General features: G+C 53.9%; 105 protein-coding genes, 2 pseudogenes and 1 riboswitch (2 of these 108 cut by a window edge). Of the genes and pseudogenes, 53 read left to right on the top strand and 54 right to left on the bottom strand.

Annotated elements, in window-relative coordinates:
• Positions 1-65 carry the beginning of a hypothetical protein gene (locus tag FE845_RS08880; RefSeq protein WP_200363573.1) on the bottom strand. 427 nt of this gene lie to the left of the window's left edge, so 65 of the gene's 492 nt are visible here — the first part of the coding sequence; it begins with the start codon at positions 63-65; its stop codon lies off the left edge, out of view.
• A 149-nt stretch (positions 66-214) separates the two neighbouring features.
• Between FE845_RS08880 and queC the strand changes: the two genes are divergently transcribed.
• Positions 215-880 carry a 7-cyano-7-deazaguanine synthase QueC gene (queC, locus tag FE845_RS08875; protein ID WP_200363570.1) on the top strand — a complete coding sequence of 222 codons (666 nt, stop codon included), beginning with the start codon at positions 215-217 and terminating at the stop codon, positions 878-880.
• Complete coding sequence (queE, locus tag FE845_RS08870) at positions 880-1,536, top strand: 7-carboxy-7-deazaguanine synthase (protein ID WP_200363568.1); 657 nt, start codon at positions 880-882, stop codon at positions 1,534-1,536. Before queC ends, queE begins: the two co-directional genes overlap by 1 nt.
• Here the strand turns inward: queE and FE845_RS08865 are convergent, their stop codons facing one another.
• The 3 genes from FE845_RS08865 to FE845_RS08855 all read right to left on the bottom strand — a co-directional run bounded on the left by FE845_RS08865 (position 1,537) and on the right by FE845_RS08855 (position 5,456).
• Entirely contained in the window at positions 1,537-2,607 is a 1,071-nt protein-coding gene (locus tag FE845_RS08865) for an AraC family transcriptional regulator (RefSeq protein WP_200363566.1), read from the bottom strand.
• Positions 2,608-2,773: 166 nt separating this feature from the next.
• Complete coding sequence (locus tag FE845_RS08860; RefSeq protein ID WP_200363564.1) at positions 2,774-4,537, bottom strand: ExeM/NucH family extracellular endonuclease; 1,764 nt, start codon at positions 4,535-4,537, stop codon at positions 2,774-2,776.
• 16 nt (positions 4,538-4,553) lie between these two features.
• Positions 4,554-5,456, bottom strand: coding sequence for a helix-turn-helix transcriptional regulator (locus FE845_RS08855; protein WP_200363561.1), 903 nt, complete (start codon positions 5,454-5,456; stop codon positions 4,554-4,556).
• A gap of 209 nt (positions 5,457-5,665) precedes the next feature.
• Between FE845_RS08855 and FE845_RS08850 the strand changes: the two genes are divergently transcribed.
• The 6 genes from FE845_RS08850 to FE845_RS08825 all read left to right on the top strand — a co-directional run bounded on the left by FE845_RS08850 (position 5,666) and on the right by FE845_RS08825 (position 11,644).
• A complete protein-coding gene (locus FE845_RS08850) occupies positions 5,666-6,952 on the top strand; it encodes an MFS transporter (RefSeq protein ID WP_200363559.1) in 1,287 nt (428 codons plus the stop codon).
• A gap of 172 nt (positions 6,953-7,124) precedes the next feature.
• Positions 7,125-7,550, top strand: a complete 426-nt coding sequence (locus tag FE845_RS08845; RefSeq protein WP_200363557.1) for a MarR family transcriptional regulator — start codon at positions 7,125-7,127, stop codon at positions 7,548-7,550.
• A gap of 4 nt (positions 7,551-7,554) precedes the next feature.
• Entirely contained in the window at positions 7,555-8,949 is a 1,395-nt protein-coding gene (locus FE845_RS08840; protein ID WP_200363555.1) for an MDR family MFS transporter, read from the top strand.
• A 38-nt stretch (positions 8,950-8,987) separates the two neighbouring features.
• A riboswitch (yybP-ykoY riboswitch) is annotated at positions 8,988-9,095 on the top strand.
• An 80-nt stretch (positions 9,096-9,175) separates the two neighbouring features.
• Positions 9,176-9,745 carry a TMEM165/GDT1 family protein gene (locus tag FE845_RS08835; protein WP_200363553.1) on the top strand — a complete coding sequence of 190 codons (570 nt, stop codon included), beginning with the start codon at positions 9,176-9,178 and terminating at the stop codon, positions 9,743-9,745.
• 53 nt (positions 9,746-9,798) lie between these two features.
• A complete protein-coding gene (locus FE845_RS08830) occupies positions 9,799-10,845 on the top strand; it encodes a L,D-transpeptidase family protein (protein ID WP_200363551.1) in 1,047 nt (348 codons plus the stop codon).
• A gap of 46 nt (positions 10,846-10,891) precedes the next feature.
• Positions 10,892-11,644, top strand: coding sequence for an SDR family oxidoreductase (locus tag FE845_RS08825; protein WP_200363549.1), 753 nt, complete (start codon positions 10,892-10,894; stop codon positions 11,642-11,644).
• Between the two features lie 101 nt (positions 11,645-11,745).
• Here the strand turns inward: FE845_RS08825 and FE845_RS08820 are convergent, their stop codons facing one another.
• From FE845_RS08820 to FE845_RS08775, 10 genes and pseudogenes are all read right to left on the bottom strand, one after another.
• Entirely contained in the window at positions 11,746-12,027 is a 282-nt protein-coding gene (locus tag FE845_RS08820) for an Lpp/OprI family alanine-zipper lipoprotein (protein ID WP_200363547.1), read from the bottom strand.
• 203 nt (positions 12,028-12,230) lie between these two features.
• Complete coding sequence (locus FE845_RS08815) at positions 12,231-12,791, bottom strand: L,D-transpeptidase family protein (protein ID WP_200363545.1); 561 nt, start codon at positions 12,789-12,791, stop codon at positions 12,231-12,233.
• A gap of 108 nt (positions 12,792-12,899) precedes the next feature.
• Positions 12,900-14,624, bottom strand: a complete 1,725-nt coding sequence (locus tag FE845_RS08810; protein WP_200363543.1) for a potassium/proton antiporter — start codon at positions 14,622-14,624, stop codon at positions 12,900-12,902.
• A 232-nt stretch (positions 14,625-14,856) separates the two neighbouring features.
• Positions 14,857-16,080 carry a CaiB/BaiF CoA transferase family protein gene (locus FE845_RS08805; RefSeq protein WP_200363541.1) on the bottom strand — a complete coding sequence of 408 codons (1,224 nt, stop codon included), beginning with the start codon at positions 16,078-16,080 and terminating at the stop codon, positions 14,857-14,859.
• A 55-nt stretch (positions 16,081-16,135) separates the two neighbouring features.
• Positions 16,136-16,945 carry an ABC transporter permease subunit gene (locus FE845_RS08800; RefSeq protein WP_200363539.1) on the bottom strand — a complete coding sequence of 270 codons (810 nt, stop codon included), beginning with the start codon at positions 16,943-16,945 and terminating at the stop codon, positions 16,136-16,138.
• On the bottom strand, positions 16,942-17,874 hold the full coding sequence (locus tag FE845_RS08795; RefSeq protein ID WP_200363537.1) for an ABC transporter permease subunit: 933 nt from the start codon (positions 17,872-17,874) through the stop codon (positions 16,942-16,944). The genes FE845_RS08800 and FE845_RS08795 overlap by 4 nt, the downstream gene beginning before the upstream one ends.
• On the bottom strand, positions 17,871-19,010 hold the full coding sequence (locus FE845_RS08790; protein ID WP_200363535.1) for an ABC transporter ATP-binding protein: 1,140 nt from the start codon (positions 19,008-19,010) through the stop codon (positions 17,871-17,873). Before FE845_RS08790 ends, FE845_RS08795 begins: the two co-directional genes overlap by 4 nt.
• Positions 19,011-19,089: 79 nt before the next feature.
• A pseudogene (locus FE845_RS08785) lies at positions 19,090-19,859 on the bottom strand (extracellular solute-binding protein).
• A gap of 45 nt (positions 19,860-19,904) precedes the next feature.
• Positions 19,905-21,215: an NAD(P)/FAD-dependent oxidoreductase gene (locus tag FE845_RS08780; RefSeq protein ID WP_200363533.1), complete on the bottom strand. Its 1,311-nt coding sequence runs from the start codon at positions 21,213-21,215 to the stop codon at positions 19,905-19,907.
• Entirely contained in the window at positions 21,215-22,564 is a 1,350-nt protein-coding gene (locus FE845_RS08775; protein WP_200363531.1) for a glutamine synthetase family protein, read from the bottom strand. The genes FE845_RS08780 and FE845_RS08775 overlap by 1 nt, the downstream gene beginning before the upstream one ends.
• 123 nt (positions 22,565-22,687) lie before the next feature.
• Here FE845_RS08775 and FE845_RS08770 point away from each other — a divergent pair, with 123 nt between their 5' ends.
• A complete protein-coding gene (locus FE845_RS08770; protein ID WP_200363529.1) occupies positions 22,688-23,383 on the top strand; it encodes a GntR family transcriptional regulator in 696 nt (231 codons plus the stop codon).
• A 3-nt stretch (positions 23,384-23,386) separates the two neighbouring features.
• Here FE845_RS08770 and FE845_RS08765 read toward each other — a convergent pair whose 3' ends face one another.
• Positions 23,387-24,268 (bottom strand): substrate-binding domain-containing protein, encoded by an 882-nt coding sequence (locus FE845_RS08765; RefSeq protein ID WP_200363527.1) that lies wholly within the window; start codon positions 24,266-24,268, stop codon positions 23,387-23,389.
• A 39-nt stretch (positions 24,269-24,307) separates the two neighbouring features.
• Between FE845_RS08765 and FE845_RS08760 the strand changes: the two genes are divergently transcribed.
• From FE845_RS08760 to FE845_RS08725, 8 genes are all read left to right on the top strand, one after another.
• Positions 24,308-24,604 (top strand): NAD(P)H-dependent oxidoreductase subunit E, encoded by a 297-nt coding sequence (locus FE845_RS08760; protein ID WP_320159682.1) that lies wholly within the window; start codon positions 24,308-24,310, stop codon positions 24,602-24,604.
• Positions 24,605-24,621: 17 nt separating this feature from the next.
• Positions 24,622-26,196: a formate dehydrogenase beta subunit gene (locus FE845_RS08755; RefSeq protein ID WP_200363525.1), complete on the top strand. Its 1,575-nt coding sequence runs from the start codon at positions 24,622-24,624 to the stop codon at positions 26,194-26,196.
• 1 nt (position 26,197) lies between these two features.
• Positions 26,198-29,134 carry a formate dehydrogenase subunit alpha gene (gene fdhF / locus FE845_RS08750; RefSeq protein ID WP_200363523.1) on the top strand — a complete coding sequence of 979 codons (2,937 nt, stop codon included), beginning with the start codon at positions 26,198-26,200 and terminating at the stop codon, positions 29,132-29,134.
• Positions 29,115-29,990 carry a formate dehydrogenase accessory sulfurtransferase FdhD gene (gene fdhD / locus FE845_RS08745; protein WP_200363521.1) on the top strand — a complete coding sequence of 292 codons (876 nt, stop codon included), beginning with the start codon at positions 29,115-29,117 and terminating at the stop codon, positions 29,988-29,990. Before fdhF ends, fdhD begins: the two co-directional genes overlap by 20 nt.
• Positions 29,987-30,214, top strand: coding sequence for a formate dehydrogenase subunit delta (locus FE845_RS08740; RefSeq protein ID WP_200363519.1), 228 nt, complete (start codon positions 29,987-29,989; stop codon positions 30,212-30,214). The genes fdhD and FE845_RS08740 overlap by 4 nt, the downstream gene beginning before the upstream one ends.
• A 3-nt stretch (positions 30,215-30,217) precedes the next feature.
• A complete protein-coding gene (locus FE845_RS08735; RefSeq protein ID WP_200363517.1) occupies positions 30,218-32,203 on the top strand; it encodes a diguanylate cyclase domain-containing protein in 1,986 nt (661 codons plus the stop codon).
• 107 nt (positions 32,204-32,310) lie between these two features.
• A complete protein-coding gene (locus tag FE845_RS08730; RefSeq protein WP_200363514.1) occupies positions 32,311-33,864 on the top strand; it encodes a methyl-accepting chemotaxis protein in 1,554 nt (517 codons plus the stop codon).
• Positions 33,865-34,546: 682 nt separating this feature from the next.
• The gene (locus tag FE845_RS08725) at positions 34,547-35,533 is read left to right on the top strand and encodes a hypothetical protein (RefSeq protein ID WP_200363512.1); all 987 of its coding nucleotides are present in this window, start codon (positions 34,547-34,549) and stop codon (positions 35,531-35,533) included.
• A 265-nt stretch (positions 35,534-35,798) separates the two neighbouring features.
• Here FE845_RS08725 and FE845_RS08720 read toward each other — a convergent pair whose 3' ends face one another.
• A complete protein-coding gene (locus tag FE845_RS08720; RefSeq protein ID WP_200363510.1) occupies positions 35,799-37,109 on the bottom strand; it encodes an NAD(P)/FAD-dependent oxidoreductase in 1,311 nt (436 codons plus the stop codon).
• Positions 37,110-37,296: 187 nt separating this feature from the next.
• Between FE845_RS08720 and FE845_RS08715 the strand changes: the two genes are divergently transcribed.
• Positions 37,297-37,857: a TIGR00730 family Rossman fold protein gene (locus FE845_RS08715; RefSeq protein WP_200363508.1), complete on the top strand. Its 561-nt coding sequence runs from the start codon at positions 37,297-37,299 to the stop codon at positions 37,855-37,857.
• Between the two features lie 24 nt (positions 37,858-37,881).
• Here the strand turns inward: FE845_RS08715 and FE845_RS08710 are convergent, their stop codons facing one another.
• Positions 37,882-38,622 carry a spermidine synthase gene (locus FE845_RS08710; protein WP_200363506.1) on the bottom strand — a complete coding sequence of 247 codons (741 nt, stop codon included), beginning with the start codon at positions 38,620-38,622 and terminating at the stop codon, positions 37,882-37,884.
• 24 nt (positions 38,623-38,646) lie between these two features.
• On the bottom strand, positions 38,647-38,979 hold the full coding sequence (locus FE845_RS08705; protein WP_200363504.1) for an ankyrin repeat domain-containing protein: 333 nt from the start codon (positions 38,977-38,979) through the stop codon (positions 38,647-38,649).
• 154 nt (positions 38,980-39,133) lie between these two features.
• On the opposite strand from FE845_RS08705, the gene FE845_RS08700 reads away from it, so the two are divergent.
• A complete protein-coding gene (locus FE845_RS08700) occupies positions 39,134-39,757 on the top strand; it encodes a YbhB/YbcL family Raf kinase inhibitor-like protein (protein WP_200363502.1) in 624 nt (207 codons plus the stop codon).
• A 9-nt stretch (positions 39,758-39,766) separates the two neighbouring features.
• Here the strand turns inward: FE845_RS08700 and FE845_RS08695 are convergent, their stop codons facing one another.
• The 5 genes from FE845_RS08695 to FE845_RS08680 all read right to left on the bottom strand — a co-directional run bounded on the left by FE845_RS08695 (position 39,767) and on the right by FE845_RS08680 (position 42,789).
• Positions 39,767-40,513, bottom strand: coding sequence for an amino acid ABC transporter ATP-binding protein (locus tag FE845_RS08695; protein WP_200363500.1), 747 nt, complete (start codon positions 40,511-40,513; stop codon positions 39,767-39,769).
• The gene (locus tag FE845_RS08690; RefSeq protein ID WP_200363498.1) at positions 40,510-41,184 is read right to left on the bottom strand and encodes an amino acid ABC transporter permease; all 675 of its coding nucleotides are present in this window, start codon (positions 41,182-41,184) and stop codon (positions 40,510-40,512) included. Before FE845_RS08690 ends, FE845_RS08695 begins: the two co-directional genes overlap by 4 nt.
• 25 nt (positions 41,185-41,209) lie before the next feature.
• Positions 41,210-41,434, bottom strand: a complete 225-nt coding sequence (locus FE845_RS18810; RefSeq protein ID WP_413785077.1) for a transporter substrate-binding domain-containing protein — start codon at positions 41,432-41,434, stop codon at positions 41,210-41,212.
• A complete protein-coding gene (locus tag FE845_RS18805; protein ID WP_265092001.1) occupies positions 41,434-41,964 on the bottom strand; it encodes a transporter substrate-binding domain-containing protein in 531 nt (176 codons plus the stop codon). The genes FE845_RS18810 and FE845_RS18805 overlap by 1 nt, the downstream gene beginning before the upstream one ends.
• A gap of 69 nt (positions 41,965-42,033) precedes the next feature.
• Positions 42,034-42,789, bottom strand: a complete 756-nt coding sequence (locus FE845_RS08680) for a lipo-like protein (RefSeq protein ID WP_200363496.1) — start codon at positions 42,787-42,789, stop codon at positions 42,034-42,036.
• Between the two features lie 141 nt (positions 42,790-42,930).
• On the opposite strand from FE845_RS08680, the gene FE845_RS08675 reads away from it, so the two are divergent.
• From FE845_RS08675 to FE845_RS08640, 8 genes and pseudogenes are all read left to right on the top strand, one after another.
• Positions 42,931-45,123 (top strand): FAD-dependent oxidoreductase, encoded by a 2,193-nt coding sequence (locus FE845_RS08675; protein ID WP_200363494.1) that lies wholly within the window; start codon positions 42,931-42,933, stop codon positions 45,121-45,123.
• Positions 45,124-45,146: 23 nt separating this feature from the next.
• Positions 45,147-46,115, top strand: coding sequence for a radical SAM protein (locus FE845_RS08670; RefSeq protein WP_200363492.1), 969 nt, complete (start codon positions 45,147-45,149; stop codon positions 46,113-46,115).
• Between the two features lie 175 nt (positions 46,116-46,290).
• Positions 46,291-46,473 (top strand): annotated as a pseudogene (locus tag FE845_RS18915) (sodium:solute symporter); the annotation flags it as partial.
• A gap of 131 nt (positions 46,474-46,604) precedes the next feature.
• Positions 46,605-47,123 carry a hypothetical protein gene (locus tag FE845_RS08660; protein WP_200363490.1) on the top strand — a complete coding sequence of 173 codons (519 nt, stop codon included), beginning with the start codon at positions 46,605-46,607 and terminating at the stop codon, positions 47,121-47,123.
• A 122-nt stretch (positions 47,124-47,245) separates the two neighbouring features.
• Positions 47,246-47,761, top strand: a complete 516-nt coding sequence (gene ectA / locus FE845_RS08655; RefSeq protein WP_200363488.1) for a diaminobutyrate acetyltransferase — start codon at positions 47,246-47,248, stop codon at positions 47,759-47,761.
• A 230-nt stretch (positions 47,762-47,991) separates the two neighbouring features.
• Entirely contained in the window at positions 47,992-49,260 is a 1,269-nt protein-coding gene (gene ectB, locus FE845_RS08650; protein WP_200363486.1) for a diaminobutyrate--2-oxoglutarate transaminase, read from the top strand.
• A 51-nt stretch (positions 49,261-49,311) separates the two neighbouring features.
• Positions 49,312-50,754 (top strand): aspartate kinase, encoded by a 1,443-nt coding sequence (locus tag FE845_RS08645; protein ID WP_200363484.1) that lies wholly within the window; start codon positions 49,312-49,314, stop codon positions 50,752-50,754.
• 121 nt (positions 50,755-50,875) lie between these two features.
• Entirely contained in the window at positions 50,876-51,874 is a 999-nt protein-coding gene (locus FE845_RS08640) for an RNA polymerase sigma factor RpoD/SigA (RefSeq protein ID WP_200363482.1), read from the top strand.
• On the opposite strand, the gene FE845_RS08635 is transcribed toward FE845_RS08640, so the two are convergent.
• From FE845_RS08635 to pdxH, 5 genes are read right to left on the bottom strand one after another with little or no spacing between them, the layout of a single operon-like run.
• Positions 51,871-52,320: a DUF3429 domain-containing protein gene (locus tag FE845_RS08635; protein ID WP_200363480.1), complete on the bottom strand. Its 450-nt coding sequence runs from the start codon at positions 52,318-52,320 to the stop codon at positions 51,871-51,873. The genes FE845_RS08640 and FE845_RS08635 overlap by 4 nt on opposite strands.
• Positions 52,317-52,637, bottom strand: coding sequence for a DUF6482 family protein (locus FE845_RS08630; RefSeq protein ID WP_200363478.1), 321 nt, complete (start codon positions 52,635-52,637; stop codon positions 52,317-52,319). Before FE845_RS08630 ends, FE845_RS08635 begins: the two co-directional genes overlap by 4 nt.
• Before the next feature lie 57 nt (positions 52,638-52,694).
• Positions 52,695-53,315: a DNA-3-methyladenine glycosylase I gene (locus FE845_RS08625; protein ID WP_227714195.1), complete on the bottom strand. Its 621-nt coding sequence runs from the start codon at positions 53,313-53,315 to the stop codon at positions 52,695-52,697.
• A 21-nt stretch (positions 53,316-53,336) separates the two neighbouring features.
• Complete coding sequence (locus FE845_RS08620; protein WP_200363476.1) at positions 53,337-54,119, bottom strand: 4'-phosphopantetheinyl transferase family protein; 783 nt, start codon at positions 54,117-54,119, stop codon at positions 53,337-53,339.
• A complete protein-coding gene (gene pdxH / locus FE845_RS08615) occupies positions 54,088-54,723 on the bottom strand; it encodes a pyridoxamine 5'-phosphate oxidase (RefSeq protein ID WP_200363474.1) in 636 nt (211 codons plus the stop codon). Before pdxH ends, FE845_RS08620 begins: the two co-directional genes overlap by 32 nt.
• 200 nt (positions 54,724-54,923) lie before the next feature.
• Here pdxH and FE845_RS08610 point away from each other — a divergent pair, with 200 nt between their 5' ends.
• From FE845_RS08610 to FE845_RS08595, 4 genes are all read left to right on the top strand, one after another.
• On the top strand, positions 54,924-57,752 hold the full coding sequence (locus tag FE845_RS08610; protein WP_320159680.1) for a DUF748 domain-containing protein: 2,829 nt from the start codon (positions 54,924-54,926) through the stop codon (positions 57,750-57,752).
• 24 nt (positions 57,753-57,776) lie between these two features.
• Complete coding sequence (gene yfbR, locus FE845_RS08605; RefSeq protein WP_227714194.1) at positions 57,777-58,388, top strand: 5'-deoxynucleotidase; 612 nt, start codon at positions 57,777-57,779, stop codon at positions 58,386-58,388.
• Between the two features lie 36 nt (positions 58,389-58,424).
• Positions 58,425-59,126, top strand: a complete 702-nt coding sequence (locus FE845_RS08600) for an AraC family transcriptional regulator (protein WP_200363469.1) — start codon at positions 58,425-58,427, stop codon at positions 59,124-59,126.
• 64 nt (positions 59,127-59,190) lie between these two features.
• Positions 59,191-59,907: a transglutaminase-like domain-containing protein gene (locus tag FE845_RS08595; RefSeq protein WP_200363467.1), complete on the top strand. Its 717-nt coding sequence runs from the start codon at positions 59,191-59,193 to the stop codon at positions 59,905-59,907.
• Positions 59,908-60,004: 97 nt separating this feature from the next.
• On the opposite strand, the gene FE845_RS08590 is transcribed toward FE845_RS08595, so the two are convergent.
• Together FE845_RS08590 and FE845_RS08585 are read right to left on the bottom strand one after the other, a co-directional pair.
• Positions 60,005-61,039, bottom strand: coding sequence for an SPFH domain-containing protein (locus FE845_RS08590; RefSeq protein ID WP_200363465.1), 1,035 nt, complete (start codon positions 61,037-61,039; stop codon positions 60,005-60,007).
• A gap of 2 nt (positions 61,040-61,041) precedes the next feature.
• Positions 61,042-61,500, bottom strand: coding sequence for an NfeD family protein (locus FE845_RS08585; protein ID WP_200363463.1), 459 nt, complete (start codon positions 61,498-61,500; stop codon positions 61,042-61,044).
• A gap of 199 nt (positions 61,501-61,699) precedes the next feature.
• On the opposite strand from FE845_RS08585, the gene FE845_RS08580 reads away from it, so the two are divergent.
• The gene (locus FE845_RS08580) at positions 61,700-62,515 is read left to right on the top strand and encodes an SDR family NAD(P)-dependent oxidoreductase (protein ID WP_200363461.1); all 816 of its coding nucleotides are present in this window, start codon (positions 61,700-61,702) and stop codon (positions 62,513-62,515) included.
• 34 nt (positions 62,516-62,549) lie between these two features.
• The gene (locus tag FE845_RS08575; protein WP_200363459.1) at positions 62,550-63,353 is read left to right on the top strand and encodes a class II glutamine amidotransferase; all 804 of its coding nucleotides are present in this window, start codon (positions 62,550-62,552) and stop codon (positions 63,351-63,353) included.
• A 45-nt stretch (positions 63,354-63,398) separates the two neighbouring features.
• Here the strand turns inward: FE845_RS08575 and FE845_RS08570 are convergent, their stop codons facing one another.
• Positions 63,399-64,304: a metal-dependent hydrolase gene (locus FE845_RS08570; RefSeq protein ID WP_200363456.1), complete on the bottom strand. Its 906-nt coding sequence runs from the start codon at positions 64,302-64,304 to the stop codon at positions 63,399-63,401.
• A 231-nt stretch (positions 64,305-64,535) separates the two neighbouring features.
• Between FE845_RS08570 and FE845_RS08565 the strand changes: the two genes are divergently transcribed.
• Both FE845_RS08565 and FE845_RS08560 read left to right on the top strand, forming a co-directional pair.
• Positions 64,536-65,642 carry an AraC family transcriptional regulator gene (locus FE845_RS08565; RefSeq protein ID WP_200363454.1) on the top strand — a complete coding sequence of 369 codons (1,107 nt, stop codon included), beginning with the start codon at positions 64,536-64,538 and terminating at the stop codon, positions 65,640-65,642.
• Positions 65,643-65,863: 221 nt separating this feature from the next.
• Entirely contained in the window at positions 65,864-66,271 is a 408-nt protein-coding gene (locus FE845_RS08560) for an NINE protein (RefSeq protein WP_200363452.1), read from the top strand.
• Here FE845_RS08560 and FE845_RS08555 read toward each other — a convergent pair.
• From FE845_RS08555 to FE845_RS08540, 4 genes are all read right to left on the bottom strand, one after another.
• The gene (locus FE845_RS08555) at positions 66,264-67,661 is read right to left on the bottom strand and encodes a WS/DGAT/MGAT family O-acyltransferase (RefSeq protein ID WP_200363450.1); all 1,398 of its coding nucleotides are present in this window, start codon (positions 67,659-67,661) and stop codon (positions 66,264-66,266) included. The genes FE845_RS08560 and FE845_RS08555 overlap by 8 nt on opposite strands.
• Positions 67,662-67,775: 114 nt before the next feature.
• The gene (nirD, locus tag FE845_RS08550) at positions 67,776-68,144 is read right to left on the bottom strand and encodes a nitrite reductase small subunit NirD (protein WP_200363448.1); all 369 of its coding nucleotides are present in this window, start codon (positions 68,142-68,144) and stop codon (positions 67,776-67,778) included.
• A gap of 168 nt (positions 68,145-68,312) precedes the next feature.
• Entirely contained in the window at positions 68,313-70,820 is a 2,508-nt protein-coding gene (nirB, locus tag FE845_RS08545) for a nitrite reductase large subunit NirB (RefSeq protein WP_200363446.1), read from the bottom strand.
• Positions 70,821-70,848: 28 nt separating this feature from the next.
• Complete coding sequence (locus tag FE845_RS08540) at positions 70,849-72,081, bottom strand: NAD(P)/FAD-dependent oxidoreductase (protein ID WP_200363444.1); 1,233 nt, start codon at positions 72,079-72,081, stop codon at positions 70,849-70,851.
• 341 nt (positions 72,082-72,422) lie between these two features.
• Here FE845_RS08540 and FE845_RS08535 point away from each other — a divergent pair, with 341 nt between their 5' ends.
• Positions 72,423-73,727: a nitrate regulatory protein gene (locus tag FE845_RS08535; protein ID WP_200363442.1), complete on the top strand. Its 1,305-nt coding sequence runs from the start codon at positions 72,423-72,425 to the stop codon at positions 73,725-73,727.
• Between the two features lie 9 nt (positions 73,728-73,736).
• On the opposite strand, the gene FE845_RS08530 is transcribed toward FE845_RS08535, so the two are convergent.
• The 3 genes from FE845_RS08530 to FE845_RS08520 are packed head-to-tail and all read right to left on the bottom strand — an operon-like array spanning position 73,737 to position 77,022.
• A complete protein-coding gene (locus FE845_RS08530; RefSeq protein WP_200363440.1) occupies positions 73,737-74,600 on the bottom strand; it encodes an ABC transporter ATP-binding protein in 864 nt (287 codons plus the stop codon).
• A gap of 11 nt (positions 74,601-74,611) precedes the next feature.
• Positions 74,612-75,607 (bottom strand): ABC transporter permease, encoded by a 996-nt coding sequence (locus FE845_RS08525; RefSeq protein WP_200363438.1) that lies wholly within the window; start codon positions 75,605-75,607, stop codon positions 74,612-74,614.
• A gap of 23 nt (positions 75,608-75,630) precedes the next feature.
• Positions 75,631-77,022: a CmpA/NrtA family ABC transporter substrate-binding protein gene (locus tag FE845_RS08520; protein ID WP_200363436.1), complete on the bottom strand. Its 1,392-nt coding sequence runs from the start codon at positions 77,020-77,022 to the stop codon at positions 75,631-75,633.
• A 422-nt stretch (positions 77,023-77,444) separates the two neighbouring features.
• Here FE845_RS08520 and FE845_RS08515 point away from each other — a divergent pair, with 422 nt between their 5' ends.
• Complete coding sequence (locus FE845_RS08515) at positions 77,445-80,126, top strand: molybdopterin-dependent oxidoreductase (protein WP_320159679.1); 2,682 nt, start codon at positions 77,445-77,447, stop codon at positions 80,124-80,126.
• A 24-nt stretch (positions 80,127-80,150) separates the two neighbouring features.
• Here FE845_RS08515 and FE845_RS08510 read toward each other — a convergent pair whose 3' ends face one another.
• From FE845_RS08510 to FE845_RS08490, 5 genes are all read right to left on the bottom strand, one after another.
• On the bottom strand, positions 80,151-80,807 hold the full coding sequence (locus FE845_RS08510; protein ID WP_200363434.1) for a hypothetical protein: 657 nt from the start codon (positions 80,805-80,807) through the stop codon (positions 80,151-80,153).
• Positions 80,808-80,970: 163 nt separating this feature from the next.
• On the bottom strand, positions 80,971-81,702 hold the full coding sequence (locus FE845_RS08505; protein ID WP_200363432.1) for an energy transducer TonB: 732 nt from the start codon (positions 81,700-81,702) through the stop codon (positions 80,971-80,973).
• Positions 81,699-82,109: an ExbD/TolR family protein gene (locus FE845_RS08500; protein WP_200363430.1), complete on the bottom strand. Its 411-nt coding sequence runs from the start codon at positions 82,107-82,109 to the stop codon at positions 81,699-81,701. Before FE845_RS08500 ends, FE845_RS08505 begins: the two co-directional genes overlap by 4 nt.
• The gene (locus tag FE845_RS08495) at positions 82,106-82,501 is read right to left on the bottom strand and encodes an ExbD/TolR family protein (protein WP_200363428.1); all 396 of its coding nucleotides are present in this window, start codon (positions 82,499-82,501) and stop codon (positions 82,106-82,108) included. Before FE845_RS08495 ends, FE845_RS08500 begins: the two co-directional genes overlap by 4 nt.
• Positions 82,488-83,303: a MotA/TolQ/ExbB proton channel family protein gene (locus FE845_RS08490; RefSeq protein WP_200363426.1), complete on the bottom strand. Its 816-nt coding sequence runs from the start codon at positions 83,301-83,303 to the stop codon at positions 82,488-82,490. The genes FE845_RS08495 and FE845_RS08490 overlap by 14 nt, the downstream gene beginning before the upstream one ends.
• A gap of 203 nt (positions 83,304-83,506) precedes the next feature.
• On the opposite strand from FE845_RS08490, the gene FE845_RS08485 reads away from it, so the two are divergent.
• Positions 83,507-85,852, top strand: coding sequence for a GGDEF domain-containing protein (locus tag FE845_RS08485; protein WP_200363970.1), 2,346 nt, complete (start codon positions 83,507-83,509; stop codon positions 85,850-85,852).
• Between the two features lie 12 nt (positions 85,853-85,864).
• On the opposite strand, the gene FE845_RS08480 is transcribed toward FE845_RS08485, so the two are convergent.
• Positions 85,865-87,004 (bottom strand): transglycosylase SLT domain-containing protein, encoded by a 1,140-nt coding sequence (locus FE845_RS08480; protein WP_200363424.1) that lies wholly within the window; start codon positions 87,002-87,004, stop codon positions 85,865-85,867.
• Between the two features lie 52 nt (positions 87,005-87,056).
• Here FE845_RS08480 and FE845_RS08475 point away from each other — a divergent pair, with 52 nt between their 5' ends.
• Both FE845_RS08475 and FE845_RS08470 read left to right on the top strand, forming a co-directional pair.
• Entirely contained in the window at positions 87,057-88,559 is a 1,503-nt protein-coding gene (locus FE845_RS08475; RefSeq protein ID WP_200363422.1) for an amidase, read from the top strand.
• Between the two features lie 111 nt (positions 88,560-88,670).
• Complete coding sequence (locus FE845_RS08470; protein ID WP_200363420.1) at positions 88,671-89,318, top strand: hypothetical protein; 648 nt, start codon at positions 88,671-88,673, stop codon at positions 89,316-89,318.
• A 94-nt stretch (positions 89,319-89,412) separates the two neighbouring features.
• On the opposite strand, the gene FE845_RS08465 is transcribed toward FE845_RS08470, so the two are convergent.
• Genes FE845_RS08465 through FE845_RS08450 form a run of 4 tightly spaced genes read right to left on the bottom strand, consistent with a single transcriptional unit; the run spans position 89,413 to position 93,451 of the window.
• Positions 89,413-90,525, bottom strand: a complete 1,113-nt coding sequence (locus FE845_RS08465) for a HupE/UreJ family protein (RefSeq protein ID WP_200363418.1) — start codon at positions 90,523-90,525, stop codon at positions 89,413-89,415.
• Complete coding sequence (locus FE845_RS08460; RefSeq protein WP_227714193.1) at positions 90,525-91,739, bottom strand: tetratricopeptide repeat protein; 1,215 nt, start codon at positions 91,737-91,739, stop codon at positions 90,525-90,527. The genes FE845_RS08465 and FE845_RS08460 overlap by 1 nt, the downstream gene beginning before the upstream one ends.
• Positions 91,723-91,971 (bottom strand): hypothetical protein, encoded by a 249-nt coding sequence (locus FE845_RS08455; protein WP_227714192.1) that lies wholly within the window; start codon positions 91,969-91,971, stop codon positions 91,723-91,725. Before FE845_RS08455 ends, FE845_RS08460 begins: the two co-directional genes overlap by 17 nt.
• Before the next feature lie 7 nt (positions 91,972-91,978).
• Positions 91,979-93,451 (bottom strand): DUF4331 domain-containing protein, encoded by a 1,473-nt coding sequence (locus FE845_RS08450; protein ID WP_200363416.1) that lies wholly within the window; start codon positions 93,449-93,451, stop codon positions 91,979-91,981.
• A gap of 151 nt (positions 93,452-93,602) precedes the next feature.
• On the opposite strand from FE845_RS08450, the gene FE845_RS08445 reads away from it, so the two are divergent.
• From FE845_RS08445 to traT, 5 genes are all read left to right on the top strand, one after another.
• On the top strand, positions 93,603-94,712 hold the full coding sequence (locus FE845_RS08445) for a PLP-dependent cysteine synthase family protein (protein ID WP_200363414.1): 1,110 nt from the start codon (positions 93,603-93,605) through the stop codon (positions 94,710-94,712).
• 80 nt (positions 94,713-94,792) lie between these two features.
• Positions 94,793-95,800, top strand: coding sequence for a methionine ABC transporter ATP-binding protein (locus FE845_RS08440; RefSeq protein ID WP_200363411.1), 1,008 nt, complete (start codon positions 94,793-94,795; stop codon positions 95,798-95,800).
• Positions 95,800-96,465, top strand: a complete 666-nt coding sequence (locus FE845_RS08435) for a methionine ABC transporter permease (RefSeq protein ID WP_200363409.1) — start codon at positions 95,800-95,802, stop codon at positions 96,463-96,465. The genes FE845_RS08440 and FE845_RS08435 overlap by 1 nt, the downstream gene beginning before the upstream one ends.
• Before the next feature lie 230 nt (positions 96,466-96,695).
• A complete protein-coding gene (locus FE845_RS08430) occupies positions 96,696-97,478 on the top strand; it encodes a MetQ/NlpA family ABC transporter substrate-binding protein (protein WP_200363406.1) in 783 nt (260 codons plus the stop codon).
• A 197-nt stretch (positions 97,479-97,675) separates the two neighbouring features.
• Entirely contained in the window at positions 97,676-98,500 is an 825-nt protein-coding gene (traT, locus tag FE845_RS08425; RefSeq protein ID WP_200363404.1) for a complement resistance protein TraT, read from the top strand.
• A 102-nt stretch (positions 98,501-98,602) separates the two neighbouring features.
• Here traT and FE845_RS08420 read toward each other — a convergent pair whose 3' ends face one another.
• Both FE845_RS08420 and FE845_RS08415 read right to left on the bottom strand, forming a co-directional pair.
• The gene (locus FE845_RS08420) at positions 98,603-99,256 is read right to left on the bottom strand and encodes a peroxiredoxin (protein WP_200363402.1); all 654 of its coding nucleotides are present in this window, start codon (positions 99,254-99,256) and stop codon (positions 98,603-98,605) included.
• A gap of 175 nt (positions 99,257-99,431) precedes the next feature.
• On the bottom strand, positions 99,432-100,793 hold the full coding sequence (locus FE845_RS08415) for an alanine/glycine:cation symporter family protein (protein WP_200363399.1): 1,362 nt from the start codon (positions 100,791-100,793) through the stop codon (positions 99,432-99,434).
• Between the two features lie 207 nt (positions 100,794-101,000).
• Between FE845_RS08415 and FE845_RS08410 the strand changes: the two genes are divergently transcribed.
• The gene (locus tag FE845_RS08410; protein ID WP_200363397.1) at positions 101,001-101,432 is read left to right on the top strand and encodes a CBS domain-containing protein; all 432 of its coding nucleotides are present in this window, start codon (positions 101,001-101,003) and stop codon (positions 101,430-101,432) included.
• A gap of 105 nt (positions 101,433-101,537) precedes the next feature.
• Here FE845_RS08410 and FE845_RS08405 read toward each other — a convergent pair whose 3' ends face one another.
• Positions 101,538-102,668, bottom strand: coding sequence for an HD-GYP domain-containing protein (locus FE845_RS08405; RefSeq protein WP_200363395.1), 1,131 nt, complete (start codon positions 102,666-102,668; stop codon positions 101,538-101,540).
• Positions 102,669-102,894: 226 nt separating this feature from the next.
• On the opposite strand from FE845_RS08405, the gene FE845_RS08400 reads away from it, so the two are divergent.
• Positions 102,895-103,923, top strand: a complete 1,029-nt coding sequence (locus FE845_RS08400; protein WP_200363393.1) for a GGDEF domain-containing protein — start codon at positions 102,895-102,897, stop codon at positions 103,921-103,923.
• Here the strand turns inward: FE845_RS08400 and FE845_RS08395 are convergent.
• Positions 103,912-105,318 carry an MATE family efflux transporter gene (locus FE845_RS08395; RefSeq protein ID WP_200363964.1) on the bottom strand — a complete coding sequence of 469 codons (1,407 nt, stop codon included), beginning with the start codon at positions 105,316-105,318 and terminating at the stop codon, positions 103,912-103,914. The two genes, FE845_RS08400 and FE845_RS08395, sit on opposite strands and share 12 nt — an antisense overlap.
• Positions 105,319-105,500: 182 nt before the next feature.
• On the opposite strand from FE845_RS08395, the gene FE845_RS08390 reads away from it, so the two are divergent.
• The 3 genes from FE845_RS08390 (at position 105,501) to FE845_RS08380 (ending at position 109,644) form a co-directional block, all read left to right on the top strand.
• Positions 105,501-106,373 (top strand): carboxylate/amino acid/amine transporter, encoded by an 873-nt coding sequence (locus FE845_RS08390; RefSeq protein ID WP_200363391.1) that lies wholly within the window; start codon positions 105,501-105,503, stop codon positions 106,371-106,373.
• Between the two features lie 149 nt (positions 106,374-106,522).
• Positions 106,523-108,097, top strand: a complete 1,575-nt coding sequence (locus FE845_RS08385; protein ID WP_200363389.1) for a PAS domain-containing methyl-accepting chemotaxis protein — start codon at positions 106,523-106,525, stop codon at positions 108,095-108,097.
• Positions 108,098-108,246: 149 nt separating this feature from the next.
• On the top strand, positions 108,247-109,644 hold the full coding sequence (locus FE845_RS08380) for a sodium-dependent transporter (protein ID WP_200363387.1): 1,398 nt from the start codon (positions 108,247-108,249) through the stop codon (positions 109,642-109,644).
• A gap of 64 nt (positions 109,645-109,708) precedes the next feature.
• Here FE845_RS08380 and FE845_RS08375 read toward each other — a convergent pair whose 3' ends face one another.
• Positions 109,709-110,311 (bottom strand): hypothetical protein, encoded by a 603-nt coding sequence (locus FE845_RS08375; RefSeq protein ID WP_200363385.1) that lies wholly within the window; start codon positions 110,309-110,311, stop codon positions 109,709-109,711.
• Between the two features lie 260 nt (positions 110,312-110,571).
• Between FE845_RS08375 and FE845_RS08370 the strand changes: the two genes are divergently transcribed.
• The 3 genes from FE845_RS08370 to msrB all read left to right on the top strand — a co-directional run bounded on the left by FE845_RS08370 (position 110,572) and on the right by msrB (position 114,144).
• Entirely contained in the window at positions 110,572-111,273 is a 702-nt protein-coding gene (locus FE845_RS08370; protein ID WP_200363383.1) for a response regulator transcription factor, read from the top strand.
• Between the two features lie 3 nt (positions 111,274-111,276).
• Positions 111,277-112,773, top strand: coding sequence for a sensor histidine kinase (locus tag FE845_RS08365; protein WP_200363381.1), 1,497 nt, complete (start codon positions 111,277-111,279; stop codon positions 112,771-112,773).
• A gap of 162 nt (positions 112,774-112,935) precedes the next feature.
• Positions 112,936-114,144: a peptide-methionine (R)-S-oxide reductase MsrB gene (gene msrB / locus FE845_RS08360; protein WP_200363379.1), complete on the top strand. Its 1,209-nt coding sequence runs from the start codon at positions 112,936-112,938 to the stop codon at positions 114,142-114,144.
• A gap of 22 nt (positions 114,145-114,166) precedes the next feature.
• Here the strand turns inward: msrB and FE845_RS08355 are convergent, their stop codons facing one another.
• On the bottom strand, positions 114,167-114,196 hold the 3' end of the coding sequence (locus FE845_RS08355) for a 3'-5' exonuclease (RefSeq protein WP_200363377.1). It continues 699 nt past the right edge of the window; 30 of the gene's 729 nt are visible here — the last part of the coding sequence; its start codon lies beyond the right edge, outside the window; its stop codon occupies positions 114,167-114,169.

Below are 114,196 nucleotides of genomic sequence, written 5' to 3'. Positions count from 1 at the left end.
CTTGTAATCAGGCTCAGGCTTGATGCCTCGAAGTCGATGAACGCCGGTCGCTGTTCTTTGATCATTGGCAGTCTGGCTTTTAGTTTGATTTAGTGGCAGTTTACCCGCCCGCCTTCGGCGACGCGAACCCAACGCGCTTCTGCACTGCTACAATAGGCCCACTTTATTGCGCAGCCTTTACAGTAGCCTTTATTCCCTCTTGCCAGGAGCCTGCATGACTGACACCGTGGTTGTAATCTATTCCGGAGGTATGGACTCCTTTACCCTGCTTCACAGCGCCCGCGCCCAAGGGTTGCGAGTGCATGCGCTATCCTTCAATTATGGCCAGCGCCATGTGCGTGAACTGGATGTTGCGCGCTCGGTATGTGCTGCTTTGGATATCCCCCACAAAGTTATTGATATCCGCGCCATGAGCGAGGTTATGTCTGGTTCTGCGCTTACATCAGACAGTGAGATACCTGAAGGCCACTACGAAGAAGAAAACATGAAAGCCACAGTGGTGCCTAACCGCAACATGATTCTGCTCTCATTGGCCACGGGCTATGCGGTAACGGTGAACGCTGGTGCAGTTTGGTATGGCGCCCATGGCGGGGATCATGCAATTTACCCAGACTGTCGGCCGGAATTTGTAGAGAAAATGGACGCTGTGTGCCGGGTTGCCAACTACGAACCCGTGGGCATTGAGGCACCCTTCATGCACTTGACCAAGGGCGAAATTCTGGCTGAAGGCCTGAAGCTCGGGCTCGACTACGCCCAAACCTGGACCTGCTACAACGGTCGTGAAAGGGCTTGTGGGCTCTGTGGTTCATGCGTAGAGCGGCTTGAAGCGTTTTCAGAGAATGGCCTTGCAGATCCATTGGCCTACGAGGCAGGTCGCTGATGTACAAAGTAAAAGAAGCCTTTTACACCTTGCAGGGCGAGGGTGCCCAAGCCGGTCGCGCTGCGGTGTTCTGCCGCTTCAGCAAGTGCAACCTGTGGACTGGCAGGGAAAAAGACCGGGCGACAGCGGTGTGTAATTTCTGCGATACAGATTTTGTTGGCACGGATGGCCAAAACGGTGGAGCCTTTGACACCGCAGAAGCTCTGGCAGCTCACATTCGCAGCCTTTGGCCGGATGCACCGGGTGCGCCTTATGTGGTTTGTACTGGTGGAGAGCCATTGTTGCAGTTGGATGAAGAGCTGATTGAAGCCTTTCATCACTTGGGCTTTGAGGTGGGTGTGGAAACCAATGGCACCCTGCCCGCGCCAGCCGGTATTGACTGGCTATGTGTGAGCCCAAAGGCGGATGCCCCCGTAGTGATTGAAACCTGCGATGAGCTGAAGCTGGTGTACCCCCAGCCCAAAGCCATGCCAGAAAGGTTTCTGCACATCAACGCCCGGCATTTTTTTCTATCGCCCATGGCCTCCCCGACTGTGCCTGATGGCGGGTCAGACCCGGTTAAGCAGAGTAATACTCGCAAGGCCACAGACTACTGTCTGGCTCATCCCCGCTGGCGGCTGACACTGCAAATGCACAAAATTATCGGCATTGATTGATTATGCATGGGCCGGGGTTCGAGCCTGTATAACCATGCCGCTGGATTGCCGCTCCACGCCTCTGAATTGGCTTGGGCTTATGCCGGTCCAACGTTTGAAAGCGCGAGTGAAGTTTGCGGCATCTGCATAGCCTAAAACGTCTGCAATTTGGTTTAGGTTCATGTTGGTGCCGGTGAGCAATTCCCGCGCGCGATCCAGCCTAACTTGGTCCACCAGAGACTGAAAGCTGGCATTTTCTTCCTGCAGGCGGCGTTTTAACGTGCGCTCGGATACAAACAGAGTTGCAGCCACTCGAGCTAGCTTAGGAGGGAACGGATGGCTGGTTTCAATCACCCGTCGTACTCGGCAATCGAAACCGGCATCTTCGGTAAGCTGCTTCAGAGCTTTCTCGCACTGCGCGCGAGACGACTGTGCAAGCTGATCGTCGCTAAAGCGTATAGGCGCTGACAGAGCTGCATGGGGGATAACCAGCGCATCCTCCTGAGAGCCATAGTCAACCGGTATGACGATCGATTGCCGGAAGCGACGGAAGTATGAGGGTTCCGGGCCTTTTCTCAGAATTCCAGCGCCTGAAATGGCAGTACCGATAAGCTGTGCACCCATAAAAACGCAGCCAAATAGCATAGCATCCATTATGAACCCTTTTAGTGGCCCCGGGTCACCTTCACACACAATGGTGTAATGCATAGCACCGCCTTTCTCGCGGCAGCTAACACTGAGGTTTGGCGCACGTAGGGTGAGGTAACGGGTCATCAGGTCCAGCGCATCCTTCAGGGTGCGGCTGCTCATAATCGCCACGCCTAGAGCACCGTGTAAAGGCAGCTTTAGCTCGCTGGCTAGCATAACGCCAAGGCCGGGCTCTCCACTTTCGATAATGGCGCGAGTCACGAACTCACTGGCTTGTGCATGGCTCACTCGAACGTCTGTGGATTGCAGCCGAACCGGGTCCAGCCCAACCCTAAGCAGCAGATTACGCTCGTCCAAACCGATGGCCTTCAGCAGTTCGGCCAGTGTATGCAGGTAGATGGCCGGCATACCCAGATCCTGTGTAGCGGAGGCAGAAGCACCCATGGGAATCCTTGCAATAAGCGGTTCTTGTTGTCTGATTTAATTGAGTCGTTTGGATTATGACCTTTGCAGCTCCTCTCCCCCATGACTTCAATGACGGGTCTGCGGGCGCACGAAGCCAATCGGGTGGTGTAATGGCGGAACCGTGCAGGAGTTTGAGGGGGTTATGTCAAAGCTGGATATCGGTAATTATCGGGTTGTGATCTGAGGAACGCCAAGGTGATACGGCGGTGCCCGGCAGATTGTTACGGTAACCCAGAGCCGGTGGTTCGTCGGCGTTAATGGTCCAGATTTGAGCACTGAGAACCCGTGGCATGAGCGACGAGGATGCAAGGGCGTAATCCAGTGATCCTTTTTCACCTTTGTACCTGTAGGTGTAGTGATCGCACTTTTGTGCTGTGCACGGATGGAAGTGGTGCACCATGCTGGTGAAGCCTGCACGTTTCAGGGCTTGAAGTGGCGCTTCGCGGAAATAGCTGTTGAGGTCGCCGGTGATCAATGTGCCCGCTAAATCGGGAACTTGCGGAAGTTGTTCAAGCCAGTCCACAAGCGCCCGGGCCGCATCGACGCGGCGCTGGGCATAGCAGCCTTGGCCATCGTTTCTGTCTTGATCTTTACCCGTCGCGCCTTTACAAGATTTTGATTTCAGGTGGGGTACCGCCAGCTGAACAGCAAGGCGCTGCCCCTTGGGTCTAAATGTCTGCGCCAATGGTGGACGGCCTTGCTCGCTGAAAGGGCTTGTGTTCAGGCGCACGGGCTGGGCTTCGGCGACAATGCGATCATGGCGGTACAGCATACCGGTGCGGATCTGGTCGCGACCGTCAGCGTTAGGCGTAGCCACAAACGCCCACTCCGGCCCAAGAGCTTCCGCAAGCTGTGCTATTGCGCTGGTTTCGCTATAGCCGTCGCTTTCCAGTTCGCTTATCGCCAGAATATCCGGGTCCGGGCGTCGCATAGCCTCTACCAACCGTCGGTGCTGCACCCCAAGTGCGAGAGATGTCGGTGCCCCACGGGCAGTTGGAAACCCCATGCCTTTACCGTCACCGTTGAAGTAATTCTCCAGATTCATCGTCATAACCCGGATATGCGGGATGTCTGGTCGTGCAGGGGCGGGGCGGCGGGTATTCACAGTCTCGAAAACCGGCGGGCGTTCCGGCTGCACCCGCCAAGCACCAAAACGGTAATCAAGAATACCGGAAATGTTATGGACTCTGTCGCCACTGCGGATAGTGTTCTTGCCGGTTAGACCATCCGGGGGCCAGGGAATCGGATCGGGCTCGCGTGCGCCACGACCATCGTCAAGAAGCAGGCGTTGTTGTCGATTGCGCTCGGCAATCTGTGCCGCCTGCGGGCCAGGCTCCATATACTCGGTAGGCACAACCTGATCGCCAGCCGCCAATGTGAGTTCACCAAAACGTGCGAGATTCCAGGCGTCTATAATCGTTAGGGGCTGAGTGACCCGCACTCGCATGTTTTCCATCGATTCCAAAGCGTTAGGCCATAACAGGGTTAGGTCTTGAGCCTTCGGAAATTCGGCTGGGCCACACGACTCAATGGTTTTAATATCGACCAGTTCGGTCAGATTGTGAAATTCTTTGACTGTGCCGGTAACCCGCAAGCGCTCTCCCGGCATTCCGGTTTTTTTACGGGTATAGATAAACAGGGCTTCTGAGGTTTCTGGATTGTTATCGGTTTCACCGTCGGCCTGTTGCAAGTAAAAGCCGTCAAATCCACCGTCCATGCGGGCATCGAATGTAAGAACGCCTTCAACCGTAACTCGGTGGCCAACCAGCGGTGAGGTGTCTCCCCGGCCCTGAATTTCAGAAACCGGAGTCGCGGCATCGCCACAATTACTTGCTGCCAGCACCAAAGAGGTTGGCAGCAGTAACAGTGACAGAGCTAAGGCACGAATACAGTCTGTGCTTGACGTCATAGTGGCCGGCTTTTGGCTAGCGGTGGCCCGCAACCGCTTTCAAGGCGCGTTCGCGTTTGCTGCCAAACCCGAGTTGGTCCGGGTTGGTCAGTTCAAGCTGCTGAATAAGTGGGTCCGGGTGTTGGCTATCAAGTGTGATGCCAAGCCGCGACAACACATAGGGTGCCAAGGCGGCCCGTGTTTCAACGCTTAAACATCCATTCTCCATTCCGTAATCCAGCGCTATGATCTTCTGCTGAGCGTCGGTCAGGCGGTGGTCGGGGGAGATGGACATGGTGACGTTGCGGTTCCAGTCATCATCTTGCTGCACGGTATGCTTGGCTTTTTGCCGTAGCGCTACCGGAGCTGAGTGGAATCGGCTAAGAGCAAAATCCCGGTATTCACGGTTGGAGTCGCACCAGGCGCGGAGGTGCCAATTGGTGCCGGTGCATACCAGAGTGTGTGGCTCAAGAATGCCCTCTACGGCCTCGGGACGGCTTAGGGATGAATAGCTGGCTCTGAGCTGGCGGCCATGGCGTGTGGCTGCCACAACAGCGCGCATGATTTCGGGGGCTATAACGCGGTTCGGACTGAAAACAACCGTGCTGTCGGGCAAGCCGATATCCAGAGTTTCAAACGTGTTGCTGAGGCTCTGTTGCCGGGCGAGCAAGTCCATGTATTCATTCACATGCCCCCGGGTTACAACCGGCTTATACCGGGCCGAAGGCACATAACCTTTGAGGTGGCGATCATAAACTAGATTGCCGGGAGCAAGTTCGCGTAGGTATGTGTTTATATCCTTAGATGCTTGCTGCCGACCGATACCAAAGCTGTGGCATATGTGGTTTGTCGTCAGGCGACCCTCCCACAGTGCGATGGTCTCGATGAGTCGGTAGCGAAGCAGCAAATCCCATCGGATGGGCCAGTCCGTTTTTTTCATAACCAGACGCTCACGGGTTCATTGAGTAATGGCTGTATATATTACCTCCTAAGGGTGTTTGGGTCTGTTACGGCACATTAATGTAAAATTTTGTGAAACAGCGTTTTAACGGGGCCTGGTGCCGCCTTGCGGCTTCGGGAAGTGCTTAGTAGTCACGGCCCCGGTGTGCTGTTGTAATACCGAGCTAGAAAATCCCCGGAGTTTCCCCCATGACCCGAATGGTCACCTCGCTTTCTGCGCTTCTTTTGAGCATTGTTTTGCTGGTCAGCGGAAATGCGTTTCTGATGACGTTGCTCGGCATCCGCCTAAGCATTGAATCGGTTTCACCCGACGTTATCGGTTGGGTGCTGGTGTGCTATTCCATTGGCTTTGTTCTGGGCACCCTATACGTGCATCAAATCATTGGCCGTGTGGGACATATTCGAGCCTTCGCGGCGTTTGCAGCGATTGCAGCTGTTACGTCATTGATGTACCCAATGGCCATATCGATGGTGTTCTGGGCGCTCCTGCGGGTGCTTTCGGGCTTCACGATTGCGGGTGTGCTTGTTGTTATCGAAAGCTGGTTTTCCAGCCGTGCCAGCAACAGCAATCGCGGCGCGCTGTTTGCTATCTACCAGATTGTTTTTTACCTCTCAGCGGCGGGCGGCCAGCTCATTATTAATGTGGGCGACCCTGCCAACTTTATGCCGTTTTCCATAGCGGCTATTCTGCTGACGCTGGCGCTTGTTCCCCTATCGCTTACCCGCATGGAAGCTCCGGTTATCGAGCAAGTTCAACGCATTTCATTCTTCACGCTGGCCCGAGAGTCGTTCACCGGTGTTGCGGGCGCCTTGATTTGCGGCGTGCTGATTGGAGGCTTTTATGCGTTAGGGCCGGTGTATGCAACGCTCATGGGGTTGGATGTCGCCAAAACATCTTCGTTTATGGCAAGCGCCATTGTTGCAGCCATGTTGCTTGCATGGCCACTTGGCCGATTGTGTGATCGCTTTGACCGTCGCCGTGTAATGTTCTGGGTGGTGTTTTTTGCGGCCCTTGCGGCGGTTGGGGTTAGCTTCACGGGTGCTGAAAACCTTTGGTTGCTCACGCTTCTTGTGGGTGCCTTTACTGGGCTCTCGGCAACAATCTATCCGATCTCTGTCGCCATAACCAACGACCGCATGGAAAGCACCCGCATTGTGGCCGCCAGTGCGACCTTGTTGCTCAGTTACGGTGTGGGCAGCGTCATTGGCCCTATCGCTATGGCGGAGCTGATCAATCTGCTGGGCCCGAAAGGCTTGTTTTTGGGCAACGCCGGGTTTTTGCTGATTCTTGCTGTAATTACTTCTCTGCGCATCACCTATACAGAAGACGTGGCGGTGGAGGATCAGGAGCATTATGTGCCTGCAATGCCAGAAACCTCGTCTGTGTTAACTGAACTCGATCCGCGAAATACCGAGTTTCAGGAGTCTCCTGAGATTGAGGAGATGAACGAGGAACCCTTGCGTCAGACAGGCTGATTTCAGGTTACAGCGCCGCTTTTCGGTTTTTCCCGATTCTGTTTTTGCTTTAACATCTGTTTTTATCTCAATGGTTAGCTTACTATTGGTAGCTTTCCTGTAATGTAAGCCTTTTGGTCGGCACTGTGTGACTCGCGGAGCGCGATTCCGGCCCTGGAACGGAGTAGTCGTTATGAAAGATCAGTTCCCTTTTGCCGTCGCTCGAGTAACCCGTCGTTGGCGCAAACTATTAGATGAACGCCTGAAAGACTTGGGTGTTACTCAGGCGCGCTGGACCACAATGGTCTACCTGCAGCAAGGCGGTGAAGGCCTAACTCAGCGCGAGTTAGCCGGGTTGATGGCCATTGAGAACCCTACGCTCGTGCGCTTGCTCGATAGCCTTGAACAGCAGGGCTTGATTGAACGCCGGGCTTGCCCAAACGATCGCCGGGCGCGCCGGCTGCACCTTACTGACCCCGGGCGAGATTTTATGGCTGTTCTTACAGCCCGCGCTGATACGTTGCGCGATGAAATGCTCGATGGTGTGGACCTTGCCGATATCGAAATCGCGCTCAAGGTATTCCATAAAATCATGGATAACGCTGAAAAGCAGAAGTAATCACTTGAGTGATAACTCTGTTGATGGCCTGATCGCTCGTTATGGTGCGAAGTGGCGGTGGTTAGCGGTCTGTACGGTAATGGTGGGAACCATCGCGACCGTATTGAGTGCCACCGTGGTGAACGTTGCGCTCCACGAAATTATGGTGGAGTTCGGTATTCGTCAGGGGCAGGTGCACTGGCTGGCAACCGGGTTTATTGCGGCCATGACAACAACCATGCTGGCGTCTTCATGGTTGCTTGATCACTTCGGCGTACGCAAGACACTGGCGATTGCCATGGCTGCCTTCACGCTGATTTCAGTGGTTGGCGGCTTTGCCAGCACGCCGGAGCAGTTAATTGCAGCCCGCGTCGGGCAAGGCGCCATGGCTGGCCTTATGCAGCCCATGGGCATGTATTTGGTGTTCCGTATTTTTCCCCGTAACCGCCGCGGCCAAGCCATGGGGATCTATGGCATGGGTGTTGTATTGGCTCCAGCGCTTGGGCCTGTTCTGGGCGGCTTTTTGGTTGACCAGCTGGATTGGCGCTTTGTGATGTTTGCACCGGCGCCGGTCACCTTTATCGGGGTGTTTATGGCGCTTCGGTTTTTACCCACGCCAGCTTCCCGGCCAGCGCCCTACCGATTTGATTTGCCCGGTCTGGTGTTGCTTGGAGCCACTGTGGGGCTTTCTCTGGATGCCCTGAACCGCCTACAGAATTTTGAAGGTCAGGAAGCTCGGGTTGCCATTGAAGGACTTTTGGCACTGGTGCTTTTGGTTATGTTCGTATTGCGCGAAAAACGTATAAAGCACCCTTTGGTGAATGTTAGCCTCCTGCGTAAACCAAGCTTTTTGTACGCCAATCTGGGGGCTATGGCACTCGGGTTGGCCCTGTTCGGTTCCACCTACTTAATACCCTTATACGTTCAGACGGCTTTGGGCTACACAGCAACTCAAGCGGGTCTGCTGATGCTGCCCGCGGGTATTGTTTTGGGGATGACATTTCCATTGGCAGGAAAGCTGGCCGACCGTGGCGGTGATGCACGCAAACTGGTGATTTTCGGAATGGCTATGTTTGCCTCGTCAGCCATTCTATTTGCGTTATCCAATCTTACCCTGGCTTTTGGCTGGCTTATGCTCTGGACAGTGTTCGGCCGCATAGGCATTGGGTTTATGTTGCCATCTTTGTCGATCGGCGCTTTGAATCCACTTGAGCCCGAAGAGCTGGGCGCCGGTTCAAGTACCATCAACTTTACGCGCCAGTTGGGTGGAGCATTTGGGGTGAACATTGTGGCCCTGACCATTGAGTTCGGTGAGCATAGTGGCGGCGTGCCCACCATCAATGCCTTCCATTCCGCTTGGTGGTTGGTTGCCCTATTTGTTGCTGTTGCGGCACTGCCGGTTTGGCGCATGCGGGCTTAGCGTGTTTGCCTTGCCCGTTATGATTAACTAATATGGTCCAACTCTTCAGGGGAGTAGCCTCCGCATCCGGTTACGGATCGGACGGTAGTCAACATACTTGGGGCCCATCCCCATGGCTACCGTGTTTCACTTGGCTTAAGTGAAATTGGCAAGACCTGAGGCAGTTTCACCTCCAAGGGCGGAAGGTGGGCTGTCTCATGTCTGATTATCCGCCCCGGAAAAACCCATGGACGCTTTTCTTACTTCAACCGTAGCGGTTGCCATTGCCGAAATTGGTGACAAAACCCAGCTACTCTCGCTTTTTCTTGTTGCTCGTTACACCCAGCGCACTCCCATTGTTTTGGGCATACTTGTTGCGACTATCTTGAATCACGCGCTCTCGGCTTGGCTGGGCGCCTGGGTAGCGGCCTGGATTCCTGCAATCTGGCTGCCTTGGATTCTAGCTGTGAGCTTTGTCTTGATCGCATTGTGGCTGCTTGTGCCAGACAAAGATGACAGCGATAACTCCCGGTTTCTGGGAATGGGTGCCTTTATGGCAACGACCGTTATGTTCTTTTTGGCGGAGATTGGCGATAAAACGCAGATTGCCACGGTTGTACTGGCGGCCCGTTTTACCGACACAATCTGGGTTATCATCGGTACAACAGCGGGTATGTTGCTGGCCAATATACCGGTTATCATGGCGGGGCACTGGTTAATGGAGCGTTTGCCGCTGGCAACCGCCCGGGTATGTGCAAGTATTTTGTTCGCGATGATGGCTGTTGTGACTCTCTCATCGGTCGTTTGGAACTCCTGAGATGGGCCGCTGTCACTGCACGCAAAGAAGCAGGCTTATGTGGAATAGGATTTATGGGATTTAAAACGTCTTTGGTATTACTGTTAATTGGAACATTGGCCTTGCAGTCTGTGTGGGCCGCAAAGCCCAGCAGCACACTTGAAAAACCTGCGGTAGAAGCAGCAACGGATCGTAGCCCGCGAGTTCCCACCTTTAAAATCAATGGTGATTTGGCGGGCCGTTTGGGCAGCTTTACTACCCAATACGAAGACACCTTTGCCGAAGTGGGTAGCCAGCTTGCGATGGGCTATCTTGAGCTTGTGAAAGCCAATCCGGGTGTTGATCCCTGGCTGCCCGGAGAAGGCACCACAATTACTCTACCGCAACAGTACGTTATTCCTGAGGCCCGCCGGGAAGGCATTGTGATTAATCTGGCGGAGTACCGGCTTTACTACTTTTCTGAAAACGGTGTGCAGGTTTACCCGGTTGGCGTCGGCACGTCTGAAAACCCGTCCCCTTTGGCTGACGCAAAGGTCACTATGCCTCTGGAATCTCCTGCGTGGTACCCGCCCCAAAGTATCCGTGCCGAATATGAAGCTTCTGGCGACTTTTTGCCGCGAATGATCCCGCCCGGCCCTGATAACCCCTTGGGCACTCATGCTCTTTTGCTGAGTGAGAAGGGATATTTAATTCACGGCACGAACAAACGGTTTGGCGTTGGCATGCCGGTTAGCCATGGCTGTTTCCGCATGTATAACGAAGATATCTCCCGTTTTGTCTATCAGGTCGCCAAGGGCACATCGGTTCAAATTGTGAACGACCCTGTAAAGATGGGCCTTTCAGAGGGCGAGGTTTGGCTTGAAGTTCACCGCCCCCACGAAGACTACAGTCAGCAGGAAAGGGATCGCCTCTGGCGTGAAGTAACTCTTGAAGTAGAAGCCTTCCGCCAGAAATATCCGGGTGTAGAGGTGCAACGCAAGGCGATTGAGCTGGCCGTAGATCAGGCGAACGGAATCCCGGCTATGGTTGGCGAACAGGTTTCGCGGCTGGCGTCGGATAAAACATCAAACGATAAACAGCGTCCGCCATCGGAAGAACCGGAACAGCAATTGTATTTCTGATGCGGCGGCTGCCCGATTTCTAGATAACAATAAAACAGGAGAACCCATGAAACGCACCATACTGATCACCGGAGCCAGTTCCGGTCTTGGTGAAGGCATGGCCCGTGAGTTTGCGGCCAGAGGTGATAATTTGGCGCTGTGTGCCCGTCGTACCGAACGGCTGGAAACCTTGCGTGATGAGCTGGCGGGTAAATATCCCCAGATCACCATCAGTATTCGTGCTCTAGATGTGAACAACCACGAACAGAATTTCGAGGTTTTCCGTGCTTTTCAGCAGGAATTTGGCACTCTGGATAGGGTGATTGTTAACGCTGGTATTGGCAAGGGCCAACCTTTGGGTACCGGTGCGTTTAACGCCAACCGCCAAACCGCAGAAACCAACTTCGTTGCCGCCTTGGCGCAAATGGAGGCGGCTATGGAGATTTTTCGCGAGCAAAACCGGGGGCATCTGGTTACCGTGTCGTCAGTCACAGCTGTTCGTGGCATGCCGGGTAATGTGAACACCTACGCGGCCACCAAGGTGGGCCTTGCAGCGCTTTCAGAAGGTTTGCGGGTTGAGCTGAAAAAGGCGAAATCACCCATCAAGGTGACAACCCTGTATCCGGGCTACATCAGAACGGCAATTAATGAGAAGGTAAAGAATGCACCCTTCATTGTGGATGCACAAACCGGTTGTAAAGCCATGGTGAAGGCCATTGAATCCGGTAAAAGCGAGAGCTTTGTTCCTACTTGGCCTTGGACGCCCATCGGCTTCCTGATTCGGCGCTTACCGGTTTCCGTGCTCGCTAAAATGTTCTAACACGCCCTTGAAAGTTACCCCGGTGTGGGAGTGCTATAAAAGACAGTGTCATAAAAAAGGCCGGGATTCCCGGCCTTTTTTGTAGTGCTTCAGCTCAAATCTTACTTCTTGCTGGCACGGTCGAGCATACGCTTGGCGCGCTCGTTTGCTTCGTCAGCAGACTTCTGAGCTGCTTTCGCTGCTGCCAGAGCACGGTCAGCGGTTTGCTGCGCGGAACGCGCGGCGCTGGCGGCGCTGTTAGCGGTGTTCATTGCTTTGTCTGCAGATTGCTCAGCAGAGTTAGCAGTTGCATTGGCTTCGTCAAGAGCGCCCTGGTCGCTAGTTGCACAGCCTGCAGTTAGAGCGGTAGCCAGTGCGATTCCGGCGATCGTCAGTTTACGCATTGTAAATCCCCTTATTGGTCGAGTTATTTCCTGTTAATCCGAAAGTCAGTTCAAACGACTTCCTGTCAGCTTCGGCCCGATAGGCGTTGACTACCGGAGTCGTGAAACAGTGTAAAACACTCTGAGCGGAAATGTTAACTAAGTATACGTAAATTTTCTTAGGTTATGACAACAACTTAATGCTTGTGTCATGGGGGAGGTGCTCAGGGGATGATGCGTATTGGCGTGCCATCGTTTACCAGTTGCCAGATTTCATCCATTTCCTGATTGTTGACGGCAATGCAGCCGTTGGTCCAATCCAAACCTGTATAGGCAAACGCCATATCGCCTGCGCCATTGGGCAGGCCGTGAATCATAATGCTGCCACCAGGATCCAAACCCCAATTTTCTGCCATCTCACGATCTTTGGCACTGGGGTAGGAAATATGAATGGATTTGTAAAAATCACTACCGGAATTGCGCCAGTCTAGGGTGTAGTCGCCTTCGGGCGTGCGCTCGTCGCCCTCATAGAGTTTATGCCCCTCTGGGTTATCTCCAAGCGATATACGATAGCTACGGACGATTTCCTCACCGTTCATCAGATAAAGTCGGCGTTGCCCCTTTTTTACCAATACCCGGTTGACCACCAAGGAGTCGACGGGAGATTCCTCAATGACCGGCATGCGGGTATCTGCTCTGGCAAGTAACTCAGAACCGTAGACGGGAAGGCTCAAAGCGATAAAAAAAGCCAAAAAGCAGCGAGTTAATAAACGGGGAATAGCCATAACCTTAACTTACCAATGATTAATCTTTGCGCAGAACCGTTTATAACATAACCGGTGCGCTAGATGTTAAGGGGTTTTGTTAACTTTTATAGCTATCCGATGAATTGGTCACACATTTTGCGATTTATCCATTTTCAGGCCAACTTTAGTCACTTGGTCTGCTTCTGTAGCTCTGGCTACAAGAGTAACCGGGCCTAGGACGACGGTATCGCCAACCACCGGGTGGCCTTTGGTGCGTTTTGCAAAGCACTCGGCCAAAGACAAGTCCGGCGACAGTTCATCAAATTCGATGCCATAAACTTGTTCCACATCGCCAAGAAGTGCATCGCCATTGAGTACGAAGTCCCCGAAGAAGGCCCTTTCAGCCAAATATTTGGGTGTGTGGCGCCCGCTTAGCGATTTGCCCAGTTCCTTCATTACGCTGGGCGTGGCAAACATGGCTACCATGTCGCCACTGGACACTTCCAAATCAGCCTCTGGCTGCAGACAAACCCGGTTACGAAAGACCCCGGCAACGGCTGTGTTTTCCGGGAATCGCAGCTGGCCCAGCACTCTTGGGGTCTCCCAGTTCTCGCCCCGCAGAGGGAACAGCATCAGTTCGTGATCACCAGCGGCGGGAGCATCCAGCGGCAATCGGCGAAAAGGCTCGCCGTTTGCGGGGACTTCCAAGCGCAGCAAGCGTGCTAGCGGGGTGATAGTGGTGCCCTGAACCAGCAAGGAAACCAGCACGATAAAGAAGGCGGCATGGAACACCAGTTGCGCTTCCGGAAGGCCGGCGATGATCGGGAACAGTGCCAGCACGATCGGTACGGCACCGCGCAAGCCTACCCAGCTGATAAAGCCCAGCTCCCTGCGGTTAAAACCGAAAGGCCAGATAGTGGCCATAACGGTGATCGGCCGGATCACGAAAATCAGGGCCAGCGCTAGCACCAGGCCACTTCCCGCCAGGGGCAGTAGGTCGGACGGATTAACCAACAAGCCAAGAATGAGGAACAGGCATAGCTGAGCCAGCCATGCCAAACCGTCGTGTACCTGCAGAATCATGGGCATCATCCGCACCTTGCGGTTACCGATCACAACACCGCAGAGGTATATGGCCAAGAATCCGCTGCCGCCGAACAGGTTAATAACAGAGAACAAAAGAATGCCTGCGGCCACTACCAGAAGAGGGTAGAGCGAGGGCATAAGGCGAATGCGGTTGGTCAGTTCCGAAATTAGATAACCGCCGACGACACCACCAATACCACCAATGCTGAACTGTTTGAACAGCAAAATCAGTGAGTCTTGAATGGCATGATCACCGTCGCTGGCAATCAGAGTGACCATCATCAGCGTAAGGAAGATCGCCATGGGGTCGTTACTGCCGGATTCGATTTCCAGAGTGGCGCTGACCCGTTCATTCAGGTGCAGCCCACGACCCTGCAGCAATGAAAATACTGCTGCCGCGTCGGTGGATGAAATGATGGCACCCACCAACAATGCGGTCATCCAGCTCAAATCGAAAACCAGCCAGGCAACAAGTGCAGAGCCCAAGGCGGTCATGGCTACGCCAACAGTAGCAAGAAGCATGGCGGGCTTCAGGCCTACGCGGAAGGTTTCCGCCCGGGTGCGCATACCACCGTCAAGGAGGATAACGCCCAGTGCTAAACTGGCTACAAGAAAAGATAGTTGGAAGTCGTCGAATTCAATGCCACCGGGACCATCTTTGCCCATCATCATGCCTACTGCCAGAAATACTAGCAGTACAGGCATGCCTACCCGACTGGAGAGCGGGCTCAAGAGGATGCTGATGACAAGCATCAGAGCACCGACCAGAGTGAGCATTGGATCCATTAGAACTCCGTATGTGAGTGCCAGCGCCGCCAGAGTTCGCTGGCAATGTGCAGATATTCAGGCGTTAAGGAGGGGCATATACAGGTTAGGTAAAACCACCCGCACTATGCCTTGCTTTCGATACCTTTCAGTATCTCTGTAAAGCACATTTGTATCAAATGCTTGGCGGGTGGATTTTACGTGTTGAGTGGTCATAAGTTCGCTTTTATCGGGTTTGGCTAGTGGTCTTGCACTACACCACGCCCTTACTTTTTAACTCTTCGATCTCGTGAGAGGTTTTGTTCAGAACCCTTTCGAGTACTGCCGAAGTGTCTTCCCCTAATGCAGGTGGTGCCTTGCGGTATTCCAGCGTCGTTTTCGAGTACTTGATTGGGTTAGCTACACCTTTTACAGGGCCATGGGTGGAATCCAGAGTTACCTCCATGCCGCGGGCTTGAACTTGTGGGTCAGCAAATACCTGCTCTATGTCCTGAATCGGCCCGCAGGGCACACCAATTTCGTTGAGAAGTTCTGTCAACTCTTTGAGTGTTCGCTTTTTTGTTTCAGTGGTTAGCAGGTTGATGAGTTCAACCCGGTGCTCCACCCGCTTCGCGTTGTTTGCAAAGCGTTCGTCTTTGGCAAGCTCGCCAAGACCAATGGCCTCGCAGAAGCGTTGAAACTGCCCGTTGTTCCCGACGGCAATAATGATTTGCTCGCCATTCGCTGTGGGGAATGGCTGATAAGGCACGAGGTTGGGATGATAGTCACCGGTGCGCTTCGGCGGCGTGCCGCTGCAGAAATAATTCTGCGCTTGATTGGCAAGCCAGCTCACCTGAACATCGAGCAGAGCCAGATCAATGTGCTGTCCTTCACCGGTTTGAGTTCGGTGATATAAGGCGCCCAGAATGGCAATCGTGGCATTCATGCCAGTGGTCAGGTCGGCAACGGCTACGCCAACGCGTTTCGGGCCTGCACCTGGCTGGTCATCCGCTGCGCCGGTGATGCTCATCAGGCCACCTTGGGCCTGAATAAGATAGTCGTACCCAGCCATGTCCTTCATTGGGCCTGTGTGCCCAAAGCCGGTGATCGAACAATAGATCAAGCCGGGGTTGATGGCTGAGAGCGAGGCATAATCCAAACCCTTGCTGGCAAGCCCTCCGGTTTTGAAGTTCTCGACCAAAATATCACATTGGCTCGCCAGCTCCCGGATTAGCTTCTGGCCTTCGGGCTTGCTGATGTCTACGGTAAGCGAGTGCTTACCTCGGTTGGCTGCAAGAAAGTACGCAGACTCACAGGTATCTTCACCGCTTTTGGCTTTAAGCCAAGGTGGCCCCCAGAGGCGCGTGTCATCACCGCTAACAGGCCGCTCAATTTTGATAACTTCGGCACCCATATCTGCAAGAATCTGGGTGCTCCAGGGACCTGCCAATACGCGGCTGAGGTCTAGTACACGCAACTTTTCCAAGGGGCCTGCCATAGTGAACACCTGTCGTAATAAAAAGTCGGGAAAAGGCCTTGAGCCCGCCCCACGTTCAGCTTTGTGACATCTTATTGCTGCGGTTTACCTGCAAGGCAGCAACAATGATACCCAGTGAGGCAACACCGATAATAATCGCCGCCAGAGCGTTTACATCCGGGCTGACGCCCAACCGAACTTTGGAGAAGATAACCATCGGAAGGGTCGAGGCACCAGGGCCAGACACAAAGCTGGCAATCACCAGATCATCCAAGCTGAGGGTAAAGGCCAGCAGCCACCCCGACATCAGCGCCGGAGCGATCACGGGTAGTGTTACGTCGAAGAATACCCGTACCGGGCGCGCGCCGAGATCCAGCGCAGCCTCTTCTATTGACAGATCCATATCCACCAGCCGCGATTGGATAATCACTGCCGCATAGGCTGCACCAAAGGTTGAGTGCGCGATAATGATCGTCAAAATACCACGGCCCCCGGGCCATCCAATTAGGCCTTCCATTGCGACGAACATCAACAGCAGCGACAGGCCTATGATCACTTCAGGCATCACCAGTGGTGCGGTAATCATCATGCTTAGCAGTGTCTTGCTGCGAAAGCGCTGGAACCGGATCAACACGAAGGAAGCCACTGTGCCAATCACAACCGACAGGGTTGCGCTGGCCAGTGCGATACGTACGCTGACCCATGCCGCATCCAGAATTTGTGGGTCACGGAACAGCTCGCCGTACCATTTCGTCGAAAACCCGCCCCAAACCGTCACCAGTTGGCTTTCATTAAAGCTGAAGATGACCAGTGACAGAATTGGCGCATAGAGGAATGTGAAACCGAGAATGCCGACGATCATAAGAAACCGGGATTTACGCTTCATTGGTTTTCTCCCTCGCTTGCTGATTGCGCCCAACGCAGCAACATGATGGGGATCACCAGAACAAACAGCATCACGATGGCAACGGCCGAGGCAATCGGCCAATCGCGGTTCGAGAAGAACTCGTTCCAAAGCACCTGGCCAATCATCAAGGTGTCTGGCCCACCCAAAAGTGCCGGGATAACAAACTCACCGACTGCGGGAATGAATACCAGCATGCAGCCTGCGATGATCCCGCTCAGCGAAAGCGGCAAGGTGACAGTAAAAAAGGTGGTGATCGGGCGTGCACCCAAATCCGCAGATGCCTCAAGGTAGGCCTCGTCCAGTTTCACCAAATTGGCATACAACGGGAGGATCATGAACGGAAGATAGGTGTAAACGATGCCGACATAGACCGCAAAATCTGTCTGCAACATCACCAGCGGTTCGTCGATGATACCTATGCCTATTAGTAAGTTGTTGATAACACCGTTGCCCTTGAGAAAGCCGATCCATGCATAAACACGCAGTAGAAATGACGTCCAGAAGGGCAGTACCACCAGCATGAGTAACAGGTTGCGTCGGTCCGGTTCCGAGCGCGCAATCAAGTAGGCCATCGGGTAGCCGATCAGCAGGGCTATCAGTGTAGAGACGCCGGCAATTTTCACTGAACCCAGATAGGCCGCTACGTAGAGAGGGTCCTCCAAGAGGAACAGGTAGTTACCGAAATTCAGGCTAATCCTGAAAAATCCATCCACCCATTCAACAATTGGCAAATAGGGCGGCCGTGCAATGGCCGCTACAGAAAACGAGATTTTTGCGACCACCAAAAACGGAATCAGGAAAAAGATCAGAAGCCAGACGGTAGGAATAGCGATAACCAGAACGCGCCCCTTGAGCCCCATCCGGCCCAGAAGAGCTCCAATCCGGGAACCCAGTGGCAAGCTGCTCATGACGTCACCACTACCCCGGCACTGCCGTCCCAGCCCAGGTTCACACGATCACCGTAGTTCAGTGTGCTCTCTTCGGAGCGGGTGAGATTGGTTTGGGTAACGCGCAAACGTTTGCCGTTGTCCAGCCGTATCTGATACACCGACGCATCACCCATGTAGGCAATCTCATCAATGGTTCCGGTCAGCTTATTGCGCAGGTTGCCCAGATCACCCTTGCTGATTTGCACTTTTTCCGGTCGCACCGCAACGGCAACCTTTTGGCCTATCACACCGCTGATGCTGTGGGGAACATAGATGTCCAAACCGGCCTCGTGCGACGCTACAATTACATGGCTTTCACCGTCTTCGGCAATACGTCCCTCGAAGATATTCACCGAACCAATGAAGTCGGCAACAAAACGGTTTCGCGGATATTCGTAGATCTCGCGCGGGGTGCCCACTTGTACGATTTCACCGGCAGTCATAACACCTATCCGGCTCGATAGTGTCATCGCCTCTTCCTGATCATGGGTGACAACCACAAAGGTCACACCCAAGCTTTCCTGAATCTTGATCAGTTCGAACTGGGTTTCTTCGCGCAGTTTTTTGTCCAGTGCACCGAGTGGTTCGTCCAACAGCAAGAGTTTGGGCTTTTTAACCAGTGAGCGGGCCAGCGCAACACGCTGGCGTTGTCCGCCCGACAGCTGGTTTGGCTTGCGTTTCGCAAACCCGTCCATTTGCACCAGTGACAGGATATCGGATACCCGTTTGGCGATTTCCGCCTTTGGCAGTCCGTCGCGCTTTAGCCCGTAGGCGATGTTCTTTTCCACGGTCATGTGTGGAAACAGCGCATAGGATTGGAACATCATATTGGTGGGGCGATCGTAAGGTGCGATGCCAGCCTGATCTTGACCGTCGATGATAATCTGGCCCGAGGTCGGGGTCTCGAATCCCGACAGCATTCGCAGCAAGGTCGACTTGCCACACCCCGACCCGCCCAACAGGCAAAAAATCTCACCTTTATAGATGTCCAAAGACACATCATAGACCGATGTAAAGTCGCCAAACTTCTTCGTCACATTTTTGATTTGTAGAAACGGTGCCGCGGTCGGGTCGGCCCAGGGTCGTGCATCTGACATTGAGATAGCTTCGGACATGACGGTTTCCCTGCCCCTCAAAAGCGAAGTTTTGTTGATGGCGCCCGCCCGCCGTTACTCAGGGCAGTGCGCCACTGGCTTACTTGCCTGTCTTGATCGTGGTCCAGGTGCGGGTCAACATACGGTCATAGCGCGCGGTATGTGGCTTGGAAACGAACATCTTCAGCTTGATGTCCTGAGGGGGATAAATGCCCGGGTCATTCGCAACGTCTTCGTTTACGAATTCTGTAGCAGCGGTGTTCGGGTTGCCGAAATACACGTAGTTGGTGATGTCGGCGGCAACTTTTGGTTCGAGAATGTAGTCGATGAACTTCAACGCGTTTTCGGGGTTGGGTGCATCATCAGGGATGGCCATCATGTCGAACCCGATCAATGCGCCCTCTTTCGGGATTGTATAAGCAACCTTCGTTCCTTGGCCTGCTTCTGCTGCACGGTCGCGTGCTTGCAATATGTCTCCGGAATAACCGACTGTCAGGCAGATATCGCCATTCGCGAGATCGTTTATGTATTGTGAAGAATGAAAGTAGCGGATGTAGGGGCGAACGCCCAACATCAGTTTGCTCTTGTCAATTTTGCATACAGGCCAGCTTGCGCCTGACGGGCGAGAAACTCTATTGATGGCACCACCACATCGTAGCCGCTGGCGCCAGTCAGCATTTTGGCCTCCAGAACTTCGTTGCTGTCAAACACGTCATAGTTGACCGTGATGCCGGTTCTCGCTTCGAAGTTGGAGATGGTATCTTCGGCTACATAGTCGGACCAGTGATACACATTCAGGTTACCGCTAGCCCATGCTGTGCTGGCGGTCAGCGTTATTGCACCAATGATCATTGTTTTTGTTGTTTTCATAGTGTTTTCCTCAGTCATTCTTATTGTTGATCAGATTCTTGTTGGTCAGACTCCCAGCTTGTCACGCAATCCGTACCACCAAGAGCCCACCACCGAATAGGGCACGCGGAACACACGGCCTCCCGGGAACGGGTACCAAGGCACCTGCGAGAACACGTCGAAACGGGTCATATCGCCATGGATTGCCTCGGCAAGGATACGGCCGAAGGTATGTGATCCGGTCACGCCATGGCCGCTGTAGCCATGGGCAAAGTAGGTGTTTTCGCCAATGCGGCCCATTTGTGGAACACGGCTGAACGACAGAGCGAAATTGCCGCTCCAGGCGTAGTCGATTTTTACTCCTTTGAGTTGCGGGAATACCTTGTCCATGTTGCGTTGTAACTTGGCTTTGATATCGCTGGGGTCGGCGCCACCGTACACGGTGCCGCCACCAAACAGCAGCCGCTTATCGCCGGACAGGCGGTAGTAATCAAGGATGTAACGGATGTCCTCAATACACACATCGGTGGGGATCAAATCCAGCGCCCGTTGTTCACCTAGAGGCTCGGTGGCCATTATCTGGGTCGATACCGGCATAACACGTGGTGTTAGTGTGGGGACTACGTGCCCTAGATAGGCATTGCCGCAAAGCACCAGAGTTTTGCAGGTCATTGTGCCTTTGGCGGTTTTGACCACGGGCCGCGCAGCATGGTGGTCGACGTCGATAACCGGTGACATCTCATAAATAATGCCGCCGTTTTGCTCGATTGCCGCTGCCTCGCCCAAGGCCAGATTCAGCGGGTGCATGTGGCCACCTGTATGGTCGATCATGCCGCCTGCGTACAGATCGGAATTGACGTGCTTGCGCAGTTGGTCTTTATCCAGCATTTCCTGATTTTTCAGGCCATAGCTGGCCCAGAGTGCCATGCGCTCCTCAAGTTCGCGCATGTGGGCGCTGGTGAGGCCGGTAAAAATGTTCTTGTCCTTGAGGTCACACTGAATATTGTAGGTGCTGACGCGCTCGCGGATAATCTCGCCGCCTTCTTGCACAAGCCCGGCCACGAAGGTGGCGGTATCCTGTCCGTAGCGTTTTTGAATGGTTTGCAAACTGGCATTCAAGCCGTTGACTATTTGCCCGCCGTTTCGCCCGGAGGCGCCCCAACCAACCCGGGCTCCTTCGATAATTGCAACTTTGTAGCCCTTTTCAGCAAGGAAAAGGCCCGTTGATAACCCGCTGTAACCGGCACCAACAACGCACACGTCGATCTGTTGATCTCCGGTCAGTTCCGGCCGTTCCGGCGCGGGATTGGCTGAGGCTGCGTAGTAACTTGCGGTATGGCTGCCGTCGCCGGCATAGGTTTGGCTCTGGGAGCTCATCACACGACCTCCAGATAACTGTCATATTCGAAATTGGTCACGTAACGGGCGAATTTCCGCAATTCCTGCATTTTGCATTCGACCAGCATCGTTTGTAGCCGTTTGGAGAAGATGGTCGATACATCTGCACCCTTCTGGAAGGCGTCGATAGCTGTTGCCCAATCCAGTGGCAGGTTGTCCAGCTTCATCGAATAGGCGTTCCCCGTAATGGGCGCCGCTGGCTGCAGGTTGTTCTCGATACCGAGAAGCGCACCGCCCAGAATGCTGGTTAACACGAGATAAGGGTTGGCATCGGCGCCTGCGACGCGATGCTCTATGCGTCGCGCTTTCGAATCACCGCCGGGAATGCGGATGGCTGCGGTTCGGTTCTCATAGCCCCATGCAACGTTGGTCGGAGCATGGGCGCCGGGCAGAAGTCGACGATAGGAGTTTTCATGGGGCGCGAATGTGAGTGTGTTTTGCTGCATCGTCGCCAGCAACCCGGCCACGGCGTTCAGCATCAGTGTTGTGCCTTCTTCGCCGCCGTTATCGAAGACATTTACGCCGTTCTCGTCGATCAGTGAGAAGTGTGTGTGAAAGCCGCTACCAGAAAGGTCGCCATAAGGCTTTGCCATAAAAGTGGCCGCAAGCCCGTGTTTGCGGGCAATGCCGCGCACGAGTCGCTTGAAGAGCACGGCATCGTCGGCGGCACGCAAAGGGTCAGCAACGTGGCGCATGTTGATCTCGAACTGGCCAGCTCCGTTCTCGGAAATCGCTGCGTCTGCGGGGATACCCTGTAACTCGCAGGCATCGTAGACATCGTTCAGGAATTCATCGAAATGCTGCAGCTCATCCAGCGACAGCGCCCCGTCGGATTCCAGCCGCTTGCCGGTCACCGGAGAACAGGGCGCTTGCGGATGGTCTTCCGTCGGATCAACCAGATAAAATTCCAGCTCGGTCGCCACTACAGGTGTCAGTCCGCGCGCCTTGTATTGCTCGGCCACGCGCGCAAGCGCGCGGCGCGGATCGCCGGGAAAGGGTGTGCCGTCTTCCTGCCGCATCCACAGCATCGCCAGAGCCGTCGGGCGGCTGGTCCAGGTAATCGGCATCAATGGGCGGCCGGTGAAATCGCATAATCCGTCGGAATCGCCAGTCTCGAAAACCAGCTCGTTGTTTTCGACGTCCTCGCCCCAGATATCCATGCCAACTATCGACAACGGCATCCGCAGCCCGCCGTCTATAACCTTGGCCAGCTGGTCAACAGGAACGCGCTTACCTCGCATGGTGCCATTCAGATCACACACACAAGCAAATATGGAATCAATCTCGGGATGCTGTTCCAGCCAAGCTTCGGCCTTATTATCAGACATGGGTCACCTTGCGATACCGTTTCAAAAATTGTGATATCATTCGCTAATTATTTATATCATTATATTAAATGTGTCAATGTATTTTGATAATATTATCCCCTTCACAAACTCTGGGGCTGCGTGATGACCGGTAACGGCGAACTCAATATTCCTGATATTCCAGCGATATCCGGGACGACCACACAGGAATACGTTTACGAGCGCCTTCGTAACGCGATTATGCTGGGAGCCATTGAGCCCGGCACCTCGCTAACAATGCGAGGATTGGCCGATTGTTTGGGACTTAGTCCAACTCCGGTGCGCGAGGCGGTGCGACGGCTTAGCTCGGAGCATGCGATACAAATCAAGGACAACCGGCGCATGACTGTGCCTTTGATGACTCTCGACCGCTTTGAGGAGCTGGTTGCTCTGCGCATCGCGATAGAGGTCCATGCAGCCAAGCGGGCGCTGCCGTACATATCGGATGTGATCATCGAAAAGATGACCGAAATGGATGACAGAATGGACGGGCTTATTATCGACAGAGACCTTGATCAACTAACCTTGTTGAATCAGGATTTTCATCGCACGCTGTACACGGTTAACCCGGCCCAGACCTCAATGCCGATCATTGAGAGTATCTGGCTGCAGTTGGGTCCTTTTCAGCGTCAGGTTCTAACGAGAGTGGCCGAGTACTACGAGGTGGACCGCCATAAAGAAATTCTGGCAGCGCTAACGACCCGCGATGCAATGGCTCTGGAAGACGCCATTACCAACGACATCAGTGACGGTGTATTGAAGTCTGGCCAAAACTTGCTTGCCACAATAGGTGCGGCATAAGGGCTATCCGGCATTGTCAGCAAGCGCTTCAAACGTTGTGATCTCGCCGGGGTTGTCGGGCTCGTAGCCGGGTATGCTGCCGATACGATCAACCAAAGCGGGGCAGTTCATAACGTCGGTCAGGTTCTGGAGCGCTTCAGAGGGCAGGCGATCCTGACGATAGATCAACATGTAATGCTCGCTCGCCATTTCAATAAAGTTCAAGTTGAACTGTTCGGCAGCCGCCTGCACCCCGAACCCCACTTCTGCCATCCCCGACGCGACAAAGGCGGCAATTGCCGTGTGGGTGAACTCCTGCTGGGACGTTCGGTTGATGCTGTCTGCGGCGATCCCTTGTTGCTTTAACAGAAGGTCAAAAAGAACTCGAGTACCTGAGTGGCGGTCACGGCTGATAAAGCTTAGGCCGGAGGCGCTGAGGTCTTGTAGCGTGCGAATGTTTTCGTGCTCGCCTTTGCGCATCAGCAAGCCTTCACGCCGAGTAACAAAACGGATTAACCGATGGTCGTTGTCGCTCAGGTGTTTTTTGTAGTGGCTGATTATCTGCTGGGCGAGTGATGGGCACGTAGGTAGGTGAAAGCTTGCGATATCACACTCTCCACGGTTCAGGGCCGAAAGCGCTTCTTCCGGGTTCCGGTACTGCAGGTTGATGTTTATCCGTTCCGAGAGCTCGGGCAACAAGGCGACGGCGTAGCCGTGGCTTGCGTGTAGGCGCAGGGTAGGTTTCACGCCTGCTAGTAGTTGCTGAATCTGGTCGTTCAGCTCGGCAGTCATACTGTCGATTTGCGGGCCAAGTCGCGCGGTAACCCTATGCTCTGCCCACAACAGTTTTTCCCCCAATGCAGACAGCTGACTGCCCTGACCTTTGCGCATGATAACCAGTGGCATACCCAGAATATCTGTACCCCGATTGAGCAGGTTCCATGCGTGCCTATAAGAAATGCCAACGGCTGCGGCAGCAACCTGCTGGAAGTATGCCGTGCGGAAGCTTGTCAGGCCCGGGGTGGCCGCGCATTTGAACGACACGTTCAGGAAAAGCTGGGTGTTGACTACCACCAAACCACAGCAGACAACGAGTTCACCCTCGAGCCTGTGTATTGCCTGGGCAATTGTGCGTGTGGCCCTTCTATTCGCATAAACAACGAAACGGTCGGGCGAATGACTCCACAGAAATTTGACCAGTTGGCGGACAAACTCACAACGTCTGTCCTTCAGCTCAAGTAATAGCAGGAGCAAAACTCATGACAGTAACAGTGTATGTGCCCTGCGATACCACAGCTCTTTCTCTGGGTGCAGACAGAGTGGCACAAGAGCTGCTGAATGCGGCAGCCACACTCAATCTGGATATCCACTTGGTGCGGAATGGCTCGCGCGGTTTGTTCTGGCTGGAGCCCTTGGTGGAAGTGCAAACGCCCTATGGCCGTATGGCCTATGGCCGTATGGCCTATGGCCCTGTGGAACCCGGTCAAGTGAACGAACTGGTGGCCGCTGGCTTATTTGAGGGGCAGCCGGACCACCCCTTGTATCTGGGGGATATCACACAACATCCCTACTTGCAGCAACAGCAGCGCCTTACCTTTGCCCGAATCGGCATTACCGACCCTGTCTGTATTGAAGACTACATTGCCCACGGTGGCTTTGCAGGGCTGAAAAAAGCCGCAGCGCTTAAGCCCCAGGGCATTATTGATGAAGTAAAAACCTCTGGCCTGCGCGGCCGGGGCGGGGCTGCCTTTCCCGCAGGCATCAAATGGCAAACCGTGCTGGATGAGCCTCACGAACAGCAAAAATACGTGGTGTGCAACGCCGATGAAGGCGATTCCGGCACCTTTGCTGATCGCCTGGTAATGGAGTGTGACCCCTACATGCTGATTGAAGGCATGGTGATTGCTGGTCTGGCGGTGGGCGCGACTCTGGGCTTCATATACGTGCGTTCGGAATACCTGCTGTCCAAAAAAATGCTGGATGAAGCCATTCGCAGGGCAGAAGCCCACGGCTATCTGGGAGATAACGTTTGTGGCAATGGCCGCAAATTCCGCCTGGAAGTGCACCTCGGCGCAGGTGCCTATATTTGTGGTGAAGAAACCTCATTGCTGGAAAGCCTGGAAGGCAAACGCGGGCTGGTGCGTTCCAAGCCACCACTACCGGCTATTAAAGGCTTGTTCGGACAGCCCACGGTGGTAAACAACGTGCTGTCGCTGGCGGCGGTGCCTTACATCATGGCCCACGGCGGCAAAGCCTATGCGGATTACGGCATGGGCCGCTCACTGGGCACCCTGCCCATTCAGTTGGCGGGCAACATCAAACAGGGTGGTTTGATCGAATTGGCCTTTGGCGTGACCCTGCGCAAAATTCTGGAAGAGTTCGGTGGCGGCTCGTTTAGCGGTAGGCCTATGAAAGCCGTGCAAGTGGGCGGCCCGCTCATGGCCTACATGCCGGAAAGCCAGTGGGACACTCCGATGGATTATGAAGCCTTCGCCAAGCTCGGCGCAGGCATCGGCCACGGTGGTGTGGTGGTGTTTGACGACACCGTGGACATGGGCGAACAAGCCCGGTTTGCCATGGAGTTCTGCGCTGTTGAATCCTGCGGCAAATGCACCCCCTGCCGGATTGGCTCGGTGCGCGGCGTGGAAGTGATTGATCGCATCCGTGCCGGTGAGAACCGGGACAGCAATCTGGAACTGCTGGAAGATCTGTGTGAAACCATGGTGGACGGCTCCCTTTGCGCCATGGGCGGCATGACCCCCTTCCCGGTTCAGAGCGTGTTGAAATATTTCCCCGAAGACCTGATGGCCAGTCCGCGCCCGGTGGAGGCTTGATATGTTGCATTACTACGATCCCGGCACCCAAAGCTACAAGCCTGGCAAGGACGGCCTGAATCCGGATTTTGATTCTTTTTCCAGAGATCTGGGCACACCGCCCAGTCTCTCAGAAGAATTGGTATCCATATCGGTGGATGGTCGTGATATCACGGTTCCTGAGGGCACCTCGGTATTACGCGCAGCGGCATTGGCCGGCATCAACATTCCCAAACTGTGCGCTTCCGACAACCTGGAAGCCTTTGGCTCCTGCCGCCTGTGCGCGGTAGAGATCGAAGGCCGCCGCGGTTACCCGGCCTCCTGCACTACGCCTGTGGCGGAAGGCATGTCTGTAACCACCCAGACCGGAAAATTGGCAAAGTTGCGCCGCAACATCATGGAGTTGTATATCTCCGATCACCCGTTGGACTGCCTCACATGCCCGGCCAACGGCAATTGCGAACTGCAGGATGTGGCTGGCGTAGTGGGCCTGCGGGAAGTGCGTTACGGGTTTGAGGGCGAGAACCATCTGGATGCGGAAACCGACAGCTCCAACCCCTATTTCAGCTTCGACCCCAGCAAATGCATTGTCTGCTCACGCTGCGTGCGCGCCTGCGACGAGGTGCAGGGCACCTTTGCGCTGACCATTGAAGGCCGCGGCTTTGATTCCAAAGTGGTGGCCAGTCAGAACGACCCGTTCATGGATTCCGAGTGCGTCTCCTGCGGTGCCTGTGTGCAGGCCTGCCCCACATCTACGCTGATGGAAAAGAGCGTGATTGCAGAAGGCCAGCTCGAGCACAGCATAGTCACCACCTGCGCATACTGCGGTGTCGGCTGCTCCTTCAAGGCTGAGATGAAAGGCGATCAGGTTGTGCGCATGGTTCCTTACAAAGGCGGCGAAGCCAACCATGGCCATTCCTGTGTGAAAGGCCGGTTTGCCTTTGGCTATGCCACCCACGAGGATCGCATCAGGGAACCGATGATTCGCGATTCCATCAACGACCCCTGGAAAGTCGTGTCCTGGGACGAAGCCCTTGCATTCGCAGCGAAAAAACTCAAAGACACTCAGGCCCAATACGGCCGTGAAAGCATTGGCGGCATTACCTCCTCTCGCTGCACGAACGAAGAAACCTATCTGGTGCAGAAACTGGTACGGGCGGCCTTTGGCAACAACAACACCGACACCTGTGCGCGCGTGTGCCATTCCCCCACCGGTTATGGCCTCAAAACCACCTTGGGCGAATCTGCCGGCACCCAAACCTTTGATTCGGTAATGAAGGCCGACACCATCATGGTGATTGGTGCCAATCCAACCGACGCCCACCCGGTATTTGGCTCGCTGATGCGCAAGCGTTTGCGTCAGGGTGCCAAGCTGATCGTAATCGATCCGCGCCGCATTGATTTGGTCCACACGCCCAATGCCGAGGAAGGCCTGCACCTGCCGCTGCGCCCCGGCACCAACGTGGCCATAGTGAATGCCCTGGCCCATGTGATTGTGACTGAAGGCTTGGAATATCAGGAATTCATCAACAGCCGCTGCGACACAGAGGCCTACAACACCTGGCGTACCTTTATTGCGGAAGAACGTAACTCCCCCGAAGCCATGGAAGCGGTTACCGGCGTACCTGCAAGTAAAGTACGGGAAGCCGCCCGCCTTTATGCCAAGGCGGGCAACGGCGCCATCTATTACTGCCTGGGCGTAACTGAACACAGCCAGGGTTCCACCATGGTGATGGGCATTGCCAACTTGGCGCTGGCCACGGGCAACATTGGCAAAGAGGGTGGCGGCGTGAACCCGTTGCGCGGGCAAAATAACGTGCAGGGTTCCTGCGATATGGGCTCTTTCCCCCATGAGTTGCCGGGCTACCAGCATGTGAACGATCAAGTCGTGCGTGAGCCCTTCGAAGCTGTATGGGGTGTGCCCATCGATAACGAACCGGGGCTGCGCATTCCGAATATGTTTGACGCAGCCATCGCTGGCAGCTTCAAGGCTCTTTACGTGCAGGGCGAGGATATTGCCCAGTCAGATCCCAACACCCAGCATGTAGAAGCGGCGCTGAAAGCATTGGACTGCCTGATTGTGCAGGACATCTTCCTGAACGAAACCGCCAAGTTCGCCCATGTGTTGCTGCCAGGTTCCACCTTCCTTGAAAAGAACGGCACCTTCACCAACGCGGAGCGCCGCATCAACCGCGTGCGCAAAGTGATGGAGCCCGTTGCGGGCATGGAAGATTGGGAAGTAACCATGGCGTTGTCTAACGCTCTGGGCTACCCCATGCACTACAACCATCCATCTGAAATCATGGATGAAATTGCATCGCTAACCCCCACGTTTACCGGCGTGAATTACGACAAGCTGGAGCAACTGGGCAGCATTCAGTGGCCCTGCAACGATGAGTACCCGGATGGCACGCCCACCATGCACACGGTGGAATTCCCCATCGGCAAGGGCCGGTTTGCAGTAACCGAGTATCTGGCTACTGAAGAGCGTGCAAGCCGCCGCTTCCCGCTGCTGCTGACCACCGGGCGAATCCTGTCCCAGTACAACGCCGGCGCCCAAACCCGTCGCACAAGTAACAGCGACTGGCACGAAGAAGACGTGCTGGAACTGCACCCCAGCGATGCAGAACTGCGCGGCGTAAAAGACGGTGACTGGCTGGGCATCAGCAGCCGCGTTGGCCACACAGTGCTGCGGGCAAAGGTGAGTACCCGAATGCTGCCGGGCGTGGTTTACACCACCTTCCATCACCCGGGCAGCGGTGCCAACGTAGTCACCACCGATAACTCCGATTGGGCAACCAACTGCCCGGAATACAAGGTAACCGCCGTTCAGGTCGAAAAAGTGTCTCAGCCATCGGATTGGCAGCGGGATTTCGTGGATTTCGACAAACGCCAGCAGGCACTGCTGAAACTGGCCATGAGTACGCAGGAAAATAGCCATGCCAATACTCTCAAATAATCAGAGGCCCGCTGCTGTGGCTGAACCACCTGGCAAAACCTCGCCACCCGCCGTGAGCGAGGTCTGGGTAAATGTTCGCGGCGGTATCGAGGGCGCGCGCTCCCATGATCTGGTTGCGGAAGAAGTACCCGTGGCTATGGTGTACAACGGAGTGTCCCATGCGGTGATGATGGCGTCGCCCTGTGATCTTGAGGACTTTGCTCTGGGTTTCAGCCTGAGCGAAGGCATTTTGCAGCGACCGGACCAGCTGTTCAGTATCGAGATAAAACCCGGCGAAGACGGCATTGAAGTGCAAATGCACATTGCCGGTGATTGCTATGCCCGCCTGCGAGAACAGCGCCGCAACATGGCAGGCCGAACCGGCTGCGGGCTCTGCGGTACGGAATCCCTCGCCCACGTGGTACGAACCCTAGAGCGGGTAGCCCCACAGCCGCTCCCCGGCGACAAGGCTGTGCAGGATGCGCTGAGTAATTTGAAAAAACACCAGCCGTTACAGCTGCAAACCGGTGCTACCCATGGTGCAGCCTGGTGCGATTTGCAGGGCTGCATAGTGCTTGCCCGGGAAGATGTAGGAAGACATAACGCACTGGATAAACTGTTTGGTGCGCGGCTACGACAGCATGCTGATCAAGCCTTCACAGAAGGCTTTGCACTCATCTCTAGCCGGGCCAGCTTTGAAATGGTGCAAAAAAGCGCCAGCGTGGGTATAGGGAGCCTGGTGGCGGTGTCTGCCCCTACGGCTCTGGCCATTCGCGAGGCCGAAAAAAGCGGCATGAACCTGATCGGATTTGCCCGCCCCGGCCGCCACGTAATCTATGCCCGTGGCGCGGTAACGGCTCAGGAGAAAACGTTGTGAGCGACCCGCAGTTGAACAACCTGATTAAAATGCTCGACCAGATAATAGCCAACAACCTACACTATGGTGACAAGGTGACAGATGTCGCCGCCGAACATTTGCATAGGTTCTGGGCCCGCAGTATGAAGCAGCAAATAGTTGCTCATGCTGACCAAAGCCCGGAAGAGCTGTCTGAGTTGGCGCGAACAACAGTTATAAAGATGAAGTCACACACCACCCGGTAGCACATGTCTGAAATTGGTAAGCAGGGCCATGGGTATGTTAAGTCGGCTTTGATCACTGGCTTGCTTTGTGCTGCGGCATTTACGGCCATTGTATACGGCGCAGTCAGTTATCAGGCGGGTGAACAGCTTGCGGATATCAAGATAACTGAGCAGGCCAAGGTAAGATTGACTTCAGGACTGCTTACACAAATTTTTGATTACGCCGCAAATGACCTGCGGGCGATATCAAAACTGCCGGCAACTGAAGCGTTCAATCGATCCCGTACCGAGATTGAAAAAGATCGGCTTAAGCAGGTCTTTCGGGTACAGCTTGAGCAAAAATCAATTTACAGCCAGATCCGTTTTCTTGATGGTGAAGGCGCTGAGCTGGTGCGGCTCGACTATCTGTTCGGGCGCAGCCTGATTACCCCTGAGGAGCAACTGCAGTCTAAAAGCACCCGCTATTATTTTTCCAATACCATGTCGATGTCCGAAGGCGACGTGTACGTCTCTCCTCTGGACCTAAATGTTGAAAACGGCAAGGTCGATGCCCCGTACCTTCCCATGGTTCGGTTTGGCGTGCCCGTTTTCGATGACAGTGGTCAAAAACAAGGCGCTGTGATTCTCAATATGTTGGGGCAGTCGCTTCTGGACACTTTCAAACAGAGCATGGGCGAAACCTACCCAGCGTATTTGCTCAATAGTGACGGCGGTGTGCTTTCCGCCCCGGATAGAAACAGCGAGTGGGGATTCATGTTTGGTCTGCCTTCCGCGTTCAAACGTGAGCATCCGCAGGCTTGGCAACTGATGCTGCAAAGCGCCAGGGGCAATGTTGAAACACCTGCCGGCCTGTTCGTGTTTGAGACCGTTCGGCCACTTGAGGGCTTAGGCTCGTCGGCAGACAGCGAGGATTACTTCTGGAAGGCCGTGTCGTTTTTACCGCACAGGACACTGCCAACGACAGCAATCTTTGTGAACCCTTGGGTTGTAGGCCTTTATCTGGCCAGCGTTGTGCTGTTGTTGGTGGCAGTGTTCTACTTTCAGTTTTCCCGGCACAAACGTCGCGAGCTAAGGCGAGAAAACACACAGCAGGCCCGTCGCTTCTGGAAAATCTCCAGCGTGCTAGGCGATGGCTTGATCGTGATGGACAGTGAGGGTGTTGTTACCTATATCAACCCGGAGGCTGAGCGCATCTTGGGTTGGAGCTCTGAGGAAATCGTCGCCAGACAAGGGCACGATGTATTCCACGTGCATGAGGGAGATGAATCCAGCTGTTCCATCCTCAACGTAATGAATACCCGCGAGCTATACCGGAGTAAAGACGAGGAGTTTCGCCGAAAAGATAATGCCACCATCCCGGTCATACTGAATGCTGCTCCGCTAACCAGCGATACCGGCGAAGAGGGTGTGGTGATTTCGTTTCAGGATTTTTCCGAGATAAAAGAGTATCAGGAAAAGATCCACACACTTGCCTATCAGGACATTCTGACAGGCCTCCCCAACCGGCGGGCTCTGGACGACCGGCTGAGCCTGGCTATCGCACTTTCAAGACGCCATTCCCGTTATCTCGGGCTGATGTTCCTCGATCTTGACCACTTTAAAGAAGTGAACGACACCCTTGGCCATGATGCCGGCGATAGCCTGTTAAAAGAAATTGCAACAAGGCTACAACACTGCGTTCGAGAAACAGATACGGTAGCGCGCATGGGTGGGGATGAATTCATCATCCTGCTACCAGAGGTATCTGCCCCGAAAAATGCCATAACAGTCGCTGAAAAGATCATTCAGGCAGTTGCAGAGCCCGTCTATATGCCTGAAGGGGTGGCGCGGGTGGGTGTGAGTATTGGAATTGTGGTTGCTCGCGGCGCGGGCGTTACTAATGAGGGGCTCATGCAAAGTGCCGATGCGGCGATGTATGAGGCGAAGCGAGCAGGTAAGAATCGGTTTTTTATAAGCGAGCACGCTCTGCTCGATGACGAGGGTGGTAGCGGCAACCATGGAGACTATTGAACCGAAACTCATTTGTTAAAGGGAATATGTAAACTGTAAATATTTTACACATTGACAATTCTGTACCACAGTAAGGTGACAAGGATGGTCACTGTGAGGCGATCGATGTGAGAAAAAACCTGCCAATTACAGATACTGAGTACACCTTTCCAGAGTCGCAAAAGCTCATATCGTCGACCGATTTAAGAGGCAAAATCCGCCACTGCAACCAAGCCTTTGTGGAAGTCAGCGGATTTACACGGCAAGAACTCATCGGCCAGCCACACAACATTGTTCGCCACCCCGATATGCCCCCAGATGCCTACGAAAACATGTGGTCACATCTGAAAGCGGGCACCTCTTGGATGGGCATGGTTAAAAACCGGCGCAAGAACGGTGACTATTATTGGGTTAGTGCCTACATAACCCCCGTTACTGAAAACGGCTCGGTTATTGGGTATGAGTCGGTCCGTTCCTGCCCCTCCAGAGCTGATATAAAACGAGCAGAAAAACAGTACGCCAAAATCCGACAGGGCAGATCACACAAGTCGCTTTTGAAAAGGTTTTCGCCGGAATCTCTATTTCTGGCCGCTATTCTGGTTATTGCAGCGCTCACATTTTTTACCGGCCAAGCGTTGATATCGGAAGCTGTACTTTTGTTTGGTGTGGTTACTTATATTCTCTGGGCGCGGCGCTCGCAGCGCCGGTTGATAGACTCAGCGATGCAGCTTCTCGAAAAAAGCTTTACAGACGACCTCGCTGCGCACAGTTATACCGATGATGATCTTGAAACCGGGCGTATGAAAGTCGCAATAATGGCGCAGAAAGCCCACCTGGACGCTGTGCTCACACGCTTGGAAGACTCCGCCGGAGAAGTGAAAAGCGGCGCTGTGCAGGGGCTTGAAGTAACCCATGAGTCCCATGAAGCTCTCAGAAAACAGCAAGCGGAAATCAGCAATGTGGCGGCCTCTGTGCATGAGGTGTCCCAAACCATCACCGAAGTGTCTTCCAATGTTCAGAACACAGCCCAAAAGGCCGAGGAATCCCGCTCGTTGGCGGATCGAGGGGCGAGTGTTATCGGAACAACCCGTGAGGTCATTGAGGGCCTACAAACCACCGTGCACAGCATCAGTGAATCGGTTGGCGAACTGGCGACTGAAACCCAGAGAATCGCAAGCGTTGCCAAGATCATTGAGGAAATCGCAGAGCAAACTAACTTATTGGCCTTGAATGCAGCCATTGAGGCAGCCCGGGCGGGTGAGCATGGGCGCGGGTTTGCCGTTGTGGCGGATGAAGTGCGAGGTCTTGCCAAGCGGACACAGGATTCAACTCAGGAAATTCACGGCATCATCGAAGCCTTACTCTCGAGAACCTCCACCTCTGTACGTGCGACCGATGAAGGCAGAAAGTCGGCTGATAGCGGGCTTGCCCACATGCTGGAAGCCGAAACCACGCTTGGGCAAATAGCCGAGTCGGTTGGCACCATCGCAGAAATGTCTATCCAGATGGCAGCAGCCGTAGAAGAGCAAGCCCAAGTGTTTGATCAAATTAACGAGCAGGTTGAACACATCTCCAGCTTGGGCTCTGATAGCCTGCATAAAGGGGAACTGGCCATCGACCGGGTTCAGCAGATGGAAAATATTGCTGGGCAGCTGCATGAGTTGGTGGTGCGGTTTAAATAGATGGGTTTTAGTGGGCCTAATTGGACGGGGGAATGCTCAGAAGTACCTGAATAGCTAGGTTGGCCGAGTGAATAATGATCAAGCAGCCTCTTCACTCGCACGCCTGCCAGAGATAAGCCCGCTTCTCTGGGAAGCAGATAAACAGCATTGATTGACTCGCCGCTTGGCTTCTGCACTTTATTATCTACGGGATGCCCGGGCTCCCCCGGCCCGAAGTAATGGGGCGAGGACAGGTGTGTCTGGACGATGTCTTCTGATCAATAATTAGCCGCTCGAGGCCTAAAAGGAACCGGTAGGGCGACAGGCCACTTAGTCTGACAGAGTCGGTGGCAGCCTATGAGAAATCCGGACTAAACGCCAGGTTTTTTTACAGACCTTCTATGCTATTGAGAAGTTTGCAAATTAATTCCCGTAAAACATGAGTTTAGAGTTTGGTCCGTAAATTGCTAGATATCTGATTCAGAATCCTGATGTTTCGTCCGGTTTTGAGTTTTATAAGGTCAGGCTGTGTATACGCGTGAAATAAATAATGGATTGGTGTGTTCGACGTGACGCGACAGATGGTTAGCAACCTACTGCAAATGACGGAAGAGGACCTAGACTATTTCCCGAATTTGTAAATGAGTATGCATTCTGGAACTGCCGTGTTCGCGGCAATATTGAACCTCAAAAAGGGACTAACATGAAGATGACACCGTTATTCAGAATATTCCTGAGTGTTTTGGTAATCTCGCTGGCCGCTTGTGGCGGAGGAAGTAGTGGCAGTGATGGCAGTGGCAGTGATGGAGGTGGCAGTGATGGAGGTGGCAGTGATGGAGGTGGCTCAACCGATCAGGGAGCCAGCTCTATTGTAAGCCTTATGGGTTCGGATACAGGTGAGTTGGGTAGCACCGCTGAGGTCAATTTCTATGCCTTCAGGGAAAACTTTGCTGGAGCCAGTCTTTTCCTTTCTGCTACGAGCAGTGGGTCCGCGATGAACTTCGTGCGTTTCGGTATGGGTGAACTGTCTGAATCGGACCTAGATCCCGCTGCGTTTACTTTAGACGAATCTAATGCCGTGGTTTTTAATATCACGGATATTGGTGTTTCTATACGTATAAACTTAAATGGCGCGGCCTATCTTTACAGTATTGCCTGCCTGTCAGGCTGCATCGGCGTTGATTTTGACACCGCTACTCGCACGTTAGTGCTTGATAGTGTGGTACTAGATCCCACCATGGGTGGCGAGTCGGACAGTCAGGCTATGGGCCCTTTGACATTGGACGGCACAATTGTCTGGACAGAAGCAGATGAAAACCCTCTGGCTCCGCCTTCCACTTCAGGCACTGGGACGGTTCCGGTTCGCACCTCCGATTTGACGTTGGCTGATCTTGTAGGTGTTTGGGACAGCGGTTTTGGTGACGACGAAATTTACACAGTATTCAAAAGCGATGGTACCTATGTCGATTATGATTATATGGGGGATTCGGTCGACATGGGTCAGAACTGCTATGAAGTAGAAGAAAGCACCATCACCGATTTGGGTAACGGCCAGTTCCGTATTGGCAACGACAGATTTGGTACTTTCTACTTCGCCGGAAATTCGCTCGCTTTCGAGGCGCCGGAAGCAATCTATTTTCTGGACACCACGACAGTGTTGGAGTCGGATTTTTCTCCTTTGTGTAATTAGCTTGAAGGGTCAGGTCGCAACTAAGTTTCCGCTACCACGGAGCCACCGAAAGAGATCGTGCTGGACTTTGATGGTAGCGGTATTCCGCTTTCAGTATCAGGCGACGTTCTCGAAATACCCTCGCTGGGTGGTTGCTCGCCTGACAGAAACACGCTGACAAAGCACAGCAGCAAATAATTAAGCTCCATTAGAGTAAAGCGTGATACTTAATAGTTTGTGGGCTGCGCTTAATCTGATGCTCCACAGAACACATTCCACACTGCCATCAATGCAACTTCATCCGTGGCTGCATCGCCCTACCAATCTTATCCATAAACCAGATCACGCCAGTGCGCAGAAAACCGTGCAATGCCACCTGGTGCATGCGGTAAAGTGATACGTAGAACAGCCGGGCTACCTTACCTTCGATGTACATGCTGCGGCCCGAGAGGTTGCCCATCAGGTTGCCTACGGTGGTGTAGTGGCTGAAGTTGATGAGTGAGCCGTAGTCGTTATACACGAAGGGTACTGCGTCTTTGCCTTCCAGTCGGTTACACAGAGTTTTAAACAGAGTGTCGGCCTGCTGGTGTGCGGCCTGAGCGCGGGGTGCCACGGGTCTGTCAGAATCCGGTTGTGGGCAGGCGGCGCAGTCGCCAAAGGCGAAAATGTTGGAATCCTGAGTGGTTTGTAGCGTCTGATGCACGATCAGCTGGTTGCTGCGGTTGGATTCCAGACCATCAAGGTTGGCAAGGAAGGCGGGCGCTTTAATGCCAGCAGCCCAGATCGTCATTTCCGAAGGCAATTCGGTGCCGTCTTTCAGTACGACAAGGCCAGAGCGAATCTCGCTGACGGGCTGGCCGTTCAAAACCTTCACATTTTGGTGCTCGAGTTCTTTGGTGGCCGCTGCCGATAATCTGCCGGGAAGTGCAGGCAAGATCCGGTCGGCTGCTTCAATCACAGTGATGGATACATCGGAGGCTTTCAGATGGTTCATGCCGTACACCGGCAGCTCACGTGATGCCGTTCTCAGCTCTGCTGCTAGCTCAACGCCGGTAGCACCTGCGCCTATAATACTGATGTTGAGCCTGTGATCCCGACCGTGCAAGCCTTCGTGGTTCTTGCGCAGGAAGGCATTGAGCATCAGATTGTGAAAGCGCCGTGCCTGCTTCAGGCTGTCGAGAAATAGGCAATGCTCTTGTGCGCCGGGGGTGCCGAAATCGTTGGCGGTACTGCCCACGGCAATAACCAGCGTGTCGTACTTAAGGTGGCGTTCGGGGACCACTTCGTTGCCGTCTTCATCAACAAAAGGGGCGATGACCAGCTCCTTGGCTTCACGGTTGAGGCCGTTCATGCGCCCAAGCTGAAATTCGTAATGGTGTTTACGGGCGTGAGCGCGGTAGTTTACTTCGTTGGAATTGGCATCCAAGGAGCCGGAGGCAACTTCGTGCAGAAGGGGTTTCCAAACATGGGTAAGACCTGCGTCTACCAAAGTAATCCGGGCTTTCCCTTTTTTGCCGAGTTTCCTGCCTAAACTTGTAACAAGTTCGAGACCGCCAGCGCCACCGCCGACCACAACAATGTGATGTAGATTATCCATAGCATTCAGACCTTTAAGTAATGAAAGCCAAATGCTCTTGCGAAAAAACACTTGGCTGTCGTCACTGGGGCCAGCTTACGGGTAGGATACGGACGCTGAGGGGTGAATACTAACGCGCTCCGGTCAGCCTGCACAATTGGTCGGAATACCCATTGACCACTCACTACACAGCTAGAGACAGAAACATATGAAAGTAGCAGTTTACTGTGGTTCCCGTTCAGGTAACGAGCCGTTATATGCCGAGAAGGCCAGAGAACTGGGCGAGTTCTTCGGTAATAACGGTATAGACCTCGTGTTCGGCGGCGGGCATGTTGGCCTAATGGGCATTATTGCTGATGCGGTGCTGGCAAGCGGCGGCAAGGTGTATGGCGTTATCCCGCAGCATCTGGTTAACCGGGAGCTTGCACATCCGGGCCTTACCGAGCTGTTTGTGGTGGGCAACATGCACGAGCGTAAAGCGAAGATGGCAGAACTGGCCGATGGTTTCGTAGCGCTGCCAGGCGGCATTGGCACCTTGGAAGAAATCTTTGAGGTTTGGACATGGGCCCAACTCGGCTTTCACAAGAAGCCTTGTGCATTTTATAACGTGACTGGCTTTTACGATTCGCTGCTAGACATGGTAAAAACCATGGTTGCGGCCGGATTTGTGAAGCAACAGTACCTCGATATGATCGTATTGGCACACACTCCGAAAGAACTGGTTGATGGTTTTAGCAGCTATGTTCCGCCGCAGGAAAAGTGGGCTTGAAGATACGCAATGTGCGGCTCGCTTCTAAAGCCTGCTGACTCTGCTCATGAGTCGGCTCCAATCGATAGGTAGGCGTTTTTCGAGGTTGGCCAATACCGGGTCTTTCGGGTGTATGGCCTCGAAGGGCTGTTTGCTGGCGTAAACAACGGTGTTGTTGGTTTTGCTTTTAAACACCAGCAGCTCGGAAAAGTGCTTTCGAAGCTGGCGGAAGTAAGGCCCTTCGGGGTCTGGCGTGAGGTGGTAATTCAGTACCAGCCAACCCTTGGTGCTGAGCGCTCGGCTGCAGTTTTCTACAAACTGGCGCTGTGCCTGTGCAGGGCTCATCCGGTCTGCGCTGTAAAGGTCGGCTAGAATGATATCGGTGCTGGCGTTTGGCAGCTCGCTCAAGGCATTGCGGGCATCAGCAATGGTTACGTTTAGGCGTTCGCTACTGGGTAGCCCAAAATACTCCCGAGCTACATCCAACACCGCTTGGCGCAGTTCAACCGCGTGCACCTGACATTCCGGAAAAAGATGATGAAAGGCGCTGGCCATCACGCCGCCGCCAAGCCCTAGTATGGTGACGTGTTGTGGGTTGCTGAAGGCTGCGGGAAGTAACATCGCCCGGCTGTACTCATGCACGGGCACGTGCGGGTATCGCCGATCAATCTTGCTTTGCTCAAACACCGAATTGAAGGTTAGTACCCGATGTTTACGGTAGTCGATCACCAAAATGCTACCGAGTTTGTCCCGGCTGTGGTGAATAATATCGCCTTTGTTGAACATAGGGTGCTCTTTGACAGGGGCTTGCTAAGGACTCAGGTGTTTGATGGCTTCTTTGGCATCCATGTCCTGTGCAAGGCTCAGTGCCGTATTGCCTTCTGCGTCCTGTAATTCCGGGTTGGCGCCTTTTTCCAGCAGAAGCTGCACCGTATCTGCATGGCCGTTGCTGGCAGCAAGCATGAGCAGGCTTTTGCCATCGCTGGTGCGCATGTTCACCGGTACGCCTGCTTCTAGCATTGGGCGCAACATGCTAGTACCGCCGTTGCGTGCCAGTTCAAAAATGCCTTGGGCGAAGGCGATGGCGTCTTTATCCATTTGATTTTCCGGCTGCTGTGGCTGGCCGGGTTGGTTTTCGCTCATTTGGGCTCCATTGAAAGCAGTGGTGAACCATGACGGTAGACAGGGGTAGGATACCGTTGATACAACCTTTTATCACAGAATGAGTTAGTCTCAGACATAATTGCTGGAATAGAATCCAGTTGATAATGGCAATCACTGTAAAGGAGAAAGCACCATGAAACTGAACGTTGAGGGTATTGAAGAGGGCAAACCCGTCCCGGATATATTCGCGTTCGGCGTGTTCCACCCGGAAGATCGCATGAGCTTTGGCCCTAACCGGAACCCGGAAATGTCTTGGGAAGGTGCGCCCGCAGGCACTAAAAGCTTCGTGATCATGATGTTTGATCCGGATGTGCCTAGCGTCGCAGACGATGCGAATCAGGAAGGCAAAACCATTTCAAAGGATATTCCGCGGGTGGATTTCTTCCACTGGCTGTTGGTGGATATCCCCGCCCGTATTAGCCGTATTCCTGAAGGCGAAGACAGCGATGGTGTTACACCTAAAGGGAAAGATAGCAGCACCGGCCCGTTTGGCCTACGCGGTGTAAACAACTTCACCCAGTTTCTTGCTGGCAATCCTGATATGGCTGGAACTTACTTCGGCTATGACGGCCCCTGCCCGCCTTGGAACGACGAGCTTCTGCATCACTATCATTATGAAGTGCACGCATTGGACGTGGAGTCTCTGGGCCTTTCCGGAGCGTTTGATGGTGAGGCGGTACGTAAGGCAATGGACGGCCATGTGCTGGCCAGTGCCCGGGTAACCGGAACTTATACACTGAATCCGGACCTGCGTTAATCCGCTCTGTCACACAGGGTTGGTGGCTAGAATTTTCTTCAGAAAATCTTTGGTTCGGGGGTCCCTCGGGTTATGGAAAATCTCGCTGGGTGGCCCCTGTTCCACAATGCGGCCACCGTCGATAAAGATCACCCGGTCGGCCACGTCCCGTGCAAACGACATTTCATGCGTGACCACCATCATGGTCTGGCGCTCTGATGCCAACTGCTTCATCAGCCCCAATACCTCCTCCACCCATTCCGGGTCCAGTGAGGAGGTGGGTTCATCAAACAGGATGACTTCGGCGCCAGCGGCCATGGCGCGGCCAATGCCAACCCGTTGTTGTTGGCCACCGGACATAGACGCGGGGTAGGCACCGGCCTTGTCGGCCAGTCCAATCTGTTCAAGGATCTCCCGGGCCTTTTGGTCGGCCTTTTCTTTCGGCCATTTATCCACTACCAGCAGGCGTTCTGCGATGTTCTGCAGTGCGGTCTTGTTGGCAAACAACGCATAGTTCTGGAACACGAAAGCGGTTTGCCGGCGCATGGCCAGGATATCTGCCCGGCTGGCGCGGTTTACGTCCACCGTGAGATCACCCACGGTCATGGTTCCGGAAGTGGGTTGCTCCAGAAAGTTGATGCAGCGCAACAGGGTGGATTTTCCGGTTCCCGATGGGCCGATAATCACCACAATTTCGCCTTTCTCAATGGTCAGGTCGATCCCGTCGAGAACCACGGTTTTGCCGAAATGTTTGCTCAGAGATGCCAGTTTGATCATCGGTTATAAGCCTTGTTCAGGCGGGTTTCCAGATAGTTCTGAAGCTTGGAAAGCAGCTCAACCACAATCCAGTACATGATGGCGGCAACAATGAAGGCCTCGAAGTACAGGAAGCTGCCAGCGGCTTCTTTCTGGGTGGCGCCCATGAGTTCGGTAACGCCCAGAGTGAAGGCGAGCGAGGTCGCCTTGATCATGTCGATGAAGTAGTTCATCAGGGTGGGCAAGGCCACCCGGGTAGCCTGGGGCAGGACAATCCGCCGCATCAGCTGCCCGTTGGTCATGCCGATGGACAGGGCGGCTTCCGTTTGGCTGCGATCGACCCCCACGATGGCGGCGCGGATGGATTCGGCCATGTAGGCGGAAAAATGCATGGTTAAGCCCATCACTGTCGCGGTAACGCCATCTATGACCGTTAGTGCGCTGAACAGTTGAGGCAATCCGTAGTAGAACAGGAACAGTTGCACCAGCAACGGTGTGCCCCTGAAGAAAGAAATAAATACGATGGTTAACTGATTAAGCACCGGAATGCGCAGCACCCGAACAACCGCAAACAAACAGGCAAGAATCAGCGCAAGCACCATTCCGATGCCCGCCAGTTGCAGGGTGAGGGGCAGGTAGCGGAGCAGAACCGGTACCAGACCAAGCATGTACTCGACGTTCAACACGTCCATAGGGAAACAGGCCTCGGTGTGCCCCTCAGGGCTTGGTGATGTCTGTGCCGAACCACTTCTCGGAAATGGACGCCAGAGTGCCGTTTTCTCGCAAGGTTTCCAAAGCCTTGTTCACTTCGTCCCGCAGGGCGCGCCCGGCTTTGGTGTCGTGGAACGGGTAAGCGTTGGTGATCTGGGAGAAAGTGGGGCCTGCCAGTTCAAGGGGCAGTGGTTTTTCCTTGATGATCTGGCTGGCGCTGACCCGGTCCATCACAAATGCGTCCACACGCCCAAGAGCGGTGTCTCGTTCCAGATTGCTCTCATAGGTTTTAATGGTGATCTGGTCCGCATAGGCAGCTCCTTTAGGAGTGCCTCAAAGTTGGAGCCCAAATTAACCGCAACGGTTTTCCCTTTTAGGTCTTCCACACGGCGGACTTCGGTATTGCCTTCCTTGGTGACGACCTGCGCACCGTCGTAAACGTAAGGGTCGCTGAACACATAGGCTTTCTTGCGCTCGTCGGTGATGGTGATCTGGTTAGCGACCGTGTCGATGCGCTCGGATTGCAGCATGCCAAACAGACCGGAGAAATTGGCGGTCTCGTACTGGATATCACGCCCCATCTCCTTGCCCACCGCGTTCATGACATCGACTTCGAAGCCTTTGAGCTGATCCTGCTCCACAAAGGTAAACGGAAAGTACTGGCCAGACATGCCAACTCTCAGGGGCTTATCCTGCGCCAGCAAAGGTGCGCTTGTGATCAGTGCAATGGTCAAAAAGGTATTGAGCAATAGTGTTTTCATAAAACCTCCTTACGACGTGCATCCTACCTGAAGCATAGTCCGGGGTGAAAATTGGGCAATGCAGGTAGATCAAAGATCGGCCCAGTCGATGGCCCTGAAATTGAAATCGCTTTCCAGAGTGGGTTTGATAATCCGGAAGTAGGGGGATGCATCAAAATCTCTGGGTGTGAACAAGGATGTTTGCCGGATTCGGTAATGCTCACGAATACAGTCCCGACAGTTGGGATCGTTAGAGGGAATGGTGTCGATGGTTGGAAGTATAGGATAGCGCAGACGTTGGAAGCCTTCTGCAATAAACGTGGAGCATATCGTACGTGTAGGGTCGCCACTTCCGAGCGATAGCAATTTGTGTCTGTGCCGTGAAGGTACAGGGGGTGTTTGTATAAGATAGCGGGCCAGATCAAACACGTTTTTCAGATCGTATTGGTTACCTAGCCGGCTCAACGCATACTCAGCGAGCATGTTGATATTATCGTCATCAAGCCCCACAGGTCGGCAGATTCGGGTATGGCTGTTGCGGTAAAAAGACAACGGCAGAGGTCGAATGCCAACCTCCAGGTCCGCCTCGATCAGTGTGTTTGGCTCGCCGTCTTTGGACATTCCCAAACCCGCATCCGGCCCCAAATAAAGAACTGCGTGAGACCAGGTGGATTGGGTTAGGTACTTTATTGCCACGCTGATGCGTGTGTCACCTTCTACGAGTAAAACATCGCCGGGCCTGAGCGCCTTTTCCAGAGCCTCATAGGTTGAGGTGGGCACGGAATGTTGCGCCACTTGTTTGGAAAGATAAGCGGCGAGACGTTTCGCCAGCCAGTTCAGGAACATGGTTCACTCCGGTTGTTTCTATTTATTTTTCCCGCCACGGGTAAGTTTCGCAAATTCATTTCCTATCCGCTGTAACATTTGGGCCGTGATCCTGTCACAGCGATATACGTATTGATGTATACATTTCTAACAGGCTTAAACATGAAACGAAGCAAGGTGACACTCATAGTGGCAATTGTGGCCATTATTAGCATTTTTATTGGTCTGGACGGCCATAAACTGCTGACGCTGGCAAACTTGCAGTCCCATCAAGCTAGTCTGGCCCAATGGATTGAAGTCAATCTTTTGCTCGCGGTTGCTGGCTATACGGCAATTTACGTGCTGGTGACTGCACTATCCTTGCCCGGCGCGGTGATAATGACTCTCGCAGGTGGTGCGTTTTTTGGCAATATATACGGGCTGCTGGCGGTTTCCTTGGCGTCTACTGTGGGTGCTTCCCTTGCCTTTCTCGTTGCAAGATTCTTGATGCGCGATACCTTGCGTTCCCGCTATCGGGAAACTGTGGCGAAGATGGACAGAGGCGTGGAAAAAGACGGCGCCTTTTATCTGGCAACGCTGAGACTGGTTCCGGTGTTTCCGTTTTTCCTGATTAATCTGGCCATGGGCCTGACCTCCATGAAGCTGCGCACATACGCATTAGTGAGCTGGGTGGCCATGCTGCCGGGCACCTTCATCTATGTGAACGCGGGCACCCAGTTGGGCCAGATACAATCCACCTCTGATATTGTTTCTGCAGATCTTCTAATTTCCTTTGCCCTGCTGGGCATTTTCCCGCTGATTGCCAAGTTTGTGGTGGGCTTTATTCGCCGCCGCCGCGTATACGCCAACTGGCAAAAGCCGGAATCCTTTGATTACAACCTGCTGGTAATTGGTGGTGGTTCTGCCGGTCTGGTGTCCGCCTACATTGCCGCGGCTGTAAAGGCCAAGGTGGCACTGATTGAGAAGCACAAGCTGGGTGGCGATTGCCTCAATACTGGCTGTGTTCCCTCCAAGGCGCTGATTCGTAGTGCCAAAGCCGCAGACACCATGCGCCATGCTAATCGTTACGGGCTGGAATCTGTGCCGGTGAAGGGCTCTTTCAAGAACATCATGAACCGGGTGAAGGATGTGGTGGCAAAAATAGAGCCCCACGATTCCCCAGAGCGCTACCAAAAACTGGGCGTGGACTGCATCTTCGGCGAAGCCAGTTTCATATCTCCTTGGGAGCTGGAGGTAAAACACAACGATGGCCGCACCGAACGCCTCACCGCCCGCAGCATTGTAGTCGCTACTGGCGGCAAACCGGCCATGCCCCCGATACCGGGGCTTGCGGACATTAACCCGCTCACGTCAGATAACCTGTGGGATCTGGAGGAACAACCGCAGCGATTGCTGGTACTGGGTGGCGGCCCCATAGGCTCGGAACTGGCCCACGCCTTTGCACGCTTGGGCACTCAGGTGACTCAAGTAGAGCGTGATGATCGCTTGCTTGCAAAAGAAGACCTTGATGTATCCGAGGTGGTAAAGAAACAGTTTGAGGCAGATGGTATTGATCTGCGCTTGAACCATGCCGCTACAAAGTTCTGCACGGAAGACGGCGAGAAAGTGGCCTACTGCGATCACAAGGGCCAACAGGTGCGTATTCCCTTTGATCAGGTTCTGGTGGCCGTAGGCCGCTCCGCAAACACCGCTGGGCTGAATCTCAACCGGATTGGCATTGAGCCTTTGCCGAACGGCACAGTGCCGGTTGAAGACGACATGAGCCTGCGTTATCCAAACGTGTTTGCCTGTGGCGATGTGGCCGGTCCTTATCAGTTTACCCATGCGGCTTCACATCAGGCGTGGTATGCGGCGGTAAACGGCCTGTTCGGCCAGTTCAAGCGCTTCAAGGTGGATTACCGGGTGATGCCCTGGATAACCTTCACCTCGCCGGAAGTGGCCCGTGTGGGCCTGAGCGAGGCGGAGGCCAAGGAACAAGGCGTTGCCTACGAACTCACCCGCTTCGGTCTGGACGATCTCGACCGAGCGATTGCTGACAGTGACGATTATGGCTTCATCAAGGTACTTACGCCGCCGGGGAAGGATAAAATCCTCGGTGCTGTGGTTGTGGGTGCCCACGCCGCTGAAATCCTCGCGGAGTTTACTCTCGCCATGAAACACGGTCTGGGGCTCAACAAGATCTTGGGAACCATTCACCCGTACCCTACCTGGAACGAATCCGCAAAATACGCGGCCGGTGAATGGAAGCGAGCCAATGCGCCTGAAACCATTCTCAGACTGCTGGAAAAACTGCACGGTTGGCGACGGGGGAATAGCCAGCGCCGTCAGCCCGACACAACAAGCGTGACACCCTGATGTCACAAAACCTAGGAGCATCCATGCCCCTGACCGAAACCAGACCTGCCCGAAAACGCATCCCGGCTGTGGACGTGCTGGAACCCAGAGCCAACGACAGCTGGACCCACACCCGTGATGGCGACCCGCGCGGTTACATTGACGCGGACAAGCTCAAAGAGTTGTGGATACACACAGGCACTGCCTGCAATCTGGCCTGTCCCTTCTGTCTGGAAGGCAGCCATCCGGGCGATGGCCGCATTCCCGGCATGAAGTTGAGTGATGTGAAGCCATTTATTCACGAAGCCATTGATATGGGTGTGGAGCAGTTTTCCTTTACTGGTGGCGAGCCATTCGTGATCCGCGATTTCGTGAACATTCTGGATTACGCCAGCCAGCACCGGCCTTGTTTTGTGCTGACCAATGCGACTGAGCCGTTACTGAAGCGCCGACATCAGGTGTTGCCGTTGTTGGATAACCCCTACCCGATTCACTTCCGCGTGAGTCTGGACTTCCCCGACCGAGCGCGCCACGACAAGGATCGCGGCGAAGGTAGTTTTGATCAGGCGCTGGAGGGCATTCACTGGCTGCTTGAGCAGGGTTTCAAGGTTTCGATTGCCCGCCAGACGGATGTCGATGAGATACCTGCGGATGTAGAGGCCGCATTCCGGGAGATTTTCCGCGAGTGGCAGATTCCGGAGAATCTGGCGTTTACGGCGTTTCCCGATCTGGGTACGCCGGGTTCGGAGGACGGCAGCCCGGAGATTACCGAGAGCTGTATGGAGAAGTACCCGACGGTGGATAGCCGTGCGCATTTCATGTGTACCTATACGCGGATGCTGGTGAAGAAAGGCGATTCGGTGCGGGTTTATGCCTGCACGCTGGTGGATGATGATCCGCAATACGATCTGGGTGGGTCGCTGGCGGAGAGCATGAGTGAGCGCATTATGTTGCGGCACCATCGGTGTTTTTCCTGTTACCGCTATGGGGCTAGTTGTTCGGCGCCTGTTTAGTTTTTTCAGGATTGGTTGATTGGAGTCACCCCCAAACCCCACCAGCACCGATATCTCCAAAGCTGGAAAACGAATAACAATCCCGGAATACAACGAGGCAATAAGCAACAGTGAACATCACAGACGCCACCTTGTTTTGGGGGTTCTTGCTGGTTTATGGCGTGCTTATGTATGTGCAGTCGGCCAGTCACTTGGGTTGGCGGCGCTGTTTTTTATGAGTGTGGTGATGATGACTTCTGCAGGCTCTACTCTGGATTCAACCTTTACCTCTCTCGCTAAATCTCTGGCGGTGGATCTGCCACGTCTGGCGACGCGCGCGTCAGACCGGCTGCCCAGTATGCGGGTGGGTGCGGCTGTGCCTACCCAGAGTTTGTAGGCCAAGATGTGGTTGAGCGTTCCAATCAGATTATGTTGAGGCTACAAAAAACGGCCGGAACGCACCCGGATATTCAGCAGCAGTTGGCTACACTTCCAAGATATCAATGCTTGATGTTTGGAGGACTAAAGGTTTTGGTCTTGCGTGGTGATCCGGAGTCTTTGGCTGGTTGGGGATTGGCCCATGAATCTGTTGCTGCTGGCAATGAACGCCGTCTAGAAGATTGGTTTCGGGAATCCGGCGCAGATGTAATGGTCTCTACCCATACATGCCTTCCTGTGCTTTGGTCTGGATGTGTTCAGGGAAGGCCTTGTGTGCTGGCTAATAACGGCTCATCTGGAATGGGCAATTTGAATGAAGACACAAGAGGGTTGATTGCTCGCATAAGCCGCACCGCATCCACTTTTGAGCCTGTGGCAGGACTGGTTTCGGCAGCTGGGTTGCACCTGGATCTGATGCCTGTAGATTATGATGTCAGTGCGTGGCTGGAGCAGTTCGACCAACTCTGGCCTGCGGGTTCGTCGGCCGCAATCTCATATAGGCAACGTCTCCTTGAAGGTACTCCATTAAGCCCCTGCGATCTTATTTTCCCCTCGTCGCCACAATCTTTCCTGCACTGGCGAAAGCGGTAATTTAGGCTATCCTACGAGTAGGTATAAGGGTTTTCCGGGGTGTAACTCCCCGGCTCGACTTGAAATATATTTTGTGGTCTATATAATTTAACGCTTAATTTTAAGAGCGAACCACTTAAGTTATGACTTCTGAAGGATCGAATACCACCGCCATCACCCTTCGTAAACCAACAAAGGATGATGGCTTCAGGCTCCACCAGTTGGTAGCAGAGTGCCCTCCACTGGACGCCAATTCCATTTACTGCAACCTCCTGCAGTGCAGCGATTTTGCCGACACCGGCGTAGCTGCTGAGAAAGACGGCGATCTGGTTGGCTTTATCTCCGGTTACATTCCCCCCCAAAAGCCCGAAACAGTATTTGTGTGGCAGGTGGCCGTTCACGAAAAAGGTCGTGGGCAAGGCTTGGCCAAGCGTATGTTGAAAGAGATTGTGGCTCGGGACGCGTGCGAAAACGTGACCCACATGGAAACCACGATAACCGCTGATAATGAAGCCTCCTGGGCGCTGTTCCGCTCGTTTGCGAGGGATATGGGCGCCGAGATTGTCGACCACGAGCACTTTGAGAAAGAAGCTCATTTTGGTGGCAATGCTGATTCTGAATTTCTGCTGCGTATTGGGCCGTTTACCAATAAGACCTGAGGCCGTGGAATCCTGATGTCTGCCGCCGGGGTTTGGCGGTAGCGTTCGGTCAGGCGGGGCATTCAGGGATACGCGGTGAATACGTCCCTGTACGCTCGTCAAAAACATCCCTGTTTTTGACGATCCCTGAATGCCCCGCCTGACCAAACGCCTCAGACACCGTTGCGGGCCGCGCAGAACCTTTACCAAAGAATTCAATTGATATGGCCAGAAGGCCAAGAGGAAACACCATGGAAATTTTCAAGTCTACTGAATCCGAAGTACGTGTATACAGCCGTGCCTTTCCAGTGATTTTTAACCGCGCCAAGAATGCGCATCTTTACACTGAAGACGGTAAGCAGTATCTGGATTTTCTGGCCGGTGCCGGTTCACTGAACTACGGCCATAACAACGACACGCTGAAAAAAGCACTGCTTGAGTACATCGAGTCCGACGGCGTGAGCCAAGGTCTGGATATGTTCACCACCGCCAAGCAGGGCTTCATGGAATCGTACAAAAAGTACATTCTTGATCCCCGCGGGTTGGATTACAAAATGCAGTTCACCGGCCCCACAGGTACTAACTGTGTGGAAGCCGCTCTGAAGCTGGCCCGCAAGGTAAAAGGCCGAACTGGCATTATTTCGTTCACCAATGGCTTCCACGGTGTAACCATGGGTGCCGTTGCGGCAACCGGTAACAAGCACCACCGTGGTGGTGTGGGCGCACCGCTGAGCAATGTGGACTTCATGTTCTATGATGGCTACTTGGGTGAAGACGTAGACAGCTTGGCTATTATGGACAAGCTGCTGTCGGATGGTTCTTCGGGTGTTGAGGTTCCGGCTGCTGTTATTGTTGAAGCAGTGCAGGGTGAAGGTGGCTTGAACGCCGCACGCGCCGAGTGGCTGAAAGGCCTGGAAGCTCTGTGTAAGAAGCATGACATGCTGCTGATTCTTGACGACATTCAGGCGGGCAACGGCCGCACCGGTGAGTTCTTCAGCTTTGAATTTGCTGGCATCAAGCCGGATATCGTTACCGTATCCAAGTCCCTGAGTGGCTATGGCCTGCCTATGGCACTGGTCCTGTTTAAACCGGAGTTGGATATTTGGAGTTCCGGTGAGCACAACGGTACCTTCCGTGGCAACAACATGGCGTTTGTTACAGCCCGCGCTGCCATTGAGACGTATTGGAAGGACGACAGCTTTGCGAATGAAGTTAAAGAGAAAACTCAGGTTCTCGGTGATGCGCTGAAGGCTATTTGCGATAAGTACCCGGGTCAGTTCAAAATGAAGGGACGCGGTTTGATGCGGGGCATTGAAGCCACTCATGCTGATGTCACCGGCCCGATCACCAAACGTGCCTTTGAGCATGGGTTGATTATCGAGACCAGTGGTCCGAATGATGAAGTTATTAAATGCCTGATGCCGCTTACAACCAGCAAGGAAGACCTGAAACTGGGTGCAGAGCTGCTGGCAAAGAGTGTGGATGAAATTATGCAGGAAGGAATCAGCGAGGCGTCGTAAGGCGCCGCAATATTCAGGACATTCATTCTGCAGGGTAGCCAAGGTAGAACTATGACGAGTCAATTACATACCGTCGAGAAAATCGGCGGTACTTCAATGAGTAACTACGAAGCCGTGCGCGACAACATTATTGTTGCGGATCGTAGTAAGGAAGATCTCTACCAGCGAATTTTCGTGGTTTCCGCTTACGGTGGCGTAACGAACGAGTTGCTGGAGCACAAAAAAACCGGTGAACCAGGTGTATACGCGCTGTTCGCCGATGCGGAATCTGACTGGGCATGGGGTGACGACCTCACGCAGCTGATCAAATTTATCACGGATATCAACGGTGAACTGTTTGAAGACCCTATGCTGAAGCAGCAGGCGGATCAGTTCATTACCGACCGTATTGAAGGCGTTCGCGGTTGCCTGATTGATCTTCAGCGTCTGTGCTCTTACGGCCAGTTCCAGCTTGAAGAACACTTGCTGACGGTTCGTGAAATGCTTGCCGGTATTGGGGAGGCGCACAGTGCGTTCAATACCACCCTGAAGCTTCAGCAGGAAGGTATTAATGCACGTTTTGTGGACCTTACCGGTTGGCGCGATACAGAGCTGCTGCCTTTGGATGAAAAGCTTAAGCAGGCATTCGATGCTGTGGATTTAAGCCGTGAATTGCCCATCGTGACCGGCTACGCCCAGTGCAAAGAAGGCTTGATGCGCACCTTCGACCGTGGCTACAGCGAGATGACGTTCAGCCGTGTAGCGGTTATGACCGACGCCCGCGAAGCGATTATTCACAAGGAGTATCACCTGAGTTCGGCTGATCCCAACATTGTGGGTGCCGATAAAGTGGTTCCGCTGGGTCGCACCAATTACGACGTGGCAGACCAACTGGCAAACTTAGGTATGGAAGCCATCCATCCCCGTGCCGGTAAAGGCTTGCGTCAGGCTGAGATTCCTCTGCGCGTAATGAACACGTTCGAGCCGGAACACACCGGAACCCTGATTACTGGCGATTATGTGAGTGAAAAACCACAGGTCGAGATTATTGCCGGTTCTAAGGGCGTGTTTGCTATTGAGGTGTTTGATCAGGACATGCAGGGAGAGCCTGGCTCTGACCGTCGTATTCTGGATATTCTGAGCCGTTTTAAAGTACGTTTTATGGCAAAGGATACCAACGCCAATACCATTACTCATTATGTGGACAGCACTCTCAAACACGTTAAGCGTGTGGTGAATGCGTTAAAAGATGAGTTTCCCAATGGCGAAATCAGTACCCGTAAAGTGGCCGTGGTTTCAGCCATTGGCAGCGATATAAAAATGCCGGGTATTCTTGCGCGCTCTGTGAAAGTTCTGGCGGATGAGAAAATCAACGTTCTGGCCCTGCATCAGTGTATGCGTCAGGTTGATATCCAATTCGTGGTTGATGAAGATAACTACGAGAAAGCGATTATTGCTTTGCACGGTGTTCTTGTTGAGCCTCACAACCATGGCTATGCGATTGTTGCAGCCTAAGTGAAAGAGTGACTGAGAGACGCAATCCCGAGTAGATTCACTCGCCAGCTAGGGCGGCTGGCGATGAATCCATCGATGGTATGAGGACGTATCCTTTGTAAATTCCAACGGGTACCGAGCCATGGTAAATACTGACAGGCTGGGGCCGTCTCCTAAAATGCCCAATGATGGTGAAAGAGATTCTCTGGTTGGGCTGTATTTCAGGGATGCGTCCCGGTACGAAATGCTTACTGAGGCGTCTGAACGTCGCCTTTCCCGCAAGCTGACGCGATGCTTCCGTGTGATCAGTGCAGAGCTAGCATTGCCTGTTCACACATCCCAAACCTTCCGCGTTGTTATTGGCAGCCTTGGCGACGCTTGCGCCTTTTCTCCCAAATGCCGCCGCGCCTTTCATCTTGCCAATGCGTGCCGTCGCAAGCTCATTCAGAGCAACTTGCGTCTGGCCGTGCACATTGCCCGCCGCTACAACCAGCAGGGCATCCCCATGTCGGATTTGATTCAGGATGCCAATGTAGGCCTCATCAAAGCGGTTGAGCGATTCGACCCGACAAAGGGGTTCCGCTTTTCTACCTATGCTTATTGGTGGATCAGTGAAGAAGTAAAACGCTGCTTGCAGCGCGGCATGCGTCTGGTTCACACGCCTGAGAACGTGGTGGAAGAAATTCGCACTCTTCACAAAGTGTCTTTGCGAATGCATCAGGAACTCGGGCGCACACCGTCCCAAACCGAGCTGGCGCGGGCTATGGAAGCGTCACCTTCGCGAATAGGCGAGCTGAGAGCGCTGGCGTGGCGTGAAGTTTCAACGGATGTCCCCATGGTTGCGGATGGGGCTATCACTCTGGGTGACAGCCTTGATGCCGGTGATCAGGCTATCCCGGAAAACAGGATGTCTAGCCGGGATCATCATCGGGCTCTGAAATCCATGTTCAGTGAACTCACGGACAGGGAGCAGGCAATTTTGTCCCGTCGCTACGGGCTTGGATTACCGGAGCCGGAAACCTTGCAGGTTATCTCTGACGATATGGGCATTAGCCGGGAGCGAGTGCGGCAAATCGAGAAGCTGGCGTTACGCAAATTGCAGGCATTGGTTGATGGGCCGGAAGACGCATTCCGGCCTTAATGCTGCAGGAAGAACCAAGCGCCGACGGTGAGTTGGCAAGTTACCGCTACCAGTGTTAAAACCAATCGCAGGCGTAGATACCAAGCAGGCCAATACACCCGCATCCAGCGTGCATCGGTAATATAAAGGGCAAGGTAGGCTAGGGTATAGAGCACTATCTGCGCTGGTGTACTCAACAGCAGTCCAACGCCAGCGGTGACGAAAAACACTTGGCTGAGCAAAATAGTTACCAGCGGCGATAGAGGGTAGCACCGGTTGTCCAACTGCATTGCGATGGGCCAGTAAACACCTGCCATAAACGCCAGAATGCCTGCACTGTAGAGATAGAAATAACCCAACATGGCGACGCTGTACTGCGGCATCGTGATAAGAACAACCACGCAGGCAATAAAGGGAATCAATCCTGCTATCCCTACCAGAACGGCAAGTCTCGCAACGGAAATCATGGTTTTCGTCCCTGAGTACGTTGGGTCTGAACGCGGATCCGTAAGGGCTCTATGGCTGCAGGCTCCATACCAATCATTTCGTGGTAAGCAGAGGGGTGAACAACTTGAGATTCCTTGATGCTGAGGTCGCTGAGGGCCTCTTGAAGCTGCCAAGCGCTTCGGAAAATGCAGGTAACGCCCTTTTTGTCAGACAGCAAAAACTGCTGATTTCCGACGCTTAGCCGAGCCATATATTGCTGGCCTTCAATGGAAATAATTTCAAGCAGATCTATGACCTGCTTTGGCTGGCTAGTCAGTTGTTCTAGCGTAATTCTCACGGCTAAACTCCGGGAAACCTGATTCTCCAGAACTTACGAGCCGGTGGGCATTTAAGATCATTGGGCGAGTGAGCGGCATTGTGCGTGCTGTGGGCAGTAAACCATGTGATCGTTAACCATGCCGGTTGCCTGCATAAACGCATAAACAATGGTGGGGCCAACAAAGGTAAAGCCAGCGCGTTTGAGCGCCTTGGACATGGCCTCGGATTCCGGTGTCGTCACTGGTACTTCATCAAAACTGCGCCAACTGTTTTGGATAGGACTGCTTCCAACAAACGACCACAGAAACGGGGAGAATTCTATGCCTTTTTCCTGAAGGTCCAAAAACCCCCTCGCGTTTTTAATGATCGATTGCACTTTGAGTTTGTTACGCACAATGCCGGGGTTTGCTAAAAGTCCAGCGACTTTGGCATCGCTGTACTGAACGATTTTCTCCGGATTGAAGTGATCATAAGCGGCACGATAAGTCTCTTGCTTGCGCAGTATGGTAATCCAGCTCAGGCCCGCCTGTTGGCCATCCAAACATAGCTTTTCGAACAGGGCTAGACTGTTGTACTCGGGGCGGCCCCAAACAGTATCGTGGTAGTGCACATACAGTCGATCATCGCCGCACCAAGGGCAACGTTCAGCGGTATCCACCGCAGAGGAGATTTCGTTCGTGGTGGAAGAAGCGGGCATGCGTGGCTCCCGGCCGTGGGGTTAGCGCTTAGCGCGGATTCGGTGGCGAAACATGGGCTCCCAGTGTGTGTCCAGTGCTTGTGCCGCACAAAGACTGTAGTTCTCAGGGGGCGGTTCCAGCAGAGTAATAGCCGGCCATGTGGTGTCCTGGACGGCGCTGGTTTGTCGGTAAACCAGTGCGCACATAAAACCTTCTGTGTAAAAGGCACACGCCTGCCAGTGATCGTCTGGCTGATCACCGTAAAGTTCGAAGTTTCTGCGCACTTCCAAGGTCTGTAGGTTGCCTGCAATGCCCCGCCCGGTGGCCTTCAGCCACGCTTCTTTTAACGTCCAAGCCTGTAGGAATGCATGGGGGTCGTCCTCCTGAAACAGCCATTCCTGCTCAATGGGGGAGAACCAGCGTTTAACCACTTTCTGCCATTGCGGGTGGCGTTTGCTGGGCTCAATATCTATGCCCAGTGCTGAGCCATATTGCGCACTGCAGGCTGCTAACCCATGGCTATGGCTGAGCGAGAGATGCCAGCCTACCGGGCTGGCTGAAGCTATTGCGCGCCCTTCTACTGGCCAGCAGTGTTCAGGATTAGCCGAGCAGGCTTTGCTTAACGTTTGGCGTATCAACCAACGGCTAGTGAGAAACTCCGCCGCACGGTCGCCCCCCAGCTCGGCAAACCTCTCGTTCTCATGGGCAGTTAGCCAGTCCGGAGCGAGCTTGGGCGCTTGCCCGGTTTGGTGGCACAGTTTAATAATCGGGTTGTGTAGCACGCCGCCGGAATCAGGGTTGGAGTCGTTGAATGAGCCAGCCATCGCCTTCCCTCACGTACTCAAACCGGTCGTGAAGGCGGCTGGGTCGGCCCTGCCAGAATTCAATACGCTCAGGCACAACGCGGTAACCACCCCAAAAACCTGGTAGTGGCACCTCACCTTCGCTGAATTTGCTCTTCATTTCTGCCACTTTCTGCTCCAGCAGTCCTCTAGACGTGATGGCTTTACTCTGCTCTGAAACCCAGGCGCCTATCTGGCTACCCCTAGGCCGCGAGGCGAAATACTTGAGCGATTCGGTTTTACTCACCTTCTCAACCTGGCCTTGAATACGAACTTGACGGTTCAGGCCAATCCAAGGGAACAGCAATGCTGCCCGTGGGTTTTCAGAAATTTCGTGGGCCTTGCGGCTTTCATAATTGGTATAGAACACAAACCCGTGATCGTCGAAGTACTTCAGCAGAACCGTGCGCAAATCGGGCATGCTGTCGGCACCCGAGGTGGCTAGCGACATGGCATTGGGCTCAAGGATACCGGCCTCGCGGGCGTCCCCGAACCAAATTTCGAACTGCTGAACCGGGTCGTTGCTCAAAGCATCGCGATCCAGCCCTTCACTTTCAAAGTCGCGACGCATATCGCCAATGTCCATAAACGCCTATCCTCGTGTGCTGACAATTAAAAAGCCGTGGAAGAAAGAGATTATTAATCGCATTTGATACGAGCACTCAGGATATAGGGTTCAGTTTCCCGTGTCAGCGGTTGCTACACAGTGGCTGACAAACCCGTACCGCCCCGACTATCCTTGTGGGAGTGTTTTGCTTAGATTTCACCATCCGAAAGGAGAAAACAGTGGCTGAAAGCCGTCAGCGTAATCGTCTTCCCAGAAATCTGGCTATCGGCATGCTCGTACTCATCCTGTTTTACAGTCTGGCGGGTTTTCTGTTGCTGCCCTGGTGGTTAAAGCGTGCCTTGCCCGACCAACTGGAGCAGCAGATGGGGTGGCAGGCCAATGTTGACTCCATTCGCAGCAATCCATTTGCGCTCAGTATCGAAGCACTGAACCTGTCGGCACAAGATAGCGGCAATGAACGAGTTGTAGGTTTTGATCGTTTGTACCTAAACCTGAATTTCTTCGACCTGATTCGCGGCGTTGTCGGGTTTGAGGCTATCGAGTTAGATGAACCGTTCATTCGGCTGGATTTACTCGAAGACTACAGCGTGAATTTTGCGCGAGACGTTCAAGCAGCCAGCACAGGACAAACTGACCAAACGGCCGAGCCTGAGGAGGCTCAGACACCGCCGCCTTTGTACCTTCAGCGGTTCACCATAAACGGTGGTGAGCTGTTGTTTCGGGATTTCACGCAGCCAGACATGGCTGAGTTCGAGATTACGCCGCTGGATCTAACCCTGACCGATTTGGCCACCTGGCAACGCGAGGGTCGCAGTAGTGACTACCATCTGCTGGCGGCTATGGGTGATCAAACCATTGAATGGCAGGGCAATCTCAGCATTACACCGCTTTATTCCAGCGGAAATCTCGCTATATCCGGCGTCGATCACGAAACACTTGGTCACTTTCTTGCCCCCTACCTACCCTACGGCTTGCTGGGAGGTAAGGTATCCGTAAGCTCCAACTATGAACTTCAGGCAAGCGATACACTCCACCTCACCACTAACAGCGGCAGGCTTTTGGTTGAGGACCTGGCCGTTGCGCTAGATAAACAAAGCGAACAGGCCAGATTGAACACAGCCTCGATAGCCATCGAGGATATAGGGTTTGATCTCCGCGCCCGTGAAGCCACTGTTGGCCCGATTACCCTGAAACAACCTGATATCGCCCTCGCCCGCAGCAAATCTGGAGAGATTGATTGGATCGCTGCCTTGGCTGACGTTGCCAAAAATCAGGAGACGAACAGCGAGGACAATGGCGCGAGTTCCGAGGCGCCAGTACAGGCAGAAACTCAACAGCCTTTTCGTTGGTCTTTTGCGAGCATCGATATGTCTGATGGCCGTGTGGTTTGGCAGGATCAGCAGCCGAGCTCGCCAGCAGAGCTGGTGCTGGAGCAGCTATCATTTTCGGTCGGCAGTGTTAATAGTGAAATGGAAGATCAGGTGCCCTACCAGATGCAGGCAGTTCTGGCCCGCGGTGGCAGGCTTTCCGTCAACGGCCAGCTAACACCCCAGCCATTTGCCTTGGAAGCCGCGATCTCCGGCTCCGACATACTTTTGGCAACGTTTGAACCCTATTTGCAGGAGTCTGCCAACCTCGCAATTGCAGGCGGCACGCTGGGGTTGGATGGGAATCTGGACTTGGATGGCCAGCAGGAACCCTTAACCGGCACGTTTAGCGGGACTGCAGAGGTTTCCGGGTTGAACCTGCAACTGCCGGGCAGTAACGAGCGCTTGGTATCATGGCAAGCGTTGCGACTTTCGCCCGTCGAGTACAATGTGCATCCGGCTAGGTTGGAGATAGGCACGGTTACACTGGCGCAGCCGGGTATCAATTTGGTGCGCAATACAACGGGCGTGCACAACTTAGAGCAGGTTGTGTTGCCGCCTGCGGCTGATGGGGCTAATACCGCGACGCAAGAAAGCTCTGATGAGGAGGCTCAGTTCATCCTGCGCATCGGCCAGTTAATGATTGAACAAGGCGAGCTCGACTATACAGACAGGACACTAGAACCAGCCTTTACAACCTCGCTCGATCAGCTCAATGGCTCGGTGATAGGTTTGAGTAACGTAGCGCCGCAACAAGGCAAAGTCTCCCTGAACGGACGTATAGGTGGCAGTGCCAGCGTTGAGTTTGACGGCACAATCGGAGCTCTGGGTACGGACGAAACCAGCAACCTCAAGTTGACGATGAAAGATCTCTCATTACCCGCGCTCTCGCCCTATTTGGGACGGTATCTGGGGTATGGCATCGACAGTGGCAAGCTGGGTTTGGACCTTGATTATGAGATTACCGGCAGCCAGATAAACGCATCAAACCGAGTAGTTATGGATCGCCTCGGCTTAGGGCAATCCATTGCAAGCGAAGAAGCCATTAATGCACCCGTAAAGCTCGGGTTGGCATTGCTCAGGGATGGTAATGGCGTGATTGAAGTAAACCTCCCCGTCAGCGGTGACATGGCCAGCCCGGAATTCAACGTTGGCCAAGTGGTTATGCGAACGTTTGTTAACCTGTTGGCCAAGGCGGCCACATCCCCGTTCAGTATGCTTGGCTCCATTGCCGACCTTGCGGGCTTAAGTGGCGAAGAACTCGGGCAGATGCGTTTTGAACCGGGCACCACTAAGCTTGCTCCGGGCGAAGCGGAGAAGTTGACGGCTTTGGCAAAAGCGCTGCTTGATCGCCCCGATCTGTTGCTTAACATTCGCGGTGGCGTCTCACCGTCCGCAGACGGTCTGGTACTTTTGCGTGATGAGTTGACAGCGCAAGATACAGAGCTAACCGATGAGATCTGGCAAGAGGCCAAGGGCGCCTATTTGGCCGGAGAACGACCATTGGCGCCGGAGTTGCTGAACAACCTAGCCAATGCCCGGGCCTCGGTGCTTGAGGTACTGCTGCGAGACACCCACGGAGTGCCAGCTAACCAGTTATTTTTGCTCGACCCCTCACGAAATGCGGCGGTATCGGATACTGGCAATATAATCGTCGTATTTACGTTGGACGCCCGTTAAGGCGTCCAAACCTCATCCAATGCTATGCAAAAGGAACAAGGCGTGTCCAAGGCCAGTAGTCACTTTTTTGCTTACGTATCTCGCCTGCGCTGGATCAAGCGTTGGGGGTTGATGCGCAATGCCATCGAAGAAAACGTAGCAACCCACTCCTGGGAAGTCGCCACGCTGGCCCACGCACTAGCGCTCATCCGCAATCGCCACTTCGGTGGAAATGTGAATGCTGACAGGATTGCCGCCGCCGCGCTCTACCATGACGCAACGGAAGTGATAACGGGCGATATGCCTACCCCTGTGAAGTACCACTCCAAGGTTATGCGCGAGGCATTTGGCGATATTGAACACAAAGCGGAGGCTGAACTACTGGCGCTGCTACCGGGCGACCTGCGCGAGGATTTTGCGCCTTACCTTCAGGAATCCCAACTTCCTGCAGAGGATCGAGAACTGATCAAAGCAGCGGACCGCTTATCGGCCTGGTTAAAATGCCAAGCAGAAGTAGGCGCGGGAAACCGGGAGTTTGAGCCAGCTGAGAAGCAGATCCGGCAAAGGCTTACACAAGAAGGGTTACCTGAGGTGACTTACTTTATGGAGGTGTTTGCGCCGAGTTATGAAGAACCGCTGGATAATCTGTTGGGTTGATGTCCATTGAAGGAATAAGTCAGCAGGCCAAACTTGATGCAAAAGAACGCCTATTTCGCGCCCGGTATGGCGATCGCCTACGGTCACTCGATTGATACCGAACCGCATAAGCATGCCTTATGGCAGGTCTGCCTACCGAGTGCGGGCAGTGTGTTGAATGGGCAGCCGCTAAAAGGTGGGGCTGTAATCAAGCCCAATGAAATACATCAACTGAGTATGCCAAATGGATGGGTAATACTGGCCGAACCAGAAAGCCTGTTGGGTGAGGTTATAAGTGAGTTACCCATGCGGCTGCCGTTTGTAAACGCAGATGCTCGACTAGAGATACTTTTCGAGCAACTTGGGGAATTTCCCGAACTAGTTCGCGCAATGAAGAATAACCCATACCGTTGCCGCGATGAGCGGCTCGCTAGATTGCTTGAGCGTCTGGATCGGTGTTTTGGTGTTGATTGTATGAAGCCTGAGGCATGGCGAGCAAAAGAGGTCGCTGAATGGTTGGCAATGTCTGAGAGCCGGTTTTTACACGTGGTGAAAGCGGAGTTGGGCATTGCGTGGCGGCCTTACCTGTTGTGGCGGCGGCTGATATGCGCCATTGAGACGATCAAACGCGGCAAAAGCGCTACTGAAGCGGCACATATCGCGGGTTTTAGTGACAGTGCTCACCTAAGCAGAACGATAAAAAGTACGTTTGGTATGACAGGGACGCAGTTGTTGAGCAGCTTTCAAGATTCAAATTAGCCAGTTTATTCAATTTAAACACGCGAATGATCGCTATGGTGCTCGTAACCCATAGGAGATCAGTATGAGTGTTCGATATACAGCTGAAACAGCGATTCTTGATTACAGTCACGCCAGTATTCAAAGCTTGATCGATAGGCAGGGCTGGAGAAGTCTGTCTCGAGAGCAAGCGTTAAAAAGTATCTATTATTTCGTGCGGGATGAAATAAGGTTTGGATATAACCGCGATGATTCCATTCCTGCGAGTGACGTCTTAGCCAACGGTTATGGGCAATGCAATACTAAAAGCACGCTGTTTATGGCTTTGTTGCGTGCTCTGGACATCCCATGTCGCTTCCATGGCTTTACCATTTTCAATGCATTACAGAGAGGGGCGATCCCAACATATCTTATGCCCTTCGCCCCCAAGCGCATCTTGCACAGCTGGGTAGAGGTTCTGCTGGACGGCGAATGGTTGAACGTCGAAGGTTTCATCATTGATCAGGCTTTTTTAGCTAAGGTTCAACAAGCCTTTCCGAACCGGACACGTTTTAGCGGCTACGGTATTTCTGTGCCGTGCCTGCAAAAACCCAGCAATGAGTTTGATGGAAACGACACCTATATTCAGGCAGAGGGTATTGCCGACGATTTTGGGGTTTTTGATAACCCTGATGGGTTCTACAGCAAGCATGGTAGCAATTTGCGCGGACTAAAAAAGATCCTCTACCGCTATGTGCTAAGACATCTGATGAACCTGAATGTGCAGCGGATACGCCAGAATGGCTTGACAATAAAACGCTGAAGCACTTGATTGCTTGTCTGTATTTATCTGGATACTGGCGTTGATATACCTGCCAGACGTAACTCAGGCAGGTATATCATGGACATGCGTGGTTGGGTTAAGCGTTGCCCGCTCCACCAACCAATCCACCACGCAAGCCATCCTTCTGCAGTGATTGGCGAACCGCGTCTTCCGGGCTACCAGCCAGTTCCCGGAACATGCCCATGGAGCCCAGTAGAGCTGAAGACTCGTAGGGCACAAACACCCGCTCGCCGTCTTTTGCCATGTTTGGCAGTACTTTGATGTAGCTTTGCCCCAGCAAATAGCCGATAACCGTTTGCTTGTTGTCTTCAGAATCGCCCATGGCGCTCAGTACCAAACGAATCGATTCTTGCTCACCTTGCGCGCGCAGAATGGCGGACTGTTTGTCACCCTCGGCGTTGAGAATGGCAGATTCGCGCTGGCCTTGTGCCATGGCGATGGCTGCCGACTTTTCACCTTCCGCTTCAGTAACTGTGGCACGGCGCTTACGTTCTGCTGCCATTTGCAGGCGCATGGCCTCTTCCACTTCTTCCGGCATGCTGATGTCTTGAACTTCGACCCGAGTCAGCTTTACGCCCCACTTGGACGCAGGCTCTTCCATCTCGGCCTGAATGGCATTGTTCACTTCAGAGCGAGATTCAAACAGCTTGTCCAGCTCCATCTTGCCTACCACCGAGCGCAAGGTGGTTTTGGCTAATACTTCAACGGCCTGGCTCATGTTCGCCACTTCGTAAACAGCGCGGCGGGGATCAATGATCTGGTAGTAGAGAGCACCATTGATTTTTACAGTTACGTTATCGGTGGTTACAACAGGCTGACCAGGGAAGTCCATTACCGTTTCTCGGCGGTCGATGCGGACTTCATCGGTGGTCATCGGGTGGTATTCCTCGCCCATGCGCACGTAGCGAATCATGGTGATTGGGCGGGGCCGTTCGACGAAGGGAATGATGATGTTCACGCCGCTTTCCAGAACGCGGTTAAACGACCCCAAACGTTCAATAACCATAACTTCCGACTGCCGAACGATCACCAAGCCTTTGGCGATAACAAAAATGCCGATGGCGACAACAATCAGGCTGATGATCAGCCCCGGTGTGATATAGGATTCCATGCTTACTGTTCCTTGTGTGTAGCGGTTTGGACAATGGCTGTTGTGCCATCAAACTTTTTGAAAATAACGTCGGTTCCCTCGGGAAAGTCGGTGGCGCCGGTCTTTTCGTCTTTTAAGCGATAAAAGTCGCCGTTGACCTTAATACCCGTGGCACCATCAAAATCCCTTTTCAGGGTGCGGTAGCGCAGGCCCTGCTCTACGCCTGTGCCGGTGGTTCCGTAGGCCACTCCCTTGGGGGAGAAGCGTGGGCGAATCCAACGGATGGCGATGGGAACCAACAGGCCTGAGAACACACCCATGCCAACCAGCTGCCATTCGAACGACATGCCAACGAACGCCAGAGCGGCGGTTAAAGCAGCTGCAACAGCCAGCGCCAGCAGCAAAAATATGCCATAGGCCAGCTCAGCCAAACCCAGCGCTAGGGCTAGAATTAGCCAAAAATGTGTAAGACTCCATTCCATACAGAAAATCCGCAGGTTCAGGGTTTAAGAAATCCGGAAGACTGAACTCCCGTTTGATGAATTGTACCCAAAAGCGAGAGCTGAGTCCGAGTGGCCCGGGCGTCGTGCACGTCATTAATTCAGAGCCATATGCTGATCAGCGGCAGTTGTTAGAGTATCTTCTTTAATCAGAACAACACACAACAAGAGATCAATGCCCATGAAAGATCTGAAAAACAAAGTCGCAGTCGTCACCGGAGCAGGTTCCGGTATAGGGCGAGCACTCGCCAAAGCGTTGGCGGCGCGGGGCTGCCGGCTGGCGTTATCGGATGTTAACGAGGACGGGCTGGCCGAAACGGCTGCAGGAATTACTGGAACGCCAGTTAGAACCTATTCTTTGGACGTAAGCGACAGGGACGCTATTTACGCCCATGCTGCAGAGGTAGCAAAAGATTTTGGTCAGGTTAACCTGATCATCAATAACGCAGGCGTCGCGCTTTCAGCAACGGTGAGAGAGATGAGCGACGAGGACTTCGCCTGGATCATGGATATCGATTTTTGGGGAGTTGCTCACGGCACCCGTGCCTTTCTGCCGCACCTGATTGCATCTGGTGATGGCCATGTGGTGAACATATCCAGTGTATTTGGCTTAATCGGTGTGCCTACGCAAAGCGCCTATAATGCGGCCAAGTTCGCGGTTCGCGGATTCACAGAATCCCTGCGCCAAGAAATGAAGCTGGAAAAGCAGCCTGTTGCTGTCAGTTGTGTCCACCCGGGCGGTATCCGCACCAACATTGCCAACTCGGCGCGCATGAGTAAGCCCAAGAGTGCGGAAGAGCTGCGCACTAGTTTTGATAAACTGGCGATGACCACGCCGGAAAAAGCTGCTGAAACGATTGTGAAGGGTATTCTCAAAAACGAATCCCGCATTCTTGTAGGGTCCGACGCTTGGGGAATCGATGCTATTAACCGCTTGCTGGGCTCGGCCTATCAGCCGTTGGTAGAGCGCTTCGCCGGTAAGAGTTTGTATCGTTAACCCGCTAAAATAACGCAAGGAACCGCCTCGCTCTATGTGTGAACTGCTGGCTATGAGTGCCAATACACCCACCGACCTCTGCTTCAGCTTTACCGGGCTGACTCGCAGAGGCGGCGACACTGGCCCCCACAAGGATGGCTGGGGCGTGGCTTTTTATGAGGGCAAGGGCGTGCGGGCGTTCCACGATGTGGATGCCAGCGCCAACTCCCGGCTTGCTGAAGTGGTTCAGACCCACCCGATCAAAAGCGAAGTGGCTATTTGCCATATTCGTCAGGCCAATGTAGGCGAAATTTGTCTGGCGAATACCCACCCGTTTATGCGCGAACTCTGGGGCCGTTACTGGGTGTTTGCCCACAACGGCCAGCTTTCCGACTTTCAGTCTTCACCGGGGTTTTACGAGCCGGTTGGTGGCACCGATAGTGAGGCGTTGTTCTGCGAAATCCTCAATCATCTACGCAGCCATAGCGACAGGAATGATTCGGTCGAGGCGATCACACAGCATTTGGTGGAACTTTCGAAGGCGTTTGCAGAGCAGGGTGTTTTCAATCTTTTGCTGAGCAACGGCGACTGGTTGTTCACCTACTGCACCACCAAAATGGCCAGCATTACCCGCCGTGCGCCTTTTGGTCCGGCAAGGCTGAAAGATGCAGATGTGATTGTGGATTTTGAATCTGAAACCACGCCGAACGATATTGTCAGCGTTGTAGTAACCGAGCCACTGACCAGCGATGAGGAATGGGATATCTATCAGCCCGGCGAGTGGAGGTTGTGGCGCAAGGGCATTGTCGAAGCCAAAGGTATTGCGATAAGTAAACGGAAGGATTCGACTGAAAGCTAAGCAGGCCAGCGTTGTCTTGCTGGCCTGTTCCGTTGTGTAGCGTAATCACTGTAGGGTTTTGCGATTCCCGTTCTGGTACTCCGGTGCGATGTATGCCTGAATCTCAGCCTTAAACCGCGCAATCAACTCGCTGTTGTCATTGTCCCAAGGGTGGTAGCCCGGTTTGAAGTAACCAAACCAGGTAGGTATTAGGCTTGAGAAAGTACCGTTCTTGCCCCACATGCGCCACAAGCTCTTGCCGGTATCGGTTATCGAGAACCCCTTGGTGTCATTTGCCACCATGCGGCCTGTGAAATACGACGCCACCACGCCTAGAGCGGCCGTGCTTAGAACCAAATAAAAGGTTCGCTCGGCGTAGGTGCCGCCAACCTGCTGGAACACATCGTAAGCCACTGCTTTGTGCTCGGTTTCTTCAATAGCATGCCATGCCCAGAGCGGGCGCATGGTCTCATGCATGCCCTCGCGCACATCGTCGCGTTCCAGAAGCATATCCGCCATCATGGCGGTTATGTGCTCAAGGGCGCAGGTAATGGCCAGTTGATGGCGCTTTGGTAGCAGTTTGGCGACATCCAGAACGACGTTCAGTTGTTTTTCCATTTCGCCTACCGGCATGCCGCGATCCCGCACATGCTGGTTCATGGCCATATGTTCCAGTGAGTGCATGGCTTCTTGGCCAATAAAGCCCCGCACTTCGGCTTTCAATTTCGGATCGTCAATTTGATCCCGGAAGGCACGGACAGAATCCACAAAAAACTGTTCTCCCTGCGGAAAGAGCACCGAAAGTGCATTCATGAGATGGCTAAAAAAAGGGCTCTCTTCCACCCAATATTGCGGCACCTGCTCATCAAACTCAAAACCCATGCGTTGGGCTTTGATGTCGACGTTATCTGGCGTTTTTGACGCTCTGTTGTCTAAGGTAATCGGGTTTGGGGCGGTTTTAGTACTCAGCATGGGTTTACTCCTCACATTGGCTGATGTCATGTAGCCAGTGTGTTGGAGTCGACGATTGAGGTGAATGCGAAAGCGGGCCGCTCACCATTCAAAATAGGACACAGTGACATGAAGTTGGCCAGCGCGACGCTGTCTGGTGTGCCATCTCTCCCACTGTGATGGTTGCAGGCTTCTGCTAGAGTCTTTAGGAAACAGCACTCAAGCAGCACTCACGCAAAGACAGGGCACTCTATGGCGATTTCCGGGTCGGAAAAAGAACGGCAAATGCTGGGACTCTTCCTAGTGCCTGGCGTGTACATGCGGGTGTTGGCCAAAACCGTACAGCAGCTTGGCCATAACGATCGTCAGCTATATGAAGGCCTTAACGTTAATGCTGAAGAACTGAAAGCCAACGATAGCCGTGTGTTTGTTACCGATGCCATGGTTATGGCCGAGCGCGCACTGAAACTCGCTGGCAAAGACGGACTGAGCTTCATGCTGGCCAGAGAGCTGCGGGTAACCATTCACGGCACGCTTGGGTTTGCTGCATTAACCAGCCCTACGTTTGCCGGAGCGCTGGATTCCGTTCGTCGCTACCTGCAGCTACGAGCGCCGTTTTTGAGCATGAGCCAGTCAGAAACTGATGAGCACGTACTGGTGAAGCTCTGCACCGAGTTCGACGTGCCAAGCCTCTATCCGTTTCTGGCAGAAACCGTCAGCGCCACACTGGTGATGCTCACTGAACAGCTATTGGACCGTAGCGATGCTGAAAAACGCGGATTTGCCCTCGATCACGGCAAGCTTCCCGGCGTAAACGTTCGCCTCAGCGGCGCAGAGCCTGCCTATTACCACCAGTTTGCCGACCAGTTGCCGGTCAAATTTCAGTATGACCAGCCTGATGAGATGCTGGTGTTCCCGAAAACACTGCTGGATGTGCGCATGCGCTTGGCCGACGCAGACGCTTCCCGTCTGGCCAGAGATGAGTGTGAATTTGAACTACAGAAGGCCCTCAAGGACCAAGGCGACCTTGCCATGGCCGTGCGCAACATGCTGCGAATAATGCCCGGCCCGCTGCCTTCGCTTGAAGCCATGGCGGAACGCTTTTGCGTCTCCTCCAGAACACTAAAGCGACGGTTGGCGGAACGAGAAACCAGTTACCGTGAAATTGTAGAATCCGTGCTCAAAGACCGCGCCATTCAGCTATTACGCTACACCAGCCAATCCGTGAGTGAAATCGCTTACGAACTGGGCTACGCCGACCTCTCCAACTTCAGTCGCGCATTCAAAAAGTGGACCGGAAAATCTGCTAGCGAATTCCGAGAAGGCGGTCCCGACCCAGCTCCGGAGTTAGGGCCTTAATAGTGCCAAAATCCGTTTGCCTCTGGATTTATTGCAAGAGTTAAAAGGGCGGAGGGTGGCGCATATTCTCCGCCAGAAAAAAGATGTCTGAGCGCTGCGAGTTATTTTTTCCAAGGAGAATATGCGCCACCCTCCGGACCGGCACTCAGGCTTCAGACCTTGTGGAATGACATAAATAACCCCATATACGGCTATAGCCAACCCTTATCACCGGAGCAACAATGATCACCCGACCAGACACTCACAGCAAACTGCTAGGATACCTACTCTGGATCTTCGGCTTTTTAGGCTCCCACCGCTTCTACTACGGCAAACCCATTACCGGAACCATCTGGTTTTTTACGTTCGGATTCTTCCTGATCGGCTGGATAATCGACTTCTTTCTGATCCCCTCCATGGACGAACAAGCCGACCACCGCTTCCGCGAGGGCGAGATAAATTACAGCGTCGGCTGGCTACTACTCACCTTCACTGGCGTATTCGGCTTGCACCGCATGTACATGGGTAAGTGGGTCACAGGGGTTATCTACCTGCTGACCGGCGGCCTCTTCCTGATTGGCCTGCTGTACGACTTCTGGACATTGAACGACCAGATTTCAGAGCGAAACCGGGACGTGAAATTTAACTGACAAGAGCCTGCTCAAGCTCCACGAGACCGTCCTCCAGATAGTCCAGCATCCTCTGGAGGCTGGGTAGCGTGCGGCGGCAGCCGATCAAGCCAAACTCCACCTGATCGTTATAGCTGGTCAGGGTCATATTCAGGGCCAAACGGTCCATGGCGATGGAGACGGGATACATGCCTTCAAGCTTGGCGCCGTTCCAGTAACAGGCTTCTTTTGGCCCGGGCACGTTGGAAATCACCACATTGAACGTTTGCCACTTCGGAGCCATGCCGGTTAGCAGATTAAAGGCCGCTGGCGCCAAAGTCAGTGCGGTGTAGTTGAGGATCTCTTCGGGTGACATATGGGCGTAGCGATCTTTCCCTTCTTGCATGCCTTGGTGGATTTTCCGTAGCCGCGTAACAGCGTCGCCTTCGTCTGTATGCAGGTTAGCCAGAATAACGCCCACCTGATTGCCTTCGGCTTGCCGACCTTCGGATTCGCTGCCGTCAGACTTTTGGTACTTGCGCAAGGAGACCGGCACCATAGCGATCAAAGGCTTATCGGGCAGAGCGTCCAGATTCATAAGATAGGTGCGCAACGCACTGGCGCACATGGCCGTGACCACATCGTTCACGGTGGTGTCATGGGCATGGCACACCGCTTTGATGCGCTTCAAGCAGTAGGATTGAGCCGCAAACCGGCGGGAACCGGTAATTTTCCGGTTCAGAATACTGCGTGGTGCGTGGAAAATGGAGTCGTAGGCAGGGTCCTTGCGCGCCGCCTTCACAGTGCGCAGTAGTTCCCGCGCTACGGTCGGCACCGTGCTTAACTGTTTTCCCGAAGCGCCCAGCAAGTGGCCAATGCTGTACCAGAGAGACGGCTCGCTTCTATCCTCTTTTCGCCCCGCCCTCACGGATAGATCCCACACTGGCGGCATGTTGCGTTTTGAAGGGTCCGTGGACAGCATTCGCTGAGTCATTCGCATGGCGGAAACGCCATCCACCAAGGAATGGTGCACCTTGATGTAAACCGCAAACTGTCTGTCGCTCAACCCCTCGATCAGATGAAATTCCCACAACGGCCGCTCCCGATCCATTAAGTGGGAATGCTCGGCAGAAACAAATGCAAGCAGCTCCCGAATACGGCCCGGGGTAGGCAGAGCTTCAAACCGGAAGTGGTGCTCTAGGTCGAGATGATCATCATGAACCCACACAGGTTGCGCCAAGCGGCTGTCCAACCGCTGATTGAACGGCGCGGCTACTTCCGTATCGTTTCGAAGCTGCTCGGCGAGCTTGGACACGTAGTCGTCAGGTGCATCTTCTGGAAATGAAAAAATCTGCAGCCCGCCTACGTGCATGGGTTGCTGGCGCTTCTCAAGCCAGAGAAAAAGCTGGTCGGTAGGGCTCAGAGGCTTCACGGGCGGGCTCCTTTTTATGATTGTTTAACTGATCTTACATCAGGTCGCCCGCGAGTGATTGGCCTTTGGTAGCTTCCGCCCCGTCAATATCGGTTGATTGAACCTCCCTCAGGGTTATGCTGCCACAGCCTCTTGCTGTGTTTCTCTTGTTTCCAAAAGGATCCGATTTCCATCGAGAAGCACAGAGTAGGTTTTGACCCTAACCGATTCATCTTCCAAACAGACACCGGTTTTCAGGTTGAAGTGTTGTTTGTATAACGGAGAGGCGACGATTGGTTCTCCCCCTAAATCCCCAGTGATGCCGCGAGCCAGAACATTCGCGCCGCTGAACGGATCTTTATGGCTTATGGCAACGAGTGCTGGTAGCCGGTGCGGCAGGTAAAACACGGCCACCGGACCCTCTTCCGTCCAGACCGCAATTCCCGACTCCGGCACCAGATCATCAACGGTACAAATGGTGTTCCAAAAGGTACGAGTTTTCATCTGTATTCTCCTTAGCTTTTCGTCTTCAGTTTTTCGATATTTGCGAGTTCGGTGAGCGAGGGGTGCGGGGTACTTTTCCGCCGGGAAAAAGATGTCTGAGCGCAGCGAGTTATTTTTCCCAGAGGAAAAGTACCCCGTGCCCCTTGCGCCATCCCAGAATCCGGAAGGCTACACAGACTCCAAAACAGGCCGTCTCTGTCCCCGCTCAGTCGTCCACTGCTGCACAGGATCTTTCTGCTCTGGCAGGTTCACAAACTCACGGAACCGCTTGCGCTTCTCAGGATCTTCTACAGCCGTTTTCCACTCACACTGGTACGTATCTGCAATGCTGTTCATGTGCTCCTCAAGCTCGGCACAAATACTCAGGCTATCCTCAAGCACCACCTGTTTCAGATAATCCAGACCGCCCTCTAGATTCTCCATCCAGACACTCGTGCGCTGCAGCCGGTCGGCCGTGCGCACATAGAACATCACCACCCGATCAATGGTTCGGATCAGCGCCTCATCAGATAGATCGGTTGCAAATAAATCTGCGTGGCGCGGGCGCATGCCGCCATTACCGCAGACATACAAGTTCCACCCATTCTCAGTGGCGATCACGCCAAAATCCTTACTCTGAGCCTCGGCGCACTCTCGCGTGCAGCCAGACACAGCCATTTTTACCTTATGCGGCGCCCGCAGACCCTTGTAGCGATTCTCCAGAACGATCGCCATGCCCACACTGTCTTGCACGCCATATCGACACCAGGTATTGCCAACGCAGGATTTAACTGTGCGCAAAGACTTGCCATAGGCGTGCCCCGTTTCGAAACCCGCTGCGATGAGCTTCTCCCAGATCTCTGGCAATTCGCTCAGCGTAGCGCCAAATAGATCAACCCTTTGACCGCCCGTGATCTTAGTGTAAAGGTCGTACTCTTTGGCTACTTCGCCCAGCACAATCAGCTTGTCGGGCGTAATCTCACCGCCGGGAATGCGCGGCACAATGGAATAGGTGCCGTTCTTCTGCATATTGGCCATGAAGGTGTCGTTGGTGTCCTGAAGTGGCACGTGATCGGTGGCCAGAATGTGTTCGTTCCAGCAGGTCGCCAGAATTGAGCCGACGGCCGGCTTGCAGATATCACAGCCCTGCCCCTTACCGTGCTGGCTAATCAGGGTGCGGAAGGTGCGGATGCCGTTGACTTTGACCAAGTGAAACAATTCCTGACGGCTGTACGGGAAGTGCTCGCACAAGTCTTTGTTGACCGCCACACCGCGTTTTTCCAGCTCGTTATCAACCAGGTTTTTGAGTAGCGAGGTACAGCCGCCGCAACCGGTGCTGGCTTTGGTTTCGGCTTTGACGCTGGGGAGGTCAACGCAGCCAGCATCAATCGCGCAGCAAATATCGCCCTTAGTGACATTGTGGCAAGAACAAATGGATGCGGTTTCAGGAAGCGCATCGGGGCCCAGTGCCGGGGCTCCGCCTTGATTCTCCGGCAGTATCAGGGTCTCGGGATTGTGTGGCAGTGTTATGCCGTTCAGGGCGTACTGCAGAAGACTATCGTAGTGGCTGTTATCGCCCACAAGAATGGCACCTAGCAGCGTTTTGCCATCTTCGCTGACCACCATGCGGCGATAGTGGCCGGCCTGCTCATCGTTAAAGCGTATGTTGCGGGCACCGGGTGTCTGGCCGTGGGCGTCGCCAATGGAGCCTACATCCACTCCCAGCAGCTTTAGCTTGGTGCTCATGTCAGCGCCGGTAAAGGCGGCATCACGATCGCCGTTCAGAATCGCCGCCAAGGTGCGGGCCATGGTATAGCCGGGAGCGACCAAGCCGAAGATCTTCTGGTTCCAGAGCGCACACTCGCCAATGGCATGAATGTGTGGGTCCGACGTGGTGCACTGATCATTGACGACGATGCCGCCACGTTCACCAACACTCAGCCCACTTGCTCGCGCGAGTGTATCCTGTGGGCGAATACCGGCTGAAAAGACGATCAGGTCGGTTTCCAGATGACTGTCATCGCTGAAGTTCATTCGGATGCGAGCATTTTCGCCTTCCACGATAGAGGTGGTGGCTTTTTCGGTGTGCACTTGAACGCCCAGTTCTTCAATTTTGTGACGCAGCAACGCTCCGCCATCGGTATCCAATTGCACTGGCATTAGGCGAGGTGCGAACTCTACTACGTGGGCCTGCAGGCCAAGACTCTTGAGGGCATTGGCGGCTTCCAAGCCAAGTAGACCGCCACCCACAACTACCCCAGACTTGCCTTTCTGGGCGCTGTGGCGAATGGCGTCAAGGTCTTCTAGCGTCCGGTATACGAAACAGTGAGGATGCTCCCGGCCCTCAATCGGCGGTACGAAAGGGAAGGAGCCGGTTGCCAGCACCAGTTCGTCATAGCCATAGTCGCCCTTCGGCGTGGTGACACTACGCTGATCAGGGTTCAAGGCCGTTACCTGTTCATGCAACCGTAGCTGAATACCGTGTTCTGAGTACCAGTCTGCGGTGCCCATCGCGAGATCTGAGTGCGTTGAGCCGGTGAAGTATTCCGACAAATGAACGCGATCGTAGGCTCGCTGCTTTTCTTCACCGAAGACCAGAATGTCATAGCCCGACGCAGCCGGGCTGGCAACGAACTGCTCTAGAAAGTGATGGCCTACCATGCCGTTGCCAATCACGATTAGGGTTTTATTGCTCATGGTGATGTCCTCTTTCATGGGCAGCGGTTCAAGCTGCTGCTTCGCAATACGGTTTGCCAAAGGGCAATTGGGCTCGAAACGATTGAATGTCGACGTTGTCGTTAATCAACGTCTGGTACCAAGGGCCTTGGCTGGTATTCCCCATTAGAATGGCGCCGACCAGCCGGTTGTCGCGAACCAGCAGGTGGTTGTAGCCGCCGGTTGTAATGTCTTGCGAGATCAGGGATTCGGTATGCTCATCGGGTGCCTGAAGCCCACAGGAAAAAACAGGTATGCCGCCAATTTTGAGCCGGGTGGCGGTTTTGGATGGCTGGTAGGCCGCGCCCTTGGTTGTTCCTGCAAGCACGCACGCCAGAGTTTTCGCCTGCTGATAACCCGGCTCCACAAGCCCAAAAGTTTCGCCATTGAACTCACAGCACTCGCCCAGGGCGAATATGTGTGGATTGCTGGTTTGCAATTGCGAGTTGACTTGAATGCCCCGCCCACACGCCAGTCCGGCGTTTTGCGCCAGTTCACGGTTGGGTGTAATGCCGGTGGCGATGACAATTAGATCCGTAGCAATCAGCGTCTGGTCATTCAGTTGAATGGCGCGGACGCTCTCTTGCCCCAGCACTTGGATTGGTGACGTTGATGTCAGAATTTTGAGACCGCGACCGGTCAGTGCGTCAGATAGAAGCTTGCCACTTTCTGGGTCTAGCTGCCGATTCAAGAGGTGGCCGCTTCGATGCAGTAGGGTGACATCCATGCCACGGCGCAGAAGCCCTTCCGCCGCTTCAAGCCCCAGAAAACCGCCGCCGACTACGACGGCCCGCTGCTGACGTTGGCTCAACTCAATTAGGGCGCGAGTGTCGTTGAGGTCCCGAAAGTTCATAACGCCGTTTAGTTGCTCCCCGGGAATCCCTAAGCGGGCTGGGCTAGCACCGGTTGCGATAACCAGCGTGCTATAGCTGAACACTTTGCCTGTGCTTGTTGTCACCGTGCGGTTGTGGGGAGCTATAGCGTGGACTGTTTCGCTGTGATGAACCTGAATACCATGGCGGGCAAACCAAGCGCCCGGCTTCAGGGGCAGGCTTTCCTCGTCGGTTTCTCCACTGAGCAGAGCTGAAAGCTGAACTCGGTTGTATGCAGCAGCTGTTTCACCGTTAAACACAATGATATTCCTGTAGGGTATTGATGCTTTGCTCACCAACTCTTCAAGGAATCGCTGCGCTACCATTCCATGGCCACAGACGATCAACGTGTCTTTCGTTCTTCGGATCATCTTTGCATCTCCGCCCCGTTTAGAACCAAAAAAGCCGGAGCATCTCGTCCGTTAAAGGAGTTGATGGTCCGGCGCCAATGCCAATATCAGTGATCTGGTACCCAGCCGAATTCGTGGTTGGGAAGGTTAGTCTTGAGTTGTATAAAGCTATGTTCGTGCCAATTCTAAAATCTTTTTAAAATCAGATATTTGTTGTTGATGGGCGCGCGTGCTGCTTAGGTGTACGGCTTTTTTCGCACTTTGGCGGTGCAGGTTGCACGACTTTGATGCTTTTTTTGCTGGCGCGGTAATTGCTGGACTCACCGGTAACACAAGAGTGAGGCAACATCCGGAGCTTTGAAATGGACCACAGTAAACATCAAGGTAATTCTGCCCACCCCTCGGCTGAGGAGTATTTGATCGCATCCAGACGCTGTGAACTGAGGAACCTCCAGTACTTCTTGCAGATGGGAAAGCTGGTGCAGAGTATCGGTAACCTTGTGCACGGTCTGCAGCGAGAGCGTGGGGCGTGCACTATGTTTCTTGGGTCGAAGGGCGAGAAGTTTGGCTCGGAGCGAAGAGAAACGGTGGCGGAATCGACGCGCTTATATAGTGTTTTCGAGCGGGCTCTGACTGAGATTCATGAGGAACTGACAACGCATCTGGTTAGTAGTCATCTACTGGCTCGTATTGCCAGTGCCCTTCACGGATTGGAGGGCCTAACGGCGCTGCGTGCTCGGGTGAAAGCCCAGTCGTTGTCGGTGTCTGAGGCAACAGAATCCTACAGCGCCCTTATTCAAAGCCTGATTGTCGTGGTGCTTGGGGCAGCGGATACAGCTGTAGACCCGTCACTTGTGCGCTTGTTGGTGGCCATGGTGCATCTGATGAATGGCAAGGAACTTTGTGGCCAGGAGCGCGCAGTAGGCTCGGCGGGGTTTTCACAAGGGCGCTTTGACAATGCACTGACCCAGCGCATGGCGCACCTTATTGAAACGCAGGAGCAGTGTTTTGAGGTGTTTCTCAGCTTCGCTGATGAGCAAAGCTGTGAGCTATTGATGAATCTACGGGCACATCGGCGGGAAAATGAGATTAGGCGTTTACGGCAGTTGGCGTGTTCCGCTGGCCGGTACAAATCGATAGGCCCGGACGCAGCCGATGACTGGTTTGCACTGATGAGCGAACGTATGGATGAGCTCAAAGAGGTCGAGGAGTCAGTGGAGAGCAGCTTTCATGGACGCTGCGTGGAGCGGTTTGCCGAGGCGCGGCGAGCATTGGCACACCGTGAAACACTGATGGCTTCGTTTGGCCAGTTGGAATTTTCCGCGCAGCCTCTTTTGGTTCTGTGCGAGTCTGATGTTAGTGGGGAAGTTCAAGCCGGAGACGTGTGGAGCAGTGAAGGTATTGGTCAGCACTCTGGGCGATCAATTTTTGATTTGGTGCAGGAGCAGTCGCGTCGGTTGCAACAAATGAGTGAGGATCTAAGGAGTGCTGAGGATGCACTGGAGGATCGGAGAACTCAGGAAAAAGCGGTCTTGTTGCTGATGCGTCACCGCAAAATTGATAACGACGAAGCCCACCGGGTCCTTCGGAAGCTGGCCATGGATCAGGGTAAAAAGCTGCCCGAGGTTGCCCGGGCACTGGTGTCTATGGCGGATATATTAACGTAGCTCCCGCTCTCAGATTTTCGCTGTCTGGGCAGAGGGATTGGTGGTTGCACTGGTGGCCTTTTTATTCCGGTGCGGTGCTATGTTTTCCAGCTTGCGCTGCTTCTCATAAAGAAATTTCAGAACCTCCTGCCGGTAATGCACGTAAGTGGGGTCGTCCGCTAGAGTGACTCGGTTGCGAGGCCGTTCTAAGTTGATGTATAGGTCCTCGCCGACGGCAGCAGCCGGTCCGTTGGTCATCATGATAATACGATCAGACAGGAGTACGGCCTCGTCTACGTCGTGGGTAATCATGATCACGGTGTTGTTAAGGTCTTGTTGAATGCTCATCAGAGAATCCTGCAGATGAGCCCGGGTAAGGGCATCCAAGGCGCCGAAAGGTTCGTCCATCAGCAAGACGCTTGGCTTCATTGCCAGCGCCCGGGCAATCCCTACCCGTTGTGCCATGCCTCCTGAGATTTCTCCCGGTCGTTTGTTGGCGGCATGGGCCATATTCACCAGTTCCAGATTGTGATGAATCCAGCTTCGACGCTCCTGCTTCGTCAGGGTTTTGCGAAACACCTGCTGTACAGCCAATTCAACATTCTCATAAACCGTTAACCAGGGCATTAAGGCATGGTTCTGGAATACGACCGCCCGTTCCGGTCCCGGTGCGTTGATCTCGTGGCCATCCAGAATACATCCACCTTTGCTGGCCTGAAGTAGACCAGCGACGATGTTCAGTACTGTGGACTTGCCGCAGCCAGAATGACCAATCAGAGAGACAAACTCGCCCTTTTTGATTTTCAAGTTGATGTTATCCAGCGCGACGAAGGAGCCCTTAGGTGTGTCAAAGGCCATTTCCACGCCGGTCAGCTCCAAATGAGGTTTAGTCATGGTTATCTCCGTTATTCATTCCAGGCAATTTTCTTCTGGATCACCAGCATGATTCGATCCAGCACAAAACCGATAAAGCCGATAGCCAACACGGCCGCCATGATCCGGCTCAGGGACTGGCTGCTGCCGTTCTGGAACTCATCCCAGACAAACTTGCCGAGCCCTGGGCTCTGAGCCAGCATTTCGGCGGCGATCAGCACCATCCAGGCGATACCCAGCGAAACCCGGAGCCCGGTGAAGATTATGGGTATGGACGACGGTAGAACGACTTTTCTCACATGGGTCCAGAATGACAGTTGCAGAACTCGGGAGACATTCAGCAAGTCGGGGTTCACCGCAGCCACCCCAACACCTGTGTTGATCAGGGTGGGCCAAAGGCTGCAAAGGGTGACGGTGATCATTGAGGTGAGGAACGACTTCTCAAACATCGGATCGTCACTAACGTAAGTAGCGGAGACCACCATAGTAACCAGCGGCAGCCAAGCCAGAGGCGAAACGGGCTTGAAGATTTGAATCAGTGGATTGATCGCTGCCTGAAGGTGTCGGTTGAGACCCAGTACTATGCCAAGTGGGACCGCGATTGCCGTCGCAAGTAGAAAGCCGGCCATGACGGTAACCAAGCTGGTGGCAATTTGGTCCAGAAACGTCGGGGCACCGGGGTAGCCCCGGATCTTAACTTTAGCGTTTGGATCTTCAGCTAAAATACGAGCATTTCGTTCCTCCTGCATGGTCACGAATTTATCTGCACGCTCCCGTTGATTGAGGTGCTCCTGCCAGAGCTGGCCGCTTTGCTCCCAGACCTGCACCGGCCCCGGAAATGTGCCCAGCGAGGTGTTCACCTGAGGTGCGGCCAAATGCCAGAAGCCGAGAAATATTAGAATGCCGACCATCGGCAGTAAGAGTTGCTTGCCAGCTTGAGTTAACTCCGCGACATTGAATCGATCTGTCAGTACTTTCAGCCCGCCGCGGATTCGGGTTTCAGAGCTAGGGTTCAATAGCGTGCTCATGTGGTTCTCCTGAATACTGCGGGTTACGGTGTGTCAGTGCCTTTGAGCCCAATGTCAAAACTGTCGATGTAGGCGTTGGGCTGACGTGGGGTAAAGGCGACGCCATCAATGAGCTCTCCCTGATATGGACGGGAAAAGTTGTCCTGACTGAAGTCGGGAAAATCTTCCGCCTTCATCAGCCCATCATCTATTAAGGATTTGGCCGCTTTGGCATAGATGTCGCCGCGGTATACCTGTGCGGCCGTTTTCATGTACCAATCGTCGGATTTTGCTTCGGGTATCTGGCCCCAGCGACGCATCTGCGAGAGATACCAGATGGCATCGGATGGGTATGGGTAGGTGGCGTGATGGCGGAAAAAAACGTTGAAATCCGGCACGTCCCGAACGTCGCCTTTTTCGTACTCGAAAGTGCCTGTCATGGAGTTGGCAATAACTTCGGCATCGGCGCCCACATAGCTCGGGCGAGCGAGGATTTCGACAGCCCTTTCCCGGTTGGCGTTGTTGTTTTCATCCAGCCAGTAGGCAGCACGAATTAGGGCGCGCAGCAGGAGCAAGTGGGTATTGGGATTCTCTTCGGCCCAGGTCTGACTGACGCCGAATACCTTCTCCGGATTGTTGGGCCAAATTTCGTAGTCGGTGATGACCGGAACGCCTATGCCCTTGAACACAGCTTGTTGGTTCCAAGGCTCGCCGACGCAGTAGCCTTGAATGGTGCCTGCTTCCAGAGTGGCGGGCATTTGTGGGGGTGGAGTGACAGAGAGATGAACGTCCGCACTCAGTGTGCCGCTGGTATCGCCGTTTTGAGGGGCGTAGTAACCCGGATTCAAGCCACCTGCCGCCAACCAGTAGCGTAGTTCATAGTTGTGGGTGGATACCGGGAACACCATGCCCATGCGAAAGCGCTCGCCTTTTGCTCGGGACTGCTCAACCGCTGGTTTCAGAGTGCTGGCGCTGATTGGGTGCACTGGCTTGCCGTTACGCTCTGGGATGTGTTGCCTCATCATCTTCCAAACATCGTTGGAGACGGTGATGCCGTTGCCGTTTAAATCCATGCTGAACGCGGTAATGATGTCGGCCTGTGTGCCATAGCCAATGGATGCCCCCAGCGGCTGGCCCGCCAGCATGTGCGCACCGTCCAATTCACCGGTAATCACTCGGTTTAATAGAACTTTCCAGTTGGCCTGCGCCTCCAGTTCAACAAACAGGCCTTCATCCATAAAAAAGCCCTGCTCCCAAGCTATGGCCAAAGGTGCCATATCCGTCAGTTTGATAAAGCCGAGTTTCAGGTCCGGCTTTTCTGGCGGGCCAATCTCTGCTTGGGCCGTGCCTACGCTAGCTACAAGAGAGATTGCAGCGGCCAATCTGGCCAGTTGATGGATGGGTCTGGTGACAATAGTCAGCGGTTTCTTCAACATTTTTTACCTCGTGACATTCTTGCAGACAAAAAAATGCCCGCCCTCCGTTGCCGGAAGGCAGGCACCTATGCCCGTTTGATCTGAGTGGTCTCGAATGTTCAGGTTTGAGGCTGCACAGCTTGTGCCAGAGATAAAAATCTCTTTAAAAACAATATCTAATGATTTTTTTTGAAGGTTAAGGGGTATTTCTTACAGATTTTGTTGGCTTGCTTTAGTGCAGGTTTGAGCGGCTTTGCACCATTGTGAAACCTTGGGTTCCTGCCTTGTGATTGTCTGCTGGTGGTGAGTTATTGGATAACAGGCGCTGTACGCCGCGGTCTTGGGCGAGGTTCACGGCTTCGGCGCCGCACTGGCCTTTTTATTGCAGTTCGCATCAGGGTACCGAGAGAACAGTCACTAATAACAGGCAAAGAGGAGCAAGCGTGGATTCCAATATCAAAATGGCTACCAGCACTCTAACCACGTGTCCCTATTGCGGTGTGGGTTGTGGTGTGGCGGCCACACCTTCTAACGTGACCGGCGACGAGAGCCATCCCGCCAATCAGGGCCGGTTGTGTGTGAAAGGCTCTGCATTGCATGAAACTCTGGTGCCCAACGGTAGACTCTTGAGGCCGCGGGTCGCCGGTGAGGACACGAGTTGGCCAGAGGCACTCGCTGCAGTGTCCGGCGCCATTCGTGATTCGGTTGCTCAGCATGGCCCGGGGTCTGTGGCTTTTTACCTATCGGGCCAGCTGCTGACAGAGGACTATTATGTAGCCAATAAACTCGCCAAGGGCTTTATTGGCACACCCCATGTAGATACGAATTCTCGCCTGTGTATGTCCGCAGCCGTGGCGGCTCACAAACGCGCGTTTGGTGAAGACTGTGTTCCCGGTTGTTACGAGGATTTGGAACTTGCTGACCTTCTGGTGCTGACCGGTAGCAATGCTGCCTGGGCTCACCCTATTCTCTATCAGCGTATGCACGCTGCACGACGAACTGGCCGCCGGGTGGTGGTCATTGATCCCCGCCGAACTGCTACAGCAGATCTTGCAGACCTCCACCTTAAATTGAAACCAGGCACGGACACAGTTCTGTTTAACGGGTTGCTGGCGTGGCTGGTGCGGCACGAGGCGACAAGCCCTAGTTACATTGCACAGCACTGCAGCGGTTTCGAAGAAACGCTTGCGTGTGCACAGGATGTTGCACCGTCGGTTGCGTCGGTTGCTGCCCAATGTGATCTTGTTGAAGCCGACGTTGAGCGTTTCTATCGCTGGTATGCCGACATCCCTCGCACTGTGACAGTGTTCTCTCAAGGCATTAATCAGGCGGTAGCCGGCACCGACAATTGCAACGCTATTATCAACTGCCATCTGGCCACGGGACGTGTTGGCCAGCCTGGCGCCAGCCCCTTCTCTTTGACTGGCCAGCCCAACGCTATGGGTGGTCGAGAGGTGGGTGGCTTGGCGAATACTTTGGCTGCGCACATGGAATACGACACTCCCGGAGCCCGCGAGCAATTGGCCGAATTCTGGGGCACAGATCAGCTTCCGGATGCACCCGGGTATAAGGCCGTAGACCTGTTTGAAGCCGTGCACCGGGGCGATATCAAGGTGCTCTGGATTATGGGCACTAACCCTGCAGTTAGCCTGCCGGACTCTGCCCGGGTTCGTGAGGCACTGGCCAACTGCCCGACAGTGATCGTGTCGGACTGCATGGCGAATACGGACACCACAGCTTTGGCCGATATTCTGTTACCAGCGGCTGGCTGGGGTGAGAAAGACGGGACCGTTACCAACTCGGAACGCTGCATTTCGCGGCAGCGATCCTTCCTGCCTTTATCTTCTGCCGCTCGACCTGACTGGCAGATATTGGCCTCGGTTGCATGCGAACTTGGGTACGCTCGTGCCTTTCAGTATCAGTGTCCTGCGGATATTTTTCGTGAACATGCAGCGCTTTCCGCTCTCGCATGCAGCGTCAGCGAAGGCCGCCAGATATTTGATATTGGAGCGCTAGCGCAATTGACAGACGCTCAATACAACCAACTAGAGCCGACTCAATGGCCCGTTATCCTTGACGATGTTGGTGAGATAGAGGGCTCGTCGCGGCTGTTCAGTGATGGGTGTTTTGCCACGGATGATGGTCGGGCACGATTGGTACCCGTTCCTGTTGGGCGGCCGCGCCAGAGTGTGACCCCTCGCTTCCCATTCGTGGTCAATACTGGCCGGATTCGCGATCAATGGCACACCATGACACGCACTGCATTGGTTTCGCGGCTTTTAACGCATCGCCAGGAACCTTCTATTGAGATTCATCCCGACGATGCGTTTCGTCTTCGCATCAGTGACGGGGCCTTGTGCCAACTCACCGGTCCGGGGCCCGAGCCATTTTTGGGACGAGCCCGACTGACATCAGACCAGCGACTGGGAGAGGTGTTTATACCGATTCACTGGAGCGGGCGTTTTGCCTCACAAAGCGTAGCAGCAAATCTGATTGCTGCTGTAACCGATCCGCTCTCTGGGCAGCCAGAGAGCAAGCATGGTATTGCAAGCCTTCACAGCCTAGCCAACCAATGGCAAGCGCGGCTGATGCGTCGAAAATCCAGCAATGACCTCCGTGACCTAGCAGGATTCTGTGATTATTGGTGCCGACAGCCACTAGCCCACAGTGAGAGTTGGTGGCTCGCTGGAAGCAAAACGGTGGACTGGAGTAAGGACGCTACGATTTGGTTGGAGGGAGAGCCGCAGCTAGTTCTGGTCGATTCGGCGCAAGGCCGCTTCCGGGCTGCTCGAGTGGTTGATGGCCAGCTTGAGGCTGTTCTTTTGGTGGATAATAACGTTGAGCTTTTGCCCGACTTGGTCTGGTTGGATCAATGCTTTGCGTCGGAGCGGCTAAGTTCAGAACAGCGACAATGCTTGCTTGCTGGCCGGTCTGTGGAAACGGAAGACATGGGGGCGCTGGTGTGTAGTTGTTTTCAGGTGGGCGACCGCCAGATAGCCAAGGCAATCTCACGTGGGCAGACGACGCTAGAAGCGTTGGGGCAGGCCCTGAAGTGTGGCACCAACTGTGGCTCTTGTATTCCCGAAATACGGGAACTATTGCAGGCTGAGCTTTTAGAAACCTAGCAATGAAGGCCTATCAAACGTGTTTCAATATGCCTTGCGCAGCATTGACATGGGGACTCTATATCGCTGGCCGCGGAATCTGCCCGTTCCGTTTACTGTGCAGGTTTTTCGGTTAACTCGGATAATTTCTCCACGGAACTCCCGAGTGCCTGAGCTAAAGGTGACTGCATCTTTTATTTGCCAGAGCGACGGTTGCAGTGCCGGCTCAGCAAGTTGGAAGGGCTCATTGGATAAGGCAATCTGATACTCACTGGCTTGCTTCGCCAGTGCCTCGCGAGCCGCTTCAGAACGGCCACTCTTATGCAGATCATCAAGGATATTGTAGAAGTACCGGTTGTGCACCGAACCGCGATATCTATGTCCAGCACTGTGTTGCAGCAAGTGTGCGAACTCGTGACAACAGGTGTGTGCGAGTAGGTTAAGCGTGCTCAGCTCACCCTCAAAATAACCTCGTTTGTGAATTTCCCGGGCGGAGAGCCAGCCAGTGGCCGTATCAGGTTGTTGCTTGGCCTGAATCATTCTGAGGCCGTAGGTGATTTGGTGCTGTTTGCGCTGTGGATCAAAACGGTGGTAGGTGGCTTGGCCCGAACCTACCCGGCATGCGAGTGTGCTGCCACGGGCTCTTTCTTGAACCCAGCTGGCGGCAGGTTGCCAGAGGATGGTTTGCGTAACCTCGCACATCAATCTGCCTAAATTCTGTGCCTGTGTATTGGGTATGGTCATGTTGGCTAGTAAGAGGCGGATATAGAAGCAATAAAGCGTAAATATAGGTGGCAGGTGGAAATCTACCTGCGATTTAACGATGCCATGATCGAACAAAAAACGCCATGTAAGTTCAATGAAATCAGCGCAAGCTAAACCGAACAGGCAGTGCGTAGCTGAAGGTTCTACCCGTCATCTCCTCCGGCACTGGCGGTAGAGGGGCTGCTTGCTCAAGCATGGCAAGGGCTGCTTCGTCCAGCAGGGAGTGGCCAGATCCTGTGCGTAGGCTATGGCCTATGAGGGTTCCGTCTCTGCGGAACTCGAAGGTGATTACCGGCGCACCCTCCTGTCCCAACCTGCGGGCGCGGCGGGGGTATTCGTAAAATCGTGAAAGATGCCTGCTGAGCTTTGTAAGGTAATCATCAACGGCAGACGGATTCCCCGCATTCTGTAGCGGCACAGATGACTGCGATTGAGAGTCTCCGTTTTCGGGCGCTGGCTCTGCGCTATCGCTGGCTGTGCTCTCTGGCGAGGACTGCTCTGCCTGAGTTGAAACTGGCTCATCTATTTTTTCGACTATTTCTGGCTCTGGCTCTGGCTCTGGCTCTGGCTCTGGCTCTGGCTCTGGCTCTGGCTCTGGCTTTGGCTCGGGTTGGGTTTCTTGAACTGGCTGAGGTTTGGCTGTCTCAATGGGTTCTGGCGCGGATTTGCCTGCAAGCGAGATCTTGATGGCGGGCGCGGTATTCATAGCTGCGTTGCCAAGCTGATTTAGCTCTATGGTCTTCTCGGGTGCTGCGGCCACCAGAATGCTTGCGCTCAGAACAATGGCGACGGCCAGCAGGCCAAGGCGGATGGCCTTTCCTGGTTCCCTCACGCTTCAGGCTCCGTCAACAGCAGGATTTCTTTATAACCGCCATTTTCCAGAGTGCGCAAAAGGCTTTCCAGATCTGCCATGGTAAGACGGCTGGCTGCGGCAATTTTCAGCGGGGTTTGTGCATCGGGTTCTGGTAGCCGTTGCAGCAGAGCTTGCGCATCCAGATTTTCACCATTTATTCGCCAGTTCCCTTTATTGTCCACCATAAGGTCAGCATGAGGCGATTGTTGCTCGCTGCTTGCGGGTGTAGCGGGCAGATCAGGTAAAGGGTCATCAGCAAGCTGGCCAGCCACGATAAAAAACATCAGTAACAGGAAAACCAGATTGATGAGTGGCAGAAGAGCATCCTCTACCCGCTCCATCAAGGACTTGCCGGAGGTAGAGGGAGGTGGAAACAGTTCAGTCATGGGGATTCTTTTGTTGCGCGTTGCCAGTGGGCCTGAATGCCGCTCTGCGATAATTCACCCAAGGTGGCTGTGAATAGGCTTAGTTGGGTATCTGGTGCGGTTGTAAGATTTACTTCAGTAATGCCTGCGTTGCGAAGTACGGGCAAGAGGTCGCTAACGGGTAGATTGCGCTCTTGCCACATAACGTCTCCGCCTTTGGTAACCGTAAGCAAGGGAAGTGGCTCACCGGTCACGGTGCTGCGGCCGTCTGTATTATTGGCGAGTTCCAGATGATCCACAGGCAGTAACCTGCTGGTCAGCATAAAAAACACCAGCAGGATAAAGACCACATCAATCAGTGGCGTGATACGGATTGGAATGGGTCGGCTGGGCCTGAGTTCAACCAGTTGCATGGGCGAACCGCTGTCTGCTGTGGGATGCTGATTCCGGCTCGTCTTGTGCCTTTGGGCGGGATTGGCTGGGGGCAGGCTCGACCGCTTTAGTGGTCGCCTCGCTTGCGGCTTCGGTTGCCACGGCAAAGGCTTGTGGCGAAGCGGTGAGCACAGTAACCAAACTGCTGTTAACAAGCTTATGGATACGTCTTAACCGGAACTCAATCCAAGCAGCCAGTGCCGCAAATGGAATGGCGACCACAAGGCCAGCTGCGGTGGTGGTCAAAGCTTCGTAAATGCCGCCACTTAACTGAGATGCATTTGCTCGGCCTTCCGTAGCCGCCATGGCGCTGAATGCTTCCATCATTCCCAGCACGGTTCCCAGCAAACCGAGCAATGGCGCCAGAGCAGCGATTACTTCAATGATTTTCAGGGGGGCTTCAAAGGGCTCAAGAGCTTGCTGTGCGTCCCGTGCTACGGTTTCGCGGATCTGCCTGTCGTCTTGCTGGTTTTGTCGAGCTTCAATGGTGTTGGTTATTAAGCCATGGAGAGGGTTCAGTTTCGCCCAGCGGCTGGTTTGTTGGCGAATGGCTTGCGGATTTACGTCCGCAGGGCTGTGTTGCCAAAGTGCCATCACATTTTTTAGTTTTTTGGACAATCTCGGAGCGTACACCGCGCCCACGAGTATCAGATAAATAAACGTAATGAGGCCCAGAACTGCCATCACAAGCAACACCATCATGACAGGGCCGCCCATGGCGAGTAGCTGGTTAATAGGGTCGTCCGTGAGTGTGGAATCGAGAGGTGCTAGGGGGTTGCTCATGCCAGTTATCGCTCTTGCTGAAACATCATGAGAATAATAAAGATTATCATTCGAATTGCAAGGACTGTAATTCTTTAGGCCGCAAGCCTCTGTTAGAATTTGTGTCGCCATTGAGCCCAGTCTTCACGCATGATCTGATTCGACACCGGAGGCCGTACCATTAACACTCAATCCCTGCAGAACGGAGTAGCTCTGCTGTGCTGATGAGTCGTTGGCTGGGCAGCTTGGTGAACCGAGCCGTGCTTCTTGTGGTGGGTGTCGTCATTTTAACGGCTCTTCTGGTCGCGCTTGCAGGCTCGTTTCTTAGTAGGTCGGAACTTGAGCAACAGTCTGCAAATCAGGTGGAGACCATTGCGCGGCTGGTTTCTGGCGAATTGGATGACAAACTGTCACAGCGCTTGGAAGCGTTAAACCACGTCGCTCAGGGATTCACTATGAGCGAGGCAGCTTTCGAAGTGCGCGCAGGAATTTTGATGCGCCGGCAAACCGCATTGCAGCACCTGTTTGATGGTATTTACCTAATTGACGCGCAAGGTAAAGTCATTGCTGAGCACCCTAAGGAGCTGAAGATGGTTGGGACGGATATCAGCAATCGCTCCTACTTCCGTCGAATCTCCGTGCAGCTTACTCCACAGATTAGCGAACCCTACCGCTCACACTATCAAGGCAGGCCCGCTGTTATGGTGGCTGCTCCAGTGTTTGATCATCATCAGCGCTTTATTGGTATGCTCGGGGGTGCGATTTCACTAGCGGGTGAGCACCTTATAGAAGAACTCTCGAATATTCGCATAGGCAAAACCGGTTACCTAACTATCATAGCCCGCAATGGGATTGTACTGGCCAACGGCCGCACCGGAGAGGTTATGCAACCGGTAAGTGATAGCAATCCGGTGCTAAGTCGAGCTATGAGCGGATTTGAGGGGACAGCCAGAACCAGTAACGCCAAAGGTGAACGTATAATCCTGTCGGTTCAGCAAATGTCTGAGGTGCCTTGGTTTGTAGCCGCTGTTTGGCCCGCTCGCGAAGCTTATGCTCCCGCTACTCGCCTTAAAGATGCGTTTCTCTGGATATTGTTGGTTGTGATCTTGCTCGTTGTTCCGATGGCTATGTGGCGTTTCCGTCGTTTGATGGCGCCTTTAGGCGAACTTGGGCTGCAAGTGCATGAGCGCCACCTTGGTGTGCGCAATAAACCGGTGGGGGTTTCCGGGGGTTCGGAAATCAGTCAAGTGGCAGAAATATTCAATCTGGTCATGGATGAGCGTGAGGACGTTCTTAGTTCGTTGGCCGAGCGGGAAGCGTTTTTCCGATCACTCACCCGGGGCGCCCCTATCGGCATTGTGCAGGCAGATGTACTTGGCCGTATCGAGTTTGTGAATCCTGTGTTCGAGAGCATTATCGGCCTGAAATTGGCCGCGCTTAGCGGTACCCATTTATTCGATTGCATCGCAGACGATGACCGTGATGCGGTGATTGAAGGTTGGCAAAAAGCGCTTGAGGGACAGGTGGTATTTCGTGATCGCTTCCGTTTGCAGGGCTTGAATACAGGCGCACCGGTTTGGTGTCAGGTAATGACGGCGATTCTTGAAACGCCTGAAAAGGTCATGGGCACCGTTACGATTGTGCGGGATATTTCGCACGAATTGGAAGTTGAGGATGCACTGCGGGATGAGCGGCAGAGGGCAGAAAACATACTGGGAGTAATGCAAGACGGTGTTTTGATGGCCGATACCGGCGGAGCCATACGTTATGCGAACCAAGCGGCGGGCCGGTTTTTGGGCACTGGCGAGGACTATATTGGCTCAAATGTCTTTGAGTTGGTGGGAATTGAGCACGAAGATCAGGCGCTCACTCATGACTGGTTCCTTGCTCATGATGATCTCGACAGCCTGTACGTTACCCTTCGCAATCGCAGAGGCGATGCTTTCGATGTTGATCTCAGTATGATCCACATCCGACAGGGGCGGGAGAACGAACGGCTGGTGTTCGTATTCAGGGACGACGCTGAGCGTCGGCGCGAGGAAGAGAGGCTATCTTGGGAAGCAACCCACGACAGCCTAACGCAGCTAGTGAACCGTCGTGCATTCAATGCTTCGTTGGGTAAAGTGCTCGGTGAGTCGTCGCGGCAGGAAGCAAGCTCTGTGTTAATGCTGATCGACCTTGATCACTTTAAGCCTGTGAATGACGAAGGTGGACACCTGCTCGGTGATGAAATGCTTCGTCGTCTGTCCGACCTATTCAAAGAATCGGTGCGCCAGTCGGATACGGTGGCGAGATTAGGGGGGGATGAGTTTGGCATCATTCTGCCCGCTTGTGGTCTAAGTAGAGCCAAAACCCTTGCCGAACGTATTCGTGCAGGGGTTGAAGCGCTAGAAATTGAGCACGAAGGTCGCATGTTCGGAGTGACCGCGAGTATTGGTATGACCGAGTTGCTACCTGCAGACCGCGAACCCAAAGACGTGGTCGCCCGGGCTGATGAAGGCGCCTATCTTGCCAAGTCGCAAGGCCGAAACCGTGTTGTGGTTACGCCTGTGGGGGAGTCGAAGGAATAGCCAAAAGTAAGGTTATTTCCAAGCGCAAAATTCCTCGGGTTTAAGCGCTGGCGTTCGGCACAATGCCTCGGTTGCGAGCTGAACATCGGCAACATAATACAAAGAAGCGAGCCCCAGCCTATCTCGACCTAAATTGTGAAACACCATGCCAAACGCTATGTCGCCTGCGGTAAATCGCTCGTGGTTAGCGGCAAAGTATTCTGCAGGCTTGGCCAGTGTCTCGTTATCAAGGAGCGCCTGCACACGGCTTGCGCCACCGTGGTAGGCCTGTACCAATAGCAGCACAAAGAGTTCGTTACGCTTGGCTTCCGCTAGGTGGCCAAAACGCTTTTCGAACGCAGCTTGCAGGTTGCGGGCATTCTGGTGCATTAAGCGAAGTGCGCAATCAATCTGGGCCAGCCGGTGCCAATAGTTCTGTGGTTTGATCTGGCAGTCTTTCAACGCAGAAGGTGAGAGCTGAAGAATGCCCTTAGCGTTTGCGCGGGAATGGGCCCTCGCTTGCCCACCACTTTCAATTAAGATTTGCCCGGCCAGATATCGGGGTAAAACCTCCGGTAACGCGAAACGGTTTTGTTCGCTCCGGCGTTGCACAATGTAAAGCAGAGCATCATGGAGAGCGCCGGGCTGCTCGCGAGTTGCAAAAGAAAGGTCATCCCAAGCACCCCAAACTCTATCCTTTCCCCGGGCACCTAAATACCGGCCAACGGCAATGTCCAGATTCACGTGGGGCTGCTCACAGGCCAGGGCGAATGGGTAGCCTTTTGTATTGGCATCACCGGCAACCCACTCCTCGGTAAGGCCTTTCGCATGCAGTTCCTTCCGGGTATCGTTCAAGCGCTTTTGCGTCGCGGAACGATTGGTGCCGTTGCTTATCCAGCCTAAAAACTGCCCGCGCATATCGAACAGAATGTGGCGCTCTGGGCTTGAGCAGTAACCGGCTTCTTTCAATACCCAGCGGCGTATGGTGAGAATATTTGTGTAGACGCCCTGACTAACCCAGTAAGGCGAATTCCTTACAACGGCTGTCCAATCCGGAGTGTCCGTGCTGACAGTCTCGGTTTGGCTCTCTTCTGCCCACAGGGTCCCTTGCCTCAATGCGGTCAGGATGAAAATCAGTGCAAGCTGACGTAAGCTTGCGAATCTTAAGTTCATAAACGATGTATCCGTGGCATTCCGGTCATCACAATAACAAATGGACGCCTTTATGAAGCAATCTGAATATCTGCGTTACGACGCCACCGCGTTGGCTGACCTTATCCGCCGTGGCGATGTAACCTCCCGGGAAGTATGCGAGGCTGCGGTGGAACGAGCAACCGTTGTGAACGGCTCCCTCAACGCGATCTGCTTTCCCCAGTTTTCTGAGGCGCTGGCGCAGGAGTGCCCAAAGCACGGAACTTTTGCCGGTGTGCCTTTGCTTTTAAAAGACTTGTCTCAGGAACAGGCTGGAAAGCCCTGCACCTATGGTAGTCGCGGCTTTAAAAACTATATTGCGCCACAGGATTCCGAATTTGTACGCCGTGCCCGCGAGGGTGGGCTGGTGTTTTTGGGGCGCACAACAACACCGGAGTTTGGCCTAAAGGCTGTCACAGAGTCTGAATTATGGGGGGCTTCTCTGAACCCTTGGGACACTCAGGTCACACCAGGCGGCTCCAGTGGCGGCTCCGGTGCTGCAACTGCGGCTGGTGTTGTGCCGATGGCTGGCGCAAACGATGGTGGCGGCTCGATTCGTATACCCGCAGCCTATAACGGTCTCTTTGGGCTTAAACCATCTCGTGGGCGTATTTCCAGCGGGCCTTTGCTGGGTGAAGCCTGGACGGGAGCCTCTTCGGATCACGTGGTTACCCGAACAGTGCGTGATAGTGCCGCTATGTTAGACGTGCTAAGTGGCGCGGCCTCCGGCGATCCGTTCGTGATTCCCAAACCCGATGTTGCGTACGCGGATTTGATGCAACAGTCGCCGGGTAGCCTGAAAATAGGCGTGTTCACCGCATCGCCCTACGACACAGACGTGGCGCCCGAATGTATTGCGGCCGTTGAGGAAACTGCTCGGATTCTAGAAAACTTGGGCCACAAAGTTGAGTACGCTCGCCCGGAATTTGATGGTATGGCGTTGGCCCGCTGTTATCTTGGTCTGTATTTTGGCGAGGTGTCTGCAATGATGGCGAAAGCCAAAGAGCAGCTTGGCGCCACAAACAGCGATTTTGAACTGGATACCCGCCTACTGGGCATGCTGGGTAATACCATGCCGTTGTCTGATTATGTGCTTCGGCGCCAACAATGGAATGAGTTTGCCCGAGCGCTGGGTGCGTTTTTTAGCGGTTACGACCTTTACCTCTGCCCTACCGCCGGGCAAATGCCCGCCCGGATCGGTGAATTGGAGACACCTGCACATTTAAAAATGGCAGCAAAGCTGATGCTAACCCTCAAGGCCGGGAAAATGGTGCATCGCAGCGGTCAGGTGGATCAGATCGCGATAGAAAATCTGGCCCGCACACCGTTCACTCAGCTTGCCAACTTGACGGGAACGCCAGCCATGTCCGTGCCAGTACATTGGACTGTGGAGGGTATGCCGGTTGGTGTACAACTGGGTGCACCCCATGGCGATGAAGGTGTTCTGTTGCAGCTGGCAGCCCAGCTTGAAGAGGCTGCTCCGTGGTTTGGCTATTATGAAAGGTTGGAAAATGCCTTTCCAAAAGCGGGTTTGTGATCTGTTGCGTGAAACCCCACGTTTATCTTTATGCGCGTAACAAGCTATGCTGTGTGTCAGGGAGATCATCTTCCTGATACACCCTGATGGCATCGAGGAGGCGAGCGTATTATGAACCAACCGATGGCAATCGATGAACTGGTATCCGTTGCACAGGCTGAAGCCATGGGAGAGCTCGACGCTCCGATGATGGCGATCGTACTGGCTAACGAACAAAGCTATGACTTGCCCATCAACTCACTTGAAACCGATGCCGACAAGGCGCGCTGGGGATTGATTCTTCGCGCTGCCCGCGAGCATGTTGAGGCGGATGCCGTGGCGGTTTTATACCCTGCATGGACAACCATTCGTCAGAAAACGAAAGAAGCAGCAGACGATGATGGCGCCGAAGCCTTGGCTGAAGCGTCGGCGGATAATCTTGATGCCCCGTCAAAAGATAGCGCGGAGGACGAGACAAACGAACCGATAGACACTTTGTTTGTGCAACTGCACACGCGCGATCACGTGTACTGGCGTGGATTCGAACAAATCCGGGATCCCAAGCATCAGCGCATCATCGGCTTCCGTCGTATCAAAGCGCTGTCGACGGATTATAGGCGTGACGAAGAGCCTTCGATTGCGTCCTGGTTGAGCACACTGTTCGAACCCTTGCCTGAACATGGCGAGGCGTCAGACGTTGATCTTGAACTGGCGGATCTTTTGGAGGAGCCAGAAGTCAGTGCTGCGTTGTATCCGCGACAGTTGCGGGCGTTGCACTAGAAGACAGTTCTGAAAAGATAGTTCTGAAAAAACAGCTGTGAAACCTTGAATTGAAAAGCCGGGCAAGCGCCCGGCTCTTTTTTTGAGTGCTTCTTTAAATGGAACCTGCCCTTTCTGCTACCCACATCAAGCTGATGGAGCCTACACCCAAGAGAATCAAAGGCACGATAAACCGTTGATAGGCTTTTATGTGCGCCAAGGCATAGAGCAAGGGAAAGCCGATGAGCAATAGGCCCAGTTGCCCGAACTCCACTCCCAAATTGAACCCTGCAAGCGCAAGTGCCAAATTGGAGACACCTCCGGTCAGGTCGCCCAACACACTGGCAAAGCCGAAGCCATGTATCAGCCCGAACGCAAATGCCAACTTCCAGGTCTTTCGCCCCAAAAAAGGCCAAACCACGTTAAGTGCCGCCGCAGCGATGGAAAGCGCAATCACAGTTTCCACCCAGGCGATGGGGAGCTGAATAACATCCAACGCCGATAGTGCCAGAGTAATGGAGTGCGCCAGGGTAAAAGCGGTCACGATGCCCGCCAACTGCAGTAACCGCGATTTGAATGAGCGTGCTGTACCCTGACTGTTCTCTCGGCGGTTGATCAGCGTAGCCGGCAACACTAACACCAGCAGAAACAGCATGTGATCAAGCCCGATCAGTAAATGGACTATGCCTTCATACAGAAAAGTCCCGAAGGTGCTCCACGCTCCCACAGCACTTTCGGTGAGATCAACAACCGGTTTGTCGGGTGAGGCGACGGTGAGAGAGCGGGTCTCGCCTGATGTGATTTGAATCAGTCCACGATGCAGGCTGTCTGTATCAAACAATAAGGTGTATTCAACCTGTTCCGGGGGTTCGCCGTTAGGGCAGTCCACGCGATATTCAGTGGCCAAATAAGGGCCATCGCTGTGAGCGCTCAAGCCCCAAGTCAGTCCCCTGAGTTCGCAAGCAGTTTGCCCACTGGTCAGAGTTAGCGCGTTTTCAATTGCTTGTGTCGCGAGCGACCGCTGGGCGCGCAATTCCTGCACCGTGACCTTCAAATCGCCATTGGTATCCAAAGGCACCAGCAGGGCCAAATCCCGAAGGGCCACGTCGATTCGCACCTGAGAGGCATTCATATCCACGTAGAGAAAGCTGTCGCTGGCCTTGTGGGCGAATACCGTACTGGCGAAAGCTGCCATGACCAGCAACGCTAGAGTCTGTTTTATAGACATCACGACGCCTCCGGATAGCGGGCATCAGATTGGTTCTGCTGCTTTAGCCATTCTTGTATGCGGCTCAGTGCTGCCTTGTCTTGTGCAGCAAGCGCGGACCTGAGTGCCAAACGGGTATCCAGTGGCTCACGCTGTGTGTCCCAGTTGGCCATGGCGTGTTGAAGGGCATCCTTGGGCCGCTGTTCGATATCCAGTTCGAATCGGGATAAGTCACGCTGGTGCAACATAGACCCGCGCCACAGAGCTTCTTCAAATCGCTCTCTTAGCCGGGAGGCCAGTGCCGGAGCCTCAGGGTGGTTCAGGCGGCGCAAGGCAATGGCGCGTATAACGGCCAAATTATCCACGGCGTCATAGCCTTCGGTTACACCCAGCGCCTGATTGAGGTTTTCATTTTGTAGATACCAATCGGCCAGTTGCGCCCGAGTGTACAAGTCGTCCGGGTCCAGACTCAGCACCTGCTGCCAGTGCTTAGCTGCTGAATCCTTGCCGAGCTGTGCGGCGATGTCGCCTAGCGTACCCTGAGCCCAGAGGTAGCCCTGAATGTTAACCTTGCTCGCGGAGCGGGTTGTGGCCGCCAGCTCGGTGTAAGCGGCTTCGGCCGAGCCTGTACGAGCGGCCACTTGGGCGTGACAACTGGAGGCAATGAGCCCTGGGTGCTCGGTTCTCAATCGTTCACACAGAAGCTGTGCTCGATCGTATTGTCCCTGAACCAGCTCGATATTCGCTAAAGTCACCAAAGACTGTGTTCTCTGTGCCGGTGCATTAGAACGGTCGAGCACGGTTTGCAAATCCTTCCTCGCTGCGTCGAATCGGTGCATGCTCTGCGCCAGTGTGGCACGCAGTACCAGTAATGGGGCGTTCAGTTTCTGGCTGCCCAGTTGATTGAACACGCGTTCGGCATAACCCAGAAAGCGGGGGTCGCCGCTTCGCCTTGCTTCCGCGATCAACCGTTGAACCTCGCGAGCCATGGCTTTCTGTGACGCTGGAGCGCCAACCTTGGCCGGCGCAGACTCCGGCAGCGTTACCAGTACCGCGTCGTCATCAAAATCGCTTTGAATTGGGCTCGGGGCCGCCGTAACGGCAAAAGAGCACAGAACGCCGAGCAGACCAAGCCCAATCCAAAAAGCCCCTCCGCGCCGAAGCGCTGGGAGGGGGAAGGCCGGGCTCAAAGACGGATGAGCCCGGTGTGGGAGAGTTTTATCTGAGTAGATCATCGAAAGCCCTTGGGTCATCCTGATCATTGAAACTAAATGTGATGGCATTGATGTCTCTGGGCTCCCGGTTAAAATCCGGGTTATCAAATTCGCCTTTCACGAAGGTTTCGAAATCCAGTGACACATCGGGCAGTGGGTTCTGGCTGCTGTTATTGCTGGAGTCCGTGAAGCACCCCGACAATGCCAAAGCCATGAAGCCGAACCCGGCAAGCTGTATGGTCAGTTTCATCATTCGCTCCTTATGAATTAGGTGAGCCGGCCAGCGGATTCGCCAGATACGGGAACACGGCCTGCACTTCGCTCGGATCGAGTTGAACGCCATCGGTAAACGGTGCGTCCTTGTTTGGCGCGTCGCTTGTCAAAGCGCCCATAACGACCCGTAAAGCGGAATCGACCACATCGTCCACAGGGCGACGACCGTTCGGGAAGCCAGCGTTGTCGCCACCCAGAACACCCAGATCGTTTTGCATGGACGCAGGTGTCGCTGCAATGGTCGGGTTAAGGCGCAGCATTTCTGAGACTTGCACACCTACTGGCATGTTTACATCGGGTACACCGGTCAGGAAGGCGGTTACCAAATCTGTGCGCGGGAAATTATCCGGTGCGACAGCGCCTGCAGCGCCGAAGAGTATTTCTAGCAGTTCCGGCAGGGTTGGATGGGTTACGTAGGTGGCAAACTGGCCATCGTTCATGGGCTCGCTGGCGTTGAACAGGTCTTTATCCTTCAGGCCTATGACGACTTCATTTACCAGCGGCATACCAAGGCGAGATACCTGAGTCCAGGCGCCACCCTCTACTGTGGCGCCTTTGCCGCCCGCGATGGGTTCTGGATTGATAACGCGCGCCTGCCGCACACTGGCGGTGGTCCAAGCTCCGATGACTGGTTGGTCCGAGGCGGTTGCGGCGGTTCCCGTCAGGCATTCGGTGGGCACTTCCAGCGCAAACGAGGTCACGTTCTTGTCCGCAAGATCGCCTGCGCCTTCGCCGTCTCGTGCGCCGAGTGGGTTGGTGTTGACCAGATCGAAAATCTCGCCAAGGTTCACAGCAAAGGCTTCTTTGCGCTGCCCTACAAATACCTGACCGTTGGTGGCGCAGCCGGGGATGCCAATTTGAAAGATGTGCTGATTGGCGTAGGCTTCATAATCGGCAAACGATTTCCCACCAATGTTATCCAGAGGCTTGTCGAAGGTGCCTGTGCCGTCCGTGACATTGGTTGCCGTCTCGACGGTGCCTGTGCGGCGGTCACCACGAATCACAGAAACCGTGTATTTCTGACTGAGCTGAACATTGGCGCTGTTGCTGGCATCGCCAATATTTTTTAGGGGAACAGAGACCATTTTTTGGTCGCCTTCGGGGCCGACGGGTAGCTGAATGTCGTTCAGAGTGCTGGAAAACTGGAAGCGGAACGTCAGGTCTTCCTGAGCGTTACCGCTGTTGTCGATGTGGATTTCATACACTGCGTCTTCGTCCAGATCGAAATAGTTAGGCCCGCCATACGCATCCTGCAGAGGCAGGTAATTCGCGATCAGCGTGACGAAATTGTCGCGGCCGGCTTCGTAACTGCGAAACATGTAGAAATCGGTCCCATCGACTTTGGGTACCTCAGTGATAAAGGGGGCTTCGCGATGGCTGGATGCGTTTGCTGAGCCAGCACTGATACAGAGCCCGGCAACCGCAATGGCGAGGCCGGAGCGCTTCAGAAAAGTTTTCATTCCGTATTCCTCTTCTATTGTTGGTCTTGCAAAAGAAGAAACGAGGCGGGAGTGGGAAAAGTTTCAGGTTCTCTCAATTTTTTTAATAGGACGCCTTTGTGGGCTACTCTTGAGCAGCGCACTCCGATGATAACCGTCAGGATCAATAATCATGTCGAATCACGCCCAGTGGCTGTCCGATGCCATCGCCCGAATTGATGCGGACTTCAATCGATCTTCAGACACCCACCTGATCAAACTGGATCTGCCCGGGCTGCAGAACATCGATATTTATCTTAAAGATGAATCAACTCATCCCACGGGCAGTCTCAAGCATCGGTTGGCTCGTTCGCTTTTTCTATTCGGGCTCTGTAATGGTTGGATTACGCAGAGTACTCCCGTCATTGAAGCGTCTAGCGGCTCCACGGCGGTGTCTGAGGCGTATTTTGCCAAGCTTCTGGGGTTACGGTTTATAGCAGTGATGCCCAGAACCACATCGGCCCAAAAAATCGCCAAGATTGAATTTTATGGCGGTGAATGCCATCTGGTTGAGAACGGTAGCGAGATCTATACCGAATCGCAGCGGCTGGCTCGTGAGCTGGGCGGTCACTATATGGACCAATTCACTTACGCTGAGCGAGCGACGGACTGGCGTGGCAACAACAATATTGCCGAAAGCATTTTCCAACAGTTGCAGCGGGAGCCGCACCCCACGCCCCGCTGGATCGTTGTCAGCGCAGGTACGGGAGGCACTTCCTCAACCATAGGGCGCTATATCCGCTATGGCGGACACCTCGCACGTGGCTGTGAGCTGTGTGTGGCCGACCCTGAAAACTCTGTGTTTTATGAGGCTTTTGCCAGCGGCCGCTCAGACATAACAGGCCAGTGTGGCTCTCGTATTGAGGGTATTGGCCGCCCAAGGGTGGAGCCCTCCTTTAACCCCGCGGTGATTGACCGCATGGTGCGCGTGCCGGATGCAGCCAGTTTTGCTGCGTTGCGTTATCTCGAACGTCATCTAGGTCGGCGTTGCGGCGGGTCTACCGGTACCAATCTGATCGCGACACTGAGTTTGGCCAGCCAGATGCAAAAAACTGGCGAGAAAGGCTCGGTTGTAACGCTTCTGTGTGACGGCGGCGATCGCTACATCGACACCTATTTTAACCCCGGTTGGATTGCCCATCATGGTCTGGATTTAACCGATTGGGAAAGTGCACTGGATGACTTCGATCGCACCGGGGTGTTTGAGCCGGATCTTCAGGTCGCGCAGTTGCGCACGTTGTAGTGGTAATTTGCGGGTTCGGGTTTGGCCGGTGAATAGGCTATAATCGCCCGCTTTATTCCTGCACCCACAAGGCGCTGATCGTGATTGTATTTGACCAGGTACAGAAGTCGTATCAGGTGGACGGCCGGGCGATCCCCGCCCTGCACCCGACTGATATGACCATTGAAACCGGCGAGGTGTTCGGTATTGTTGGGCATTCCGGGGCGGGAAAATCCACTCTGGTGCGTCTGATCAATCTGCTGGAACCGCCGACCGGTGGCGATATTCTAATTGATGGCGAGAATATTACCCGCTACAACGCGGCTGAGTTGCGCGCCTTTCGCCGCAAAGTCGGTATGATCTTCCAGCACTTCAACCTGCTCTCCTCAAAAACAGTATCGGATAATATCGCCTTCCCTATGAAGTTGGCGGGTATCTATTCCAAAACAGAAATCCGAGAACGAGTGCAGGAACTGTTGGCCCGGGTCAGCCTTACCGACCATGCCACCAAGTACCCGTCCCAGCTTTCCGGTGGTCAGAAGCAGCGTGTGGGCATTGCTCGGGCACTGGCCTGCAGACCAACAATATTGCTGTGCGACGAAGCCACCAGCGCCCTCGACCCGCAAACCACCCAGTCGGTGCTGCGCCTACTGGCGGAAATCAACAAAGAGCTCGGGCTTACTATCGTACTCATCACCCATGAAATGGACGTGGTGCGCCGTGTGTGTGACAGGGTTGCCGTTATGGACGCCGGGCGTGTTGTGGAAATGGGTGCTGTAAGCGATGTGTTCCTGCATCCGAAACACCCCACTACCCGGGATTTCGTGTTTGAGAGCGAAAGTATCGACAGCGAGGAGATGCAGGAAGACCTGCAAAAGGCCAACGGACGCATTCTGCGCCTCACCTTTAAGGGAGAAGCCACTTACCAACCCCTGCTGGGTAGTGTGGCCCGGGCATCAGGTGTGGATTTCAGTATTCTTTCCGGCCGAATCGACCATATCAAAGACACGCCATATGGCCAGTTGACCCTTTCGTTGATAGGTGGCGATCTTGAACTCGCCATGAGTGCGCTGGAAGGGGCCGATGTTCACGTGGAGGTGGTGCTCTGATGGAAGCTTTACTGAGTAACGTGGACTGGCCAGAAATCGGTATAGCCAGTTGGGATACCCTAGTAATGGTAGGCATGTCGCTGCTGTTCAGCGTATTGGCAGGCCTACCCATTGGTGTTTTGCTGTTCCTGACCGGTAAACGGCAGTTATTGGAACAACCTGTGGCCTACGCTGTGCTGTCGTTCGTCGTGAACGTTCTGCGTTCCGTGCCGTTCATTATCCTGCTGATTGTAATGATCCCCTTCACCGTGATGCTGATCGGCACCTCGCTGGGTGTGGCAGGCGCCATACCACCTTTGGTTGCGGGCGGTGCGCCCTTCTTTGCGCGGTTGGTGGAAACCTCCCTGCGAGAAGTTGACCGAGGCATTATCGAAGCCACACAGGCCATGGGTGCCAACGTGCGCCAGATCATCTTCGGCGCCTTGCTGCCCGAAGCCCTTCCGGGCATCATCGCTGGCATTACGGTCACAGCGATCACCCTAGTGTCCTACGCGGCCATGTCTGGCGTAATCGGTGGTGGTGGCTTGGGTGATTTGGCCATTCGTTTTGGCTACCAGCGCTTTCAGACCGATGTGATGGTGATTACCGTGGCACTGCTGGTGATCTTTGTACAAGTGCTGCAAATGGCCGGTGATCGTCTGGTTCTGTATTTTAGCCGTAAGTAGGTTTTTAAATTCTGAGTTAGCCTGCGATGGCATAACCCTCAGAAGACACGTCAAACGAGCCCGAGCGATGGGGTGCTCCCCGAAAACGTGGAGCGCCAAGGATGGCGCGACCGAGCCCTACATGGACGTATCTACGGGCGCTTTTCGGGGAGCACCCCATCGCTCGGGCGGGACGTCGCGAACAATTCTGCTTTTATCAAAGTAAAAACCACGAACAGGAGAGTGTGTTTATGAACTTCAAAAAAGCTCTGGTAGCACTGGCTGCCGCATCCGTTTTCTCAGCCGCAGTTTCAGCCGAGAAGCTGTCCGTAGCCGCAACCCCCGTACCCCATGCTGAACTGCTGGAATTTGTAAAACCACAGCTGGCGGAACAGGGTGTAGAACTGGACGTAAAAGTCTTCACAGACTACATTCAGCCCAATATCCAGGTAGACCAGAAGCGAATGGACGCCAACTTTTTCCAACACCAGCCGTACTTGGATGAATTCAACGACGGTCGTGGTACCAGCCTAGTCACTGTTGCGGGCATCCACGTTGAGCCGTTTGGTGCCTACTCCAATAAGATCGACTCATTGGATGAACTGAAAGAAGGTGCAGTTGTTGCTATCCCCAACGACCCTACCAACGGCGGCCGTGCACTGTTGCTGCTGCAAAAAGCCGGACTTATCACCCTAAAAGAAGGCAGCAAGATCACCGCCACCCCGCGTGACATTGCCGATAACCCGAAAGACCTTGATTTCAAGGAACTGGAAGCAGCAACCCTGCCCCGGATTCTGGGCCAAGTAGATGTAGCGCTGATCAACACCAATTACGCCTTAGAAGCTGGCCTTAATCCTTCTGAAGATGCGCTGATCATTGAAGGCTCCGAATCGCCTTATGTAAACATCCTGGTTGCGCGCCCAGATAACAAAGACAGCGAAGCCATGCAAAAGCTGGCGAAAGCACTGAAGTCTGATTCAGTTCGCGACTTCATCAAAGAAAAGTACGAAGGTGCTGTCGTTCCCGCATTCTAATCAGTGCCCGGCGAATGCCGGGCGTTGTTTCCCCGCCTCCGGTTTCATTGTTTTCGTAAAAATGCGTAACCGCTGAGTTGTATGTAGAGAATTTAATGTTTATCTTTGGCGTCAGGTGGATTAAGAAAATCTCAGCCTGAGCTTTGCTGGCAGACATAGCTGGCGTATTTTTTGGTCATTTGTTTAGGGATAGAATTATGACGAACATCAGATTTGCAATTGTACTGCTTGCAGCGGTTGTTATGGCCTCGGGCTGTACAGCTGTTTCCAGGCAGCTGGGTAGTATTACTGCCAATAAATACGCGGATGCGCGAAGCGGCACCCTGTGGGTTGTACCACCTCCTCAGTTAGAGCCGCCCGCTGCTTCTGACAGAAACGTTTATATTTCTTATCGAAATATTTCCGACAGCGACATTGATCTGCGCGAACTTCTTCGCGAATCTGCGAGAGAGCAAGGTTGGAACGTTGTAAACGATCCCAGTTCAGCAAAATATCGCCTGCGCGCATCTACCCGATTCTTTGGTGAGGTTGAGCCCGAGTCCGGTGGCGCTGGTGCTGCAAGGACAATGGGTCTTATTTCTGGTGCCGCAGTGGGTGTAGGTACCGGCTACGGAATAGCCCGGGCAACCGATAGCGGCGTAGCCGGAGCAGTGGGTGGCGTGGCTGCTGGTGGTCTGGTAGGCATTGGCATTAGCAATGCATCCCGTCCTCGTGAGTGGGCATTGATTATTGATGTGGTGCTGGAAGTGCGTCAAAACCAACAAGTCACGTTTGAGTTGGCTACCGATTCTGGCAGTGGAACGTCAGACAGCGCCGGTTCTGGAAATGCCAGAATGATCTCTGGTGGTGGAACGTCTCAGGGCAACACCAGCTCTGCAACGGCCACGCGCAAGAGCAATTATTTCCCGCATGGCATTCGCTTGTCGGTCTGGGCTAACCAGATGAACATGACGGAAGAAGAAGCTCTACCTGAGATTGAAAAGCGCACTGAGCGGGTTGTCACTCAGATGCTGCCGATGTAATTGTAATGTAAGAGTTTTAAGCAATAAAAAAGGCCGGGAAGCTATGCTCCCCGGCCTTTTTTTATTCACTGCTTCTTAACATCCAGTAATTGGAGTTGGTGATTAATCACCGCTCCAGTTAGCGGTAGGGTCTGGCGTCATCCGTAGGTAGGATTTCACCTTCTTGTAGCCTTTAGGGAAGCGTTGCTTGATTTCGTCCTCATCCTGAAGCGATGGCACGATCACTACATCACCGCCGCGTACCCAGTTACCGGGGGTGGCGACTTTGTGATCGTCAGTCAGCTGCAGGGAGTCGATTACCCGGAGAACTTCGTTGAAGTTGCGGCCGGTGCTGGCTGGGTAGGTGATGATCAGACGAACTTTTTTGTTCGGATCAATCACGAACAGCGAGCGCACGGTAAGAGTGCTGTCGGCGTTGGGGTGAATCATGTCGTACAGCTCGGCCACTTTACCGTCGTGGTCTGCGATAATCGGGAAGTTCACCGAGCAGCCTTGGGTTTCGTTGATGTCTTTGATCCACTCATGATGGGAATCGACAGGGTCAACGCTCAGTGCAATCGCTTTCACGTTGCGCTTTGCAAACTCTTCTTTCAATTTCGCGGTTAGGCCAAGTTCCGTTGTGCACACTGGTGTGAAGTCTGCAGGGTGGGAGAAAAGAACACCCCAACCATCACCCAGCCATTCGTGGAACGAAATCTTGCCCTCACTAGAGTCCTGTTCGAAATCCGGTGCGGTATCTCCTAAACGTAAGCTCATATTCGCTCTCCTTTTGATACGACATCTCTTGGTTTTGTTTGCTATCCCGGCAGGCGGGCTACCGGAGTTGATTCACTGAGTGTATACGACAATCATTGGTGCCGAGTAACAGGATTGCAAGGGGCAGTTGACCCAGCTCATTCTGCAGGGTCAACAACCAAGCCTCGGCTATCTGTTATAAGCCCACAGCTTTTTCCCGCTCGAAATGCTCTTTGGTCAGCCTGAACACGACTGGACTAAGTAACAGAAGGGCGATCAGGTTGGGCAGAGCCATCATGGCGTTGAGCGTGTCTGCTATCAGCCATATCAAGCCAAGATTCACAGTCGCACCCAGCGGTATAGCAATGATCCAGGCTATCCGGTAAGGCACTATGGCCTTTACACCGAACAGAAACTCGACGCTGCGCTCACCGTAAAATGACCAGCCAAGCAGCGTGGTAAAGGCAAAAATTGCTAGGGCGATGGCCACCACATAATCGCCAACACCCGGCAATGCCTGAGCAAAGGCCATAGATGTGAGCTCTGCGCCTGACTCGCCGGATGTCCAAGCGCCGGAGGTAATGATAACCAGCCCGGTGATCGTGCAAATAATGATGGTGTCGATGAACGTGCCCAGCATGGCAACCATGCCCTGATTGATCGGGTTCTTGGTTTGCGCAGCCGCGTGGGCAATGGGCGCCGAACCCAAACCGGCCTCGTTGGAGAACACACCGCGGGCGACACCAAAGCGAATGGCGGCCCAGACTGCAGCACCCGCAAAGCCGCCCTCTGCAGCAATGGGGCTGAAGGCATGTTCGAAGATCAAGCCAAACGCGGCAGGGATTTCTGCGTAGTTAATGGCCAGAACAATCAGGCCGGCAACCAGATAGGACAATGCCATCAAAGGAACCAGAGCGCTGGCTACCTGACCTATGCGACGAATACCGCCAATCAGTACCAGACCTACAAGCACCATCAGAATAACGCCCGAGATCCAGTGGGGAAGGCCAAATGTGGCTTCCATAACATCTGCAACCGAGTTGGCCTGTACCGTGTTACCAATGCCAAAACCCGCTATGGCGGCGAAAATAGCGAAGAGAACGCCTAGCCAGGCCCATTTTTTGCCAAGGCCGTTGCGGATGTAATACATGGGGCCGCCAACGTGGACGCCGCGTTCATCGACCTCACGAAAGCGCACAGCTAGAACCGCTTCGGAGTACTTGGTCGCCATACCCACTAACGCGGTCAGCCACATCCAGAACAAGGCGCCAGGGCCGCCAAGGAAAATAGCTGTTGCCACGCCAGCAATATTCCCTGTGCCGACAGTGGCTGCAAGGGCGGTCATCAAGGCCTGAAAAGGAGGTATCTCGCCGTCTGACTCGGCACCTGAAGAACTGCGGCCTTTCCACATTAGGCGAAGGCCTGCGCCAATCTGGAGTACAGGCATGAGTTTCAGGCCAAGGCTCAAAAATAGCCCAACACCCAGAATCAGCACCAGCATGGGCGGCCCCCAGACCAACCCGTTAATTGCACCAACGACGCTTTCAATGGCTTCCATGGGGCCTCCTTGTGAATGCCATGGCTTGATATTGTAGTTTTACCCGCAAGGGTTATAACTGATTGAGTTTAGTCAGTTATTGGCGTGTGTAAACTGATAGGCGGGGAAAATTGAGGATTAGGCGCCTATTGCCTATGTTTATAGTTAGAGTAGAGGGACAAGAACAGTTTATGCTGCTGGAATATCCAACGATGCGAGGAGTTAGCCATGTGTGCCCTTAGAGTTTCCAATGTTATGTCTAATCATATTGAGCCTATCCGCTGTGGAACACCTTTGACTGAAGTGGTTAAGGCATTGTTGGAGAACCATATTTCCGGCCTGCCCGTTGTTGACGCAGATCGGCGCTTGTTAGGTTTTGTGTCCGAGCAGGACTGTATTCACGCACTGTTGGTAAGCAACTACCACTGTGAGGGAGATCCGATTGTTGACGATGTTATGTTCCACGAGCCCTTGTCTATTTCGCCTGGTTTGGCGATTGTCGACTTGGCCCAGCAGCTCGGCTCGGGCAAACCGAAGGTGTACCCTGTGGTCGAACACGGCAAACTCATCGGCATAGTGACGCGTACGGCAGTGCTTGCGGAGCTTGCCCGTATCGGCTGTGGGCTCGAGCTTTCGAAGCACACAAGCGCCGACGATTGATCAACCCGCTATTGCTTTATCGCTTCGTTTATTGATGAGCACCTGCGTCATCTTGCCAAGACGTTGGGCCTGAGCTGAGGTTAACCAAACTCGGGGTGTTTTCGGTTAGTCCGAAAAGCCCCAAATTTGGCTGAAGTTCATGGAGGGCATCATGTCTGGCTCTTCCACTGCCTGAATGTTGAAATCGGGCACACTTGTGTCGCGCTGCGGGGGAATGTCATACCGTTCGCCCGCAGAGTCGAAAACCACATGCACAAAGGGCCCGCTGGCGCGTACCGGCCTGCCGGTTATGACACCTACTTCGTTATTTTCCAGACGCACGAGAGTGCCCGGTGGGTATTCCCCTAGAACCAGAAGCAAGGCTTTAGGGATAGCTGGCCGAAAGCCGCCGTCTGCCAGATTGGTGATCAGTTTGCGTGCCGCTGTTACGTTCATTCGTTTGCGGTAAGCCCGTTTCGTGATCATGGCAACGTAGCGTTCAGCCAGAGCAAGAATTTCAGCTTCCGGTCGGATATCTGCGCCGCTCAGGCCAGCCGGATAACCGCTTCCGTCTGCCTGTTCATGGTGTTGCGCAATGATGGTAAGTAATAACTTATTGTCAACGCCCACTGCTCTTAGTGCGCGGATACTCCGCTGTGGGTGTTTGCGAATAACGCTTCTTTGCTCGTCGCTGAGCACTTTATTGAAAGCGTTGAGCTTATCTGCAACCGGCACCAGTGCAAGATTTGCGCTAAGGGCCGCTTCGGTCAGTATCGAGGTGCGCTGTTCATTGAGGCCAAACTGCCGTGCGATGAGTTGGCAGAGAATGGCGTAAAAAATTATTTGCTCGTGGATGGTCGGTCCAACCGAGTATAGGTGCACAAGGGCGAGGCTTGAATCTGGCGCAAGCGTACACGCTTGTTCCAGAGCCTGAGCCAGATCCTGCAGTTGTTTACGGGCTTCGGGGTTACCGGCAGCGATACTGGCCAGTGCCTTTTCTAAAGCGTGAAGATAGTCCGGGTAGCGGGCAAACGGATTGCTATCGGCCTCGTTACTGGCCGCATCTTCGTCCTCTGGCGGCAATTCAATGACCCGTGGTTTGAAGTACCCGCGCTCAAACAACTGTTCAAGCTGTGATTCGGTTTGGATCACATAACCCTGACACAGCAGCACCTTGCCATCGGTATCGTGTACATCCCACGGTAACGGGCGGCCTATAGTGAGTGCACCTGGGGCTATTCGAACGAATTCACTCAAAATCCAATTGATTCCTGTCGAGCATGTCGGGCTTTAATCACGTTATGGATATAGTAAAGGTAATCGATTTGTAAGGGCTACCCGACCAAGGCCAGATTAGCCGAAAAACGGCATCTTTTATGACACTTTAAGGTCATTTTGTTAAAAAACGTAGGTTCTGGCGCTAATTACTCGACACTAGATTATGCTTATGAGGATAACTCTGCCTGACAGGAAGGCGTCAAGCATGCTGAAGCGCTTAAAAACCGACTTTCGATTGTCGATTATCACTATTTTGGGTGCCAGCGCGTTACTCGGCATCACCCCTTTTGCCGTTATGCGGTTTTTTCAGGGCAATTATGTTGCGGGGTTTGTAGATACCACCATCCTGTTGATCGTTTCCGGCGGTATGGCGTATGCCTGGGTAACCGGGGATACGCGACGCAGTGGAATGGTTCTCGCGGTTGTAGCCTGCTCTGGCGCCGTTGCAGTAGCGGCGGTTGTTGGTGAGGTTGGGCTGTTCTGGTTATACCCCTGTTTGGTGACTGCTTTTTTCCTTGTGAGCCCTCGGGTTGCCACCCTTTTGAATGTCAGCTCAATTGCCGCCATGATGGTTCAAGGTGATGCTTTTAGAAGTGACGTCCAGATGTGGACTTTTGTAGCAACCGCTTTGGTTGTAAGCGCCACGGCTTACGCTTTTGCCCTTCGTAGTGATAATCAGCGCGAGCGATTAGAGCATTTGGCGACTATTGATCCTTTGACCGGCGTTAAAAACCGGCGCTCTATGGATGAGGAACTTAACGAGGCAGCGGCCCACGCAGAGCGCACAGGCTTACCCTATGCATTGGTAATGCTGGATATAGATCACTTCAAGAAGGTGAACGACGAGTTTGGGCATGCGGCCGGAGATCTCATTCTTGTTGATCTGGTAACACTGGTGCAACAGCACACCCGCAAATACGACCAGTTGTTCCGCTTTGGTGGCGAAGAGTTTGTGTTATTGCTGCCGGGCGTGGATGGCGAGGGGCTGTTATCGGTAATGAATAACCTTCAGCATGTCTTGCGGAAAAAAATGAAGCATTCAGGCGGTGCAATTACTGCCTCGTTTGGAGTCGCGTTGCTCAAACACGGCGAGAGTGTGGAGAGCTGGCTTGAGCGAGCCGATGCCGCTCTTTACGAGGCCAAGGAGACGGGCCGGGATCGGGTTATATTCTCGGACACCATGCCCACTTATGACTCTGACCAACCTTCTGACAAACCTGAACTAACCACCTAGCGTTTCGTCGGCGGCTGTTGGCTGATAACGAAACAGCCGCCAACCCAGAAGCAAGCTTGCAGACGCCAGACCACCCGTCAGCCCCACCCAAAAACCTGCAGCGCCCATGGCAGGTGCTAACACGTCGGTAAACGTCAGCACATACCCCAGCGGCAATCCCACGCCCCAAAAAGAAAACAGCATGATCAGCATGGGAATGCCCGTATCCTTGTAGCCCCGTAGAGCGCTGATGCAAGTGACTTGAATAACATCCGCCACCTGAAAAAATGCCGCAAACATCAGCAGCCTTATAGTAACGGCTTGAACCTCTGCATCACTGGTATACAAAGCAGAAATTCCACGCGAGAAAACAAACAGAAGAATAGCGAACACCAGCGCGGTCGCAGAAGCCAGAATCAGTGAGCTGCGGGAAATAAGGCGGGCCGTATCCGGTGCGCCAGCGCCAATAAGAAAGCTGACACGCAAGGTGAGCGCCATGCCAATGCTCAAGGGCAACATGAACAGCAGAGAGACCACGTTCAGTGCAATTTGGTGCCCGGCCACAACAATAGGCCCAAGCGGTGCAAGAAATAGTGCAATCACCGAGAACATACTGGCTTCTACAAAAATGGTGAAGCCAATGGGAATACCGATGCTCAGGATGTAGCGAATCAGGGGAACATTGGGTTTTGCCCAGTCTGCAATAAGGTGGAACTTTTTGTAAAGTTGGCTTCGGCTTAGATAGGTCAGCAGAGCAATTGCGGCAACCCCGTTGGAAATCGACGTAGCCCAGCCACAGCCAATACCGCCCATGACGGGCAGCCCGAGCTTGCCGTATATGAAGATATAGTTCATCGGCAGGTTAATCAGCGTACTCAGCACCGAAAACGCCATAATCACGCGGGTGTGCCCCAGCCCGTCTGTTAGTCCGCGAAGGGCCGTCATTAGCAGCAGCGCTGGAATGCCCCATGCAAAGGCGTTCAGATAGCCTTGGGTGATGCGCGCGGTGTTGGCTTCGAGGTTCAGGCCTTCAAGAACCGGGTGCACGTTGGTGAGCAGCAAAATCATGATGATGGCGCCCACACCGGCAATGTATAAACCCTGCCAAGTAGCGGGCATTATTTTTGAGGGTGTGCGGGCACCGTTGTAGCCGGAAATAATTGGCTGAAGAGCGCCAAGCATGCCCATGAAAAACAAGAATAACGGCATCCAAAGGCTGCTACCTATGCCCACACCCGCCAGATCTTCTGCGCTGGCATGGCCAGCCATCACCGTATCGATAACCCCGTTGGCCATCTGAGCAATCTGGGCAATCAGGATTGGCCCGCCGAGTATGGCCAGAGTTTTCCACTCTGTCAGGGTTCGCGAGATGAGGGGTTTGCGAACTTCCGGCAATGGTTGGTCGGCTTCATCCATAGAGTGTCGGTCCGAGGTGCTAGAACGTGCTGAAGCCATTCGGTATTCATGGCTGATTTTGGGGCGAGATATCCTACCTGATTGCGCCAGCGCCCGTCATAGGGAGTTGCCACGAAAACACGCTGAAACCCGCTTTAAAACCCGTTAAAGTACATGTCCAATTCATTCGGGTAGCAGTCAATATGGGTCTTCTGGTTTTTGTAACGGTACTCTGGGCCTTCTCTTTCAGCTTGATTGGCGAATTTCTCGCCGGGCAAGTAGATAGCGATTTCGCGGTACTCAGCCGGGTGTTACTGGCAACGCTGATTTTCCTGCCTTTTACACGTTGGCGCGGTGTGCCTGGCGGGCTGCGGCTCGGTGTTCTGGTAACCGGAATGCTGCAATTTGGCGTTACGTATCTGTGCCTGTACCGCTCCTTCAGTTATTTAACCGTGCCAGAAGTGTTGCTGTTCACCATATTTACGCCTCTCTACGTAACCCTGATAGACGACGCGTTGTTCCGGCGGTTCTCTCCCGTGGCTCTGGTCGCCGCCGCCATTGCGACATTCGGTGCCGGTATCATCCGCTATGATGGCCTCAGTGAAGATTTTATTACGGGCTTCTTATTGCTACAGGTTGCCAACTTTACCTTTGCCGCTGGCCAAGTGGGCTACAAGCACGTTATGCAGCGCTACCCGGTGGACATCCCTGCGTACCGTACCTTCGGTTACTTTTTTATAGGTGCGCTGATCATCGCTCTACCGTCTTTTATGATATTCGGCAATGCCGAACGCTTGCCCACAACCGCGCTGCAGTGGGGAATTCTCTCGTGGCTGGGGCTGGCGGCATCGGGGCTTGGCCTGTTTCTTTGGAATCGTGGCGCCTGTAAAGTGGATGCTGGCACGCTAGCCATCATGAATAACGTGCTGGTCCCAGCTGGCCTACTGGTCAATCTATTGATTTGGAATCGTGATGCCGACCTTCTCAAGCTCGCCATCGGCGGAGGCATTATTGCGTTCTCGCTCTGGGTGAACGCTCGCCTCCACCCCCGTGCGCGCCTTGCCGGGGCAACGTAATGCGAGGCAGCGTGCCTTGTTGAATAAGATCGTTCAGATAAATCCTGTTACTCAGTTTTACTTTTGATGAATATCAATCGAATGGCTGAATCTATATTGTGTGGGGCAAATTTATAGCTTCCTACCCGTAACGAGTAACAGGCCAATTCATGCGCAAAAACCTCCCCGTAACCCAGCGTGAAGTAAACATGCGCAAGGGGGCTCGGCTGATTACCACTACCGACCTCAAAGGTGTTATTACCTACTGCAACGATGAATTTGTGGAGATAAGCGGCTTTAACAAGGCTGAATTGATTGGCCAAGCCCACAATATTATCCGCCATCCAGACATGCCGCAGGCGGTTTTTGAGGGCATGTGGCGGTATTTGAAGGCGGGTAAAGCTTGGATGGGGTTGGTCAAAAACCGAGCGAAAAATGGAGACCACTATTGGGTTAGTGCCTACGTAACCCCAATCCGGGAAAAGGGTCAGGTGGTTGGTTATGAGTCGGTTCGGGTAGAGCCAGCCCGTGAAGATATTGCGCGGGCCGAGAAGCTCTATAGCCGTATTTCCGCAGGTAAGCCTACTCTGGGCACTGGAAAGCGCATGCTATCGGTTGCGAGCGCCGGGTGGCCCTTGTTTCTATCTTTGGCGCTCAGCCTTACTGCACTTGGATTAGAGCAAAGCGGGCTGGCTGTCGGGCTAATTGTAGTGGGCCACCTACTGGGTGCGGTCCTATTACAGAAAACCTTGATCCACCGGTTACAGCGCCTTCTGACACTGCGCCTTGGAGCTTTTCACGACCCGGTTGTGGCACGCACATACAGCGACGAGACGGGTCTTTTCTCACAACTTTCGTTGCTGTTGATCAGTGAAGATGCCCGGATACGCACAGCTCTCGCCCGCATAGATGACCAAGCAGAACGTCTCTATGAGCAGGCTCGTGCTTCCCATGGATTCATAAGCGAGGGCGCGGACGCTATTGGCCGTCAGCGCATCGAAACCGACCAGACCGCTTCGGCGATTACCGAGATGACCGCTTCCATTCAGGAAGTGACCGAGTCCATGCTGGGTAACGCCCGGGAAGCCGAGTCTGCGGACCGCTTGGCGGTTATAGGCAGCGAACGCAGCTCGGAAGCACTGGTTGCAATCCAACAGCTGGTTACGCGTGTCCATGGCATTCGTGAGGTGATCAGCAGGTTGGGTGAGTCCACCAAAAGCATAGGCGAAGCGGCCAGTCTAATTTCTGATATTGCCGATCAAACCAACTTGTTGGCACTGAATGCCGCTATCGAGGCCGCCCGCGCGGGTGAACAAGGCCGTGGCTTTGCGGTCGTTGCAGACGAAGTGCGCACGCTGGCCCGGCGCACCCGTGAATCCACGGTGCGTATTCAAGACGTCATTGATGATTTTCGCTTGCAGGTGGATTCTGCCGTTCAGGCGACTGAGGATGGCGAGACGGTGGCCGGTCAAGGGCTGGAGAAGGTGCGCGAAGCGGAGAGCTCTCTGCGGGATATAGTGACCTCAATCCGAACAATCTCAGACAGCTTCATCAGCATGTCTGCGGCGTTTGAAGAGCAGAATCAGGTGTCTGAAGAGATCAACCGCCAGATTGTCAGCATTGCCGAGCTTGCGGATCACAGTGAAGGACGGGCTGTCTCTGCCCAACAGAGCAGTGACAGCCTGAGTGCTATGTCTCGCGGATTGAAAGATCTGGTTTCGCGTTTTCTCGGTAAAAGCGACTAACACCGGATTGCCGGAATTCCGGCGTCAATCTGTTGCCAGCACTGGCATCCCCCGGCTAGTGCTGGCAGAATCCTCCCCCAACCGCCCGGGGCTGCCCGCGGCACTCCTATTTGCTTGCGATTCCTTAGCCAAAAGCACAGGAACTTAACATGTCTCAGTCAAACCCGGCTTCGGGTATCGATTCGGGGGCCTCTCGCGGCCTGTGGTCTTCACGCTTTGCTTTCATTCTTGCTGCAACCGGCTCCGCCGTTGGGCTTGGCAACGTATGGAAGTTTCCTTATATAACCGGTGAAAACGGAGGCGGTGCATTCGTACTGGTCTACCTGCTGTGTATCGCGGTTATTGGTGTTCCAATTATGATGGCGGAGATCTTCATAGGTCGCAGTGGCCGTCATAACCCGATTGGCAGTATGCGCTTGGTTGCCGAACGCAATCTGAGTTCACCGGCGTGGCGTATTTCTGCAGTTATCGGCATGATTGCTGCGTTCGCAATTCTTTCTTTCTATTCCGTTATAGGTGGTTGGGCCGCTTCGTACATTGGCCATGCGGCGGTGGGCGATTTTACCGGGGGCACTGCAGAGTCCATTGGTAGCTTGTTCAGTGATTTGCTCGCAAGCCCTAAGCAACTGCTGGCATGGCATACCTTGTTCATGGCGTTGGTTATTCTGGTGGTCTCTCGGGGGCTGAAGGGTGGCTTGGAACGTGCGGTTACCATTCTCATGCCCGCACTGTTCGTGTTGCTGCTTATTGCGGTTGGTTATGCCACAACAACAGGTCATTTTAGTGAGGCAGTTAGCTTTTTATTTACGCCCAACTTTAAGGCGTTAACCATCGATGGTGTGCTGATTGCTCTAGGGCATGCGTTTTTTACCCTGAGCTTGGGTATGGCCATCATGATCGCCTATGGCTCGTATCTAGGGCGTGACATACCCGTTGGGCGTACCGCCGTTACCATAGCGCTGATGGATACCGTTGTTGCTTTGCTTGCGGGACTGGCGATTTTCCCGGTGGTGTTTGCCAATGGCCTGGAGGCTGGCGCAGGTCCCGGCTTGATTTTCCAAACCCTGCCACTGTCGTTCGGCAATATGCCCATGGGTGGTTTGTTCGGCACGCTGTTCTTTATATTGCTACTGTTTGCCGCTTGGACGTCGGGTATTTCCCTGTTGGAGCCGGTGGTTGAGTGGGTTGAGGAAAACACCAATATGGAGCGCGCAGGCAGTGCCATACTGGTTGGCGTGCTCTGCTGGCTTCTGGGTATCGCATCTATCTTGTCGTTGAACGTTTGGGCCGATGTTGCGCCTCTGGATATGTTTGCGCGTTTTGAAGGAAAAACCATTTTCGACCTGTTGGATTTCTTTACGGCTAACATCCTACTGCCCCTGTCAGGGCTACTAACGGCTATCTTTGTGGGCTGGTTTGTTGCCAAGGAGTCGTTGAAAGCCGATTTGGATATGGGCGATGGCATCTTTGCTGTATGGCTGAGCTTTCTGCGCTTTGTTACACCGGTGGCGGTTGTGATTGTGTTTGCCTACAACCTTCTCGCGTAAGTGCGCTGACAAAAAAAAGCCCGGAAAGCAGCGATGCTCTCCGGGCTTTTTTGTGGGGCAAGAGTCAGTCTTCGCTGTCATCCCAGTCTTCATCATCACCCATTGCTGCTTCCAGATCCTTTAGGTGGGGGCGGACGGCTTCGATGTCAGCAGCGGGAACATCGTCAGCTATTTTTGTAATGCTAAGAGCTGCGCCCATCATTGCCCGCATTTGAGCCTTTTGTTGTTCGCTCATGTTAGGGTCGTTTTCAATTTCTGCCATGACTCCCGCCATCTCTTGCCCTACGCCCGAGCTTTCTGACTTCATTTGAATAGCCATCATCGCGGCGAATACTCGATCCCCGACAGACGCCCAAGATTCAAGGCTGTCGAAGCCCCGCTTCTTAGCCACGGACTCGAACTCGGCATAGGCGGGTGTGCCCTCCATTTGCTCAACACCACTGGAAAAGAGCCGCGTCATGTCGGGCATTGACGTCGTTTCTTCACTTTCAGGGTCGGGCCATCCCTCGGTGTCTTCGTACTTATCCTGCAGAGCCTGCGCATCGTTCATTGTTGCAATAAATGCACGGATTGTTGAGTCGGATAAATCCTTTGCTTGGGCTGCAAAGGCCAATAGAGATACTACAAGCGCCAGTGACCACCGGGTTATTGATTTACTGTGGAACATAGAATACTCCTTATTCATAGTGTTAAACGGCATGGCTCCACCTCAATTATTCGGTGGACACTCGGCCTAGATTCGAGTCCCCACTCAGCGTAGACCATTCGTTTTATCATAGCGAAGGCCGGCACGGGCACCAAGACATGCTTGTAAGTTAAAAGCGCGTCCATTGATGCCGGTGTGACGAATTTGTGAACTTTTAGGGCTAGACTCGTCTCATAGAAAAACACAGAAACTCTGCGGCCACCGGGACAAAACCAGCGCTTATGACACGAACTGTATTGATTATTGAAGACAACCCCGGCATCGGCGAACTGGTGGGCATGCAGATCAAAGATCTGGGTATGGAGCCGGTATTGGAGGATCGCGGAGATGCCGGTCTTGAGCGGTTTAAGCAGGGTGGCATTGATCTGGTTGTGCTCGATCTGATGCTGCCGGGGCTGGATGGGCTTTCTGTATGCCGTGAAATCCGAGGGCTCCCGGGTTATGTTCCGGTGCTCATGCTGACCGCCAAAAGTACGGAATTGGACCGGGTGCTCGGCCTCGAAATGGGTGCAGATGACTACCTAACAAAGCCATTCAGCGTTGCGGAGTTGGCAGCCCGAATTAAAGCGCTGTTCCGACGGGTGGATGCACTTTCAACACGCGCGGTTGAACAGGCAAAAGCTGTAGAAGTGGAAGTGAATGGGCTCAGGATAGACCCTCTGCGGCGTAGGGTGTTCATACACGGGAGCGAAGTGGAGCTTACCGCCCGAGAGTTTGATTTGCTTTGGCATTTTGCTTGCCACCGAGGGCGCGTATTCAGCCGGGCACAGTTGCTTGACGCTGTTTGGGGCTATAACCATGAGGGCTATGAACACACGGTAAACACTCACATCAACCGGTTGCGTAATAAAATTGAAGCCAACCCGGCCGAGCCTGTCTATGTTCAGACGGTCTGGGGTGTCGGTTATCGGTTTCTGGATTAACCCATGACCCGATCCCTGTTTCAAACGCTTTACGCGCGATTAGCCCTCAGCCTGTTTGTTCTATTGGTGGTTGTTGGCGGGCTATTTACTGTGCTGAGCCTGTACTCCGTTCGTGAATACAGCGCGGCAGTGGGCCACGAACTCAACCGCGATCTGGCCAGCCATCTGGTCGCAGATCGCAACCTGGTAACTGATGGGCAGATCAACCACAGCGAACTGGAGCGCTTGTTTGACCTGTACATGAGCATCAACCCCAGCATCGAGATCTATTTGCTCGACTGGGATGGGCGTATTCTTTCCTATTCTGCCAACCCGGCCAGCATCAAGCGCAAGCATGTCTCTTTGGAGCCGATTCATCGGCTATTGGAAAGCCCGGATGCCTACCCTTTACAGGGCGATGACCCGCGCAGCCACGATCGTCGGAAAGTTTTTTCGGTGACTCCAGTACCCAGCGCTGAGAACCCAACGGGTTATCTGTACGTTGTATTGCGCGGTGAGGAATACGATTTTGCCGAGAGCATGGTGCACAGCGATCGTCTTTTACAGATGGGCGGAGGTGCTCTGGCAATCAGTCTCTTTGTGGGGCTGCTGGCCGGTTTGCTGTTTTTCCGACTACTAACACGGCGGCTTTCCCGGCTGACCGCGCGAGTGGAAGCGTTTGAGCCGGATACTGAGAGTACGGGTAAGGCGGGTGAAACGGATGTTCCCGGAGATGACGTTGATTACTTGGCCGCTCGGTTTGATCAGATGGCCGCCCGCATTGCTGGCCAGTTGGAGTTGTTGAAAGATAAGGATCATCAGCGACGACAGTTGGTGGCGCAGGTGTCTCACGATTTGCGCACACCCCTGGCGTCGGTTCAGGGCTATCTGGAAACACTGGGTATGAAGCAGCAGGAGCTGAGTCCAGATGAACGCCAGCGCTTTTTGGGAGTGGCATTGGCTGAAACGCTTAGGTTGGGCAAACTGGTTGACGAGCTGTTTGAGCTAGCGGCACTGGATGCCCGCGAGCGGCAACCGTTTATAGAGCCGTTCATGCCAGCGGAGTTGTTGCACGATGTGGTACAAAAACACAGGCCGAGGGCCGAACAGGCGAATGTTGCGCTGACTATTACCCGTGTTCAGCCGGCAATGGTGCTTGCGGATATTGCCATGACCGAGCGGGTTTTAGACAACCTGATTGGAAACGCCGTTGACCACTCACCGATGGGTGGCGAGGTGAAGTTGAAGGTTGCATTAGACGGTGACGGCGTTGCGGTAACCGTGGAAGACATGGGTAAAGGAATTGCGGAACAAGATCTGAAACACGTATTCGACCCGTTTTATCAGGCTCCGGATGCGAGCAGTAGTGGCCATGCGGGGCTGGGCCTTGCCATTGCACGCAGAATGGCAGAACTGCAACACGGCAGTGTTTCGGTAGAAAGCCCACCGGGAGCGGGGGCAAGGTTCTGTTTCTGGTTGCCGCTGGCGGATTCGGCAAAAAAAGAATCCACGGTGTTATAGATTCGTAAGAACTAAGGAACAAATTAGTGAAGTTACGGCGATACGATGGCGACTGAACACGTTTATTGACTGAGCCCGGTACATTTTTTCAACGTGTGCCCTAACCCGTCTCTCAATCCGTCACTTAATCCATCTCTCAACATTGATCCAAGGAGAGTTGTTATGAACCGAAACATGCTCGCAATGGTCGCCGCGATGCTGATCGCGGCAACCGGCGCCTTTTACGCCACCGTTGCCACCGCCGAGAAAGGCATGGATGGTGCCAATGCCAATGCCTATGCGCCCACAGATCCCGGTTTGAAGGTCGCCACCTTTGCCGGGGGGTGCTTCTGGTGCGTAGAAGCCGGGTACGAAAAGATTCCCGGCGTGGTAGAGGCCGTTTCCGGCTATGCAGGCGGGGAGGAGCCTAACCCAACTTATCAGCAAGTCGCTTCCGGCGGCACCGGGCACACAGAAGCCGTTCAGGTGTATTACGATCCGAAAGAAATTACGTATGAAGGATTGCTGCAGGGCCTATGGCGAATGATGAACCCGACAGACGCCAACGGCCAGTTTGTGGACCGTGGCCAACAGTACCGCCCGGCGATTTTCTACCAAAACCCTGAGCAGAAGCGTTTGGCTGAAGCGGCTAAGAAAGAGCTGCAGGCTTCCGGTATTTACGAAAAGCCGGTGGTGATTGAAATTACGCCCCTGAAAACCTTTTATGCGGCCGAGCAGTACCATCAGGATTACTACAAAAAGAATCCTGTGCGCTACAAACTCTATACCTTCAACTCTGGCCGCTATCAGTTCATTGAAGACGTGTATGGCGAGGATTATGAGCTGGACTTCAGCCAGTTCAAACCCGACAACAACATGCATAACAGTGCTAGTGAGGCTGCCAAAGACACAGGTGCGGCAGAGAAGAAGGGCTTCGATCCGGAAGCCTTCGTTAAGCCGAGCAGTGAAGTGCTGAAGCAACGCCTCTCCAGCACCCAGTATGAAGTAACACAGAACGACGGCACCGAGCGTGCCTTCAGCAATCCTTACTGGGATAACAAACAACCGGGAATCTACGTGGACGTTGTTTCCGGTGAGCCGCTGTTCTCTTCCCGCGACAAGTATAAGTCTGGAACCGGCTGGCCAAGTTTCACCCGCCCGTTGAGCTCAGACATGGTTGTCGAGAAGGAAGACAACGGGTTTTTCATGAAACGTACTGAAATCCGCAGCCGCTTTGCCGATTCGCACCTTGGGCATGTGTTTAACGATGGCCCGGCCCCGACCGGCTTGCGCTACTGCATGAACTCGGCAGCGCTGAAGTTTATCCCACTAGAGGACATGGCTGAGGCCGGTTACGGCGACTGGATTCCCGAGGTGGAGGCATCGCAGTAAGCCCTAAGCCATTAAATCGCCATTAAAGCCATAAATCGCCGATCGGCGTTTG

This window comes from Marinobacter sp. 1-4A (genome assembly GCF_016597725.1).
Lineage (GTDB): Bacteria > Pseudomonadota > Gammaproteobacteria > Pseudomonadales > Oleiphilaceae > Marinobacter.
This window is presented reverse-complemented; position numbering and strand designations above follow the sequence as displayed.

What these genes read in the sequence shown, in the direction of transcription:
- FE845_RS08520 (WP_200363436.1), bottom strand. Translation starts at nt 77,022, where the DNA reads ATGTTGAAGAAACCGCTGACTATTGTCACCAGACCCATCCATCAACTG.
- FE845_RS08795 (WP_200363537.1), bottom strand. Translation starts at nt 17,874, where the DNA reads ATGAGCAGCTTGCCACTGGGTTCCCGGATTGGAGCTCTTCTGGGCCGG.
- pdxH (WP_200363474.1), bottom strand. Translation starts at nt 54,723, where the DNA reads ATGGACATTGGCGATATGCGTCGCGACTTTGAAAGTGAAGGGCTGGAT.
- FE845_RS08390 (WP_200363391.1), top strand. Translation starts at nt 105,501, where the DNA reads ATGGGTCTTCTGGTTTTTGTAACGGTACTCTGGGCCTTCTCTTTCAGC.
- FE845_RS08480 (WP_200363424.1), bottom strand. Translation starts at nt 87,004, where the DNA reads ATGAACTTAAGATTCGCAAGCTTACGTCAGCTTGCACTGATTTTCATC.
- FE845_RS08395 (WP_200363964.1), bottom strand. Translation starts at nt 105,318, where the DNA reads ATGGATGAAGCCGACCAACCATTGCCGGAAGTTCGCAAACCCCTCATC.
- FE845_RS08855 (WP_200363561.1), bottom strand. Translation starts at nt 5,456, where the DNA reads ATGAAAAAAACGGACTGGCCCATCCGATGGGATTTGCTGCTTCGCTAC.
- FE845_RS08825 (WP_200363549.1), top strand. Translation starts at nt 10,892, where the DNA reads ATGAAACGCACCATACTGATCACCGGAGCCAGTTCCGGTCTTGGTGAA.
- FE845_RS08490 (WP_200363426.1), bottom strand. Translation starts at nt 83,303, where the DNA reads ATGAGCAACCCCCTAGCACCTCTCGATTCCACACTCACGGACGACCCT.
- FE845_RS08590 (WP_200363465.1), bottom strand. Translation starts at nt 61,039, where the DNA reads ATGGAATCCTATATCACACCGGGGCTGATCATCAGCCTGATTGTTGTC.
- msrB (WP_200363379.1), top strand. Translation starts at nt 112,936, where the DNA reads ATGAACCGAAACATGCTCGCAATGGTCGCCGCGATGCTGATCGCGGCA.
- FE845_RS08435 (WP_200363409.1), top strand. Translation starts at nt 95,800, where the DNA reads ATGGAAGCTTTACTGAGTAACGTGGACTGGCCAGAAATCGGTATAGCC.
- FE845_RS08455 (WP_227714192.1), bottom strand. Translation starts at nt 91,971, where the DNA reads ATGATGAAACTGACCATACAGCTTGCCGGGTTCGGCTTCATGGCTTTG.
- FE845_RS08430 (WP_200363406.1), top strand. Translation starts at nt 96,696, where the DNA reads ATGAACTTCAAAAAAGCTCTGGTAGCACTGGCTGCCGCATCCGTTTTC.
- FE845_RS08845 (WP_200363557.1), top strand. Translation starts at nt 7,125, where the DNA reads ATGAAAGATCAGTTCCCTTTTGCCGTCGCTCGAGTAACCCGTCGTTGG.
- FE845_RS08600 (WP_200363469.1), top strand. Translation starts at nt 58,425, where the DNA reads ATGCAAAAGAACGCCTATTTCGCGCCCGGTATGGCGATCGCCTACGGT.
- FE845_RS08675 (WP_200363494.1), top strand. Translation starts at nt 42,931, where the DNA reads ATGAAACGAAGCAAGGTGACACTCATAGTGGCAATTGTGGCCATTATT.
- FE845_RS08865 (WP_200363566.1), bottom strand. Translation starts at nt 2,607, where the DNA reads ATGGGTGCTTCTGCCTCCGCTACACAGGATCTGGGTATGCCGGCCATC.
- FE845_RS08695 (WP_200363500.1), bottom strand. Translation starts at nt 40,513, where the DNA reads ATGATCAAACTGGCATCTCTGAGCAAACATTTCGGCAAAACCGTGGTT.
- FE845_RS08620 (WP_200363476.1), bottom strand. Translation starts at nt 54,119, where the DNA reads ATGGCTGGCTCATTCAACGACTCCAACCCTGATTCCGGCGGCGTGCTA.
- FE845_RS08790 (WP_200363535.1), bottom strand. Translation starts at nt 19,010, where the DNA reads ATGTCCGAAGCTATCTCAATGTCAGATGCACGACCCTGGGCCGACCCG.
- FE845_RS08645 (WP_200363484.1), top strand. Translation starts at nt 49,312, where the DNA reads ATGACGAGTCAATTACATACCGTCGAGAAAATCGGCGGTACTTCAATG.
- FE845_RS18810 (WP_413785077.1), bottom strand. Translation starts at nt 41,434, where the DNA reads ATGGACCGGGTCAGCGCCAGCCAGATCATCAAGGAAAAACCACTGCCC.
- FE845_RS08585 (WP_200363463.1), bottom strand. Translation starts at nt 61,500, where the DNA reads ATGGAATGGAGTCTTACACATTTTTGGCTAATTCTAGCCCTAGCGCTG.
- FE845_RS08805 (WP_200363541.1), bottom strand. Translation starts at nt 16,080, where the DNA reads ATGGCAGGCCCCTTGGAAAAGTTGCGTGTACTAGACCTCAGCCGCGTA.
- FE845_RS08400 (WP_200363393.1), top strand. Translation starts at nt 102,895, where the DNA reads ATGCTGAAGCGCTTAAAAACCGACTTTCGATTGTCGATTATCACTATT.
- FE845_RS08415 (WP_200363399.1), bottom strand. Translation starts at nt 100,793, where the DNA reads ATGGAAGCCATTGAAAGCGTCGTTGGTGCAATTAACGGGTTGGTCTGG.
- FE845_RS08625 (WP_227714195.1), bottom strand. Translation starts at nt 53,315, where the DNA reads ATGCCCGCTTCTTCCACCACGAACGAAATCTCCTCTGCGGTGGATACC.
- FE845_RS08470 (WP_200363420.1), top strand. Translation starts at nt 88,671, where the DNA reads ATGAACCAACCGATGGCAATCGATGAACTGGTATCCGTTGCACAGGCT.
- FE845_RS08775 (WP_200363531.1), bottom strand. Translation starts at nt 22,564, where the DNA reads ATGTCTGATAATAAGGCCGAAGCTTGGCTGGAACAGCATCCCGAGATT.
- FE845_RS08530 (WP_200363440.1), bottom strand. Translation starts at nt 74,600, where the DNA reads ATGACTAAACCTCATTTGGAGCTGACCGGCGTGGAAATGGCCTTTGAC.
- yfbR (WP_227714194.1), top strand. Translation starts at nt 57,777, where the DNA reads ATGCAAAAGGAACAAGGCGTGTCCAAGGCCAGTAGTCACTTTTTTGCT.
- nirD (WP_200363448.1), bottom strand. Translation starts at nt 68,144, where the DNA reads ATGAAAACTCGTACCTTTTGGAACACCATTTGTACCGTTGATGATCTG.
- FE845_RS08710 (WP_200363506.1), bottom strand. Translation starts at nt 38,622, where the DNA reads ATGTTCAACAAAGGCGATATTATTCACCACAGCCGGGACAAACTCGGT.
- ectB (WP_200363486.1), top strand. Translation starts at nt 47,992, where the DNA reads ATGGAAATTTTCAAGTCTACTGAATCCGAAGTACGTGTATACAGCCGT.
- FE845_RS08705 (WP_200363504.1), bottom strand. Translation starts at nt 38,979, where the DNA reads ATGAGCGAAAACCAACCCGGCCAGCCACAGCAGCCGGAAAATCAAATG.
- FE845_RS08410 (WP_200363397.1), top strand. Translation starts at nt 101,001, where the DNA reads ATGTGTGCCCTTAGAGTTTCCAATGTTATGTCTAATCATATTGAGCCT.
- FE845_RS18805 (WP_265092001.1), bottom strand. Translation starts at nt 41,964, where the DNA reads ATGAAAACACTATTGCTCAATACCTTTTTGACCATTGCACTGATCACA.
- FE845_RS08670 (WP_200363492.1), top strand. Translation starts at nt 45,147, where the DNA reads ATGCCCCTGACCGAAACCAGACCTGCCCGAAAACGCATCCCGGCTGTG.
- FE845_RS08815 (WP_200363545.1), bottom strand. Translation starts at nt 12,791, where the DNA reads ATGGCTATTCCCCGTTTATTAACTCGCTGCTTTTTGGCTTTTTTTATC.
- FE845_RS08485 (WP_200363970.1), top strand. Translation starts at nt 83,507, where the DNA reads ATGAGTCGTTGGCTGGGCAGCTTGGTGAACCGAGCCGTGCTTCTTGTG.
- FE845_RS08445 (WP_200363414.1), top strand. Translation starts at nt 93,603, where the DNA reads ATGTCGAATCACGCCCAGTGGCTGTCCGATGCCATCGCCCGAATTGAT.
- FE845_RS08860 (WP_200363564.1), bottom strand. Translation starts at nt 4,537, where the DNA reads ATGACGTCAAGCACAGACTGTATTCGTGCCTTAGCTCTGTCACTGTTA.
- FE845_RS08755 (WP_200363525.1), top strand. Translation starts at nt 24,622, where the DNA reads ATGACAGTAACAGTGTATGTGCCCTGCGATACCACAGCTCTTTCTCTG.
- FE845_RS08475 (WP_200363422.1), top strand. Translation starts at nt 87,057, where the DNA reads ATGAAGCAATCTGAATATCTGCGTTACGACGCCACCGCGTTGGCTGAC.
- FE845_RS08635 (WP_200363480.1), bottom strand. Translation starts at nt 52,320, where the DNA reads ATGATTTCCGTTGCGAGACTTGCCGTTCTGGTAGGGATAGCAGGATTG.
- FE845_RS08365 (WP_200363381.1), top strand. Translation starts at nt 111,277, where the DNA reads ATGACCCGATCCCTGTTTCAAACGCTTTACGCGCGATTAGCCCTCAGC.
- FE845_RS08725 (WP_200363512.1), top strand. Translation starts at nt 34,547, where the DNA reads ATGAAGATGACACCGTTATTCAGAATATTCCTGAGTGTTTTGGTAATC.
- FE845_RS08800 (WP_200363539.1), bottom strand. Translation starts at nt 16,945, where the DNA reads ATGAAGCGTAAATCCCGGTTTCTTATGATCGTCGGCATTCTCGGTTTC.
- FE845_RS08465 (WP_200363418.1), bottom strand. Translation starts at nt 90,525, where the DNA reads ATGTCTATAAAACAGACTCTAGCGTTGCTGGTCATGGCAGCTTTCGCC.
- FE845_RS08560 (WP_200363452.1), top strand. Translation starts at nt 65,864, where the DNA reads ATGATCACCCGACCAGACACTCACAGCAAACTGCTAGGATACCTACTC.
- FE845_RS08690 (WP_200363498.1), bottom strand. Translation starts at nt 41,184, where the DNA reads ATGGACGTGTTGAACGTCGAGTACATGCTTGGTCTGGTACCGGTTCTG.
- FE845_RS08810 (WP_200363543.1), bottom strand. Translation starts at nt 14,624, where the DNA reads ATGGATCCAATGCTCACTCTGGTCGGTGCTCTGATGCTTGTCATCAGC.
- fdhF (WP_200363523.1), top strand. Translation starts at nt 26,198, where the DNA reads ATGTTGCATTACTACGATCCCGGCACCCAAAGCTACAAGCCTGGCAAG.
- FE845_RS08580 (WP_200363461.1), top strand. Translation starts at nt 61,700, where the DNA reads ATGAAAGATCTGAAAAACAAAGTCGCAGTCGTCACCGGAGCAGGTTCC.
- FE845_RS08375 (WP_200363385.1), bottom strand. Translation starts at nt 110,311, where the DNA reads ATGTTCCACAGTAAATCAATAACCCGGTGGTCACTGGCGCTTGTAGTA.
- FE845_RS08525 (WP_200363438.1), bottom strand. Translation starts at nt 75,607, where the DNA reads ATGAGCACGCTATTGAACCCTAGCTCTGAAACCCGAATCCGCGGCGGG.
- FE845_RS08700 (WP_200363502.1), top strand. Translation starts at nt 39,134, where the DNA reads ATGAAACTGAACGTTGAGGGTATTGAAGAGGGCAAACCCGTCCCGGAT.
- FE845_RS08595 (WP_200363467.1), top strand. Translation starts at nt 59,191, where the DNA reads ATGAGTGTTCGATATACAGCTGAAACAGCGATTCTTGATTACAGTCAC.
- fdhD (WP_200363521.1), top strand. Translation starts at nt 29,115, where the DNA reads ATGCCAATACTCTCAAATAATCAGAGGCCCGCTGCTGTGGCTGAACCA.
- FE845_RS08460 (WP_227714193.1), bottom strand. Translation starts at nt 91,739, where the DNA reads ATGATCTACTCAGATAAAACTCTCCCACACCGGGCTCATCCGTCTTTG.
- FE845_RS08565 (WP_200363454.1), top strand. Translation starts at nt 64,536, where the DNA reads ATGGCGATTTCCGGGTCGGAAAAAGAACGGCAAATGCTGGGACTCTTC.
- FE845_RS08735 (WP_200363517.1), top strand. Translation starts at nt 30,218, where the DNA reads ATGTCTGAAATTGGTAAGCAGGGCCATGGGTATGTTAAGTCGGCTTTG.
- FE845_RS08385 (WP_200363389.1), top strand. Translation starts at nt 106,523, where the DNA reads ATGCGCAAAAACCTCCCCGTAACCCAGCGTGAAGTAAACATGCGCAAG.
- FE845_RS08535 (WP_200363442.1), top strand. Translation starts at nt 72,423, where the DNA reads ATGGACCACAGTAAACATCAAGGTAATTCTGCCCACCCCTCGGCTGAG.
- FE845_RS08540 (WP_200363444.1), bottom strand. Translation starts at nt 72,081, where the DNA reads ATGATCCGAAGAACGAAAGACACGTTGATCGTCTGTGGCCATGGAATG.
- FE845_RS08835 (WP_200363553.1), top strand. Translation starts at nt 9,176, where the DNA reads ATGGACGCTTTTCTTACTTCAACCGTAGCGGTTGCCATTGCCGAAATT.
- FE845_RS08820 (WP_200363547.1), bottom strand. Translation starts at nt 12,027, where the DNA reads ATGCGTAAACTGACGATCGCCGGAATCGCACTGGCTACCGCTCTAACT.
- ectA (WP_200363488.1), top strand. Translation starts at nt 47,246, where the DNA reads ATGACTTCTGAAGGATCGAATACCACCGCCATCACCCTTCGTAAACCA.
- FE845_RS08380 (WP_200363387.1), top strand. Translation starts at nt 108,247, where the DNA reads ATGTCTCAGTCAAACCCGGCTTCGGGTATCGATTCGGGGGCCTCTCGC.
- FE845_RS08370 (WP_200363383.1), top strand. Translation starts at nt 110,572, where the DNA reads ATGACACGAACTGTATTGATTATTGAAGACAACCCCGGCATCGGCGAA.
- FE845_RS08680 (WP_200363496.1), bottom strand. Translation starts at nt 42,789, where the DNA reads ATGTTCCTGAACTGGCTGGCGAAACGTCTCGCCGCTTATCTTTCCAAA.
- FE845_RS08765 (WP_200363527.1), bottom strand. Translation starts at nt 24,268, where the DNA reads ATGCCACTGGTTATCATGCGCAAAGGTCAGGGCAGTCAGCTGTCTGCA.
- FE845_RS08495 (WP_200363428.1), bottom strand. Translation starts at nt 82,501, where the DNA reads ATGCAACTGGTTGAACTCAGGCCCAGCCGACCCATTCCAATCCGTATC.
- FE845_RS08575 (WP_200363459.1), top strand. Translation starts at nt 62,550, where the DNA reads ATGTGTGAACTGCTGGCTATGAGTGCCAATACACCCACCGACCTCTGC.
- FE845_RS08570 (WP_200363456.1), bottom strand. Translation starts at nt 64,304, where the DNA reads ATGCTGAGTACTAAAACCGCCCCAAACCCGATTACCTTAGACAACAGA.
- FE845_RS08450 (WP_200363416.1), bottom strand. Translation starts at nt 93,451, where the DNA reads ATGAAAACTTTTCTGAAGCGCTCCGGCCTCGCCATTGCGGTTGCCGGG.
- queE (WP_200363568.1), top strand. Translation starts at nt 880, where the DNA reads ATGTACAAAGTAAAAGAAGCCTTTTACACCTTGCAGGGCGAGGGTGCC.
- FE845_RS08850 (WP_200363559.1), top strand. Translation starts at nt 5,666, where the DNA reads ATGACCCGAATGGTCACCTCGCTTTCTGCGCTTCTTTTGAGCATTGTT.
- FE845_RS08420 (WP_200363402.1), bottom strand. Translation starts at nt 99,256, where the DNA reads ATGAGCTTACGTTTAGGAGATACCGCACCGGATTTCGAACAGGACTCT.
- nirB (WP_200363446.1), bottom strand. Translation starts at nt 70,820, where the DNA reads ATGAGCAATAAAACCCTAATCGTGATTGGCAACGGCATGGTAGGCCAT.
- FE845_RS08500 (WP_200363430.1), bottom strand. Translation starts at nt 82,109, where the DNA reads ATGACTGAACTGTTTCCACCTCCCTCTACCTCCGGCAAGTCCTTGATG.
- FE845_RS08715 (WP_200363508.1), top strand. Translation starts at nt 37,297, where the DNA reads ATGAAAGTAGCAGTTTACTGTGGTTCCCGTTCAGGTAACGAGCCGTTA.
- traT (WP_200363404.1), top strand. Translation starts at nt 97,676, where the DNA reads ATGACGAACATCAGATTTGCAATTGTACTGCTTGCAGCGGTTGTTATG.
- FE845_RS08720 (WP_200363510.1), bottom strand. Translation starts at nt 37,109, where the DNA reads ATGGATAATCTACATCACATTGTTGTGGTCGGCGGTGGCGCTGGCGGT.
- FE845_RS08780 (WP_200363533.1), bottom strand. Translation starts at nt 21,215, where the DNA reads ATGAGCTCCCAGAGCCAAACCTATGCCGGCGACGGCAGCCATACCGCA.
- FE845_RS08660 (WP_200363490.1), top strand. Translation starts at nt 46,605, where the DNA reads ATGTTTGGAGGACTAAAGGTTTTGGTCTTGCGTGGTGATCCGGAGTCT.
- FE845_RS08510 (WP_200363434.1), bottom strand. Translation starts at nt 80,807, where the DNA reads ATGTGCGAGGTTACGCAAACCATCCTCTGGCAACCTGCCGCCAGCTGG.
- queC (WP_200363570.1), top strand. Translation starts at nt 215, where the DNA reads ATGACTGACACCGTGGTTGTAATCTATTCCGGAGGTATGGACTCCTTT.
- FE845_RS08830 (WP_200363551.1), top strand. Translation starts at nt 9,799, where the DNA reads ATGGGATTTAAAACGTCTTTGGTATTACTGTTAATTGGAACATTGGCC.
- FE845_RS08640 (WP_200363482.1), top strand. Translation starts at nt 50,876, where the DNA reads ATGGTAAATACTGACAGGCTGGGGCCGTCTCCTAAAATGCCCAATGAT.
- FE845_RS08770 (WP_200363529.1), top strand. Translation starts at nt 22,688, where the DNA reads ATGACCGGTAACGGCGAACTCAATATTCCTGATATTCCAGCGATATCC.